A 115,343-nucleotide genomic window follows, 5' to 3' on the forward strand; every position below is an offset into this window, starting at 1 on the left:
CAACGGCGGCCCTTGTCTTACTTTCAGCTAGTAGTTGAGTTAATGATACAAACACCTAGTGTTTGTCTACTCCCTTACTAATCGTAAAATCCGTCATTTTACAGTTGGCCGTTGCCAGATGAAATGGCAAATACCCCATTTACGCTAAAAGTCACTTTAAGGTGGCCTTTGTTCAGTTCAGCCCGTTCCTCTTCCAGTTCATGCAGGCAGGCGCTGGCTGGCCCCACGGCATCCACCAACTTTGGGGACGTAAACAACAACCTCATGAACAAATTCATACCTTTCCTCGCCTTTGCGGTTTTGCCCTTCAGTTTGTCGGCTCAGTCTAAACCCGCCACGCGCAAACCAGCAACGCACACGGCTTCGCGATCAGTTGCAGCCCGGTCAACAACAGTCCGTAAAGCAACGACCACCGCAAAACCTGCGCCCACAGTAGCGAAAGCAACTCAGCCAGCAGCCACCGCCAGCGCGGCCCCTTCTCCGTTAGTGCAGGAACAGCCAGCGGCAGCACCACTCGCAACCGCCCAGGCAGCGACCACCAGCCGCCCAACGCCAACTCCAAAACCGGTACGTAGGCAGACCAGCGAGAGTCGGGTTCACATTGGCTTTCGGCTGGGTGGTAACTCGTCGACCTTCGGCGGAGTCGATGCCTCGTCGGTTGGCGAAGGCGTAAAACTTACCCGCGTCACCGGTTTCCACGGCGGGGTTGTCTTTAACTTCGGTGGTCCGTCGTTCTCGGTCCAGCCCGAGATTTTATACACCCAATACGGAGTACGGTTCACAGCGGGGGCTGACTATCTTCAACTTAAGTACAATGTAGTAGAGGTGCCCGTTCTCCTGAAAGCTACGTTTGGCCAACCCAATCTGCGGGTGTTCATCAACGCCGGTCCGGTCGCTACGTATGCAATCAACGGCACCGTTTCAGCGCTGGAAAGCGGCCAGTCAGGCTCGCAGGCTCTCGATATGACCAACGAAGGTCGGTTAGCCTACGGCGCGACGGGTGGCCTGGGCATTGCCCTGCAGGCTGGTCCGGGTAAGGTTCAGCTCGAAGGCCGGTACAGCTACCTGGTGTCGGGGCAGAACGATGGCGGCTCGCAAACGAAACCGCAGAACGCCATGCTGTCGATTGCGTATCTGCTGCCGCTCGGCCGGTAGATTGCCAACGAACGTTATTCGGTTTTCATAGAAGGCTGTTGGCTACTGTCTATGTAGTCAGCAGCCTTTACGTTATCTGGGGCGGCCTGCTGTTGTTCATCCTGAACAACTTCCTGATCTGGTGCTTCCATAGCCGCGCGTGGTTGAATGTATTGCCGACGTAACCAGCGACTGAGACCATCCAGGCCCGGAAATAGTACGCGTTCGTTTATGTTCGCCTGATCCAGCTTATCCCGGATTTCCCACTTTAACCGGTGATCAATAACAACCCGGCGGAACATATCGGGGCGGGTTTCCAGCCATCGACTCATACCCACCGCCGGATTGGATAATACCGAAAAAAGTGCGTATTGATTGATAATTCGTTCATCGATGGAAGGCGGCTCAAAGAAAAGCGCGAATGAATCATCAGCCAGGTCGTCAAACTCTCGCAACGAATGCAACTGGCTCAACATATCGACGGTGAATACGTCGGCCCCTTCTTCGTCAAGCAGCTTAGTTAATGAATGGGGTAATTCGCGGTGGACCTTTTTGTAATCAACGCACCAGATCGCACCATCGCGGTCATAGAGTTCTAGAGTTGCCGTTACGAAATGGAGTGCTACGTAGGGCGAGAATGTCCAGTCCAGCAACCGCGTCGGTAACCCATGATGCTGCGCTACGGACAGCCAGTACCAGAACGAGTCACGTTCGGCTACGTTGTTGAGGGCGTATTTTTTAAAATTACGAAGCAGGTGTCCTTCAATATTTCCGCACTCGTCGCCCATCCGCATCAGCGAGGTATCGAGGGTAAAGTTGACATCAGGTAGTCCACGAAACGCAAACGACGGCCGAAACCGGCCCAGTTCAGGCGTCCAGGCGTTTTCGTACAAATAATCCATCAACTGAACCCACGAAGTAGCGCGTGTTTCATCCATAGCCGCTCACAGTTAAAGCAATTGGCCAGTTGGCCAGTAATCGCTCTTATTAACTCTTGTTGTCAACTAGGGTTACCTAGATCCCTATTCTGCCACCAAAAAGTTAGGCTACTGCACAGAGCGGGTATAAGACTATACTGCAAACTTCCTTCCCCAAGCTGTACCCCTCCCAACCTCCCCTACAAGGGGAGGAGTTTTAATCGGCAAGTTTTGCTCCTCCCCTTGTAGGGGAGGTTGGGAGGGGTAATTAAGGGCAACACGTACCTCAAACCGGTATAGGTTGATCTAACTTTCCCCCTTATCTCACCAGTAAAGAGGCAAGGAGTGAGAGTACACAGGCAAAAAAAGTCCCAAACGGCGTACTGCCATTTGGGACCAGGATCGTTGCCTCTGAGGTATTAGTAGCGCTCGTTTCCTTCTTCCTCGTCTTCGGCCAGTTCGGATATTTCCTGATCCAGCTCATCGTCGGAGAGGTCGTCATCCAGCAAATCGCTGGGCAGATCGTCCATGTCTTCGGCGTTGGAGACTTCATCCGTAGCATGGCGGGCCGTAGCCGTATCGGTATATAAAAGCGTATCCGTGGCTTCATCGTCACCCCGGTTCATTACGTCGGGGTCGTTGTTTACGCCTAAACCAGCGTACGCAATTACGTCCTCTTCGTTGTTATTTTCGGGCATATTGGTGTGCTGGGGCGACATGCCCTCCAATGGGCCACCCGTATTTCCATCTATAGGCTGCTGATCAGCATTGTTTATATTTTCCATATAAAAAACGGCTTCTGGCGAATAACCGCCAAGGTTAGTGATACATAGTTAATGACCTGATGCCTGCTCATGAAGCGGAGCCCACCAGCAGGCAATGCGTCAACAGTTCACTAACCACGAATCCTCAAAAGAGTTTGCCGTTACCGCCAGACAACTACTTTCTGCACCTGCGCCGGGCGGTTGTCGGCCTGCAATCGCAGGATATACGTACCGTCGGGCACACTGCTTAGATCGAGCACCGTTTCAGCCTCATTCCGCACCGTCTGAACGGGTAGCATCGACTGACCCGACAACGAAATCAGCTCCAGGCGACCCTCGTATGGCGGACGTACTGTAAGGTAACGATCCGTTGGATTCGGGAACGCCCACGGGCCAGTCGGTTCTTCTATGACTCCCGTTACGACTACCTTTTGCGAGGTGTTTTTGAGATACCGCACCCCACCCGTCCGGCTACCCAGCATCAGGTCGGGCAGTTGATCGCCGTCGAGGTCGGCGGCAGTGGCAATCAATTCCAGACCAGGCGTTCCAATCGAAGCGAGCGAATCGAGCAAGGTCAGCGACTGATCGGGCCGATCGGGAAACTGATACACACGCACCTGCCCATTCTGCGTAGCTGCGATCAACTCGTTTTTCTGGTCGCCGTTCAGATCAGCCACCACCAGTGAGCGAGCCTTCGTATCAAATGAATTACCCACCGTAAACCCGCCAAAATTCTGATTTTGCAGTTGAAAAACAGGTGCCGTCGCCGTTCCGGCATTGCGGAAATAATGGATGGTTCCGTCGGATTTCCCAACCAGCAAATCCGGCTTTCCGTCGCGGTCCACATCGACGACTGTCGGTAGCTCACTAAGCTGCACCCGGTCGGGCGTTGGCCACTTTGTCGCACCAGCCAGATTATACTGAACAGCCGCTCCTTTCGGCGCTGCGTTAAACAACACCCGAATATCGAGCCGTTGTCCGTCGTTTCCGGTCAACACCAGGTCAGTGCTGCCATTCCCATCGACATCGGCAAACGAAGGCACTACGTTGCTCAAGGCGACCGTCTTGCTGATATTCAGGTAATCCGTGGTCACCAGCGCGAAGGCGGGATTCTGAAGGGTTCCTTTATTTTCGAAGTGCCAGATACCCGCCCGGTACTCCTTACCAACAGTCGTGCCGCTATAACCGATCAGCAGATCCATGTCCCCATCGCCGTCGAGGTCAGCCAGGGCGGGGGCGGCTCGTTCACCAAGGTCGATCATGTCGGCCTGCAAGAAATTCTTCTGGACCAACTGAAAATCTGGCTTCTGATTGGTACCGGTATTTTTGTAATACCAGGCCGAGGCTTTGAAATCGTAGGCCAGCCCGTCGTTCAGGTCAACGTTAGGCGAGGCCAATAGATCTTTCAGGCCGTCACCATCGACGTCTTCCCAGAACGTAGCGGGAAAAGCGGGAAAACGTATGGGCTCACGGGCTGGGTACAGGCTATCGAAACTCGTGAAATTGGCTTGTTCCGAATTGGGGCCCGTGTTACGTAGCAGGGCCGTATTTTCGCAGGAAACAAAGCCGAACAGCAGGTCTTTGGTTCCGTCACCGTTGGCATCGATCGCCATCAGCGTATTACCCGTATGCTGGGGCCGGGCTCCGCTGGGTTTCGGGTCAACGCGGCCCGCGCCCGTACCTATATCGCACTGAACACCGAAGGTAAAGTCGTTGCAGAATTCTTTCGTGAAGTGTCCCCAGCAAAGACCACCCATGCGCTTGAAGTCCGAAATGTCTTTTTTGCCGGTTGTTTCAACGCTCATGTTCTGCTGATAGGCCACCAGATTTCCGCTCGGGTCGAACGTAATGATGTCTATATCGCCATCACCGTCATAGTCCGTAATGGCGGGCATATCTGTTCCTCCTACGTACAAAGGCAGCTTTCCGTTGAATCCCTCCGTAATGAGCCGGTCGCTTACGAGCCGAAAGACGGGCTGGCCGTTCTGGCCTTCGTTGCGAAAGACCCGCACCGTACCCGTTCCGTAGGTAAACATATCTTTCCGTCCATCGCCGTCGTAATCGACCAGGAGCATCCAGCTGTACACAAACGGGAAAGCGCCTTCATATTCGGGAGCGTACTGCCAGGCAGTGCCATTGCCGGTCGGGTTGTCGATGGCGACGAACGTATGTACTTTGTTGATGGTCCGGTCGAACACAACCAGATCCTCGCGGGCGTCGTCGTTTAGCCGCATGGTCGAGTACTGGGTCGCGTTCAGGCCACCTACCCATGGGTTTAGCATGGCACGCCCGTCGATGCTGACGGTGGGCCGCTGATCATACCGAAACGAAATTTTTCCGCCCGACTGCGCCTGAGCAACTACAGCCAGCAGACAACCAACCAGCGTAAACGCCTTTTTCATCTATATTTGAGGGATTCTTGTCATCATCCGGGGCCATACCATCTGGCCCTTGACAAGTTGGATGATGCTCTTACCAAAGAACGAAGAAGCCCCGCTTTTGTGATGCTGTCTACCGAACAACTATACCATAAATTTCAGGAATGTCTGGGCGTATCGACGGATACCCGCCGGATTACGCCCGATTGCCTGTTTGTCGCCCTGAAAGGCGCGAGCTTCGACGGCAACCAATTTGCCGAACAGGCCCTGGCATCGGGAGCCCGCTACGCCCTTGTCGACGACCCGGCCGTTGCTCAGCGCGACCCACGCTGCCTGCTTGTTCCAGATAGTCTGACGGCCTTGCAGGATCTGGCCCGCCATCATCGCCAAACCTTTACGTTCCCGGTTATCGGCCTGACCGGCTCCAACGGCAAGACCACCACCAAAGAACTGATTGCCGCGGTCTTGTCAAAAAGCTACCGGACCTATGCCACCGTCGGCAACCTCAACAATCACATTGGCGTACCCCTTACGCTGCTGTCGCTCAATGAGCAGTGTGAAATGGCGGTGGTCGAAATGGGCGCGAACCACCAGAAAGAGATAGAGTTGCTTTGTTCCATCGCCCAGCCCTCGCACGGCCTGATTACCAACGTTGGCAAGGCACACCTGGAAGGGTTCGGCGGAATTGAAGGCGTCCGCAAAGGCAAGGGGGAACTGTATGATTACCTGGCCCAAAACGCGAAGACGGTCTTTATCAACTCCCGCGACACGGTGCTGACGGCCATGTACCGCGAACGGCTGAAAAGCATCCGGTCAGAAACTACGTTTGCCGAAGCGATTTTTTACCCCGGCGACCCCACCGAACTGCTTCAGGAATCGCCGGTGGTTAAGTATCGTGACGCGACCGGCGAAGAAGTCACGACGCACTTACCCGGCCGACACAACTTCGAGAACATCCTGGCCGCACTGGCCATCGGTCAGTATTTTGGTATATCACTCCAGGACGCGAACCATGCCGTGGCCGACTATAATCCAACCAATAATCGGTCGCAGATTATTGCAAAAGGCACGAACACCGTTCTGCTGGATGCGTATAACGCCAACCCCAGTTCGATGGCCGCAGCTATCCGGCAATTTGCGGCTATGCCCGCTAAACGCAAAATGGTGATCCTGGGCGATATGTATGAGCTGGGCGACGAAAGCGAAGCCGAACATGCAGCGCTGGGTAAGCTCATCGCCGAAGCCAAGTTTGACACCGTTATTCTGGCGGGAAAAGACATGAAGTTTGCCCTCAGCTACCTGCCCAAAGCGTATTACTTCCCCGATAAATTTTCGTTGCATAACTGGGTGATGGACAACCCTATGACTGACACCTACGTATTAATAAAAGGGTCGCGGGGCATGAGTTTAGAGACCGTTGTGCCTTTCATATAACAAGCGAGTAGGTAATTGCTGACGCGGGGATATGCATCAGCAACTTCTATTGCCAACCATCTGACGGACCGCTGACACGGCCGGAATTAAATTAATTAATATGCATTACATGATTCGGGTTGTTAACGTAGTCTTGCTGGTTTTCGTAGCCGGGTTCACCCAGGCCCAAACGCAGCCCCGGTATGAGCCGGAAATTCAGGCATTCGAGAAAGCTGACAAAACGACTCCTCCACCGCAGCACCCTATCGTATTTACAGGCAGCTCATCCATTCGCCTGTGGACTAGTTTAGCAACCGATTTCCCCAACAAACCCGTATTGAACCGGGGCTTCGGCGGTTCGGAATTGAGCGACGTAATTCGCTATGCCGACCGACTCATTGTCAACTACCAGCCGAAACAAGTGGTGGTATATGCCGGTGAAAACGACATTGCATCGGGCAAACAAACCGGCAAGCAGACCTACAAGCGGTTCGTTACGTTGTTCCGTTACGTTCGCAACAAGCTGCCCGACGTTCCGTTTACCTTTATTGCGATCAAGCCGAGTCCCTCGCGCCGGAAATATTTTGCCGAGGTTGATGAAGCCAACAAGTTGATTCAGCGTTTTCTGGCCCGCAAATCAAACACAAGTTTTGTCGATATCCGGCCTACGATGCTCCAGCCAAACGGGCAGCCCATCCCCGAATTGTTCAGATCCGATAGCCTGCACATGACCGAAAAAGGCTATCAACGGTGGACCCAGGTACTGGCCCCGTACCTTAAGTAAAGCGATTTGCGAGTAGCAATAAGATAGCCTACGGTTTGTGTTTTGCTGGCGCTACGTCCTGAAACAACACGCTGTTTCAGGACGTAGCGCCAGCTCTTTTCTCAGAAACTACATCAGACTGCAAATCGCTTATACACGTTAAATCAATCAACTACCTATTAATAAATAATCCTTCATATTTTTTTGTGTATCGGTACCGTTGAGCCTTACATTAGGTCAGTAGTCTTACAGCTTCCACACCTATATACATGATTCCTCAAGCGAAACTCCTTCGCGTTTTTAAGCTTATACGCCTGCTGCATCAACAGCCAGGCCGCACCATTCCTCAGCTAGCCGAAGCCGTCGATCTATCCGAACGCTCGGTGTATCGGTACATTGAGTTTCTGGAAACGGTTGGCTATGCCATCGACTGCCACCCGCAGACAAAACGGTATTACCTGTTTGGGCCGGGGCCGGACAAACCCGACGCGTTTACCGAAGAAGAAGCCGACCTGATCCGCCATGCTCTGGCCGGGGTTGCCGACACGAATCCGCTGCTGGCGGGAATTCGTCAGAAAGTATTTTTGAGCAGTACCCTGCTACCGCTGGCCGACGGACTGGCCGATATTCACCAGGGGCAGATTGTTGGTAAGCTGGCCGAGGGCATTCGTGAACAGGTGCAAGTCACTTTAATTCGCTATCATTCCGCTAACTCGAACACGATTAGCGACCGGCTGGTGGAGCCCCTATCCTTCTCCGACGACTATGCCATACTAGAAGCCTACGAATCGGCTACAGCTACGGTGAAAACCTTCCGGACAAAGCGAATCGAGGCCGTCGAACTCACTAATCAACCCATACAGTACCAGGCTACCGACAGCCTGATGGATATTTTCACCTGGACAGGACCGGGCTGGCTTTCGGTCGAACTAAACCTCACCGACCGCGCATATCGGTTGCTGATTGAAGAATTTCCTGCCACTCGCCCCGATACGTATCAACGACGAGAGGCCGCTGATACGTCGTTTGCCTACGGTTGGTGCGGACGCGTGCGCGACTGGCGGGGTATTGGTCGGTTTGTACTCGGCTTACCGGGCGAAATTCAGGTCATAGAGCCGGAAGACTTTCGAGCTTATTTACGCGCTCGGCTGGTAGAATTTACGCTTTGACACAACTTGTCAATCACCTTTTCGTACTTCGTGCTATTAACTGGTACGAAGGCTATTCCTCAACCCTGACCTTATGCAATTTCGACTAACCCTCGTTCCAACCGCCCGCCAGACGCTGGTTCCGTTCAATTACGCGTACCGGCTTAGCGCATTCATCTACACCGTGCTGGCCGATGCCGATAAGCAGTACGCCGATTTTCTGCACGCGAAAGGCTACGAGTTTTCGAGTACGCGCCGGTTCAAGCTCTTTACGTTCTCCGACCTGATTATGCCGGGGGCCAAAGCAGACCCAAAGGCAGGCGGTATATGGGTTAATTCGCCGTACATCGAATGGATTGTTAGCTTTTACGTCGATAAAGCTGCCCAGCATTTCATCATGGGCTTGTTTCAGGACCAGCGCTGCGTAATTGCGTCGCCGAAGCACCGGGCGGAGTTTGTTGTTGAACGCGTCGAAGCCGTACCGGTTGAGATCAAGACGAACACCGTTACGTTACGGACTCTCTCGCCGGTGGTGATTGCCGAAAAAGACGAGCGCGGTATGGACCAGTACCTACATCCGGCCGATGAGCAATTCGGCCCGCTACTAATCTCAAATTTAGTGGCGAAGTGGGCCAGCGTCCCTGTCGCGGCCGGTGCTGATGAATTTACCGACTACGCTCTAACGTATCAACTCTTACCAGGCCGCCATGATCCCAAGTCACGTCTAGTTACGATTAAGGAAAACTCCCGCGAAGAAACGAAATTGCGGGGCTACTACGGTTTTCAGTTTGAACTCACCGGCCCCCAGGAATTACTGGAACTGGCCGTACTGGCCGGTGTAGGAAGGTATAATGCGGAGGGCTTTGGGTGCGTAAGCACAAAATTCACTCATTAAACTATTAACAATCAGACATGTACGATTATTTTCTATCAACTTATATTTCAATTCAGTCTCTGATTGCTGAGTAAAACTATTAAATACACATGTTATTTCAAACTTATATCTGCCTTGTATAATCTTGAATTAAGCCGTTTAAATGGGCTTAACAACTCAGTTCAAGTTCAAGCCGCCTTGTAGTCTTTCTTTTTTTTATCATCTTATTGGAGTAAAAAGGGGTTTACTGTAGCTTTGTTCTAAACTAAGCAGTTAAATCCATGACTAAGCACCTAGATACCTTAATCAATCGACCAGTACAATGCACTCATTGCGGACTAGCTACCCAGGCTGAACGTGATGGACATTGTGACATCTGTTGCAACTTAACCTTTTTAGTTTGTGATGATACTGTTTAGAGACTATACCGGCAGCGCTATGCTCAATAATGCGCTACAAACCATCGAAGCATTGGCTAAGCAACGTATCAGCACTGTTGATGCTGATACGTTGCTTAGGTTATTCAGAAATCCGTATAGTGATGGTTTGCACACACTCACACGCTTGAATAAGCGGTTGAAGAGTTATACCATGCTCTTCTCTAAAAATGGTCCGCTCCTCAACGATAAAGAATTCGGTGAAGCCATCTACAACCAACTCATTTCTGGTATTCTAGAAAATGCGGAGAATGAGGGACCGTATACCTGCGAGTTGTCGGGCTTGAGGTTCAAAACTACGTTTGATGCTTTCTATGAACAGACGCTCCGCAAAGTAGGCTATCCAGTCAGCAAGATTAGCGGTAAGGATAAAACCGTCAATCGGTGTTGGTTTCCGCTGTTAGGTGGGTTAGGTTCTGACGCACAGGCATTACCACAAGCCAAATATGCGCTTAGCGTTCACCCTGTTTGTTTGGCTATTATGCAGTTCTTGCCTTTATCTGCCGTGCTTTATAAAGGGGGAGTACTGTTAATTGATTCCTCAAATGAAGAGTTGTCTAAACGAATGATTGCTGATCATGTAGAGCGTATAAGAACTGAGGCAACCACGAGGGCATCAAATTTGTCAGTGGATAATATCAAAGATTTTACGAAAGGTCATTATTTATTAAGAGCCTTAGAAATTCTGGCTGATAAAGAGCGAAATGATAAGATTACAGCTTTCAATCTTTGGAGTTTTACTAATTCAGGTACCGGAGCGAGTTGCGAAATTGATCGCATACCGAACCAACTGATCGTTAAGTTACTCAGATTGTACAGAAGTCCCTCGCTACGGCCAACGCTGGAAGGGATCTTAAAGAATCCAAAAATTCAATCAGACTTTCTGGATTGCCTTGAGGGAAATATTGACTTCTATGGACTTTACCCCAATAAAAATTCAGATGGCGTTTCTGTTCGATTCTATGAGGAATACCAACGCCTTATCGGCAATGACGGTAAGTTGGAATATGCCAAATACATCGCTCATCTGCTAGGGAAGGAAGAATGGAGTAAAGCGCAGCATAAGTTCTTAGAAAAATCAGATGCTCCAACTAGCGATTATGCTTTGTATAAAAGTATGATTTTTGAATCACTGGTGGCAGCAGCGGCCCGTAAAGAGTGGCATTGGGCGCACCATGTCATGGTTCTCAATAATCCTGAAAAAATTCCGATAGATAGTACTATTAGCCGGATGTATCGGATGGTACATTTCTATTATCTAACGTTATCTGCCGATGACGACGTAACAATGCCTCCTATTCCCGATATAGCCCACCTGCCTATCGGTCAGTCGATTAATCTATTTTTTCATTTAATGGGTGAAGACAAACGCAGCTACAGCAGTCGTTGGTTAGGTGCCCGTTATCAGGAAGGCAATCCATTACCCTTGTTGATCCGAGAAGGTAGCCGATTTTATGAGCTTGAAACAGTTTATTCATTGTTGTTCGATGCTGAAAATCGACTGAACGCTTACGGGTTGCGGGATATTCTACGGATATACTTAAACTATTACCGCAATGAGCCAATCCCTCGGTTAACTGTTCAACCTGAGCTACTTCTTAAGCCCAGTGTTGAGCAAAATGAGTACCTGAACAACTTCGGCCAATTCGTTGATGAATACATCCATTACTATCGTGATGGACGAAATAAAGGTCAATTGGACGAAGAGAAATTTCGTCAGCATGTACTGGTTCCTATGCGTCGGGAAAATTTCCAAATCGCTCAATGGATAGATTCTGTCAGCGAAAGCATGGCTACCCTTGAAAAGGAATTGGAACAACCATTTGCCCCATCAATTCTTCCTGAAAAACTTCTGTACGACTATATGGGCAAATACAACCCATCGTTTGCTCGATTTGCTATGGAATATCTTTTAAATCAATTCTATCACCAATTATCACTTTCCCTCACAACAGTTTAATATGGCAACTCTCAACAACATTACCGGTGCATTAGTCATCGATGGTACAGCCGCCTTTCTAAATGGTGCAGGTTTAGGCGCAGGCGAAGACCGTAATAAAGTAGTCCCGAAAGTATTCGAAGAAATGGTGAACGGCCGCCGTGAAAAAGTGCCTTACGTATCGGCTCAAGCATGGAGACGATGGCTTCGGAATACCTCAAATGAGGAGAACAATTGGACACCCAGTGAATTACAGGCAATAGGCGTTTCGAAAAAAGGAACAACTAATAAAATCTCTACACAGCTTGATCCAATTGCTTTCCCAGAAGACGATTTGTTCGGTTATATGCGTAGTGGGGGAAATGATAAGTCAGGAGCGGGTGATGAAGATGACGAAGACGAGGCCCCTACAAAAACTAAAGCGGAGAGTGTTCAACGGACATCACCGTTTAAATGCTCTGTCTTAAAGGGTATCCGTGGTAAGCGGACGTTGAACGTTGATGAGGGTTTCGTTCACCTCAAAGAAAACACACCATTGCCCTACTCAACGCAGTTTTATGCGGCTCACCTTGAGGGATTCTTCAATCTCGAATATTATCGGCTTGGGCAATTTGACAACTTAGGTAGTAAACAGGAGTTAGCTTCTGAGACGGTTAAACAATATGCAGACCAGTTGACTAACAAACCTTTAGGCGCTAAAGGAACATTCAAACGCTTCACGCTACAAAACGCGGAGCAGTCACGCAAAGAGCGTGCGGCTGGTTTACTACGTGGACTGGCATTTTTACGGGGTGGAGCAAAGCAGGCTGCATTCGGTGCTGATGTTAGCCCCAAGGTGCTGATTTTAGCCGGACTTGAATGTGCAAACCCCGTCTTCAACAATTTGTTCGAGGGTTCTGGCGAAATGCCTTCTTTGAAAATTAATGCTCTCAAACAGATCATTGACGATTACCATAACAAACTGGCAACACCTGTCTATATCGGTATACGGGAAGGGTATCTACAGAACGAAGCTCAGGTGAAGGCTCTTTCAAACGATTCCACGATTGTTGTTGGCTCGCCCATAAGCGTTGCTCAGGACTTCATAAAGGCTTACTTGACTACGACATCCAATGAATGAAGTGCTGGAAGTTCAATTTGACGGATGGACAGCAACACCACGCTTGCCCTTCGTTCTTTCTGGCAATGCACTTTGCATGACGGTCCCTTCTTATTCGTCGCTACTGGGGTTGATTGGTTGCTGTTTGGGACGTATTGTAACACATAATGAAGTACAGTTGGGATTTTATTATCAATACGTAACGGAAGCTAATGACCTAGAAACGCGTCAGCGATTGGAGTTTGATGGCCGAAATGTAAAGCCACACGCCAAAGGTACGGATGCCTACAAGCGAGAGTTTCATGTCATAGCAGCAACTGACTTGGCAGGCGACCTTCAACCTTGTTTGACTCTCTGGCTAAATCGCACCGATTGGATAGATTACTTCCGCTATCCAATTGGAACACCTGCACTAGGACGCTCGCAGGACTTACTGCGCATCCGCTTTGAGTCAGTGCGAGTCGTTCCGGTCGAAGCTATTAGGCAGGCAAAAATCAGCGGATGTGCCTTGCCTTTTTCACCAGGTATGCAGGTAGCTGGACAGTTAGTTCAACTAGCTGATGCTTACGAAGAAAACACGCGAGTAGGAGCAGGCCGAAAGCCAATTAATCCACGTGTTTTTATCAATCTAGCAGCCGGTACGGGGCAAGAAGTATCAATCGGTAATTTATTCAGGACCGGCGAGGGTAAAAGTTTCTATCTACACAACTGGCAATGATCTAAAATGGATTTCAGCGTTTACAAAGCCAAAAGTGACGACCCAACGTTTGCGCTATGCATGACACTTGAGGAGCATACGCGACGGGTAGTTCGGGCAGCCATTGAGTTAGTTAACCGGTTGCCGTTTACAGAAGACGAGCGTAATGAGTGGCTGAGAAAAGCTATTCGTAGTGCTGTATGGCACGACATCGGCAAAGCTCATAAGAGCTTTCAGTTGAATCTTAAAAAAGGTACAACGGTTGTAAGCATTCGTCACGAACTCATCTCACTTTGGTTTTGTGAGCAGTTTTTAGATCTTCCTATTGACGAGTTATTTGCCATCGCTACACACCACAAAGGGATCGTTTCCGATGGTTTCAAAAAACTTTCTCTTTACGAGATAGGAACTGACTTAGCCTGTCATCTGGCCGATGACCCAGCATTGGTGAAGAACGCCGAAGAGATTGTAAAAGCTTGGGGAACGCTTTTCAATGATGTTTCGCCAGTAACAAACAATCTTTCTCTTAACGATACGTATTCAGATGAAATTCAATTTCTTCTGATGAAGGATAGGCAACAATCACAGTGGGCAGATAGGTTGCAACTAGCTCGTATGCGTGGCTTGCTGATGGCGGCTGATCACATTGGTTCTGCAAAGACGGAAAGCGATTTGCCAATATGGAAACGACTTGAGCTGACCGATTTTTATCCCACAACCGTAAACGATAAAAATAAAGTCGTTCGGGTACCTTTTCGACCATTTCAGGAGCGCATGCAGCAGTACGTAGGCGACGTTGTTCTACATGCGCCGACAGGTTCGGGAAAAACGGAAGCAGCGTTAAGTTGGGTGTATGCCAATCAGACAGAAAATGTCAGACTGTTTTACCTGCTGCCGTACACTGCCAGTATTAACGCTATGGTACGTAGGCTTAAAGGTATTTATGGTAAGGATCGGGTAACGGCTCTTCACAGCAAAGCCCTCGATTTTTTCTACGAGGAAGCAATCAACGAAACGAATAATTTTCAGCAAAGCGAAGAGATTGCTCGAAACAAACGGTCTGCTTCCCGCGAATTATTTTACCCTGTTAAAGTAGCTACGTTGCATCAGGTACTCAAACACGCGCTACATGGTAAAGGATGGGATATGAGTCTATTCGACTACCAAAACGCCTTGTTTATCATTGACGAATTTCATACGTACGATGCACACCTAACAGGGATGATGCTGGCAACGCTTCAGTGGCTTAAGCGATTTTGTAACGCTAAAATTCTGCTGATGTCGGCAACCATTCCCAAATTTCTACTGGATCGGATTGTTAATGAATTGTTCGATGGTGATACATCGAGAATCATACGCCCAAATCCAGGTAAGCCAGCTGATGCCGATATACTAAAACGTATTCGTCACAAATTAATCTGCCAGCCTAAGAAAACGGTTATTGATTCAACTGAACAAATCACGCAGATACTAGAGGAAGACAAAAAAACTGTGCTGATTATTGTCAATAACGTCAGTACATGTCAGAAACTAAGTCAGACTTTTAACAAGTATAATCCCAAATTATTGCACGGTGGTTTTCATCGCAAAGACCGTAAAGAGATTGAAAAGAGTATCACAGCAGACGACAGAAAGGAGCGCCCTCGATTATTAATTGCTACACAGGCCGTAGAGGTTAGTCTAGATATTGATTATAATGTTGCCTTTATTGAGAATGCTCCAATTGACGCACTAATTCAACGATTTGGCCGCGTCAACCGAGCTGGAAAACGTAAAAAACCATCAGAAATACATCTTTTTGAAAATAGCGTTGGTAACACCAAACGGATCTACGACCAAACTATCGTAGATGAAACATGGCGTGTTCTTCTAAAGCTGGATGGGCAGGAGTTATCTGAGCAACATTTGGTCGATGCCTGCGATGAAGTATATGAAACGGGCTACACCGAAGAACAAGAGCGTAACTTCCAAATCGGTTTTACTCACGAACGAATTATCAATTTTGAGAATACATTTCACGCAGGTGATTGGGCAGATTGGGTTGAAGACGTTATTGATAAGAGTAATTTAAAGATTGATGTTCTGTGTGAGAATCTAAGGGCTGACTTCGAAGCCAAAAGAAAGGAAGGGAAGTATATTGAAGCCAGCCAGCTTTTGGTGCAGGCTTATCCATGGGAGTGCCCTAAAGAGTATCAAATCAAATTAGAAGACAAGCAGAATACGCTGGTGGCAACTAACCTTAAATACACTCAAGGGGTCGGTTACAAACGGATAGAGCGTTCATCTGGCTTTAATTTTTTATAACAGTTAACCATTCATGAAATACCCCCGCCAACTTTCTGCCGGTGCCAACAACGCTGTTATTGCTCTCTCGGATACGGAGGTAGCTAAGCTGTTTCTGGGCGATACACGTTCGGATATTGGTTCAGAAGCGGAGAAAATGAAGTTCGCCAATACTGTCAATGATCTGGTAGTCCGTTTCATCCGGCTCGATTATAACGACAATCTACAGGCCGAAATGCTGGTTATGGAGCGAATTCGTCCTATCGATTACCGGGCCTACGAAATTGAACGTCGGGAACTTTGGTACGATGTATTTGCGGACGAGCTACAGCAGTTGCACCAGGCGGGGTTTGTGCATCGGGACTTACGTCGGCCGTCGGACCTTGATGGTCTTGCCTTCGACAACATCCTGCTGACCGAGCAGGGGTTACGGTTGATCGACGTGGGCATTTCGGCGTTGCGGCATCAGGTTGGCGATAAAATCTTCACCAAATATCTGGAGGTTGAAAAAGCTGAATTAGAGCAGTTTCGTGATTATTTTCTGAATCGATAGTTGTATGCCCCACACCAACGCTACCTTAATCAATTACTACCATCTGTGTCATCGCAAGATGTGGCTTCATGCCAATCAGATACGGATGGAACACACCTCGGAAGCTGTTGCCGAAGGAAAGCAGCTTCACGAACATGCTTATCCACAACGCGCCGAACGCTACCGCGAGATTACCCTCGATGGCTCCAAGATTGATTTCTATGATCCGTATGACAAGGTGGTGCATGAAATCAAGAAGTCGGATAAGCTCGAACACTCGCACGTAGCGCAGGTGCAGTTTTATCTGTATCTGCTCCGCAAAAATGGCGTTGAGGGGGCCACCGGACTGATCGAGTACCCCAAACTACGGCAAACGCAGACCGTCCGGCTGGAGGACGAAGACGTGCCGATGGTCGAAAGTTGGATACGTGACATTGAGCAAATCGTAGAAAGCGAGCAGTGTCCAGGGCGGCTCAACAAAGCTAAATGCCGGTCGTGCAGCTACTTTGATTTTTGTTACGCCGAAGAGGAGTAACGGGATGAAGGCGGAAAGGGACGCGAGGGATTTCCTCTCCGATGTTCTAAACTCCGCTTATGTCTCTCTTTCATCCCCGCTCCTTCCTTTACTCCCGCTCCCCCTTTTTTCCACACCTTACTATGAAACAGCCGAAATACATCTTCAATCCCGGCCGGATGAGTCGGAAAGACAATACGCTCAAGTTTACGCCGGTTGATGAAGACGGCAACGAAGGCCAGCCCCGTTACTTACCCATCGAGCAGATTGCCGACCTGTATATCTTCGGTAGTCTGGATGCCAATTCGGCCCTGTTCAACTTTCTGGGGCAGAACGGCATCTCGGTTCACTTCTTCGACTATTACGAAAACTACACCGGTTCGTTTATGGCGCGAGAGTATCTGCTGGCCGGTAAAATGCAAGTCGAGCAAACCAAATCGTACCTCTCGGCCAAAAAGCGAATCGTGATTGCCCAGCGACTGGTCGAGGGAGCCGCAGCCAACATATTGCGCGTACTGAAATACCACAACAACCGCGACCGCGACGTAGCCACGGCCATCGCGGTCATTGAACAACTGCTGACGGCGGTTCCGGGAACGATGGATGTGCCAACGCTGATGGGCATTGAGGGCAACATCCGCCAGACGTATTACAGTACGTTCGACACCATTGTTGGCGAAACGTTCTGCATGGACGGACGTAGCAAACGCCCCCCGCAGAATGAGTTGAATTCGCTAATCTCGTTCGGCAACATGCTCTGTTACACCAAATGCCTGAGCACCATTTACCATACTCAGTTGAACCCAACGATTAGTTTCCTGCACGAACCCGGTGCGCGTCGGTATTCGCTGGCCCTGGACATTGCCGAAATCTTCAAGCCCATTCTGGTCGACCGGCTGATTTTTCGGATGATCAACAAACGGCAGTTACAGCCATCGGATTTTCGCTCGGAAATCGGGGGCTGCGTGATGAAAGAAGCCGCTCGTAAGCGCTTCATGCAGGGGCTTGATGAACTGATGAAAGAAACCATCAAACACCGTTCGCTGGGACGTAGCGTCAGCTATCGGCACCTGATCAAGCTGGAGTGCTATAAGTTGCAGAAGCACTTACTGGGCATTGAGGAATACAAACCGTTTAAAGCGTGGTGGTAAGTTTTTAAGGAGATAAAGGGTGAATAGCTAACGCAAAGTTTTTCACTCTTTCGCTCCGGTTCGGCGTCCTGATTCACTCTTTATCTATGTATATTATCCTGGTTTATGACATGGGGCAGAAACGCGTCGGGAAGATGCTCAAGCTCTGTCGGCGGTATCTGAACTGGATTCAGAATTCAGTGTTCGAAGGGGAGCTAACCGATGTGCAGTTGAAGGAATTAATGCACGAGGCCAGGCGCATCATGAAGGACGACGAAGACAGCCTGATTCTGTTTAAGAACCGTGACAAAAAGTGGTTGGATAAAGAGATTGTTGGTGTAGAGCGACAATCGACGGATGAATTTTTGTAGAGCGAATGTCGTCAATCGCCTGTATACGTTCTTTGACCAGTAGTCTTTATTTAATTTTCGGCAGTTCTTTTCGACTTAGTCCACTGACAGTCAAGGAGTCGTCAATCGGCCGGCATTTTCGTACCATCACCGATTGACGACTTTTTCGATTAAACAGGCTGTTCAAAAACACGCACAGGGCTTTGCAAAGCCCTTTTTTCGTCTGTATTTTCACGGCTTCTAATCGTACCTGAGTGGAATTGAAATTCATGTTGCGAATCATCTCACAAATAGTCTCTAACCTCTTCTAATCGTACCTGAGTGGAATTGAAATGTTACAGCAGCAACAACACGCAACGAAACAGCGCGCTTCTAATCGTACCTGAGTGGAATTGAAATATTTAAAGCCGCGTGCTGCCCAGATCAAGAACGAAACCTTCTAATCGTACCTGAGTGGAATTGAAATAGCAACTTCGTGACCACATCGGATAAATCGGGCGCCTCTTCTAATCGTACCTGAGTGGAATTGAAATTCCTGACGGTGAAGGGTAATCTGCAACTTCGCTTTGACCTTCTAATCGTACCTGAGTGGAATTGAAATTCGAAGAAGGCTTGAAAGGCACCCTTTGGGTCAACTTCTTCTAATCGTACCTGAGTGGAATTGAAATTTTAATCGTCGCGCTTCCGTTGCAGGAGCCTGGTTAACTTCTAATCGTACCTGAGTGGAATTGAAATGCTCTCTGAGCGCCTGCATGGTTCGGCGCTCAGCGGCCCTTCTAATCGTACCTGAGTGGAATTGAAATTTTGGCGTCGCCTGAGTGGATGGACGACCTGACGGCCTTCTAATCGTACCTGAGTGGAATTGAAATTTGCCCCCGGCGGCTCAGATTGGGACACCGACCCCGCTTCTAATCGTACCTGAGTGGAATTGAAATGTGGTCAAATCGGTTGAAGTCGTGGGCAGTATTAACTTCTAATCGTACCTGAGTGGAATTGAAATCCGTAATATACATGACTAGATTCCAAGGTTGCCGCCTTCTAATCGTACCTGAGTGGAATTGAAATGTATAGAGGGTGTATTTTGTGTAATGTAAAGGGGAATCTTCTAATCGTACCTGAGTGGAATTGAAATGTCTTCCAGTTCCCCGTCTTTATGCTTGCGGTAGTAGCTTCTAATCGTACCTGAGTGGAATTGAAATAAGAACAGATGCGCCGTTATTGTAGAATTTGATTCCTTCTAATCGTACCTGAGTGGAATTGAAATGCGCCAATGGTACATCGGGCAAATCCTTTACGCTCTTCTAATCGTACCTGAGTGGAATTGAAATAAGTAGCCGAAGGGCTATTCAAACGCGCAACCGGCCTTCTAATCGTACCTGAGTGGAATTGAAATCCACTCGACAGGTTTGGCGCTAACTGATTGAAAACCCTTCTAATCGTACCTGAGTGGAATTGAAATTTGTGCCGGGCGTGGGTAACGTGGTCGGCGCGGTCTTCTAATCGTACCTGAGTGGAATTGAAATTGCTTAAATCTATTTCCCTTTGCGCGTTCATTTTCGGCCTTCTAATCGTACCTGAGTGGAATTGAAATTTGTAAAACAGACGTTGAAAATGGCCTTCGTCAACTTCTAATCGTACCTGAGTGGAATTGAAATAATTACGGAAAACTCAGAACAGAAATCGTTTTAGCCTTCTAATCGTACCTGAGTGGAATTGAAATTTGGATGAAGCGGGTAATGTTGCCTATATTTCAATACTTCTAATCGTACCTGAGTGGAATTGAAATATGGTCAAGTAAGACTTTGAAGATTGCCTGTGGAACTTCTAATCGTACCTGAGTGGAATTGAAATATTCTCATAGGTTTTATGTGTGGGCAATTTGAACAGTCTTCTAATCGTACCTGAGTGGAATTGAAATATCTGTGTAGAGAGCCGGATTATGCAACCGGTGCACTTCTAATCGTACCTGAGTGGAATTGAAATTAGCGATGCTGACACCTACACCGCAGTCGTTCAGGACTTCTAATCGTACCTGAGTGGAATTGAAATAAGCTTGGTTGTTCTAACGTAGTCCGTTTCCGGATCGCTTCTAATCGTACCTGAGTGGAATTGAAATTTGATTTTTCGCGTTGGAAACGAAGTCTGGACCAGACTTCTAATCGTACCTGAGTGGAATTGAAATTAGGGTGGGCGCGTAAAGTGCTGCCAATAGCTTAAACTTCTAATCGTACCTGAGTGGAATTGAAATGTGCTGGGAAAGCTCTGGGACGTAGACGAACAGTTTACTTCTAATCGTACCTGAGTGGAATTGAAATCCGGGTTTGAGCACCCGAAAGGCGTCCCGCAACCAGCTTCTAATCGTACCTGAGTGGAATTGAAATTTCGTACCCCCACTGCAACAGGGTGAGCAAATGAGCTTCTAATCGTACCTGAGTGGAATTGAAATTTGCCTCAATCATCGAGTCGGGCGATACCAACCCGGCTTCTAATCGTACCTGAGTGGAATTGAAATGGGGTTTGCTCGTATCGGGCCGCACCGAAGCGAGACTTCTAATCGTACCTGAGTGGAATTGAAATTTTCGCAAATGACGACGACCCAAAAATTCGCCCCCGCTTCTAATCGTACCTGAGTGGAATTGAAATCTTAGTCAGCGCTCTAAGGTGGGCATTTACGCCGGCTTCTAATCGTACCTGAGTGGAATTGAAATTCGCTTTGAGTGCGAACAGGGGTTTTTTGGCAGAAACTTCTAATCGTACCTGAGTGGAATTGAAATTCGAACAGAAGCTAATGGTGGGGTCGTTAGCCGCCTTCTAATCGTACCTGAGTGGAATTGAAATTTAGGCAACCAAACCTCTCTTGCCCGAGTGTCATCTTCTAATCGTACCTGAGTGGAATTGAAATGCAGGTAACCTTCATGAAATAGCAGCGGGTTCGATCCCTTCTAATCGTACCTGAGTGGAATTGAAATGTGTGCGTCAGCTATCGGTCGATACGTACGCCGACTTCTAATCGTACCTGAGTGGAATTGAAATTGGTTAGCTACGTTGGGAACGTCGGGCGGGTAAGGCTTCTAATCGTACCTGAGTGGAATTGAAATCTTCAGGTAGTTGGTCGCTGCGTAGGGATCGATTCGCTTCTAATCGTACCTGAGTGGAATTGAAATACCGTCGGCTGGTTGGAGAACTCAACGCCTTCGTATTCTTCTAATCGTACCTGAGTGGAATTGAAATTTGGTAGTTGTCGCGTTCCTTTTTGATGTTTCGACTTCTAATCGTACCTGAGTGGAATTGAAATATCCGAAATGAGTGTAGTGAAATCCATCTTCCGCAACTTCTAATCGTACCTGAGTGGAATTGAAATTCCGGTTGGCGACCGTTGGGTACGACGAAGCGCCGCTTCTAATCGTACCTGAGTGGAATTGAAATCGGGCAAAGCTCACTCATCGAAGTACCGGTCGGTCCTTCTAATCGTACCTGAGTGGAATTGAAATAACGGAACCTTCAGACCATGCACCTTAATGATTGGCTTCTAATCGTACCTGAGTGGAATTGAAATTTGCGCTGAGCTATTGGCTCGGTGCCGCGCCCACCGCTTCTAATCGTACCTGAGTGGAATTGAAATTCGGAGACCAGTTCGAACTCAACCGCTTCCGCTTCGGCTTCTAATCGTACCTGAGTGGAATTGAAATTAGCTCCTGCGAGAAGTAGGGTAGGGCGGTAAATTCCCTTCTAATCGTACCTGAGTGGAATTGAAATTTTTCTACAGGATCGTTAAGTAAGGCGCGTCCGATCTTCTAATCGTACCTGAGTGGAATTGAAATCCGAGTTTACGCTATATAGTTGGAAGCACACCCGGCTTCTAATCGTACCTGAGTGGAATTGAAATATGTAGATCACAAGTGGAATAACGGGGATTGCCGGGGCTTCTAATCGTACCTGAGTGGAATTGAAATTCGAACGAAGCAATGATTAAGTTTTGCGTTGGCGCTCTTCTAATCGTACCTGAGTGGAATTGAAATTAAAACGCCGTTGATAGTCATACAAAGCAGGACGGCCTTCTAATCGTACCTGAGTGGAATTGAAATTCGGTCTAAGAGGTAGATTGATTTGTTTTATTCCACTTCTAATCGTACCTGAGTGGAATTGAAATGCTTTTCGGGTTGAATAACCCCGGCCTGCACCAGCGCTTCTAATCGTACCTGAGTGGAATTGAAATAACTTAAAAGCTCATGACTATTAAATTCAAAAAAGACTTCTAATCGTACCTGAGTGGAATTGAAATAAGCGATTAAAGAACTATTCGGCACGGTCGATAGCTTCTAATCGTACCTGAGTGGAATTGAAATATATTGACTTCCAGATTGGCAACATTCACCCCGACACTTCTAATCGTACCTGAGTGGAATTGAAATTGTTGGAAGCATGAAGTTCGGGCTTAACCAAAACAACCTTCTAATCGTACCTGAGTGGAATTGAAATTTCTTTCGCGTAAGGGTGCTCCATGTCGGCCACGGTCTTCTAATCGTACCTGAGTGGAATTGAAATTGCTAACCATGGCCGTATTAGTAGGCATGTGGCTTTCTTCTAATCGTACCTGAGTGGAATTGAAATACGGAGACTACACAGGCAGCGTGTCGGAAACCGTGCTTCTAATCGTACCTGAGTGGAATTGAAATGAGGTGTCGGTCATCTTCCTTGCCAAGTCGCTTCCCCTTCTAATCGTACCTGAGTGGAATTGAAATATCAGCTCACCATTAACTACCCCGGCGGAGGCACCCTTCTAATCGTACCTGAGTGGAATTGAAATATAGGCCCAGAATAATCAGCGCACCGCAGATGAAGGCTTCTAATCGTACCTGAGTGGAATTGAAATCAATTACGCCCTCAGTTACTTTTGGCCGATGTTTACTTCTAATCGTACCTGAGTGGAATTGAAATGAAGTTGCCGAAGATCACGACGTTGAAGGCGTTGTACTTCTAATCGTACCTGAGTGGAATTGAAATAACTCTTTAGCTGATTATCAGCACTTTGCCGTTTTTCTTCTAATCGTACCTGAGTGGAATTGAAATTCTATCTCCGCGTGACAGTCAATCAGGAGCGGTTGGCTTCTAATCGTACCTGAGTGGAATTGAAATTTGTGCGCGTTTAGTCGAAGCGTACCGAACCGGGCCCTTCTAATCGTACCTGAGTGGAATTGAAATATGGAGCCGTTATAGGCATCGGCACGGACGGCTTAACTTCTAATCGTACCTGAGTGGAATTGAAATTCATTGCCACTTAGGCCATAGACATAATAAATATCCCCTTCTAATCGTACCTGAGTGGAATTGAAATACGGTAACAATTACGTTTCAGAATGGTAAGAGCGCAACTTCTAATCGTACCTGAGTGGAATTGAAATAGCATAACGCGGTAGGCACTCGCGAATATAGGATTTGCTTCTAATCGTACCTGAGTGGAATTGAAATTTATACACTTGGCTCAACGACGAAGGCGTCAGGCTCTACTTCTAATCGTACCTGAGTGGAATTGAAATGATCACTCCGCATCTGCATCAGGGCCGTAGACTCGCTTCTAATCGTACCTGAGTGGAATTGAAATAACCTTTGTGATCACGCCCGATTTGGTACCGTCGTTCTTCTAATCGTACCTGAGTGGAATTGAAATGCTGGTGTTGACCGATCGGGTGGTATTAACCAGCTTCTTCTAATCGTACCTGAGTGGAATTGAAATCCGGGTCGAAGGTACGCCGAAGTGCACACGATTGAGCTTCTAATCGTACCTGAGTGGAATTGAAATGAATGAGCCAGTTAAACGTAGGTAGATTCAGTGTTTTCTTCTAATCGTACCTGAGTGGAATTGAAATTAATAGGTCGTCAGGTACGTGCCGGGCCGGAAATAGCTTCTAATCGTACCTGAGTGGAATTGAAATACCCCTACTACTTTATTATTTACGGAGCGGGTGACGCTTCTAATCGTACCTGAGTGGAATTGAAATCCGTTTGGGGCGGGTCGGCTGGGGCTGTACCGGCTCTTCTAATCGTACCTGAGTGGAATTGAAATTTGCGGCAAGGTCCACCATATTCAGGGTGTACTCCCTTCTAATCGTACCTGAGTGGAATTGAAATTTTACGGGTTCGGGACCTAGTGGCACCGGAAAGAACTTCTAATCGTACCTGAGTGGAATTGAAATTAATGCTGTTGCCAAGCGGTGTCTGGGCATTCTGGGCTTCTAATCGTACCTGAGTGGAATTGAAATTTGATAAGTTCTAAGTACTTAGCCATTGTAAAAAACTTCTAATCGTACCTGAGTGGAATTGAAATATTGGCGGCACCGGTAAACACCCCGCTGGGCTTCGGCCTTCTAATCGTACCTGAGTGGAATTGAAATATCCGTACCGGCTCGTTCACGACCTGATCAGGGAATACTTCTAATCGTACCTGAGTGGAATTGAAATTTGTGCAGGAGCTGGCTAATCAGTTCGACTTCGATGCTTCTAATCGTACCTGAGTGGAATTGAAATATTTGGGGCGATTCTAACCCGCCCGGCAAGATGGATCTTCTAATCGTACCTGAGTGGAATTGAAATCGAAAAAGGGAGCAAACGAGGCAATCAGCCCGTACCCTTCTAATCGTACCTGAGTGGAATTGAAATTGGTACTATTCGATTGCGGTTTGGGCTATGTCAGTCTTCTAATCGTACCTGAGTGGAATTGAAATTCACAAGCACACTAAAGGCGTCCATGTCAATCGCCCTTCTAATCGTACCTGAGTGGAATTGAAATATGGCAATAGACCCGTTTGGTCGGCCCTCAACTCAGGCTTCTAATCGTACCTGAGTGGAATTGAAATGTGTTAGGGTTTGCATTTACCTTCGTAAACCCGCCTTCTAATCGTACCTGAGTGGAATTGAAATATATCGTTTTCATATCTCGTGCGACAGGAATCACGCCTTCTAATCGTACCTGAGTGGAATTGAAATGGGGCTGGCGGGACTATAACGGCAATCAACTCGCCTTCTAATCGTACCTGAGTGGAATTGAAATAACTTAAACGGGCGGTTAAACGCCCTTCCTACCATGCCTTCTAATCGTACCTGAGTGGAATTGAAATCTAGTTAGGGCAAAACAGGTACTAGAAATCAGGCACTCTTCTAATCGTACCTGAGTGGAATTGAAATACCATATAAGCGAAGGTTACAGTTTTACCGCCCCCGGCTTCTAATCGTACCTGAGTGGAATTGAAATAAGCCCCATCGGTCGTGAAGCCTTTGGGGATAGTGACTTCTAATCGTACCTGAGTGGAATTGAAATCTCTACAAGATCACCAAAAAGGATGGCGGCTGCGCTTCTAATCGTACCTGAGTGGAATGAAATTTGGGAGTTACAAAAGTATTTCCATTCGGATGTCGGCGCGGGCGTAGGGGGTTTCTACACGGGGAACCTCCCGAAAGCCAACGTTCTGGTACAAGGTTAAAGCTGGCGTTAAGCGCCGGTTCGATTCGAGCCAAACCGTTTTTACGCCGATCTGACGAGCGTAGTTGAGAGCCACTTCGCAGAGCATCCGGCCAACGCCCTGCCCCTGAACCGTAGGCGATACCGCCATTTTCGCAAGCTCGAAGCCCGATGCCCCCATATTCACCATAGCGACGCAACCTACAATTTCCTCCTTCGTCGGTCCATCACCGGATTGGTCAGACAAGCGTTTGGCAAGAAAAATTTGTCCCTGATTAGGCAGCACATACCTCTCCGGGTGATCCAACTGCTCTAAGTCATGGGGTTCGACTGTGAAGAAGTGCGAGATCCATTCAACATTCAATCGTTTAAAATCGGGTTGATAATCGGCTGTATATGGAATAATTGAAATGGTGCTCATGCGTAATTAAATAATTGGGTCCACTAATTCGCGTACACTAAGACATCGTTGTTATAAACCGAAATTGAGACTGGGTAATTCATTACGTATCACTTACCTGTTTAGCAAACGTATTGACATAATCTACGCGGCTATACTAAATACGTAGTCGATTGTACTGTTCGGGTAATTTACAGTCCTTATTTTAAGAAATACAATTCTCTTGTATTGATTGGCAGGGGCATTCAGGGTGTATCTGATACAGATTCCGGTGTTGAAATTGAAGCGATTGCTTGATTAAATCACCTCTGGCGTAGTAAACGGTTAGCCTTTCTGAGATACACCTTGTAAATTTGCATTTTAGTAAGAACTCAAGCCGGTTTTGGAAGATCTGTTTGATCGCTCTGGAACCGAAAACGAAAACTATAGTATGGAAACCTCCACGTACGTCCCCTACAAGGTTAAGGACATCGCGCTGGCCGAATGGGGCCGCAAGGAAATCCGGCTTGCCGAAGCCGAAATGCCGGGTTTGATGGCTCTCCGCGCCGAGTATGGACCGTCGAAGCCGCTGGCCGGTGCCCGCATTGCCGGGTGTCTGCACATGACCATCCAAACGGCCGTTTTGATTGAAACGCTCGTCGAGCTAGGGGCTGATGTCACCTGGTCGTCGTGCAATATCTTCTCCACGCAGGATCACGCGGCTGCCGCCATCGCTGCGGCCGGGATTCCGGTGTATGCCTGGAAAGGGATGACGGAAGAAGAATTCAACTGGTGCATTGAACAGACGTTGTTCTTCGGCGAAGATCGCCAGCCCCTCAACATGATCCTGGACGATGGCGGTGACCTGACCAACATGGTCTTTGACGTGTATCCCGAACTGATTCAGGGCATTAAAGGTCTGTCGGAAGAAACAACAACGGGCGTCCACCGGCTGTACGAGCGGATGAAGAATGGTACGCTGCATCTGCCCGCCATCAACGTAAATGACTCGGTAACGAAGTCGAAATTTGACAACAAATACGGCTGCCGCGAGTCGCTGGTCGACGCAATCCGTCGCGCAACCGACCTGATGCTGGCTGGTAAAGTAGCGGTTGTTGCGGGTTATGGCGACGTAGGTAAAGGATCGGCCGAATCGTTACGGGGGGCCGGTTGCCGCGTGCTGGTAACCGAAATCGACCCAATCTGTGCCTTGCAGGCCGCTATGGATGGTTACGAGGTTGTTCCGATGGATGAGGCTGTTCCCCGCGCCCAGATTTTTGTGACGGCAACCGGAAACGTTCGCATCATCAAGGATCGGCACTTCAAGGCTATGAAAGACAAAGCCATTGTCTGCAACATCGGTCACTTCGACAACGAGATTGACATGGCGTGGTTGAACGAAAACTACGGCCATACCAAGAGCCAGATCAAACCGCAGGTCGATATGTACGAAGTCGATGGCAAGGAAATCATCGTGCTGGCCGAAGGCCGGTTGGTGAACCTGGGCTGCGCAATGGGTCACCCATCGTTCGTGATGTCGTGTTCGTTCTCGAACCAGACGCTGGCGCAATTAGAGCTGTGGGCCAACTCAGACAAGTACGAAAACAAAGTATACGTACTGCCCAAGAAACTCGATGAGAAAGTAGCAGCCCTGCACCTGGCCCACGTTGGAGCCCGACTCGAACCCCTTGAGCAGGAACAGGCTGACTACATCGGTGTAACGGTTGAAGGTCCCTTCAAATCAGAGATGTACCGGTACTAATTGTCTGAACCGGGATTTAGAGGATTAAACGGATTAACAGGATTTTGCTTTTAATAAAGCGAGTAGCGTTCAACAGAATCCTGTTAATCTGTATAATCCTCTAAATCCCGGTTTAGATTTACGCGCGGCCCCGGAAACGGGGCCGCGCTTTTTTGCATTATATTTGCTTAGGTTTGGTGTTGAACGTATTGATTTACAATTGCCTCACATCACTACCTTTGTGGACGCCCTTTCCCCAAAAAATGGTATGAATCGACTGCTCCTGGCGCTGCTGTTGTCTCCTCTCCTGTGCGTGGCGCAGCAGACGACAATTGATACGCTGCACTGGAGCGCTACCCGTCGACTTGAACTGGCTGATTTCCACGCGCCCATTCAACCGGGTCTGGGTGGGTCAGAATTTTATTACCAGATTGGCTACGAAGTACGGCCGACATCCATCTGGAACCCGCCCGCTATCGACGCCTTCTGTTTGATGTTCCGGAATCTGTCGTGGGTATCCGAAACGGCACGTAATCAACGGACGCTGGCGTATAATCAGGTGCTGTTCGACCTGGTAGAAGTGCATACCCGGCAGATGAAAGCCAAGCTGATTGCGTTGGGTGCTGACCGTCGATTTAAACAGCAGGCCACTCAGATTGAGTACCTGACTAATGCCGAACTGGGAGCCGAGGTTAACCGATTCCGGGCCGAAACCGGCGGGGGCGATGATGTGGCCGCTTTGCAGCGCTGGCAGAAGCAGGTTACCCAGCGGCTCTATGATGTGCCCGATCTGGTCACGACGTATCAGGCATCGAAAATTGGGTATGGTGTATTTTTCGGGGCCGGGGGTGCCTTGCCCGTTGGCCCGCTGGCTAATACACTCAACCCACCGGCCGGTGTGGTAATCGGTCTCGACATTGCGTTTAATCGTACGTTTCTGCTGTTGCATCCCACGTTGTACAACGGCACCATCCGGGCGGGGTTTTCGTACCACAACCAAAGCTGGGAACGGGGTATGGGAGCCAGTACGGCTTTATTTGAAGTAGGCGTAGGTCGTGCCGCCCATGACTCGCCCCGCAGTCGGCTGATTCCGTACGTGGGCTACCGACTCCTGACTATGGTTCCCCGCGACCGGAACGATGAACGCTACAAAGGCTACTCGCTCCTGAGTCATGCCCCAGCCGTAGGGCTTATTCTTGACCTTAAACTAGGCGATAACAGCCGGCGACCCGACCGGACGGAAACCAGCTTCTGGTTCATCCGCACAAAAGTGTCGTACAGCCCGATGATTGATTCTAAACCCTTCTCGGGCGGGCTGCTTAACGTACAGATTGGCCTAGGTGGTTTCGGGCGTGTTCGGAAAGTCAGTTACCGCCCCGAGCCTACGGTCATTCTGTTACCCGGCAGTCTGATTTAAAACCAGTGAACGTAAGGGTTCATTAAGACCACAGAATCCGGTTACTCGCCTGACTTCTGCTCCAGAAAAATCAGCATCCCTCCGGCATTTTCTCGGTGGATAATACGTAACAAATACGGCAAAAGTAGACTGTCCAGGATCAGCGTATCCATCATGGTGTGATACGTCTTTCTTTGTCTAAGCGAAGGGAATCAGAACCAACCAGCCGGTTCTGTTTGTAACTTTGTTTACGCTGTCCGCTTCAGCAAAGCGGCTCCTGCTTACGTCTCTATGCGTCTGTTTAGCCTTTTATGTTGCCTGCTCACCGCTTCCGCGTGGGCACAAAGCCCTTCACAACCGTTTTCACACGCTGATTCGCTGCGCGGAGGTTTACGCCCCGAACGTACCAGTTATGACGTTACGTTTTACGACCTGAGTGTGAGTGTTGATCCGGCCACCCGACGTATTGAAGGCAGCAACACCATCCGGTATAAAGTTGTGAAGCCGTTTCAGCGGATGCAGGTCGACCTTTTCGCTAATATGCAGGTGAAGTCGATTAGGCAGGGTAACAAATCCTTGGCTTACACCCGCGATGGCAACGCCATGTTCATCACCCTGAACGAAGCGCAGCCCATCGGCCAGACGCGCGAACTGACGATCACGTACGCCGGGAGTCCGCTCGTTGCGAAGAATGCGCCCTGGGATGGGGGATTTGTCTGGCGAAAAGACACCACAACGGCTCAAAACGCTGACTGGGTAACGGTTGCCTGCGAAGGTACGGGCGCTAGTTTATGGTGGCCCAACAAAGATCACCTGTCCGACGAACCCGATTCCATGCGCATCCGATGCCGGGTTCCCAAAGGCCTGACCTGCGTCTCGAACGGAAAGTTTGTGAGCCAGAAACCGGTGAACGGCGGGCGGCAAACGGAGTGGACCTGGTACGTGCATTACCCCATCAACAACTACAACGTAACGCTTAACATTACCGACTACGCCCACATTCAGGATACGTATACCGCCCGCGATGGTCAGACGCTGGCGCTGGATTACTTTGTCCTGCCCGGTAATCGAGAAAAAGCAAAAATCCATTTTGAGCAGGTAAAGCCCATGCTGGCCTGCTACGAAATCCACTTCGGCAAATACCCATTCTGGCAGGACGGCTACAAGCTGGTCGAAACGCCCTACTGGGGCATGGAGCACCAGAGCGCGGTAGCGTACGGCAATAGGTACCAGAACAATCCGTTTGGGTTCGACTTCATTATCATCCACGAAAGTGGCCACGAATATTTTGGCAACAGCCTGAGTTGCGCCGACCACGCCGAAATGTGGCTTCATGAGTCGTTTACTACGTATGCCGAAGCCTTGTTTATGGAGTGTACGCAGGGATTGCCCAGAACCGTCGAGTACCTCAGAAACCAGCGTAGGCTCATTCAAAACCGGTTTCCGATGGTTGGGCCGTTAGGCGTGAACGCCGATCAGAAAGACACAGATATATATTACAAAGGCTCCTGGATGCTGCACACCCTTCGCCACGCGGTCAATAACGATGCGAACTGGTTTGCTGCGATTAAAGCCCTGGCAACCGAAAAACGATTGTCCATCGTTACAACCGATGAAGTCGTTACGTTCTTATGCGCTAAAACCGGCGTTGACCTTAAGCCGTTGTTCAATCAATATCTATATACGGCCGCCTTGCCCGTTTTAGAGTATAAGGTAAACGCCACAGGCAGCAATGAAGTCGAGATTTCGTACCGCTGGGTAGCCGATGCAGATGGATTTAATCTGCCGATTCAGGTACGGGGCAGCTCAGGCAACTGGCAAACCCTGCAGCCTACCCGCCAATGGTCGACGACTAAACTTAAATCGGCTGTCGACGCTGTAACAATTAACCTTGATAACGGTCTGTTCGACCTACGGGCTATCACAGTTAACTAACGATTTGTTAAGGCAGGACCGGACTTATTTTCCGAACTTGCAGTACGTATGAAAAAATACATTTTATGGATAGCTCTGGCGAGTTTAACAGCCTGCCAGTCCGGCTATCACCTCACGAACCGAACAGCTAGTCGAATTGGGGTTGATTCGGTAACGGCGCAGGCCGACAGCAGCGTTGCCAATTTTCTGATGCCGTATCGCCAGGGGCTCGACAGGACCATGAATGAGGTGCTGACACGCTCCACGGCCCGTATCGAGAAAGCCCAACCAGAAGGGCCGCTCAATGATTTGCTGACGGATGCGCTATTGCAACAGGCCGCTAAACGCTATGGCAAACCCCTCGACTGCGCCCATCTAAACTACGGTGGCATTCGAAATAACTTACCGGCGGGTAACATTACAACGGGCTCAATTTTTGAAGTGATGCCGTTCGACAATCAGCTCGTTATTCTGACTGTTAACGGCGATATGCTGTTGCAACTGCTGAACCACTTCGCCAACGGCAACAAACTGGTGATTGGCGGCTTACGCGCCAAAATTCACAACGAGCAGGTGCAGTCGGTGCAGTTTACAAACGGCCGGACGCTCCAGCCCAATGAAACGTATACCGTCGCCATGAGCGACTACGTAGCTGACGGGGGCGATAACGCCGGTTTCCTGAAGAATCCCGTCAAGCGCGAAACTATCAACTACCTCATCCGCGATGCACTGATCGACTATTTCCGCGAACAGGGCAAGAGTGGTCAACCTATTACTCCCGCTTCCGATGGACGCATTAGCATCGAATAGACGCCAGTTTCTGAAACTGTTTGGCAGCGCGGCCGTTGTCGGCGCGGTTACGCCCGACCTGCTGGCGCGTAGCCCCAGCGCAAAACCAACATCGCTGACGATTCTGCACACCAACGACGTGCACAGCCGACTAGATCCGTTCCCGATGGATGGTAGCCGGAACGCGGGTAAAGGGGGCATTGCCCGCCGTGCTACGCTTATACGACAGATACGGAACGAGCAGGTAGCAGGTAGTCCGCGCCAGGTCCTGCTGTTCGACGCGGGCGACATGTTTCAGGGTACGCCATACTTTAACCTGTACAAAGGTGAACCCGAAATTCTGGCCATGAACCAGCTCGGCTACGATGCCGGTACAATCGGAAACCACGATTTTGACGGGGGTATCGACAACATGGTTACGCAGTTTGGCAAGGCCAGCTTCCCGATCCTGATCGCGAATTACGATTTTAAAAACACCGTACTCGACGGGCGGACAACCCCGTTCAAAGTCTTTGTCAAAGACGGCATTCGGATTGGTGTGTTTGGGCTGGGAATTCAGCCAAACGGCTTGATTCCGAAGGACGCCTACCGGGAAACAAAGTACCTCGATCCAGTGGAGATTGGAAACGACATCGCAGCCCGGTTGCGGAACGAGAAGAAATGTGATTACGTTATTTGTTTGTCGCACCTTGGTTTCAAGTACGAAGAACCCACTGTTTCTGATAACGTACTGGCGGCTAAGACCCGTAATATTGACCTCATTATCGGTGGTCATACACATACGTTCCTGAATGCTCCCGTTGCCGTGAATAACCTGGATGGCCAGCCCGTCTGGATCAATCAGGTTGGCTTTGCGGGTATTAACCTTGGCCGACTTGACCTGACGTTTGAGCGGGGTAAAGCCAGCCTATCAGGCCAGTCGGTAGAAGTAAAATAAACTCAATATCTTTGTAATAGCTTAGAGAGTGAAAGAGCGATTGGTTCTTCTTTATCTCGTTCACCCTTTCAATCTTTATTTTGTTCTCTCATGAAATTTGGCGTTGTAGTTTTTCCCGGCTCTAACTGCGATCAGGATGCAGTGGACACGTTGGAACTGATGGACCAGGAGGTCGTTAAACTTTGGCATAAAGACCATGACCTGCAGGGCTGTGATTTTATTCTCCTGCCTGGCGGTTTTTCGTACGGTGATTACTTGCGTACGGGAGCCGTAGCGCGGTTTTCGCCCATTATGAACGAGGTAATTGCCCACGCCAATCGGGGTGGTTATCTGATGGGAATCTGCAACGGTTTCCAGATTCTGGCCGAAGCCCGACTCGTACCGGGCGTGTTGCTACAGAATGCCAATCAGCAGTACATCTGCAAAAATATTTACCTGACGCCCCAGTCGCCCGACGCCCTGCTGACGGCGGGTTTGGACCGGCCGGCTTACAAAATTCCGATGGCGCACGGCGACGGTCGCTATTTCGCCGATGCCGATACGCTTAAAGCACTGAATGACAACGGTCAGGTCTTGTTCCGTTACTGCGACGAAACGGGTGCCATTACCGAATCGGCGAACCCGAACGGCAGCCTGGAAAATATTGCGGGCGTAACCAACAAAGGCAAGAACGTATTCGGAATGATGCCGCACCCCGAACGGGCCGCTGATCCGGCGCTCGGCAATACCGATGGCCGACTCATTCTAGAGCAGGTGCTGAAAACCGTTTTAGTATAGCTTGATTCATCTAATTAGAAAGCCCCAATCTGAACAGGTTGGGGCTTTCTGGTATATAGACGTACGTATGGATTAGCGTCAGCTATTTCTAACTAGTGGCAAACCTACACCTTAGCCGGAGTCGCTTCCAGCACCGGATAATCGGTGTAACCTTTTTCATCGGGCGTGTAAAACGTCGAGAAATCGGGTTGATTCAATTCAGCACCGGCTTTGAAGCGCTCGACCAGGTCAGGGTTGGCGATAAATGGGCGGCCAAAAGCAACCAAATCGGCCCGTCCACTTTGCAGGGCTTCTTCGGCCCGATCGACGTCGTAACCACCACTCAAAATAACGATACCTTTAAAAGTACTGCGGATGGCTTCGACAATAGCCGGATCAACGGCCGGAGCGCCCATCGACGCATGATCGACCAGGTGTACATACACGACGTAATCCGACAGCTTCTCCGCTACGTAATGATAAATAACGTCGTCTTCGGGTGAGTACGGCATGTCGTTGAAAACACCGTAAGGCGACAGGCGAATACCGGTACGCTCTTTTCCGATGGCGTTGCTCACTGCTTCGGCTACTTCGAGCGCGAAACGGGCGTTGTTCTCGGCCGAGCCACCGTATTCGTCGGTACGTTGGTTCGAACTTGGCCGCAGGAACTGCTCGATCAGATAACCATTGGCTCCGTGCAGCTCAACCCCGTCGAATCCGGCTTCAATGGCATTCTTAGCCGCCTGCACAAACTCCTGAATCACTTCTTTAACCTCTTCAGTCGACAAAGCACGTGGTTCGGCATGATCCTGCATACCATGCGTATCGGTATAAATCTGCCCGCTGGCCGTAATGGCCGAAGGGGCGATCACCTGGCTGTTTTCGTGCATATTCACGGGGTGGCTGATACGTCCCGTGTGCATTAGTTGCGCAAAAATTCGTCCGTTTTTAGCGTGTACGGCGTCAGTTACCTTCTTCCAGCCTACCACCTGCTCAGGAGTATAAAGGCCCGGTACCCGTGCGTATCCATTACCATTCGGCGAAGGCGCAATTCCTTCGGAAATGATCAACCCGGCCGAAGCACGTTGTTCGTAGTAGGTTGCCATGATGTCAGTTACGTTGTGGTCCGTGGTCGCCCGGTTGCGGGTCATTGGGGCCATCACGATGTGGTTCTGGAGCGTTAGGCTGCCCAGCTTTGCTTCCGAAAACAGTTTTTGTGCCATGAGCTGTGTACTATGTTGTCGAGGTTTGTATTGTGAGATCGAGCAGAGAACGCAGCTATTTATTTAAAAGTTTAAATGTATTGAAGAAAAAAACTCAGGCGAGTTTTTCCAGGAAGCCCGAAAGCTGCTGAAGCGATTCTTTGTTCAGCGACAAATGCAGGTTGCGACCTTCTTTCTGAGCATTTACTAATCCACTCTCTGTCAGCTGTTTAACATGGTGCGAAACGCAGGGTTGCGACAATCCGGTCATCTCCTGAATATCCGTGCAGGTCAACGTACCTTTGCGCGACAGCTCCATTAAAATTGATAATCTATATTTATCGGCAATAGCACCGGTAGCTTTTTCAACGAAGCGATGTTCCATACAAGTGGTGAGTTAGCCGCCGAAGCGACCGATCTGTTTACGGTTCCGTTCACAAACCTAACAAAAGTTGGCGATTGAAGGTGCCAGGTCTGTTTCTGTCTTGTTTTAATGGTATTTTTATGTAAAACCTGAAATCTGTCTAATTCTACCTATGCGACTTCGTTTTGTGTGGTTATTGCTCGGCATCAGTACGTTTCCGTTATTGTCCTCTGGTCAGTCGTTTACGTCATCTGTTTTGCCCATTGTTCTGATCAACACAAACGGACGGAGCATTCCCGACGAGCCAAAAATTGTGGCCGACTTACAGATCATTGACAATGGTGCGGGCAAAGTCAACAACCTCACCGACAAACCCGCCTTTACCAGCCGAATCGGCATCGAAATGCGGGGCGCTTCGTCCCAGGATCTGTTTCCGAAAAAACCATACGGTATTGAGCTGCGCGACAGCACGGGCGTAAATTCGGTGAACGTATCGCTGTTGGGTATGCCCGCTGAAGCGGATTGGGTATTGAACGCTACGTACAGCGACAAGACACTCATCCGGGAAACGCTAACCTATGACCTGAACCGGCAGATGAGTCCGTATTACACACCCCGATACCGCTACTGCGAAGTCGTGTTGAATGGTCGTTACGACGGCATCTATATCCTGTTTGAGAAAATTAAACGGGACAAAAACCGCGTCAATATCAGTAGTATCAAGAAAACGGACGTAGCGGGCGACGCGCTAACGGGTGGTTATATCTTTAAGATTGACAAGACGGAGGGGTCCCCTTCGCGGAGTTGGCTATCGCCCTATACCGGTCCAAGGGGTCAGCCTATCCTGATTCAGATTGACCGGCCAAAACCGGAAGACTTGGCGGAAGAGCAGGTTCAGTACGTTAAAAAATACATTACTGATTTTGAAAATGCCCTCCGGGGTGATCAGTTTCAGGATTCGGCGGTTGGGTACCGCAAGTACATCAACGTCGATTCCTTTGTCGATTACATGCTGCTGAACGAGGTCAGTAAAAACCAGGATGGCATGCGCTTGAGCGCGTTTTTCTACAAAGACCGGGAGTCGAAAGGTGGGAAGCTGACGATGGGTCCCATCTGGGATTTCAACATCACCTACGGCAACGCCGACTATTGCAACGGCAACTCACCTCAGGGCTGGGTTCACGATTACAATTTGATTTGCCCTTCCGACACCTATCAGATGCCGTTCTGGTGGAATCGACTCCTAAACGATAAAACCTTTGCCAATGCCGTTCGGACCAAATACCAGACGCTGCGCAAAACGGTGTTGAACACCGAACGCATTCAACGCTACGTCGACTCGGTAGCTACCGTCCTGACCGAGCCCCGCACCCGTAATTTTCAGCGGTGGCCGGTCATTGGTACGTATGTCTGGCCCAATGGCTACGTGGGGCAAACGTATCAGCAGGAGGTCGACTACCTGAAAGAGTGGGTTCGCCAGCGGTTAAACTGGATGGACACAGCCATACTATCGCTGGGAGCAATGCCCTTAGCCAACGAACCGCAGGCACAGTTTGAGTTGACCATTCGTCCAAACCCCTCCTCCGGTGATGTTACGTTACAATACCGCTTACCCCATCCAACCAGCCTGCGGCTAACCCTGACCGATGAAACTGGACGGACAGTCCGCCAGTTCGACTGGCCAAACCAGTCAGCCGGTGAGCATCAGCAAACGCTTCGCGACCTGCCCGATGAACCTGGTGCGTACGTCCTACAGATTGAATCAGATGGGCAACTGCTCAGCCGCAAAGTGCTTCGGCTGTAAGCTCAGCTTATTTAACATGAGTTGTGAATAAGTAGTAGGTCAAAATAACTAATTATTAGGCTTTCGCTGACGCGTGGCCCCGCCACGCGTCAGCATCACACTTTCCTCTAGTCAACGATCGTAGCATGTGTAACGCATTGCGCAGTACGCTATTTTCTTGCCGCCGACGCTTATTTTTGCTTTTTCTACCTGATCTCTTGCCCTGTGACGTTGAACTTTACCAAGTCGATTTTCAGCAATCTAAAATTTATACTGGGCATTTATGCCGCGCTGGCGCTGCTGGCGAGTATCAAACTTGTCTTTTTTGAAGGCTCGGGCGTTTACAGCATCTTCTATTATTCTCTTTACCATCTGATCGACGGAAAGAGTTTATACGCCAGCTACCCCGCCGAATACGTCGATCACTACCACTATGCTCCCACCTTTGCCGCCTTGTTTGCGCCGGTGTTTGCCCTCCCCTACTCGGTCGGCCTTTTCCTGTGGCAACCCATGTTTGCGGCCGTCTGGGTGTACGCGATTTACCGAATGCCGTTGACGCATTCGCAGAAAGTGGTAGCCTACTGGTTTTGCCTGCACGAATTGTTTACATCCCTCGTCAACAGCCAGACGAATCCGCTCATCGCAGCTATCTCTTTATTTACGTTTTTGTGCCTGGAGAAAAAGCAACCGCTATGGGCGGCTTTCTTTATCATATTGGGTGCTAACATCAAGATCTATAGCCTGGTAGCCGGTGGCTTGTTTCTTTTGTATCCGCAGAAGGGCCGCTTTCTGCTGTATGCGGTGCTGTGGGCCGTTGTCTTTGCGTTAACTCCGCTGCTGTTCACGCCTGTCGACAAGTTAATCTGGCAGTACGACCAGTGGGTCAATCAACTACTAATCAAATCCGACGTCGATAAGTGGGTCAATACGTCGATTCACCGCCTTGTTCACCAGACCATCTCGCCCGACATTTCGACTTCCGCAATTATTGGTGCGGGTGTACTGCTCTTCTGCACAGTTTACATACGTATCGACCGATATAGGGAACAGACATTCAGGCTTTTAATGGTGGCGTCTGTGTTGATTTTTCAGGTTATTTTCAACCCCGTTTCTGAATCGCCGACCTATATTACGGCGGTCACGGGCGTGATGTGCTGGTGGGTCTGTAGCCCGCAAAACTGGCTGGACCGCCTGCTGCTGGCGAGTTGTTTCGTGTTTACGGTCATGTCGCCGAGCGACATATTTCCGGCTGTGTTACGAGAGCAGTTTGTCAAACCATACGTACTGAAAGCGCTCCCCTGCGTACTAATCTGGTTTCGGGTTATCTATCTGATGCACGTTCCGTCGTCGTCTCAGTTCATGTTACGTTCCGTTCAATCGTAGCTAAAAGTTACCGGATAAAACCGACCTTTGCAGCGGCTTCCAGCGGTAAGGTAGGTCCATTATCAGTTTTCAGTCATTATGACGATTAGCGGTTTTTCATACGTACGTAACGGAATTCAATATCAGTATCCGTTCTTAGAATCGATTCAGTCAATCCTGCCTATCTGCGACGAATTTATTATTGCGGTAGGCGACTCGCACGACGGAACTCGGGAAGCGATTGAAGCGCTTAACAGCCCGAAGATCAAGATTATAGACACTGTATGGGACGACGAATTAAGGCAGGGCGGAAAAATTTTTGCCCAACAATCGAACCTTGCTTTAGCCGCTTGCCAGGGCGACTGGCTTTTCCATATTCAGGCCGACGAAATCATTCACGAAAAGGACCTGCCGACCATCAAAGCAGCCATTGAAGAAGCTGACGGTGACCCGCAAGTTGAAGGTATACTTTTCGATTTTTTAAATTTCTACGGAAGTTATAAGTACCTCAATGGAAGCCGCTACCAGCATACGAAAGAGATTCGCATATTCCGGAATGGGCTGGATGCGTTTTCGTACCGCGACTCACAGGGGTTTCGACGTTATAAAAACGCAGCTCAGCGGACAAGCGGCCATAAAGGCGAAAAACTGCACGTGCGCTACATCGGTGTACCGGTATACCATTACAGCTACGTCCGGCACCCTGAAGCTATGCTTCAGAAGACACAGATTTTTGCCCATTACTACATGGACGATCAACAGCATGCTAAAGTATTTGAGGGGAGTAAGGCGTTCGACTATTATCACATCGAGCGGATTATTCCGTTTACAGGTACGCACCCGGCCGTTATGTCGGAACTTGTCAAACGTGGCAACTACGATTTCGATCCTAACAAAATCAACAGGGATATGCCGCTAAAAAAACGCGTCGCCTATTGGTTGGATAACCTCTTAGGCCGACGCGTTGGCGAATACAAAAACTATAAACTTATAAGGAGTTAGAAGCGAGGAGACAGGAGCGAGAATTTATCAAGCTGGTCATTTTTTGCGCCAGTCTTCTCACTCCTATCTCCTCGCTCCTATTTACGCTAAAAACTATACATCACACAGCAGTACCGCTTCCTTGAGGCTGGTCAGCGGGTCACGCTTCGGAATGAACTCCTGCGATACGTAGCCTTTGAAGCCGGTATCGACAATAGCTTTCATAATGGCGGGGTAATTCAGTTCCTGCGTCTCGTCGATCTCGTTGCGACCGGGATTACCGCCCGTATGGTAGTGACCAATGTATTTGTTGTGCGCGCGGATGGTCCGGATGATGTCGCCCTCCATGATCTGCATGTGGTAGATGTCGTACAGCAGCTTGAAGTTCTCGGAACCGACACGTTTGCACAGATCTACCCCCCAGGCCGTGTGATCGCACATGTAATCCTTGTGATCCACTTTGCTGTTGAGCAGTTCCATAATCATCGTAATTCCGTACTTCTCAGCGCTCGGCATCAGTCGTTTGAGTCCCTTCGCGCAGTTTTCAAGTCCCTGCTCGTCGCTCATGCCCCGGCGATTTCCCGAAAAGCAGATAACGGAGGTAAGGCCCGCTTCTTTCAGTTTTGGGAAGATAGCCTCGTAGCTGGCCACTAGTTCATCGTGGAACTTCGGATCGTTGAATCCATCGTTGATACCCTTACCGGCTCCTTGGGGCAGCGCACTGGTCAGTCCGTATTTTTTCAGAACAGGCCATTCCTCGGGACCGGTTAGTTCAATCGACTTAATACCAATGTCTTTGGCGGCTTTGCAAAGGTCTTCGAGCGGTATTTTACTATAACACCACCGACAAACCGAGTGGTTGATGCGCCCCTTCAACATAGGAGCGCCCGATTCAGTGTGCATCATAGAGCGGGCAAAGGAGTCAGTGAGCACTGGCAGGGTAAGTGCAGTGCCCGTCAGGGTTTTTAGAACGTTTCGACGTATCATAATGAGTGAATGAGTGAGTAAGCGAAAGAGCGAATAAATAGATGAAGCTAAACTCGCTCATTTATTCTTTCGCTCTTTCACTTTTTTAATCATAGTTCGCGGATCCGGATGTTCCGATACCAGACTTTATCGCCGTGATCCTGCAATGCCAGATGGCCGGTTGTGTACTTGTTAAAGCCTTCCCACCCCTTAAATTTACTCTGAGCGACCATAGCATCCCATTCGGGACCGCTGGCGGTGTACTCCGCGATCTTCTTGCCGTTCAGGTAATGCTCTACTTTGCCGTTGTTGATTACCAGACGCGCCTTGTTCCACTCCCCGGCGGGTTTAGCCGCGTTCGGCGTAATAGGCTTTTGCAGGTCATAGAGTGCTCCAGCCGTCCGGTTACCGTCGCGGCCCTGCTTAGCGTCCGGGTGGCGTTCGTTGTCGAGTACCTGCATCTCCGGACCGGTCTGATACGTCGCTTTGTACTTCGGATCTTCGTGCACGTGATAGATGATGCCGCTGTTCCCCCCTTCGGCAATTCTCCACTCCAGTTCCAGCTCAAAATTGCCGTATTCTTTGTCGGTCACCAGATCACCGGCCCCACCGGATGCCAGGTGAATAGCTCCGTTATCGACCGTCCACTTATCCGAAACAGGCTGACCACTTTTCAGATACGTATGCCAACCGGTCAGCGATTTGCCATCGAACAGCGATTCCCACTTCCCTTTTTTGGGCTTAGCGGCCGACATGTCCGGTCCATCAGTACGAGTTACTTTTTCTGAATTAGCGTAAGTTAGGCTGAGGTTGCAAGTCAATGCAAGGGCCAAAAGTCCGGCCACAGAAAGACGTTGGTAGTTCATTGTCGAGAAACGTTAGGATTTTGTCGGGACAATACTAACGAAAAAACCGATAGGCAGCGCGTTCACAAAATATTTAAGCGCTTCTGTAAATTCAGGCAATTTTAGAGACCATTATTCTGTTGGATTATTGCAACATCTAGTTGGGTTGCTCAACGAAGACCAGTATGGAAGCGACGACCTTGATACCCGCCGAAAAACAACGCTATCAAAAACACCTGAATTTGCCGGAAATTGGGACAGAAGGCCAATTGCGGCTCAAAAACGCCCGTGTGCTGGTGGTGGGTGCCGGTGGATTGGGCTGTCCCGTTCTGTTGTACCTCACGGCCGCTGGTGTGGGCACCATTGGCGTTATTGACCCGGATGCGGTCGACCTCAGTAATCTTCAGCGGCAGGTGCTGTATACGACGGACGAAGTAGGCAAGCCTAAAGCGAAAGTCGCCGTTAGCCACCTGAATCGGCTAAATCCTGACCTGACGTTCGATACGTATACGATGGCGCTGGAGATTGGCAACGCCCGCACCATCATTGAGGCTTACGACATTGTGGTCGACTGTACCGATAATTTCAAGGTTCGGTACCTGGTGAACGATGTCTGTGTACTGCTCAATAAGCCGTTTGTGTACGGTGCCATCCATCGTTTCGAAGGGCAGGTAGCCGTCCTGAACGCTGACCTGGGCGATGGTCGTCGCGGGCCTACGTATCGCTGCCTCTTCCCCGAGCACCCCAACGAGATCGAGATCCCAAACTGCAACGACACTGGTGTGCTGGGCGTGCTTCCCGGTGTTATCGGTACGTATCAGGCCAACGAAGTCATTAAACTCATCACCGGCATTGGCCAGTCGCTGAGCGAACACTTATTTATGGTCGATCTGCTGGCAATGAGTCAACAAAAGATTAAGACTAAACGCCGGGCCGACGCTCATGAACTGGCCCAACAAGGGCTGGCATCGGCAGGTACCCAATCGGCGCGGGTGAATACCGCTCCTCAAAAAATGTCGGTTCAGGAACTGGCTGACCGGCTGGCACAGGGCGAAAACATATTTCTGCTGGATGTCCGTGAGCGACCCGAATACGAGCTTTGCCACCTGACGGATGCCGTGCTGATTCCGGTCGGCATGATCCCCAACAACCGCAAACGAATTCCTACTGATCGGCCCGTGGTTGTGTACTGTCACCACGGAATTCGGTCCGCTAACGTCGTGCAGTACCTGTACGCGCAGGACGGCCTGACGAATCTGTTCAACCTCGACGGGGGCATTAACGCCTGGGCGCGCGACATTGAGCCCGAAATGGCGGTGTATTAAGCCCGGAACCAAGCCTTGCCCCGCACTGTTCTGAGGGCAATCACGGTCAGTGAGCCGCCCGTAAACCGGTTCCGAACCGTGCGTTCCACCTATTTTATCATGTTCGTCAACGTACTTAAATCGAAACTCCACCGCGTCAAAGTCACGCAGGCAGAACTCAATTACGTCGGAAGTATCACCATCGATGAAGACCTTATGGATGCGGCTGGCCTGTTTGAAAACGAACAGGTTCACGTCGTCAACAATAATAACGGCGAGCGACTCATCACCTACGTGATCAAAGGCGAGCGGGGGTCAGGCATCATCTGTCTGAATGGAGCTGCGGCCCGACGCGCTCAGGTCGGCGATATTGTCATTATCATCTCCTACGCTATGATGACGCCTGAAGAAGCAAAGAGCTTTAAACCAACCGTTGTGTTTCCCGACGATGCTAACCAGCTCGTACGGGTATAGCCGATTCATCAATTGATAACCCCGGTATCATGGAAACTCCGTTACTTTGTGGCGGAGTTTTTTGCTTGGGTTCGTTCATCGCATCCCGGTGCCTTGTTCGAGCGCTACCAAAGACGGTCTGCGGGCCGCAACTGTGTATGAATCTAAAAAATATCATTAAATACCTCGTTTCATTAGCCATTGCCGGTGGACTGCTTTGGTTTACGTTTCAACAAAGTCACCTCGATGCCGCCGATTTGTGGGCCAAGATCAGCGCGGCCGATTATCGGTGGGTGCTCGTATCGGCGGTGTTGACCATTGTTGCACACTGGAGCCGGGCCGAGCGTTGGCGAATTTTACTGGAGCCCGTTGTGCCCCAGCGGCCAACGGCAGTGGACGCCACAACCAGCGTACTGACCGGCTATCTGGCAAATCTCGCCTTACCCCGCGCCGGCGAAGTAGCCCGCTGCGGTACGTTGTACCGATTAGCCAACGTACCGGTTAACGTAAGTTTTGGAACTGTGGTCGCCGAGCGACTCTTTGACGTCTTGATGTTGCTGATCCTGCTGGCGGCTACGTTTATTCTTGAGTTCGACCGGCTAAGCCAGTTCTTCATGGAGTTTTTAGGTGGTAAGCTGCCCAAAGGTTCAAGCGGGTCGGGCTTACTGATTCTGGTGGGCGCTGTCGTATTAGGAGTTGGCGTACTCGCCTGGTTCCTGTTCAACCGGTACCGCGACGCCCTAGGTCGGCATCCGCTTTATCAGAAAGTCAGCGCGTTTCTGGGTGGTTTGCTCGAAGGACTGCTGAGCGTTCGCAAACTGCGTCGGCCCGGTGCCTTCTTAGCCCATACTGTCCTGATCTGGACCTTATATTACCTGATGTCGTATACGTTATTCTTCGCCATGCCTGCTACTGCGAATCTGGGTCCATTGGCCGGATTAACCATATTAGTGGTAGGATCGTTAGGCATGGCTGCACCTACACCGGGCGGTATCGGATCGTTCCACCTGCTGGTGGGCCAGGTTGCCCTATTGTATGGCCTGACCAGCCAGGACGGTCAGGTGCTGGCTACGTTCATCCACGGCGTGTCTACGCTCATGATCATCATTTTGGGGATAATAAGCTTACTGGTTGTGCTGCTCCGACGGAATAAGGCCACCCAGGAAGCCGACGTCTTAAATGATCCCAAAGCCATTAAATTAGGGTAACGTAGCGTATGACCGAATCAAAGATTCTCTCCCGTGAGGAAGCCGTTCGTCAGGCGAACCAGTGGCGAGCCGAAGGCCAGCGTATTGTGTTCACCAACGGCTGCTTCGACATTGTTCACCTCGGCCATATCGATTACCTGGAAAAAGCGCGCAACCTCGGCGACCGGATGATTCTGGGGCTTAATACGGATGCGTCGGTTAGCTGCATAAAAGGACCGCTGCGGCCCGTCGTTAACGAATACGCCCGCGCCCGGCTTATGGCCGCTCTCCAATTTGTCGATGCCGTTACGCTCTTTGGTGAACCGACTCCGCTGGAACTGATCGAAGCCGTTCGGCCCGATATTCTCGTTAAGGGTAATGACTACACAGTCGCCACCATTGTTGGGGCTGATTTTGTGCTGGCACGCGGTGGTAAAGTCGAAACTGTGGCGCTCGTACCTGGCTACTCGACCACCAAGCTAATCGAACGTATCAAACAAAGCTACTAGCTCCGGTTGACGCTACGACCTCGTTTATAGCCAATCGGTAATTTGTAACCGGTCTCAGAAAACAATAGAAAATTTGCAAAACACGGCCGTTTAAAAAGTTTAGCCTATAATGCCAATAGGATTTAACAAATAAGCTTCTTATTTTTAAGTCCCTGTTATGCAACTCAGCTCATGTTGCAGCCGGGTACTCGTTGAATTAAGTTTAACTATTACGTCGATAATCCAGTTTAGAATAGTAGTAAACATAGTGTTATCCTGTAAACCGGCAACGTAACAATGATTAGGCAACTACACCGAAGTCACATATGGGCGTCTCTGTTCTTCCTGATCCTGTGGCCAGTATCCGGACGATCATCGGCTGACCGCACGGGCGACCAGATTCTGGGTCGATGGCTGTTTCCTTCTAAGGGCTCAAGCGTAGATGTGTATCGACTAGGTAGTCGTTATTTTGCCCGGGTTGCTGAAGTTGACCAGGCGGGTCAGAAGAACTACGGCCTGGCTAAAGATAAAGTCTTGATCAGCAACCTGGCCTTCAATGGCCGGGTGTGGACCGATGGCGAACTGATCCATCCCAAAACGGGCACGGCACTGGATGTTGAACTGCGTATGTCGGACCAGCAGACCATGACCGTAACGTTGTATAAGGGCATCAAACTTCTGCATAAGAAATTTGATATGACCCGAAAATCGACCTTATAACCATCCTCTTTTCTTCCAAAAACCGTCTAGCCTGATCTATTTACCTAGGTCAGGCTAGACGGTTTTGACGTGTCAAATGGTTTCCAGACTTGATAAATGGTACCTACAACGGGATACTTTTTCGGTTGAATAGTTGTTTCATTAGTAACCGGGCTCTGAGTTGCCCACTTTACGCAAACTATTAACCTAACCAACGATGATTTGGATTATCATGATTGTGATCTTCGGCGCAAGCGCTTTTGTGAGCTGGCGATTGCGAAGTAAGTTTAACGAATACTCTCAGGTTGGCTTAAGCAACGGCATGAGCGGTGCTGAAGTAGCCCAGACGATGTTACGTCAGAATGGCATCTACGACGTACGGGTTATGTCCGTTGAAGGGATGCTGACTGACCACTATAACCCGCAGGATAAAACGGTTAACCTGAGCGCCGACGTGTATTATGGCCGGAGCGTAGCCGCTGCCGCCGTAGCCGCCCACGAATGTGGTCACGCCGTTCAGCACCAGGTTGCTTATGGCCCTTTACAGTTCCGTTCGGCGATGGTACCCGTCTTAACCGTGTCGTCGCGTTACATGCAATGGGTGCTGCTGGCGGGTGTTCTGTTGTTGAACTCTACGCCCATCCCATTAGCCGTCGGCGTAGCGTTGTTCGCGCTGACAACCTTGTTCAGCTTTGTTACGTTACCGGTTGAGTTTGACGCCAGCCGTCGGGCGCTGGCCTGGATTCAGACGAACGGGGTCGTTAACCAGCAAGAATACGGCTATGCAAAAGACGCGCTCTGGTGGGCGGCTATGACCTACGTCGTTGCTGCGCTGGGCTCCTTAGCTACGTTGCTGTACTACGCCAGTCTGTTGATGGGTGGCCGTCGAAGCGACTAAGGAGATTAACGTATACACTAAAAAAGCCCCATCGACACCGATGGGGCTTTTTTAGTTTGGAATAAACCTGTCAACCGAGCCGCAGCGACGAAAGAACGCTCACTACGTATCCCGATTCGACCATCTCCTGGGTTGGTGCCGAGCGGTCAATCAGTGTGCCCGCAACGGCTACCGCCAGGGCAATGACCAGAGCTGGCCAGAAGCCGACAATCGTGAAGCTATCCAGAAAGCTGTCAATCAGTTTGAGCAGGATCGCCGTTACGACAATTCGAATCACGCCCGTCAGCAGGAAGAACGTAATCAGATTTAAGGGGAAACGGATAATCCAGCCGATGAAAAAGTTTAGTAAGCCCAGCAGTACCGCAATCAGCAGGGCAGTACCAAAGTTTTTCACATCAATTTGGGGCATCAGGTAGGCCAGCCCGAAGATAACAGCGGCATCCAGCAGCAAATGTAAAATAAGGTTCATACAGTCGTAATACGTAGTTAGTTCGTTTGAACAACTGTTTCAGCGAAGGATGGTTTATAAAGTCGGTGCGAACCGGTAGTATAACCTTATAGCTAAACAAACTATTTACGACTAGTACACACTAACGAATTGCTACTATGCACCGGATCTGCATTGTTTTTTTGGTATTACTCACAGCTTGCGGCCAGGGCGCATCGCAGCAACAGGCGGTACGTTCGTCTCCTGCGGATTCTGCCAAGGTTTATCGGTTTGGTGAAGCCAGCCGCGACGGCATCGGCAAAATTTATCAGGGACGGGAAATTGCGCAGGTCATGGGTCACCTCGGCGCTTCCTGGCTCGACCGGCCCGAACGGGAACGCGAAGAACGTACCGACTTACTGCTGGACGCGCTAGACCTGAAGCCTACGGATGTAGTCGCTGACATTGGCGCGGGAACCGGCTTTTTTACCTTTCTGATGGCACCTAAGGTGCCGCAGGGAAAGGTACTTGCAGTTGATATTCAGCCTGAAATGATCGACTACCTGAACGCGGGGAAGGCGAAACGAAACCTTACAAACGTACAACCCGTGCTGGGTACCGAATCCGACCCCAAATTAGCTACTAACAGCATCGATCTGGCCATTCTAATTGATGCGTACCATGAATTCTCATATCCGCAGGAGATGATGAAACACATTGCCTCGGCGCTGAAGCCAGGCGGCCGAATCGTTCTGGTCGAGTACCGAGCCGAAGACCCGAACGTACCCATCAAGGAACTGCATAAATTAAGCGTAGCGCAGGCCACCAAAGAAATGAAGGCCATCGGCCTCCGACTCCTCAAAAACGACAAGCGATTACCCCAACAGCATATTATGTTCTTTGGGAAATAACCGAGCGCAGCTAGTCCGTGCCTACTTATCTTTTTCGCTTGTAGAAATACAGAATCTGCGGTGTCCACCAGTTCAACGCTTCTGAAGTGGTGTAATACCCGGCTTTGTTGGCAGCCCAGGTAATTGCCTCTCCCTGGGGCTCCTCGGCTAAGGGTTCAAACATCGGAGGGCGTTTTAAGGCCTCCACTACCGACTCGTTCTGACTTCGTGTGTAGTAAAACGCGGCTGTGTACGTCCGAATCAAAAGTTCGCTCCCGTCGGGCGAAAAATCAGCTGCCGTTACGCTTCTGAACGGAATTGCCAGTACACGCTCCGGCCTGGTTGGCGTTGATACCGATTGTGGATAAGCCGCTTTGTAGACAACGCACTGCTCGTCTTTGGAGAGGATATACAGGTCGCGCGACCGGGGGTCTACCAGTATGGCCTCGGCATTTTTAGGACCGTCGGGCAGTTGAAAGCTCAGCCTGTCGGCCTTGGTAATACGCCCGACGTACGGTTGTTCACGTCCCTTCAGCGCCGGTTCCGGAAAGCGGTAGATGATTTTTTCGGAATAACGCAACCGATTGTCGCCGATGTCAGCTACGTAGATATAGGACTGCCCGGCAACCGGCCCTGGTCCCACAGCAATGTCTTCCCAGTCCCGGTTGGCGGCTCCTTCAATGGTGAACCGGGCCACGATGGTTCCGTCCTCGCTCAGCAGGAAAATCGTGTTGTCATTGCCGGAGTCGGCATGCGTCCATAAATAACCAGGGTTCTGCTGACTGGGGGCTAGTCCCGAAGTCTCTTCTAAGTCGCTGTCGTCTAGAATAGCTACGGGTTCCGGCTGCGCAAAGTGTACGGTATCTACCCGAACATCGGCCAGGGAGTAACTCACCCACGGCAGCTGGGGCTGATTGGCCACCACCGTAGGCTCCGTAGCTGGTGAATCCGATGTCTGATGACAGTTCATCAGCAGAGTCGCCAGGCCTGCCAGGATAAATCGGGGACAATTCATGATTGGAAACGCACGCAAATTCGGCTCCAGCTTTTAGCGTAACGGAATAAAGGCGGCTATATCGTTAGCGAATCAGTTAGGGATAGACCAATTCTTTGGGTGCCAGCTTACTCTTACGAAATCCGTACGAGAAGTAAATAACCAGCCCGATTGCTAGCCAGACCAGAAAAATGGCCCAATTCGTGATGCCCAGTTCAGTCATCAGATACAGGTTCGTCAGAATACCCAATACGGGTAGTAGAGAAAAATTACGCTGAAAACCCAGTACCGACAGCACCGCCCAGGTTGCCCAGAACACGAACAGCAGCGGCTTTTCTTCGGCAGCGTGTAGCATTCCGCCCGCGTAAACCGCATAACTAAACACCAGCATAAACCCGATACCGATCAGGTACTTGCCATTGACGTACGGCACCCGAAACTTCGACTGTTCGGATATTCCTTTCGCATCCAGGTAAAGGATACCCCCACAAACCAGAATAAAGGCAAAGAACGTACCTACGCTGGTGAGGTCGATAAAGAACTGCATATCCAGAAACAGCGACGGCACCGCCACCAATACCCCCGTGATAATGGTCGCGAACGATGGAGTACGATACTTTGGGTGAATTTGCGAGAACTTAGGCCAGAGCAACCCATCGCGGCTCATCGTCATCCAGATGCGGGGCTGACCCAGTTGATACGCTAACAAGGCGCTGGTAATGGCGACTACGGCGCTCACCGAAATGATACCAGCCATGAAATTCAGATTCAGTTTCTGGAATACGTAGGCCAGCGGATCGTCGACACCGAGCTCTTTGAAATTAACCATACCCGTTAATACGAGCGTGATCAAAACGTAGAGAACCGTGCAGATGACCAGACAATAGATCATGGCGCGGGGCAGATCGCGCTGCGGGTTCCGGCACTCCTCGGCAGTCGTTGAAATAGAGTCGAAACCGATAAACGCAAAAAACACCGATGCAACCCCGCTCAATACGCCCCCTACCCCGTTCGGTGCAAACGGCGACCAGTTAGCGGGTTTCACGTAAAAAGCGCCAACGGCAATGACCACCCCGATCACAGCGAGTTTGAGCACTACCAGCAGGTTGCTGGCGTTACGTGATTCTTTGATACCGATGTACACCAGGGCCGTGATCAACACTGTGATCATGCCGGCGGGCAAATCCAGAATCAGCCGTAAGCCACCCAAATCAGGGGCAACTTCATAAGCGTTGGCCAATGCCTTTACGTTTTCAGGTAGCGAGGAGGCTCCCGCCCCGGCGGCCTGTACCTGCTCATAGGCTCGGTGCGCTGACCCATAATCCGTTGATAGCCAACCCGGGAATTTAACCCCAAACCCAGCGAGCATCGAGGTAAAGTATTCGGACCAGGATATGGCAACCACCATATTCGAAACTGCATATTCCAAGATCAGGGCCCAGCCGATAACCCAGGCAAAAATCTCCCCGAATGATACGTAGGCATACGTATAGGCACTTCCACTGACCGGAACGGTACTGGCAAACTGGGCGTAGCTGAGGGCCGTAAACACACAGGCAATCGCCGTAAACACGAACAGTAACGACACCGCCGGTCCGCCGTTGAAACTAGCCCGGCCAATCGTACTGAAAATCCCAGCGCCAATAATGGCGGCAATGCCCAGTGAAGTCAGATCCCGGACGCCCAGCACTTTCATCAGATTCGATGCGTTGTGTTTGTCAGCGTCGGTGACCGCCTGCGTCACGGTTTTTTTACGAAATATCGACATGTATAAATGGCGAAAAGCAGTGTCTATTGATGTTAAACCGCTAAAAATAGGGATACTTTCCCATACTTTGTGTGTTACTTTCGCATTCGCAATACGCCAATTATCGATCGTTACGCGTTACTGATTTACTATCCTTCGTACAGCATGTCTATTCGGGTACAAAACCTGACTAAAGAATACGGGAATCAACGGGCTGTCAATCAGATTTCCCTGACAGTACAGCCGGGCGAAATTGTCGGCTTTCTGGGGCCCAACGGCGCGGGTAAATCGACGACGATGAAAATCGCGACGGGCTATCTGCCGCCCACCGACGGTACGGTTGAGGTCAATGGGTTCGATGTGCGCACGCAGCCCATGGAGGTTCGCCGGAGCGTTGGCTACTTACCCGAGCACAACCCGCTGTATCTGGACCTGTACGTCAAGGAATACCTGCGATTCGCGGGTTCGCTCCACAACCTGCGGGGGGCCAGTCTAACCCAACGTATCGCTGAGATGATTAACCTCGTTGGTTTAGAGCGTGAGCAGCACAAACGTATCGGTCAGCTATCCAAAGGCTACCGGCAACGGGTGGGGTTGGCCCAGGCGTTACTGCACGATCCACCGGTGTTGATACTGGACGAACCTACGACGGGCCTGGACCCCAATCAACTCGCCGAAATCCGGCAGGTGATTCGGGAGGCTGGTCGTAACAAGACCGTTCTGTTCTCTACCCACATCATGCAGGAAGTCGAGGCCATCTGCGACCGGGTGGTCATCATTAATCGTGGGCAGATTGTGGCCGACAGTCCGTTGAGCCAGCTACGTAGTGCGTCGGCGGAAGAACGCGTGGTGGTTGTGGCCGAGTTTGAAAGTAAGCTAATGGCTCCTGAGCTTTTATCGACAGTACCCGGTGTCGAACGGGTTGAATCATTGGGTAATGCTCAGTATCGCATCACGGCGAGCCCGAATACAGACTTACGAGCCGCTATTTTCCGACTGGCAGCCGACCAACGCCTTACACTGGTGGGGTTACGCCAGCAGGAAAGCTCCCTGGAAGGTATCTTTAAAGAGCTGACGAAGTAATAAAGCAAAAACTGGTGAATAGCTAAGGAGTTGCCCGTCGGCTTTCCCTTATCTATTCACCAGTTTTTATGTTCGGGTTCAGAGAATCTACCTCGCCGTCGCCATAAGCGGATACTGGTCGAAGATCGAGCGGACGATTCCTTTGAAGTAGTTATTCTTAAAGTTCTGATTGCGCATCATCTTGGAAGCATACCCTTTCCAGATAACCTGATACGACTCGGCATCGATCAGTGAGATCATCAGCGTACCTTCGTCCAGATTGTAGTCAATGCGCTTATAGGTTGCATCGTCGTCTTCGCGAACAACCCAATCCTTAATAACTGGCTGCTGATAGCCCCGGAACCGTAGATCAGACCGGAAGATGTTGTATGAAATGAGCAGATTCGGATTTCGGTTACTGACGCGATAGCCCCGCGCTTCCATCTGATGCCGGATGGCATCCTGAATATCGGAGCAAAGCAGCGTCGAGTCGACAAACTCGCACTCTAAAAAATTAAACGATTCGTAATTCTTGAAGTGCCCTTCGTAACTATAATCATGCTCGACAAATAACCGACTGGGCGAGCAGCCAGCCATGGCAATGACTGCTAACGTAAACAGAATTCCAATGCACTTTTTCATACTCCAGTTCGTAAAAGTTTTCAATGAATACCTTATCGTTTAAATGAATAGTAGTGCTAAGCTTCCCGTCGAACTCAAATATAAACGCAAATGTTTGGCAAACAATAGTGTAGCGCCAAATTTTATCACTTATTGAGGCCCCGGTAGAACTCCAGTCCACGGCGCATTTCGGTGGCTGTCACGGGCACATCGAACGCGCAGTTTCCGGCCCCTTCCAGCAACGCCATCCGCACCTGATTTCCCCGGTTTTTTTTATCCTGTAGGGTTAAAGCCAGAATGGGTTCCAGGTCCGAATCGGTTAGTCGAACATTTCCATATACGGAAAACAGATACTCCTCGATTTGCGCCAGCAAGATTTCGTCAATCATCTTTTTATGGTAAGCGATAAACGCTTCGGCAACCATCCCGACGGCAATGGCTTCGCCATGCAGGAGCCGCTTGCGGGGCTGGGTTAAAAAGTAAGTTTCGACTGCGTGACCCAGCGTATGACCGAAATTAAGAATCTTCCGCAGTCCTTTTTCGGTTGGGTCCTGCTCAACTACCCGTTGTTTCACGGCGACCGAATGGGCAACCAGTTCGCGCCAGTCCTGCTCGTCCAGGTCGCGCCGACGAATTTCTTCCCACATGGCGGCATCGGCAATCAGGCAATGTTTAATCACCTCAGCAAAGCCCGAGCGGAGTTCGCGTTCGGGAAGCGTTTGCAGGAAAACGGGGTCGATCAGTACGGCGTCCGGATGCTGGAACACGCCGATATGATTCTTGAACCCCCGAAAATCGATCCCCAATTTACCGCCCACGCTGGCGTCGACCTGCGACAGTAACGTTGTCGGTAGCTGCGCGAAGGCGATACCCCGTTTGTACGTAGCGGCACAGAACCCGCCCATATCTCCAATTACGCCCCCACCTAGGTTCAGCACCAACGCATGCCGGTCGAAATTAGCCCGCGTGAGCGCATCCCAGATCAGTTCACAGGTAGCCAGGTGTTTCTGTTCTTCACCAGCTTTGATACGCACCAGCGTATGCTTTGGCAGCAAGGATTTAAGCTCAGGGTAGCAATATCGAAGCGTGTGGTTATCGGCAATGACGGCAATAGCCGAAAAATCATGGGTAGCCAGAAAAGTAGGCAGGCTCTCGGCCAGCGGGGCAATGTGAAGGGTAGACATGCAACAAAGTTACGGAACGCGGCCGGTTCACCGACAGTGGATGAAGCAGGTTTGCCCAACTCCGTGCAACAATGTTTATCTGATCAATCGCGATGCCTAAGTTCACGATTGAACCGCTTATCTGTAAATCAATACATGCTGACAGGTAATATATAGAAGCGGGGAAGTTAGCGTGCGAAAGCCTGCGAAAATGAATTAGCAAACCTCATCACGTCAACCTCCCCGCTTCGGATAACGGGTTTAAGAAACTATTTTCAGCCCTTCGGCGAAAGCCTGCATCTGCGGCATAGTACCGAGGCTGACGCGGCACCAGTACTGCCCGTCGAACTTCCACTGGCGGATGCTTACGCCCTGGCTCATCATCTTATTCACGAAATCTTCACCTTTCATCCGGATTGGGAACAGCACGAAGTTTGTACCCGACGGCAGATACGTATAGCCGTTGGTCTTCAGCGTTTCGTATAGATATTCGCGGGATTCGAGGCCCTTCGACAGCGAGTACTTGATAAACTCTTCATCTTTATAACAGGCTAAGCCCGCCCGCAGCGTAGTCATGGTCAGACCACCGGGGCCACCGCCCCACTTGCTAATGGCCGCCAACGTATCGGGTTGCCCAACCAGATACCCTAGCCGTAAACCTGCCATGCCGTAGATTTTAGAGAAGGTGCGGGCTACCAGGACGTTCTGTCCTTTTTTGACGTTCTCCAGCACACTGAACTTAGCCGGGTCACTCGTGTAGTGAATATACGCTTCGTCGACAAATACGGGTTTCTTCGCCGATACGCGATCCACGAACGCCCGTAAAGCCACCGGATCAATCGTTACGCCAGTCGGGTTGTTGGGGTTGTTTACGTACACCAGGCTCGTATTGTCGCCCATGCGTTTTTCCATCTCGGCGAGGTTATGGTCGTAGCTGCCAGCCGTAAGCGGTACTTTCTCCCACTTAGCCCCGTGCTGAACAGCCGCCCGCATGAGTTGTTCGTAGGTTGGGTCGGCCGAAATGATTGTGCCCCCCGGTTTCGCGTAGCTGTAGTGCATGGCAGCGGCTACGAGCAGCGAACCGGAGCCGGGAGCCAACAGAATCTGCTCTTCGGCAACGCCTTCCTGCTCGGCAATCAGTTTGCGCAACTGCGCCCCGTACTGCATCGGATACAGATACCCGTCCTGCGCAGCTTCCGTAATGGCTTTCAAGGCTTTTGGCGACGGGCCATACGGATTTTCGTTTGCTGATAACCGAGCTTTCAGCATGCCTTTCGGTGGCTCAACCGGAGCCGCTGACGCATCCAGCCAGGGTTCACAGTAGCCAGCCTGCGCAGTGGCCAGACCTAATCCAGATAACACGCTGGCCCGTAGCCAGTCACGACGATTGATAGACATTTCGTTGATTATTAATTGATTATTAGCCTGAATAAACGTAATGAATTGACTAGTCACTAGTTGATGGCCTGCACCCGCGACAGTCGGCTGAATGCCTGCCCTTTGTACTCGCCCGTCCAGGTGAGCAATACACTGCTTCCTACATGCGGGGACGTAATACCCAGCTCAGCCCAGCTTTTGGAGATACTGGCTTTGCCAGCGCCATCCGTTTTCAACTCGGCCAGGGCGGTTCCGTCGCGTTTGGTCAGTTTGATCGCCAGGGACGTAACGGGTATGGAATCAATGCCCACTTTGTTATTCAGAATACCACTCTTGTCGAGTTCATAAATCCGTACGGCCAGCGTCACCGGACCGCTGCTTTTTTGGGAAACGACCGGTTCGGCATTTTGACCACCGCCATCGCCGGTTGCATTATCAATTACGACCAGAACCGGAGCCGCCACCCGGTCGACGAAGGGGTCGGCTACTTTGGTGCAGCCAGCCAGACTCGCCAGCACCGCTACACTGCTGATTAATAGCTTATATGGTTTCATCACTTGCGTTTCGGTTAATGGAACAGGTTACTTTTCAGCCCACCACAGTTTAGTTTTCATACTATCGTCGCCCCCGTTCAGCGTTACGCCTTTCCGGACATTAGCATCGTTGAGCGAGTACTCCGAGGTTGGATACTTAATGCGGGTGGGTAGCACACCATCATTCTCGAAAATAGACCGGGGATCTTTGGCAGGTAATACGGGCAGGCCGGTCCGGCGGTACTCAGTCCAGGCTTCGATACCCTGCCCGAATAAGGCCAGCCACTTCTGCTCCATAATTTTCTCCTTGGAAGCTTTGCCTACCGTCTTCAGGTAATCATCCGTGACCTTAAGGCCGTACTGATCGAACGAAGCCGCAATGCCTTTCTCGAAATACCCCTGCGCGTCGCCGGTAATGTCGCCATCGAAGGCCGCTTCGGCCAACGTCAGATTCAGTTCAGCGTAAGTCATCAGCACGCTGGGCGTAGTGGGCTGCATGAAATACGTCCCCAGCATCGAACTCGTACCGAGATACGTAGTCGCAATGGCATCAGGCAACCCATTAGCGTGACCCACGTATTTGCCGTCTTTGTTGGGTTGCGCATAGACCGTTACGCGGGCGTCGCCCAAGCCATTCAGCTTGTCGATCAACGTTTTGCTTACGTTCCAGTCCGTACGGCTGCCGAACACCATCACCTCATTCCATTCGTTATTGCTGGGTCGGGTGGCGGTGTGTTTAAGCGTCGCATTATCGGCGTTGCTGGTGAAGATGGGATACGTAGCGGCATCGGCCAGAATTTCGGTCAGGATGGCTTTCGACTCCGCCGGTTTTTTCGCAGCCTGCCGATTCGCCAGCCGAATACGTAATGAATTGGCAAACTTTTTCCACTTCAGAATATCCCCGCCGTACAGAATATCGCCCGTAACCGCCGGTCCCGTAACGCTTAGTTTCTCGTTCGCCGTTTTCAGATCCGCCAGCATACCCGCGTACACCTTATCCATCGTATCGTAAGCCGGTGTGTAGATGGGAGCGTCGGCCGTCCCTTTGATGGCTTCTCCATACGGTACAGCTCCGTATACATCCGTCAGCAGCGAATACACCCAGGTGCGCATCACTAGACCGATCCCTTCGTAGTTCGGGTTGGGGTACTTGCCACCCGCAGCGGAGAGCGTAATGATCCGCTGGAAATTAACCAGCCCATCGTTGTAAAAGCCTTTCCAGTTGTTGTTGTACAAGGCCACCGATACGCCGTAGTTATCGCCTTCGTTCGAGTAGATGTTCCGGGTCAGGTACTGCATCCACAGCATGGCACCGTCCAGATTCAGTCGCTCGAAGCGGATATTACTGCCCCAGTAACGATCAATGGATGCTTCCAGCGCGTACGGCAGCAAGTACTGCGGGCCCACAGCTGTGGGGTTATTAGGGTCCACATTCATCGTGTCGAATTCCTTTGTGCAGGACCCAACCGTCAGGAGTGCGGCTATGGAAAGAAGAATGATTCGTTTCATACGTAATGCGATAAAATGACGCGTTAGAATCCCAGATTCAGGTTAACTCCCAAGCTGCGGCTGCTGGGCAGCTCGCCATATGCGAACCCTTGCGAGTTGGCTCCGAACCGGTCGGCTTCGGGGTCGATGTGGGGCGTATTCTTAAACAGCATGAGCACGTTACGTCCTACCAGCGAAATCTTCGCCGAGCGGATCTTAACCCGATTCAGCAACGTAGCGGGCAGTTGATAACCTAGCGTTACCTCGCGGAGCTTTACGTAGCTCGCGTCAAAAATGGCGGCTTCGTGGTATCGGCGGGGGTTGTTATAGCCATAAAGCGCGCTGGCGGGTACAATCGTGGTGTTGGGAACGTAACGGGGCTGCTCGGCACTGCCGACGTTAACGACGCCTTTCCCGATGATGCCTTCCTCGCGGCCAACGGCAGTTTCAGCATATTGACCAGTCCAGCGGGCCGTACCTGTTCCCTCATCGAACAGGCTCCCACCCGACCGTATATCGACCAGCGCCGACAGCATAATGCCTTTGAAGCTGAACGTATTCTGCCAGCCCCCCGTCCAGTTCGGCTGAATGTTGCCCAGCACGCGGGGAGTTGACGACACGACCGGATAGCCGTTGGCCCCGTATATGACTTGTCCGTCGGGCGCGTGTTCGAACCCAATGCCAAACAGCGTACCGTAAGGTTGACCAACGCGGGCTTCCGAGTTCAGGCCCTGGCGACTGTAGAGGACATAGGTGGTCAGGCCCTCGGCCAGTTCAAGCACTTTGTTCCGGTTGCGGGCGAAGTTCAGCGCCGTTTCCCACGTAAAGCCGTTGGGCAGACGAACCGGCGAGCCGGTCAGCACGATTTCAACCCCGGTGTTCGCGATTTTTCCGGCGTTCAGGATGCGGGAATCGTAGCCACTGGCTTTCGAGATTTCAACGCCCAGAATCTGGTTGCGCGACACCTGATTGTAATACGTTACGTCAAGGCCAATTCGACCTTTCAGGAAACGCAGGTCTAGCCCCAGCTCGGTACCGGTCGTGATTTCGGGCTTGAGCGTAGAGTTAGAGATTTTCTTGTTCTCGAAGAACTCAGGCACGGAGCCGTTCCAGGAGCCGTTCGCCCGGAAGGTTTGCAGCAGCTGATAGGGGTCGGCATCGTTTCCGACCTGCGCCCAGCTGGCGCGTACCTTGGCAAACGATAATACCCGGCTTTGCAGGTTCAGTAGCTCGCTCAGCACCCCGCTCACCGATACCGACGGATAAAAATACGATCGGGCTTCGGCGGGTAGTGTACTCGACCAGTCGTTGCGGGCCGTTGCGTTCAAGAACAGCGAATTCCGCCAGCCAAACTCAGCCGAGCCGAACACGCTGTTCACCTGCGACTTCTCGATGGCGCTCTCGGCCGTGTTCTGACTCGGGTTGGCGTTGCCTGCATTATACACGCCATCGACAACCAATTGACCTACTTTCAGGTAATTCCGTTTGTAATAATTGGTCCGCTGAATGCCCCCCGCCTGAGCGTTGATCGTGAAATCGCTCGTAATCGCTTTGTTGAACGTAAAAATGAAGTCACTATTCGTTTCCTGCCGACGTAACACTTCTTCTGAATAAGAGCCGGGCGTACTGTTCCCGTTACGTACCCGCTCAAAATTCAGGACATTAATCCGCGTATCGGTCCAGACGTCCGTTCCCGAACGTACCATCAGACTCAGCGACGGCAGAATCTTATAGTTCAAGGCAATGTTGCCAACCAGCCGATCTTTATCGTTCCCATACGGCAGTTTCAACTGGGTGAAATACGGGTTGGTGAAGAAGGTGTGCTGCCAGTTCGGCGGATCGGTGTCGGCGGGTTTACCCGGCAAGGCCCGATTGATACTGATGTTCTGGTAGGCTTCGTAGTCGCGCAGTTGGGCCCACGATACGTGCCGGTGCGACCAGATGAATTGCTGCCCTTCGGTATAGCCCCGGTTGTCGGAGCCGGACTTGATGTATTCGGCCGACAGGCTTACGTTCAGCTTCGGCGTAAAGTTGTACCCCGAGTTAAATTTGAAATTATTGCGGTGGAAATCGTTGTAGTACATGATTCCCTGCTGATCGAGCCGCCCGATGCTCAGCCGGAAATTCCCTTTATCGTTGGCACCCGAGATCGCAATGTTGTTGGTAAACGTTTTGCCCGTTGCCCAATATTCGTCGTAGTTGTTGGGCTGCGGAGTCAGTGGAGCGACCCCGGTACCGGTCCACCACTGCCGTGCCAGTCGCCCATCCAGGGGAGCGCCCCAGCTTTCGTCGGTACCTTCGGTGCCACTCAGAGGAGCATTCGGTCCGTAGGCCGCGCGGTACTGACTTATTTCGAGTGGGTCGGTTATGGCCCCACTCCAACCGTCCGTATACCAGGTCCGGTAGCCGTTGCCTCCGCCGTAGGTATTCTGAAAATTGGGTTTTATCCAGGGCCGCTCGAACGTAGTGTTCGAATTGATTTCAACCCCAATGCCTTTGGTACCAGACCCGTTTTTGGTGGTCACCAGAATAACCCCGTTGGCCGCCCGAGACCCATACAGCGCAGCCGCATTTGGTCCTTTTAAGACGGTTAATTCCTGAATGTTATCGGGGTTAATTTCCGACAAGCCCGAGCCGAACTGTTTATCGAACGTCTGCTGAATGGGCACACCGTCAATGACCACCAGCGGCTGGTTGTTCCCCGATACCGACGACGCCCCCCGGATTTGCACCGTGGAACCACTGCCTGGCCCACCATTGCTGCTGATGCGCAGTCCGGCCACTTTTCCCGACAAACCGTTCACTACGTTCGTAGCGCGGGCTTCGGTGAGCTGCTGCCCTTTAATTTCCTGTACACCGTAGCCCAGTGATTTTACTTCTTTTTTGACCCCAAACGCGGTTACGACTACTTCCGAAAGCGCCCGTACATCGGCCCGGAGCGTAAAATCGAGTACGGAGCGACTCCCTACGTTAACTTCTTCGGTAGTGAACCCGATCGAGCTAAACGTCACGACCGCTTCATCGCCGGGCACACTGAGCGTATACTTTCCTTTTGCATCCGTGGTTGTTCCCAGAGTCGTACCCTTCAGTACTACGTTCACCCCCGGCAAAGGACCCTCTTCGGCCGAAACGACCGTACCGGTCAGCATCCGGTTCTGTGCCTGAGCCGCTAGCCCTACACAACACCAGATGAACGCATAAATCAGTAGTCTTTTTCGCATGATACGTTAGATTAGGTTATGACAAATACGTTGCTCCCGGTTGCCGGAACAGTGCCGAATACTGGCCGCCCGATCCGAACCGCCCGAACGAACCGGGCGCAACGCAACTGCCCTCGCAGGCATTTTGGCCTACGGGTGAACTACAGAAATAAATGCAGACAAAGAAGACGTACTCCGATTGCTCCGGCCGATAGATTCCAGCCAGGCAATCAATTCAGGGCGGGTTACTAACGGGCGTTGCCGATACGGCACTGACCAGCTATAAACCCGTTCTTCAGGCCGTTGATGATGGACAACGGTGCTGAAGAGCAACTACCTACTCCACAAGTGCGGCCAGTGAGCAGGTAGGTTATGAAGTTTGTTCTGTTGTACTATTTTGTTGAATCAAATATAGGCTATTTCAATAAACGCCAAATACTATTTTGATAAATTTCCATAAAACCCCTAAAAAATTTTACTTAAGTATAAATAATCAAAATATAATACTATTCTATGAGTAAATTAAATCTTGATTAAGTACAAACAAAAATTGTTTCTATAGTTCAGGTCGATTAGTTGCTTCTTTACTCGTTTCGGGGCAATTTTGAATTTATTTTCGTCTACTTTTTAACCAAACTACTTCTCTGCTTATGCAGTTAGTTTTACGAAGTATGTTTCTGGTGTTGCTTGGTCTGGCAACGCACCTGACAACATACGCTCAGAATCGCACAATCACGGGTAAAGTCATCTCTGTTGAAGACAATGCCCCTATTCCGGGAGCCAGCGTCGTGGTTCGGGGTACCACCCGCGGCACCACCACCGATGCAAACGGGAACTTCCGCATCCAGGCTGACAAAGGTCAGGTCTTACGGGTTAGCTTCATCGGCACCACCACGCAGGACGTAACGGTCGGCAACGCCGACGTAATGAACGTGTCCCTAAAGCAGGAAGCCAACGCCCTGAACGAGGTAGTCGTAACCGCTCTCGGTATCAAGCGCGAAAAACGCCAGCTGGGCTATGCCGTAACGGAAGTAGGTGGGCAGGAACTGGCCCAGACCCAACGCGACAACTTCCTCAATGCCTTACAAGGCCGCGTACCGGGCGTGCAGGTAGCCACCACCAGCGGTCTGCCAGGTTCGTCGTCGCAGGTCGTTATCCGGGGGATCAACTCCATCAGCGGCAACAACCAGCCCCTGTTTGTCATCGACGGGATGCCCATTAGCAACCGCACGGCGGAGAGCAATAACTTTGTAGCGTCCAAGAATTCCAGCACCTCGTTCGAAAACCGGACGGTTGACTTCAGCAACCGGGCCGCCGACCTCAACCCGAACGACATTGAAAGCATTACGGTCCTGAAAGGACCCGAAGCCGCTGCGCTCTACGGCGTTGAAGCTGCCAACGGTGCCATTGTCATCACGACAAAAAAAGGACGTAACGGACAGGGCCGCGTGAGCTATACCAACAGCTTTACCTGGCAGCAGATTACCCAAAACCGCCTGCCGCAGGTGCAGCAGGTGTATTCGCAGGGAACCAACGGCACCGCGCAGAACAATACCTTCAACTATTTCGGACCGGCTTACCCTGAAGGCACTCAGTTCTACGACAACGTGAACAACTTCCTGCAAACGGGTTTCGGTCAGCGGCACAACCTGTCGTTCGACGGCGGAACGGACCGTTACACCTACCGGCTGTCGGCGGGGTACACCAGCACGAAGGGCGTTATTCCAACCACGCAGTACGACCGCCTGAATCTGACGCTGGCCGGAACGGCAAAAATCAGCGACAAACTGACCGCCGAATCGACCATCCAGTACATCAACACCGCCAATACGAAGGTGTCAAAGGGACAGAACAGCTTTCTGCTGGGGATGTTGCAGTGGCCAGCGAGCAACGACATGAGCAACTACCTGAACGTAGACGGGACACGCCGACGCATCACGGGCAGCGCCGAAATCGAGAACCCATATTTCGACGTGAACCGCAACCAGCTCAGCGACCGGGGCGACCGGGCCATTACGAACATCGGCCTCAGCTACGCAGCTACCGACTGGCTGACGTTCAACGGCCGGGTGGGTTTGGATGTGTACTCGACCCAATACCTGATTAAATACCACCCCGAATCGAACCGGGCGGGCGGCACCATCGGCGGGTCGCTTGACCAATCGACGGACAACAACCGGACGCTGACGGTGCAGTATTTCGCTACTGCGAAAAAGCAGTTCAACAAACTGAGCACCTCGTTCCGGGTGGGGCAGGCCATCTATGACTATCGCTACAACGCCCTCTCGACGCGCGGTGAGAAATTCCTCGACCCGAATTTCACGAGCATCAACAATACTGACCCGCTCACCCAGAAATCGCTGTCGGCCCTCCAGCAACGGCGGCTCATCGGCGTATTCGGCGACCTGACGCTGGGCTATAACGACCTGTTCTTCCTGACTGTAACCGGCCGCAATGACTGGTCGAGTACGTTCCCGAAAGAAAGCCGCTCGTTCTTCTACCCCTCGGCGTCGGCCAGTTTTGTCTTCACTGAACTGGTACCGCAGGGTGGCTTCCGCAACGCCCTGAGTTACGGTAAATTCCGGATTTCGGCGGCTCAGGTGGGTAAAGAAGCGCCGGTGTACGCGACCTCGCAGGCCTACGAAAGCCAGACAACCACGGGTGGTGGTTTCAGCTACGGCTTCACGGCCCCCAACCCGTTCCTGGTGCCGGAGAAAGTGAACTCATTTGAAACCGGTATTGAACTGAAGTTCTTCAACGGACGGCTGGGACTCGACGCGGCTTATTACCGTACCAAGAGCACGAACCAGATCATCAAAGACCTACGCATCAGCTACGGCACCGGGTTTATCCTGAAAACGATCAACACGGGTGACCTCTGGAACGATGGTGTTGAGATTTCGTTGAACGCCGAGCCGGTTCGGAGCGGTAATTTCAACTGGAACACCACCCTTAATTTTACCAAAACAAACAGTCGATTACTGAGCCTGCCCGTGGGTCTGACCGAATTCTACAACTCCGATACGTGGGTATACCGGAACATCCGGAACGGCGTTCGCGTGGGTGGACCGCTGACCTCACTCACCGGCGATACGTATGTGCGTAATAACCAGGGCCAGATTCTGATTAACCCATTGACAGGTCTGCCGTATATCGAAACCGCCTGGAAACAAGTCGCCAACCGAAACCCTGATTTCGTGCTGGGCTTCCTCAATACGTTCACCATTAAGAACAACCTGACGCTGAGCTTCCTGCTCGACATCCGCAAAGGTGGCGACGTATATAATGCAACGGAGGAGTTCATGTTCCGCCAGGGGCTGAGCAAAAACACCCTCGACCGGACAACGCCCCGCGTCATCAATGGCGTTTTGAAAGATGGGCTGGAAAATACGGCTACGCCAACCAAGAACAACATTCAGCTCATTCCGTACTACAACAGCGAGTATTACACCGCTTTTGCCGATGAGGATTTCATTGAGCGGAATATCAACTGGATGCGCGTGAAAGACGTAACGCTACGGTATAACCTGCCAGCTTCCCTACTGAACCGGTCGCGGGTGTTCAAAACGGCCAGTGTGTTCTTTACCGGCACCGACCTGCTGCTGCTGACGAACTACACGGGTGGCGACCCCGGCGTAAACGCGAGCAACTCCGTGACGGGTGGCTCAGGTGGTTTTGGCATCGACTTTGGGAACCTGCCCCTGCCCCGCACCTACAACGTCGGGTTGACGATTGGACTTTAATACAGTAAACAACGTTGGCCAGGGTACCCGGTACCGTGGCAAAAAAGCGAACTCATAAAAATGAATTATAAAAAACTTTCCGGCCTGGTGTTGACCGGGCTCGCACTGACCCTGAGCAGCTGCGACAAGTATTTAGACATCAACAAAAACCCCAATAACCCTGATCAGGTCGAAGCTGCCCTGCTGCTGGCTCCTATCGAGGTGAACTACGCGCTGGGCGTTCAGTTCGACGCCCGCGTCATTGGCCGCTACGTGCAGAACTGGCAGTCGTACCTGGCCAACGACACCTGGGATTTGCACGGTTACGCCAGTGCTTCCGACGTTGGGGGCGAAATCTGGCGGGATGTGTACTGGAAAGGGGGCCGCAACCTCGTCAACCTCATCGACGACGCCCGTGCCAACGAAAAATGGGATTACCTCGGCGTTGGGCTGATTATGAAAGCCTGGGGCTGGCAGATGCTGACGGACATTCACGGTGAGATTATTCTCAGCGAAGCGTTTGACCAGGACCCGCAGAAAAACCAGTTTGATTACGACACCCAGGAAGCCGCCTACGCCGAAGTGGTGCGGCTGTTGAATGAGGCCATTCCCTACCTGAACCGTACCGACGGTAAAGTATCGCAGGCGCAGCTATCGCGGGGCGACATCATGTACAAGGGCGACCGGCTCAAGTGGAAGAAGTTTGCCTACGGCCTACTGGCGATGAACGCGCACCACCTGTCGAAAAAGGCGTCGTATGATCCCAACAAGGTAATTGCTTATGTCGACAGCTCGTTCGCCAGCAATGCCGATGACGCGCTGATGCCTTTTAACGGAAACAGCACCGCCGACGCCAGCTTCTTTGGCCCAACGCGGCAAAACCTCCAGGTGTTTGGCCAGTCGGATTTCATCCTACGCTTAATGGACGGCCGAGTATTTAATGGCGTAAAAGATCCGCGTACACCCCTTATGCTGACGCCAAGTGGTGACGGTACGTACCGGGGCCTGACTCCGGGTACCGGCCAATCGACGGCCGCCAGTATTCCCGAAGCGGCCCGGGTGTTGAGCCCCTGGGGTACACCACTGAACAGCGTTCCGGCAGCGGGCACAACGGGTAAGTACGTCTTCACCGACAAAGGACCTTTCCCGATGATGACCTACGCCCAGTTGCAGTTCATCAAAGCCGAAGCCGCCTTCATCAAGGGCGATAAGGCCACGGCGTCCGCAGCTTACCGCAAAGGCATCGAGGCCCACATGACCTTCACCGGCGTACCGGCTGCTGACCGCGCTACGTATCTGGCTAATCCGGTGGTTGTTCCGGCCGATGCCGCTGCGCTGACGCTGAACCAGATCATGCTACAAAAGTACATTGCGCAGTGGGGCTGGGGTTTCCTGGAGCAGTGGTCCGACCTGCGCCGGTACAATTACAGCAGCGACGTGTTTACGAGCTTCCAGCTGCCGCAGACGTTCTCCAGCAACAACAACGGCAAACCGGCCCAGCGGCTACGCCCCCGTTATAACTCGGAATACGTCTGGAACATCGACGCGCTGAACAAAATCGGTGGCCTGGCCCTCGACTACAACACCAAACCGGTTTGGTTTACCCAGCCCTAATCACGAATTTATTCTTACCATGACATACCGACATTTTTCTGTTTTTCTGCTGGCAATGGCAAGTCTGATTGGCTGGTCGTGCGAGCGTACCACCCTAACCGTTCCGTCGACGCCAACGCCCGCCGGAGCGCGGATCAAACTCGTTCATGCTGCCCCTGATGCACCGGGCGTAAACCTGTTTATCAATAACGAGAAGATCAGCGCGGCCGTCCCGACCGGTGCCATCAGCACCAGCGCTGGAACCGGCACCCCGGCTCCCATTACGTTTGGTACTACATTTCCAGGCGTATCGGCCAACTATGCCATCGTCACGGCGGGTCAGGTATCCGTCTCGCTGACGACGCCTGCTACCACCACAGCCAGCAGCCCCGCGACGCTCTACAGCCAATCGCTGACGCTGGACGATAATAAGTATTATTCGCTGCTGCTGATGGGTACGGGACCGCAGCCCGAAGTGCAACTGCTGAACGACGATTTCAGCACCGCTACGGACCCCAACAAATTTTACGTTCGGTTCGTCAACCTGATTCCCGGTGCTACCGCTTATGACCTGCTCTTATCGGATGGTACGAAACTGGTTTCGAATGTTACGTATAAAACCGTATCGCCATTTGTAGGTGTTGACATCAAAAACAACGCGTCATTCCTGTTTCGGGTCGCCGGTGCCACAGCCAACGTAACAACTGCCTCAACGTTCACGGGGAGCACATCGGGGCGGGCAATGACGGTCTTCGCGCAGGGGGTAGTCGGAAAAACCGGCACTCAGGCTCCCAAGCTGACGGTCTACGTAAACCGGTAGTACGTACTGCCTTTTCTGACAGGAGTCCCCCGGCTATTTATTCGCCGGGGGACTTTTTGCACGTAGCGATCCGTATCCCTCCTCCCTTTTGAGGATAGGGAGGGAGAGTTAATTAAACGCAATACGTACCTCAAACCGGTATTCTACTGAATATAATTTGCGATCGCGTCTCTACACATCTGACGTATTCCGGTGGTCATCGAGCTTCATAAAGTTGCAAATGACGAACAGCCCGGTCAGCCCACTCAGCAGGATAATTCATTGTACGAGGCTTTTAAGAGATGTTTATTCAGAACTAAGCACCCTTTATTTAGAATTCACAATCTAATTTGCTTTAGGGGCTGTTTTCTGCAAGTCAAATCTCAACTCCAGAAAATCGGCCTTGCTTTCGTTGGGTGTGCTACCTACTTTGAAAAACGTGGCTAGCATTAACGTCGTTGTCTTCGTATCCGGATTGTAGCGTAGGTTCGATAGGTAATTCAAATGGGCACCGTCATGACCATAGCCCAGCCCCTCCGTGTAGGTCGGCCCAAGCCCATAAACGCCGTGCAATGCGTCAGCTACCTCCATCTCTTTCATCTGCGCCACCGTTTGGGCAGTGAGTCCAGCCCGACCCGTTAACAGCAATTCCATCCATCGCTACGGTTATGTTGCAATTACATACATTATTTATGGGTTGACCAGGCTTAATATCCCTCTGAATTACAACTGGTTATAAATCCATGATGATTAGTTACATAATCTCCACAAATACTTTTTAACTTTATCAAAACTTGCCCCAGCTTACTTTCGTACGTATACAACTACCTACTACACGGTCGGAATTTGGCCCGGTTAGGCAACCAGGCGTTCGCGATTCCGATCTTAGTAGCTACTCCTGGTTATGCATTGATGAAAACGGTGTTGTTAACGGGTGCCAATGGTTTTCTGGGTGGGCATCTGTGTCGTCAGTTGCTTGGCCGGGGTTATGCCGTGCGTGCGTTTGTTCGGCCAAAGAGCGACCAACGGGCCTTGGAAGGGTTACCTTTAGATATTTGGCTGGGCGATCTTCACGATACAGACCATGTACGGGCGGCAACCTACGGCTGCGATCTGGTTGTTCACGCGGGGGCCTTAGCGCAGATGAACCCTGCCCGGTCCAAAGACGTAGTAGCGGTTAATATTGGCGGTACGGCCGCTGTCTTATCTGCGGCTATCGAAGCTGGAGTGGAACGGCTCGTCTTTGTCGGAACGGCCAACGTATTTGGTTTTGGGACAAAAGAATGTCCTGGTAATGAGCAGCGTCCGTATATGGGCAACCGTTACGGTTTGGACTATATGGACAGCAAACGAGCGGCTACCGATCTGGTATTGCAAGCGGTTCGAGACTATCAACTGCCTGCTGTTCTGGTACATCCTACGTTCATGCTGGGCCCACTTGATTACAAAATCACCTCCAATGCGCTGCTGCTGGCCTTATGTCGGCGGCAAATTAAGGGCATTCCCGCTGGCGGCAAGAATTACGTACATGTGGCCGACGTAGCAACGGCTACCGTCAATGCGCTGACGATGGGACGTATTGGCGAGTCGTATATTCTGGGCAACGCGAATCTCAGCTACCGCGAAGCGTTTGCTCTGATGGCGGAGGTTACCAACACTCGCCCCCCCACTCTTTCCATTCCTCCGGCTCTAACATCGGCAGTCGGCCAACTACTGGACTGGAAAACCAAGTTAATTGGCCAACCCGCCCAACTCAATTCAGCGATGGTAGCCGTAGCGAACGACGGCCATTATTTCAACGTCAGTAAAGCGGTTACCGAACTCAACTTACCCCAAACGCCCATTCGGGTCGCTATTCAGGAAGCGTTTGAATGGTTTCGGCAACACGGTTACGTTTAGTACGTTTCGCCCGGACTTTCTAGTCTATAATCAGCCTGTCGCATACTGGTAAGTTTTTGGCGCATAAGGATAAGAAAGCAGGATAGCGAGCCAGGTACTTTTGTTTGACCGGCAAGCGGAGTACCCTGTGCTTCGTATTGACCTCATAGTCAGATGCTCACCTTAAAATGTATCAGTATGCCTTATTTTGTCAGCGCCGACCAGCAAACGAAGTTGCATTATCACGACACCGGTTCGGGTAAACCCCTGGTGTTTGTTGCCGCGTGGGCCATGAACCTCGCCATGTGGGAATATCAGACCCAGTTCTTTAAAGAACAAGGTTTTCGGTGTATCAGCTTCGACCGCCGGGGTCATGGCCGGTCGGACTGGTCGGCCGGAGACTACGGTTACGACGTATTGGCCAGTGACCTGGCCGAACTGCTGGATATGCTTGATTTACGGCAAGTGTGCCTGGTAGGTATGTCGATGGGTGGCGGAGAAATTATTCGCTATCTTTCCCGGTACGGCCATGATCGTATCGACCGCGTTGTACTTATCGCGCCAACGGCTCCCTACCTGGTTAAATCGACAGATAATCCACTGGGCATTGATGGAGAAATGTTCGCCTACACCCGAAATCAGATTCAGGAGGATTTTCCTCAGTGGCTAATAGACAACGCCAATGGATTTTACAGGCCCGACGTTTTTGGGGTTTCGCAAGGAATTATCCACTGGACACTTAACATGATGTTGACAACTTCGCTGGAAGCGGCACTCGAAACCAGTCGGTTAAATATGGGAGCAGATTTACGCGTTGAACTGGCTGCGCTCAACGCACCAACACTGATCATTCATGGCGATGCTGATGAATCCGTACCCGTTGTTTTCGGTCGATGGGCCGCGCAGCTAGTGCCGAACTGTCAGTACAAGGAGTATACGGGTGCTCCGCATGGCTTATTTTACACGCACCGTCATCAGTTAAATAGCGACATACTCCAGTTCGTTTCCTAGCGCATTGGCCTAAAAGTAAAGTTCGGAACTAGGGTGGACGTAATGAAACCTGGCCTGTTCCGCCCCTAATATAAACTAAACAATAGTATGGCTACTAATTCGCACTTGAGTACACAAGCCGTGGCGAACCGCTTAGTTGAACTGATCAGAGAACGACAGTTTATTCAGGCCCAACGCGAACTGTTTGCTGAGGAGGCTGTCAACCAGGAACCGCCCACGTCGGTTTCTAAATCAGCGACTGGTTTACAAGCCATTATTCAGAAAGAGGAACGCTTTCAGGCTAACGTATTGACCTGGCATAGAGTGGAAGTTTCCGAACCCTTAGTAGCGGGTAATTTCTTCTCGGTTCGGATGCTTACGGATGTGACCCTGAAAGATCAAAGGCGTTTCTGTCTCGATGAACTTTGCGTGTATGAGGTAACAGACGGGCTTATCATCCGCGAGCAGTTTTTTTATTAACACAATCAATTGAGGTTAATTGTAGCAGTTCTAGAACCCATTAACTTCTGAACGACAATAAACCGGATCACTCCCATTGAGCCATGTCCACCAACCTGCCCTCTTTCCCGACTATCGCGATCAAAACTGTTGTAACGCATACCGTTACGTACTTTCTGTTTGGACTGATGGCCTTGGCCCTGTTTGATTATAAAGAGTTGTATGCAACAACCACAGTTCGCCTGCTGATGCGGCCAGTGAGTGATCCATTGGTCGCGGCCGGGCCCTTGGTACAGCCGTTACGGGGTATTCTGTTTGCGCTGGTCTTTTATTCATTGCGGCAAGCCTTCTTTGGACAACGTAGCGGCTGGTTAACTATGTGGTCGATGCTGGTTATCATCGGCATTTTTTCCACCTTCGGTCCGGCTCCGGGCTCAGTTGAAGGGCTGATTTACACCGTACTGCCCATACAATTTCAATTAATCGGCTTACCCGAAGTGCTTTTGCAATCCCTTTCGTTGTCGTTCACCCTGTGTTACTGGGTAAGGCAGCCCGAACGGAAATGGCTGAACTGGGTATTGGGTGGCCTGTTTATCTTAATCGTTTTTCTGCTGACGCTTGGCCTGGTCGTTGGTACTAACAACTAGGGCGCTGCCTCCCAAAACCAGACCATCGGGATACGTAACAAGGTTGATACAACGCTGGAGGCTCGTCGTGGCCGATATCCTGTTTATGCTGACTCCTATGATTCTCTGGATGGTTATCCTAACATACTGAAACGAGAAAGTTAGAAGCAGCTTATTCCACAATTAGCTTAATGCGTTTGCTTTTGGTACGGGTTTGCAGCCATCGCTGAATCCGGTTACGTTCGGCGAGCGTGTGTTGGCGCGAGAATTTCGCGTACACCAGCATTACGGTGTCGGGCTTAGGTCGATTTTCGGTCATCACCAGCGAGCGGGCGGCAGTAAACATCTGCACGTCAGGCATCAGCGTTTTCAGCTCGTTCCGCAGGTCGGCTACAGGTAGTCGCGAGGTCTGGGTCAGTTCGATGTACCGGCGCAACGAGTCGATGGTTTGGTCCTTGCGGGCAATCGACGACTGACTATACTGGATTACCTGGTCGGCAATAGTCGTTTTGAGCGCGTCTACGTCAATGTCTTCGGTTTTAAAATTACCTTGTTTCACCACCAGCTGAGTATCGTCTAAACCGTAGGGAAGCATTTTGGAACGAAGTACGTTAATCGAATCCAGAGGCAGAGGTTCGCCGACCATCGTCAGTTCAAGTTTAGACTGACGGCGGTTATACTGCGCGGTAAAGTTGACGACTTGCCGGTAGGCGAACGTGCACTCGTTGGCGACAAATCGTTTGGCGGCCTGTTCAAAGATTGTTTTGCGAACAAGCTGGAAGGCAAGGTACGTACTAGGCAGCAGCACAATCAGCACAGCCACCCAGATGGTCGTACGCACCCGCCGTTCTACCTCCCGCGTCGGATATGCTTTCTGGCTGTAACCCAGAAAACGCACAATCAGATAGGTAGATAAACTGATGCAGATGCTGTTGATGAGAAACAAATAAAAAGCCCCAGCGAAATAATAGCCGTTGAGGGTGGCGATGCCGTAGCCGGCCGTACAGAGAGGTGGCATGAGCGCCGTAGCAATGGCGACACCCGGCACGACGTTCGTTATCTTTTCACGGCGCGAACCGGCCACGATACCCGCTAATCCGCCGAAGAAGGCGATGAAAGCGTCCCAGACCGACGGCGACGTGCGGGCCAGTAATTCGGACTGCGCGATGTGCAGTGGGCTAATCAGAAAGTAAACGGTGGAAGTCAACAGGCTGATGAAGACGGCGATGCTAAGGTTTTTTAGTGCCCGTCCAATCATGTCTAGGTCATTGACGCCGATGCCCAGTCCAATGCCCATGATTGGCCCCATCAAGGGTGAGATAAGCATAGCGCCGATAATCACGGCCGTTGAGTTGACATTAAGACCAATGGACGCAATGAAAATGGCAAAGATGAGCGTCCAAAGATTAATGCCCCGGAATTCAATGCCCCGGCTGATGGACTGCGTGATGGCCTCTTCGTCGTCTTTATCCTCCTCCAGGCTAAAGCGGTCTCGAAGAAACCGCCCGAAGCGAGTCAGCGCATCAGTCTTTTGAGAACGGGGTACATTAGGGTCATCAACCAACATATGCGGTAAATGCGTTAAATGAAGCGATATTTGCCGGTAGCTGAAGGGAGTTCAGCGAACGGTCTTGGTCTTCTCCAACTGGAAGATAGACCTTTTCGATGTAATTCTTTTTGTTCATGGACTTATTTACGCTGATTACCCTATTGATTGTGGTGGCGGCCGGGTTTGCCTACCTCAACACCCGCTTCCTGAAACTGCCCGATGCCATCGGCGTTATGACCCTGTCGGTGCTATTTTCTCTGCTCCTGATTAGTCTGAATGCCGTTTATCCTGTCTGGCTTCAAGTGGTTCGGCAGACGGTGGTGCAGATTGATTTTGGTCGGGTGCTGTTCGATGTTATGCTTAGCTTTCTTTTGTTTGCTGGCGCGTTTCACACCGATGCGGCTCAGCTTCGGGTTGAGCGCCGGTCAGTGATGCTGTTTGCCTTCGTAGGGGTGCTGCTGAGTACAGCCCTTGTCGGCACGGGCCTGTACTACCTGACCGGCTGGCTGGGGTTTTCGCTGTCGTATCCGCTTTGTCTGCTGTTTGGTGCACTTATTTCGCCTACTGATCCCATTGCCGTACTGGGTATTCTGGCCAAATTCAAACTGCCTGAAAACGTCAAGCTTAACATCGTAGGCGAATCCTTGTTCAACGACGGAGTAGGCGTAGTAGTGTTTGCTACCATCTACCGGATTGTCGTTGAAGGAACCGATAGTATCAGTGTAGGTGCAATTGGTCTGACTTTCCTCGAAGAAGCCGGGGGTGGCGTGTTATTTGGGCTGGCACTTGGCTATGGTATGTTCCGGTTATTACGTTCCATCAATCACTACCAAACCGAAGTTATTGTCACCATAGCGGGCGTAATGGGCGGCTACCTGCTAGCCCAGCAGTTCCACATTTCCGGACCACTGGCGATGGTTGTAGCCGGTCTTTTCGTAGGTGCCCATGCCCGCGAACACGCCATGAGCCACCAGACCGAGGAGTATATTGATAAATTCTGGGAATTGATAGACAGCATTTTGAATGCCTTGCTTTTTGTGCTGATCGGAATGGAGCTGCTTATTATTGACTTTCGATCCGCCTACTGGCCCGTTTGCGGTCTGGTCATCGGCTTAGTACTGGGGGCTCGGTTTCTTTCCATCTGGTTGCCGTATCGGCTGGCCCGCCCCTGGCTTGACCTCGACGACAAAGCTCCCGTAATGCTGACCTGGGGTGGGCTGCGCGGAGGCCTCTCTATCGCAATGGCCCTCTCCATTCCGGGCACCCTGCCTCAAAAAGACTTAATTGTTACCATCACCTACGCCGTAGTGCTATTTTCGGTCATTGGGCAGGGGCTGACGATGGAGAGGCTCATCCGGCGGTTGTATCCCGACGGTTAACGCCAAATCGCATTTATCGGCTGATTTGATCCGTCTTGTCTGCTTGCGCGATGGCCTCCCGCACAAAGCCTTCTTTCAGGTGTTCGTAGAACGAAACAGGGTCTAGCAGCGAGGCCGCCCCTTGAGCCATTAGTCCACCCAATAGCAACTGGAAAATGGCCGAATGGCGGTCTGTCATCTCCAGCACGAGAATAGCGGCCGTAAAGGGTGAGCGCACGACCCCCGTCAGGAAACTCACCATACTAACCAAGATAATGAGATTATGGTCGATGGGGGCAATCTGTAGGAACCGAGCCAGCCCGGCGCCGAGGATGGCTCCGGCGCTCAGCGACGTAGCGAACACGCCACCCGCTCCACCACTGCTATAACTAAGGGCCATACCCGCAAACCGTACGCCAAACAAATACCAGGGCGTTTGCTCTGTATTCTGGAACAACAGCCGGTTAATGATGGGCTTGCCCGTACCCACCGCATCGCTGCCTACCCAAAACGCCAATCCCGCCAGCAGCAGACCGCAGCCTATCACCCAACCGAGTTGTTCAACGGGCCGATCGAAACGTCGGCGGTAGGCATTGAGCCACAGCAGCGTTTTGGCAAACACAGCCCCAGCCAGCCCACACACCAAAGCCACGCCAATTACTACGCCCAGTATTAGGCCGGTTGATACGCTCACTTTGGGAAAGCCAAGGTACAGATATGGTCCTAGAATGGCCTGCGCCGTCATGCCCGCAATGATAACGGCGGTAAACACGGCGGTGCGGAAGCGGGTGATGTGCGTTTGCGTGAGTTCTTCCACAACGAAGACAATTCCGCCGAGGGGCGTATTGAAGGCGGCAGCCAGTCCAGCCGCTCCACCCGTAACGAGGGCAATCTGCCGCGACAACTGCGGCCACCCCGCCGGTTGCAGGCGGTTAATGGCCCGGAAAATAGCAGCTGATATCTGAATGGTCGGCCCTTCCCGACCGATAACTCCTCCGCCCAACAGCAGGATAGCACTGCTTACTACCTTCACCACCGCGACCCGCACACTGAGCAAATAGGCCGTATGATGATGCCGGCCCGGATTAGACAGTTCGATACCGGCCATGACCTGCGGAATACCGCTGCCCCGTGCGGCCGGAGCAAACCAGCGCACCACCGCCCAAGCCAGCACAAAAGCCAGGGGTGTCAGTCCAAAGGCTAGCCAAGGATAGGCCCTCAGCCAGTTAAAACTGGTTTGCTCAGCCCAGACAAACAGTTTCTCATACCCTACAGCTGCCAGGCCTGTCAGCAGCGACGCTATCCAGAAAGGAAAGCTTTGCAGAATCAGTCGTCGGATGCGCTCGGAATACAGTCGGCTAATCAGGTGTTGGTCTAGCCAGGCCAGCACCTGCGCATATCGGGATGGTCTTCGGGTCATCTACAGCGAATACAGTCAATAGGTAAACACAGAACCAGCCAGTTGAATTAACCTCACTGATTTTCCAAGTGGTCTGTGCTGTTTATAATCTTAGCACAGACTTAGGTAAGCGGTCTAGCACCGCAAAGGTAAATGATAGGGAGTCAGCAAACGGGGTAGAGAGCCGGATTGATTGATGCAGTCTCGATTTCTGAATAACAGCTCTTCTAAACCAATTCTAAGCAGAACTTAAGCAAATTCTTAACTCTCCAAGCTAATTTGCTCATGTCACCAACAACAGTTGCTGAACGTAGAAACAGTACTTACACTAATCAACGTATATGAAAACGTACATAACTCTTTTCGTGGCGGGCGCTGTAACAACCGCCCTTTCCCAAACACCGACTCCTGCGCCTGATGCGGCTACGCTGATGAACATGGGCCGTTTCGGTGAAGCCAAAGCCTTGCTGACTCGCAATGCGCAACAGAACCCATCGATGCAGACAAATTTCGACGCGGGATATGGCTATCTGCGCGCCGGTCAGCCCGATTCGGCCCGTTTCTGGTTTGAAAAAGGGCTTTCGATGGATGAAAAGCGGGTACCGCTCAACGAAACCGGTTTGGCCATCAGCTATCTGGTACAGAATAATACGACCGATGCCAGTCCGAAACTTGAGGAAGTCATCAAGAAAAGTAAAGGCAAAAACGCCGACATTCTCTACCGCATTGGTGAAGCGTACACCGGTTATCTCACCCCCGACAGCGGCTCCATCAAACCCCAGTATCCGAAAGCCGTTAATGCGACTAAAGCGATTGAATACCTGAACCAGGCCGCCGACCGCGACAAGAAGAATGCGGCTATACAACTAGCCCTTGGCGATGCGTATTACCTCAACAAAGAGGCTGGAACGGCCGTTACGCGTTACGAGAGCGCGATGGAACTGGGTATGATGCCCGCGCGGGTCTACCAGCGTATTGGAGACATCTTCTGGCAGGGTCGCAACTTGAACTTAGCCGTCGAGAACTACAAGAAAGCGATCGAAGCAAATCCCAATTATGCATCTGCTTATCGGCAGCTATCTGAGTTATATTTCTTGGTAAATCGCTACAAGGACGCGGCTACGTACGCCGACCAGTACGTAAGTGTGTCGAAAGATACCCGTCCGGAGACCCTGCTTCGGCAGGCACAGTTTCACTTCCTGGCCAAAGACTACCAGCGCGCCGTAACCCTGATTGACAGTAACCGCGCGGTGCTGGCTCAGAACCCAATCGTATATCGGATACAGGGCTGGGCCTACTCGTCGCTCAAGCAGCCTCAGCAAGCGATTGAAAACATCAATACGTTTCTGCAGAAAGCCCCCGACAAGGCGATGTACGATGACTATAAATATTTGGGGCAGGCGTATCTGGGCATTGAAAACTCCGGCAGTGACTCGCTTAAAGCCATCAATGATTCACTGGGAATCACCTATCTTGAGAAAGCCGCTCCCTTTGATACGACCGACAACCTGTACGGCGATATCGCTAAGTACTATTACCGCGCCAAAAAACACCAACAGGCAGTAGCTACGCTCGACTCAGCCGCTAAACATGGCTTCAAGGCCGACGTGCAGGACTTGTTCCGATACGGCATGAGTAACTACACGCTTGGATTCGGACGCGATAGCCTCGGCAAGCTGGTGCGCGATACGACTCGTTTTGCCCTGGCTGACTCGGCACTTGCCCTGGCTCAAAAAGGGTCACCGGACTATGCTCCAACGGTACTGTACCGGGCTAAAGCGAACTATTACGCGTATGCCCCGGAAGAAGCCGTACGGAACGGGAAAGCAAAGCCGTATTTCGAGCAGTTCATTAGCATGGTCGAAGGCAAAGAAGACGAACGAAACCGGTATAAGAAGGATTTAGGGCTCGCCTTTAAATACTTGATTTCGTATCACGAACTGGTCAGTAAAGACGAGAGCGCACGTAACGAATGGCTTAAAAAGGGACTTGCTTTATTACCGGGCAATAAAGATCTGGCCAAGATAGCCACCGCCGATACGGACGATCCGGCCGCTGCCCAGTAACTTTTCTCTGGAATAGATTCCATACATTGCCACCGGAAATCAAATTTCCGGTGGCAATGTATGTCAGTAATGGAGGTTGGCGAAGTTGATTACTGCTTACTAGTTGCCAATCACAGTTCAGTTAAACGCAATTTTTTGCGCATCAGTAGGACTGCCCTCCCCGAATAGAAATCTATTCACCAAACAAGACCCGAGGCAAAGCATTAGCCGTCCCATCTCTGCTGCTCACGAAAACCAACGTTACCTTGTCGACGTTATATACCATAAATATTGAGATTATGAAGACGCTCATGTTCAAGACTACGCTGACCGACGCTGACAGCGTAGCAGCTGTAACTCCGTTTCTCAACGCCATTGAGCCACTTGATGGCTTTTCAGTAGAAACCGAACATGCCGACCATCTACTGACCGTTCAGACGGTCGATAACCGTGTGAGCGAGGAGGTGATTCGAGCCGTTGAGCGGGCAGGTTACCAGGCGGAAGTATTGAAGGATCATTGATATAGGAGAGCTTCTGAAACTTTCGCATCAGAAGACCGTCGACCAATTACACTAACGTAGTTTTTAGGCGCTTTTTTAGCCTACCCGGAACTCAGGATTAGTGAGCGCGCTCCTTAACCGAGTCGATCAGACTTACGTAACAAGAGGCAGGGTTTTAGGCATTTTGGTATGTAAGTTCTACTGAGGAACGTTCACGTAGCCAGCCTCGACTCACGAACGACTTGCTGAGCCCATCGACGAAACCAGCTCCTGAACAGGTATACTCCAGGCACAGCGATAATGACCCAGTGGACAAGCCGTTCGGCCGTGCAACGTACAGGGTTTGCATTCGAGCACTTCCGGCGTTTGAATCACCTGCGATACGTCGGCCAGCGGCCCAAAACCAAACTCCGGCACCGTTGAGCAGAAAACGGCCGTTGTGGGGGCGTTCACCGCAGAGCATAAGTGCAATGGAGCGGAATCATTTACGTAGTTCATTACCGACTGCTGCTGCAAAGCCGCCGACTGCACCAGCGTTAGTTTACCCGCCAGATTTATCACGTTTCCCTTACGGCCCGACAACGCAATCATCGCGTCACAGGCCGACCGATCGGCGGGTGCACCGAGCAGATACACAGTCAGCGTGTCGGGCAGCAGCTTTATCAATTCAACCCATCGCTCAGCGGGATACTGCTTGGTGAACCAGACCGACATGGGCGCAATGCACACGTAAGGCCGTTCCTGATACGTCCGCACAGCGTCGTAGTCGGCCGGGGACGGATACAGTTTAGGGCGGGTCCGTTCAGCGCTCACGGCAAGCCCACGAAACGGTGGCGGAAGCGCCCGAATCAGGTCAGCATTACGGTCAACTTCGTGAACACCGGGCTCAATTCGGTGCACAACCCGTTCCGTGAAAAAGCGGGAGAACGGATTTTTGGTAAAGCCAATGGTAAATTTAGCGTTCGATAAGGCGGTTAATAAACCCGTCGATCCGTACCGTTGTAAATTGATCAATACGTCGTACTGCCGGGACCGGATGGTCTGTAAAATCTGCCATAGGCTGCTATACTTCGCTCCCTTTTTATCCCATACCAACACCTCGTTCAGAAAAGGATGATTCGCGAACAGACTCTCGTTACCTTTACGAACCAGCACATCCAGCTTGACATTGGGTAAGGCCGCGTGCAACTGTTCGAGCAGCGCCGTAGCCAGAATAACATCGCCGATAAAAGCGGTTTGAATGATCAGGAACCGGGGTGGATTAGTTGCGGTTATCATTAGTACGCTGGATGCGTCAATTGCTAATAATGGAAGATTACGAAGTATATACCCTACCCAACGGAATTCGCATTGCTCATAAACAAATACCGCACACGCAGATTGCCCACTGCGGTATTATGCTCGATATTGGAAGCCGCGATGAACAGCCCCACCAACAGGGGTTAGCCCATTTCTGGGAGCATATGGCATTCAAAGGTACGGAGAAACGAAAGTCGTACCACATCATTACCCGGCTAGAAACGGTAGGGGGCGAACTGAACGCCTATACAACGAAAGAAAAAGTGTGCTTTCATGCTTCAGTATTAGGGGCTCATTTCGAAAAAGCGACTGAATTATTAACCGACATCACGTTTCATTCGGTATTTCCCGAAAAGCAGATTGAACGCGAACGGGGCGTCATTCTGGAGGAGATGGCGATGTACTACGACTCGCCGGAAGATGCGATACAGGATGATTTCGACGAACTGGTTTTCCCGAATCACGCCTTGGGCGGCAACATTCTTGGCACTACTGAAACCGTCAGTTCGTTCCGGCGCGAAGACCTGCAGCAGTTTATCGCCGAAAACTATAACACCAGCCGGATTGTTTTTGCCTCGGTTAGCAACCTGCCGTTCAAACAAGTCGTTAAAATCGCCGAAAAGTACCTGCGCGACGTACCAACGCAGCACTCAAGCCGCCAGCGTAAAACCCCAACGGATTACGTTCCCCGGCAAACCCGCGTTGAGCGCCCCATTACGCAGGCCCAATGTGCGCTGGGCCGCCCCGCCTATGGCCTGACCGATCCGCGTCGACTGCCCTTTTTTATGCTCGTTAACCTCCTCGGCGGCCCCGGCATGAACTCGCGGCTCAACCTGAACTTACGCGAAAAATATGGCCTGGTGTATTCCATCGACGCCAGCTATACGCCTTACCTGGACACGGGATTCCTAGGTATTTATTTTGGCACCGACCCCAAGAAAGTCGACAAAGCGCATAGCCTGATTGTGAAAGAGCTGAAGCGGTTGCGCGAACAACCCTTAACCACGCTACAACTTCACCAGACGAAGGAACAGTTGGTTGGGCAGTTGGCTATGGCCGAAGAAAGTAACAACAGTTTTATGCTGATGATGGCCAAGAGTCTGCTCGACATCGACCGGGTGGAGGCCCTCAACGACATTTTCAACGACATCAAAGCAGTAACCGCCGAGCAGTTGCAAGGCCTAGCGCAGGAAGCCTTCGTAGAAGACCAGTTCAGTTCGCTTACGTTTGTACCCGAGAAGTAGTTGGGTTGTTACGTGACTGTCTGCTCGTTCGGGGCCATATTTGCAACAAACCGACAAGCACATAAACATGACCATACAGGACGCCCAGGCCACCGTTGACAACTGGATCAAAACCGTTGGCGTTCGCTACTTCAACGAACTCACCAACATGGCTATGCTAACCGAAGAGGTTGGTGAGGTAGCCCGCATTATTGCCCGGCGTTACGGAGAGCAATCCGAAAAAGAGTCGGACAAAAACAAAGACCTCGGCGATGAGATGGCGGATGTGCTTTGGGTGCTTATCTGCCTGGCCAATCAGACCGGGGTGAATTTAACCGAAGCCTTCGAGAAGAACCTAGAAAAGAAAAACATTCGGGACGCCACCCGGCACCTTAACAACGAAAAGCTATTGTAAGGTAAATATGTAGGGTAGAACCTATTTATGGTTAATAAAAAGAGATGAAGATATAGCGTTTTTGTCATCCCGACCAAAGGAGGGATCTTCTGATGAACCTGGAAATAGATAGCTACAGAAGATCCCTCCTTTGGTCGGGATGACAAAAGCACACTCAAACTAAAACCTAAACAGATTAGGTTCTTTAATTAGTTATCCATTATTTATGTAAACGCCATAAAAAAGCCGGTCCTGAGCTAGAACCGGCTTTTTGATTACCAACCTATAATGCAAAACCTACTATATCGTGTGTTACCTGTGTCGTCTGCCAGCACCGGTTTGGAGCACTTATAGTAGACAAAGTTTCTTTTTGCAATTAACTAATGTTCATGAACCTCATTAATTAATAATTTAAAAATATATTCTCTACCGAATGAGTATGCGAAAACCTTTCGCACGTATACGCTATCTACTTACTGAGCCCGCTGGGTATCCGGGTGAAACGACTGCCACGAGTGCCAGAACTCCTGATACGCTTTTTTGATAGGAGCCAGCTTTCGTCCTTTCAGTGGGCCCGCCGTACACCACCCGCGCCAGGTCCAGACCGAGCGCGTTTCCTGATCGGTGAGTTGCCCGTTGCTATAGTTAAACGTAAGCGTCTGCTCCCCTACCCGACGGTTCCAGACACCAAACGATACGTTGTCTGAAGCCAGGGCCAGTAGAATCGGCTCTCCGCCGACAACATCGCTCAATATTCGGTTTTTCTGTAGTTGATTCCAGTCGTACGCTTTGGCGAAACCGGCCTGCTCGACGCCAATAACCCACGATTTAGGCTGCCAGGACGCCGAATCCCGCCGGGTCAATTTTCCTTTCGACAAGCCGCGCTCGTAGTTCTTCATCCCCGCAAACTCGGTAGCGAAGGTTGAGTCCGCCTGCAATACCCGCGTGTTGGGGTGTTCGTTGACCCACTCACGCAGCGTCATCTGCCGGGCCGGAAGCTCAGCGATAAATTGCCCACGTAACGGCCCAACGACTGCTTCGCCCGTGGCCTGCCGCCACCAGCTGCCGGTGCGTTTATCCTCAAACATGGCATTGAAATGGTCCATACCCACCAGCCGAAATTCGTCGGCCTGTCCGCGTACGAGTGGACTAAACACCCGCCCGGTACGGCAAACGGTGCAGTACGTAACCATTACCGGTTGACCACCCACCGTATCGCGCACCTGGTGATGATAACCAATTAATTGGATTGGGTAAGCCGTCGCTTCACCCACCGATTCAAAGCCCAGCACTAGCTTATCGAGCGGGATTTTGTTCTCGCTCATTGGCACGACCCGCTTATGAATTGGCTGGAGAAACATCTGGTCAGCCATCATCTCGCGATTAACCATATACAGCACGACACCATACGCCAGAAACAAGCCGATTGCCCCGTAGCGATGCCAGGCCCGACCGGGTTTCGTTATGGTCCGATACGCCGGGTAGGCTAACAGCAGCAGCCCTGTCAACCGTAACCATCCGATGTTCTTATGCAGCCAGTAGGCAAATTCGATGCGTATTCGTGATTCCGACGAGCCAGCGCCATCGAGCCCAAGCTGACTGTTGGGAAACGGCATAATAAAATAGACCCTGGCCGCTTCGAGCAGGATGAGTAAAAGAAGTAATCCAATCGTAATCCAGATCAGGCGGTTTCGATTCATAGTAGTCAATTTATTGAGGGTCGGAGGCCGCGTAGCCGTTAGCGACGACACCAGCCGCCCGGCCCCGGTAAAAATCGGGCACATTAACGGGAGCCGTGGTAGCCAGCCCGTCGACGTAGCGATTGAACATACAGAATGCAGCCGCGATCAGTACTGTATCGTGAATATCGCGGTCGGTAGCGCCTTCGGCGCGAGCTGCAGCTACATCGTCTTCGGTAACGTATTTACCGCCTTGCTGCACCCGTCCGGCAATCGCCAGTAAGGCTTTTAGTTTTTCCGAGATGTTCGCACCAGCGTAATCGCGCTTGACCGATTCGACGAGCGACCAGTCGGCATCGTTCAGGTGATGGCTGGCAACGGCCCCATGGATGGTCTGGCAGAAATAGCAGTCATTTTTTGACGACACATACGTAGCAATCAGCTCGCGCTCACCTTCACTGAGCGTCGAGTCGGGATGATGGGCGTTGGCCCGAAGCAATACGTTGGCTAAGTCATTGAGTGGACGAGCCGTTTCGGGGCTGAACGCCATGGGTCCCCGAATACCGGGAATGTTGGCAGGTAATTGAATATGCGGCATAGAGTAAGATCAGTTGTATGCTCTATCGTTCGATTGGCTTTTGTAATGTCTCCACCGGCACGTGCCGGTGGAGAGCATGAACTACCAACCTATGATGTAAGCTTTACCGGTTCAGGCGAAGCTGGTCAGCTCCCTATGGAATGACCTGATCAGCACGCCTATTAAGTTTATGATCGTTGAGGAGCAGCCGTTGGTAACACATACCCCAAAGTCCCCATCCGTTCGCCCATTGCTTCGTAAGCACGAGGATCGTCGGGCGTAAGCGTCGCCAACCCATCCACGTAGCGGTTGTACATGCAGAATGAAGCGGCAATCAGCACGGTGTCGTGGATGTCACCGTCGGTAGCGCCTTCACTGCGGGCGGTGGCGACAGCCTGATCCGATACGGTACGGGCGTCGGATGCCACCAGACTGGCAATCGTCAGTAAGGCGCGCAGTTTAGGCGAGATTGAAGCCGAGGTAGGGTCGGCTAATACCTGATCGACCAGGTCGCGTTGTTCCCCAAACAGATAGCGTGAAGCTGCTGCGTGGCTGTTCATGCAGAAATCCGTGCGGTTCTGGTTCGACACAAAAGCCGCGATCAGTTCGCGCTCGGCTCCGGTGAGCGTACTATCTGGCGAACCGGCGCGCAACAGCGCCTGAGCCAGTTCGTAAAGTGGCTTACCCGTGTCGGGCCGATACGTAACCAGGCTCCGTATGCCGGGTGCGTCGTTATTTAGTTGAATGTGAGCCATATTCGAATGTTGGTAACGAGTTAAATAAAGTTACTGACGTTCGGTTTCTGGGCGGATACGTAACAGAACTGCCAGAAACGCAACGAGAAAAGCGATAGAGAATACCAGCAACGCATTGCCGAATCCGCCTAATCCAGCCACCATCGTACCTACGAAGAATACCGCTGTAGCCGTAAAAAACCGACCGATGTTGAAGCTGAGGCCAGCCGCCGTCGCCCGGATACGTACCGGAAATAGCGCCGGAATAATGCTCGACAGCGCTCCCTGACTGATGCCAAAAAACAAAGCGACAAAAGCCGTTTCAGCGTAGATAATCGTCGAAAATGTCTGGTTTGTGAGAAACAACAGCGCACAGCCACCCGCGCAGCCCGCAAAGGTCAATAACAGCGTTTGGCGGGTTCCGAACCGATTCAGCAGCACGCCCGACAGCATCCCGCCGACAATACCGCCCATACCGAGCAGCATCATCGTGAGGCCCCGTTCCCGGCCCCCGGACTGGCCAGCGGGCAGCAGCGATTGCACCCAGGTCGGAATCCAGGAAAATGTCCCCCACAACCCGATCAGGACGGCCCCGAATACCACGATGCCCGTCAGTAGATTCGTTCGGTCGGCTGAGGACCAGTTGGTTTGCGTTTGCTGGCGGTTACGCACCCAATGCGTGGACTCGGGCAAGTTTTTTAGCATCAGAGCGGCTACCAGCACCGGGATTAGTCCCAGCCAGAACGCCTGCCGCCAGGGTACTAGCCCAGCGTTCAGGCCACCTGTGGCAACGATACCAACCGGAAACATAACCGCCAGTATCCCGAGCACGACCGCCCGACTCTTGGCAGGCCATATTTCCGACAGATAAACGGTCGTTAGGAGCAACACACCCCCAACGCCCATACCCGTCAGGAATCGGCACAGTAGTAATAAAGGCCAGTTCGGGACAAGAACGGTCAGCAGCATAGCTCCGCCGTAAAGTGCGGTTACAAACGCTACGGTCCGCGTCCGGCCGAGTCGATCACTGACGACGCCAAATACCAGCCCACCCGTCATCCAGCCGTACAGAAAAGCTGCGCTGATATAAGCTCCCACATCACCCAATGCTGCCGAAGAGACTGATCCTCCCATTAATTCGGGTACGGCCACCGGCAGGAACGTCGCCATAAGCGTCGACGCCGTCCCCCCCAGCAGATAGGACAAGGCGCACAGGCTAAAGGCGAACCAGTTGGCCGTCAACGTCTCAGGTTTGGTTTGAATTGCTTCCATATGATTAAGAAATGAACGAGTACATAGGGGAGTATTTACAGCATCTCTTCTCTACGTACTACGTGCAAAACAGTTAACGTAAACCCTGATCAAATACCAAAGAGACGTAATAGAGCCCACCGACTGCGGGTGAACCGTAGGATTGTACCGTGTACTGATTCGTCAGATTAGAAGCTCCTACTTTCAGCACCGTTTTCAGCGAAGGCATACGGTAGCTGACCTGCGCGTCGAGGAGGTGGTAAGCAGGAACACGACCGGGAATCATGGCGTTGAACGAACCATACCAATCGAAGCTTTCCTGCCAATGCCAGGCCAGGTTAAAACCGATGTTCGGCATGATGTTCCGGTGCCCCAGCGTTACGTTGGTCTTAAGCCGTGGGGTATTGAAAGCCGCTACGTTGTTCGGATCGGCATTGCGGATGTTGAACGCTGACCACGTACCGTTAGCCCCCAGTTGATAGCCTCCACCAGTGCGGTACGTCAGGCCGAGCGTTGCTCCCTGTGCCGATACTTTATCGGGCGCGTTCGTATACAATTGAAATGCCTGTACCCGACCACTCAAAATGTCCTGAGCAGCGGCCGGATTAGGCTTCCCATCAGCGCCCAGCACCGGGCTGTTCGGACGTAACACAACCGAGTTCAGGATGAAATTGGTATACACGCCGTAGTAAAAATTGGCGTCAACCGACAGCCTGCTGCTGAGCAGCCCACGATACCCCACTTCCACGCTGTTGACGCGCTCAGGTGCGATATAGGGCACATTCGATTTTTGCAGCTTGTCTTTATTCGCCAGTACGGCCTGCTGCGGTCCAAGCTTACCAACATCAGCCCCAAATCCGGCCCCAAACTGGTTCACACTGGCCGATGTATACGAGTTTTCGTAGACATTCATACCGGCGCTGTTGCTGGGTGCTCCGCCCAGAATGGTGATCGGCCCAACGTTCAGTTTGATAAACTGGTCGGATGGAGTAGGATTCCGGAAGCCGGTCTGGTAGCTGGCCCGGAAATGGTGCCGATCAGTCGCCGAATACACGGCCGACGCCCGGGGTGTAAAGTAACCCGCGAAGTTCTGATTCTTATCGTACCGGCCCGACACGGTCAGCTTCAATTTATCGGCGAACAGCGCTTTGCTCACCTGTGCAAATGCACCGTACTCATGATACAGAATCCGGCCGCCTTTATCGTCGAAGAGGGTTCCGTTTGTAAACAGGCTGTATTGCCGGTAGTTACCGCCCACCAGCACCTCGGCTGCATTGTTGAGCGCCGAGGTAAGGTTATACTGGCCGTCGGCATGCCACATGCTGGTCTGGCTCAGGATGCCGGCTCCATCTAGCCCCTGAACGTTAACCAGGCGATTTTTCTGCGCGTCGAATTCAGGGGAGCCGGGCAGCAGTCTTCCCTGATCGGCGAAGCTGCGTGCCAGGCTGTGGTCATTCCCGATCACATTCGGAATGGTCCCACTGTAGGCGGCTGCGTACCGGTCGAACCAGGTTTGGTCGGCTTTATCGGGCGATACTACGTTCCCGTTCAGATCACGCACCCAGGTCCGGTTAATCTGCTGACCGAGCGAACGCGTATTAAAGGAGTCGTGTGAATCTTCGGCATTGCTGTACCAGCGCACAAAGAAGTGGCTTCCGCGCAGTTCGAGTCGATGTTGCATCAGCGAAAATCCATTGACCGAGAAACGGTTAGACCCCGTGTAGTTCGCCGTGCCTTTGGCGTAGTTCAGGGCATAAATGGCTTCCAGCTTCGGCGTAATGCGGTAGTGCATGGCTCCATTCAGTTTCAGGCTATACACATTATAATCCGTCAAATCACGCTCCTGATAGCCGGTCCGCGATACCTGCCCGACATTGGGTAGCGTTCTGACAACTTCGTCTCCGTAGATGTTAAGCCCATTGGCAGCCGGATTTCGTATTCCCCGTTGATCAGCCGGAGTCGTCTGGTTTACGTCGGTATAATCCGTGGCAAACCAGTCCAGCCCCCACATGTAAGACGCATTTACCTTAAACGCGAAGCGGTTACCAAACGCTTTGGCATACCGAATGGCGTGGTCATTATACATTGCCGGGCCTGTATCCGGGTCGTTGAGGTGGTTCACGCCAACTTTCGCCTGCACACTTAAGCCCTGGTATTTGAACGGATCTTTGCTGGTCATCAGCAGGGCGCCGTTAAAAGCGGCCGGACCATATAAAGCCGAAGCGGCACCCGGCACAAGCTCCACGCTCTCAGCGTCTAAATCACTCAGACCAAACATATTGCCAACCGAAAAGCCAAACCCGGCTGGCTGGTTATCTACCCCGTCAATGAGTTGCAGGAACCGGCTGTTTCCGGTGCTGGCGAAGCCACGCGTGTTGATCTGGCGATACGTCAGTCCGCTCGTCACCATATCCACTCCTTTGAGGTTGTTGATGCCTTCATAGAACGTAGCTGACGGCGTTTCGCGAATCGTACGAGCATCCATTTTTTCGACCGTTACGGGGGCTCGGACCAGCCGTTCTTCCACGCGCGATGCGCCCACAACTACTTCCTGTAGTTCGCTGGTCGCTAGTTTGAGTTCAACACGAATCGGTTTAGTGAGTTCTATCACGGCAATTCGTTGGGTCTCGTAGCCAACCATCGACACCCGTAGGGTGAGCGGAGACTTTTTAGTGGTATTCAGTGAAAATGCCCCCGCTGCATTCGTTACGGCACCAGTTACCTGCCCGTCGACGGTAACGTTCGCTCCGGCTACGGGTTCATTGCTAATAGGGTCAATTACCGAACCCGTTAGATTTATTGATTGAGCTCCTGCTGCCGTACCAAACAGACAAATCAGAAGCCATAGCCACGCCGGACGCGTCGCGTATGTATAGGTTTTCACAAGGATTATGTTCTAAAGTAGACGAAATACCCAGCCAACACAGCCAAATTAGAGTTTGGCCAGCGGTTGAATAGGCTTGAAAATGGGATAAACTCAGTGGCTGGTAACCACCGGTTGCGGAGCGGGATAACCGCCCGGCGGACGGTTGTACCCCCGGTTCACGATACGGTCGCCAAGTACATCGTAATAGGCTGGATCGGTAGGCGCTACCGTTGCCAGCCCATCTACGTACTTGTTGTACAGACAAAACAAAGCCGCAATCAGCACCGTGTCGTGAATTTCGCGGTCGGTGGCCCCGGCGTTACGAGCTCGGGACACAGCCTCAGGCGTAACAGCACGACCGGACTGCTGCGTCAGGGCAGCAATCTGAAGCAGCGCCTTCATCTTTTCGCTGACAGGTGCCGTTTCGATGTCCGTTTTCACAGCCTGGGCCGTATCGCTTTCGCCCAGCAGCAGATCGGCGGCTTTGGTATGGGCCGCGTTACAGAAGTTCGTACAATTTCGCGACGACACGATGGTCGCAATGAGTTCGCGTTCCCCCTGGCTTAGCGTAGAGTCGCCACGCAGCAGCAGTTGAGTCAGTTCGCGAATCGGCATAGCCGTATCTAATCGATATTCGAGTAAGCCAGTAATACCCGGGAGGTGTTCCGGCAGAGGAATATGAGGCATGATAAAGTCGAGTTAGTGAATTACCAGTGATGGACGTAACACCGCGCTCATGACCCAGGCGTTATGGAGGTGACAACGCTTTGCCGCCTATACACAAACGCACTGAGACACCTGGCAGCCAAAGGCAGTCGGGCAGTGTTCGGTAATCAGGAGAACTAAACTCAGACTTCGGGAGGGGGCGAATAAATCGGCAGCGCACGCTGCAGCAGTAAGGCAGGTGCGTCGGGAATCCGAACGTCAGCCCGCCACAAGGGTGGCAAGAACTGGAAAATGGCCCGCGCATTGGGCGAGTACTCTTTCAGCAGGAATTTCAGGAACTGGTTTGCCTTTTTACCGGTATCGGTAGTACCGGCCACGTGGTTGTTCAGGAACGAGAGCAGATCATCCTGCCAGAATGAAGGACGTTCCGTTTCCAGTCCGGCAATATAGAGCTTATTAGCCCGAATCTCTAGACTGACTACGTTGTAATAGTGCCCTTTATAGACAAAGCCTTCGTTCGTGGTCCGGGTCAGAGCCAAAGCGTCAGCTTGACCAGTCAGGGGGATTTCAAACTCAACCAGGCTATCCACCGACCTATAAACCAGCAGCCGTTCAGATAAGTCGTTTTCGGCTTGCCACCACGTACCAACCAGCACCAGCACATAAGCCAGGGTGTGGTACAGCAGCAGGGCTGATAAACCGATGGAGACAACTTTCTTCACGCCGTGTTAGGTAAAATTATTCCAAATATAGTGCTATATAAAAGTTCTAAACAAGTCTTTGGCGTAGTTAAATCAAAATTTAAGCCAGTCGAAACCAGGCGTTATACCAACGCAGTGCAACACCACATCCCAGCACAATACTCTGGCAATCAGCTCTTTACAAATCTTTTTCTTACGTAGTCGTTGGCATACAAGCAGTGCAGTAAACGCTCAAATAAAAAGCGATCATTTATTGGTCTTTATACAAACAGAACGCCCTGGCTAATGATTAGCCAGGGCGTTCTGCAATTCAATAGCCACAGAGGACTTTATTTCTGGAATGACCCAAATATGTAGTCCCAGAAAGGCGATGAAACCCCGTAGTTACTTTCCGGATTTTTGTAGTGGTGAACACTGTGGTTGATCCACAACTGCTTCAGGAAATTCTTGGGTGGTGCATAGGCGTGCACAATAAAGTGCGTGGCCAAATAACCCGAGTAACCGACCAGAAACCCAGGAAAGAACGCGTAAGCCGCTTCGCCCATCAGCAGGAAGAATAAACCGAAGAAAGCACCGGCTACAATAATAGCCAGGGCTGGGGGCATCGCCAGCCGGGTTTTGTCTTTCGGATACTCATGGTGAACGCCGTGGAATGTATACTGGATCTTGGCACGCTGGGGCGTCGACGGCTCCAGATGATACAGGTACCGGTGTAAAACGTATTCAAACAAGGTGAACGAAAACAAACCCACGACGAATAAAGCCGCGATCATACCAGCACCCATGTCGGTATACGTAAACGCGTACCATCCCAGAAAAACTGACAAAATCAACCACATCGAGATCGGCACCATGATGTGCGTACGCGACAAGGCCTCCAGAATCGGATTATCGAACAGTTGCTTGGTTCCGCTATTTTTAGGCCGGGTTTTACCGTGACCGGCCATCGTTCTTAATTTTTCAGTAGTTTCTTCCATAAAGCTGTATTCGATTGTTGGCGCGAAATTACGATGAAAAGTGATTTGACTGTTCCAGATAGTAAACCTATTTTACTACCTTTTCATTACGTTTTACTAACTTCAAGCTGATCAGAAAGTTTTTCGTGCATTTCTGACATATCTCCCTTGGGCAATTTCTGGCGAATAATGAGCCGGAGCGAGTTATTATACGTTAAGTAGTTGAACATCCAGTTTATAAAAATGGCCAGTCGGTTTTTGACACCAACGATGGACATCAGGTGTACAAACAACCACGTTAGCCAAGCAAAAAATCCCTGAAACTTCAGGAAAGGTAAATCAACTACTGCCAGACCCCGCCCAATCGTTGCCATCGTTCCTAAATCACGGTACGTAAACGCTTCTAATGGTTCGTTACGGACCAGATGCAGAAAGTTGCGGGCCAGATGTTTCCCCTGCTGAATGGCGGGCTGAGCCACTTGTGGGTGCCCATTCGGCCATTTTTCTTCGGTCATCATCGCTACGTCGCCAATTGCAAATAGGTCGGTAAACCCCTGCACCTGGCTGTAGCGGTTCACCATAACCCGTCCCCCTCGCCCGATCACCTCATCCGGTAAGCCCGCCAGTGGATTTGCTTTTACGCCAGCCGCCCAGATCAGGTTATTCGTGCGAAGCGTTGAGCCATCGTTCATGGTTACGGTACGTCCGTCGAAATCCTTGACCCGCGTATTCAGCCGAACGTTTACACCCAGCTTTTGCAGATACTCCAGCGAATGGGTTTGCGAGGGCAGCGACATAGGCCCCAACAGTTCGGCTCCCGATTCGATGAGGTAAATGTCCATCATCTTGAAATCGAGTTCGGGATAATCGCGGGGCAGCACCGTCTTACGCATTTCGGCCAGGGTACCACAGAGTTCAACGCCCGTTGGTCCACCACCCACTACCACTACGTCCATAAGCCCTTCGCGTTCATCTTCCGTCTCGACGCTTAAGGCATCCTCGAAGTTTTGCAGCATCCGGTTCCGAAGCGCAATAGCTTCCGCTACCGACTTCATTGGCAGTGCTTTGGCAATGATGTTCTGCTGGTTGAAGAAATTGGTATCGGCCCCCGTTGCCATTACCAGATAATCATACTCGATAGGTCCCAGTTCGGTATCAACCTGCTTGTCGGCCGTCCGAATCCCTGTTACGCTCGTTACCCGGATGTGAACGTTCTTGCAGTCACCAAACACGGCCCGCAGCGGAAACAGAATCGAATTGGCCTCCAGCCCCGCCGTGGCCACCTGATAGTAAAGCGGCTGAAACTCGTGGTAATTATGCTTGTTAATGAGCACTACCTGGAATTCTTTCCGGCGCGACAGTTTTCGAGCCAGCTTCAGTCCGCCAAAGCCTGCGCCAACGATTACTACCCGGGTTCGGTCTGTGCGGGGGATGTTTGGGTTCATAGATCTGAGTTGCGCTAAACGATAGACGGAGAATTAGGTAAACAGACTAAAGCACTCGCAGTTCGTAAATCAGAAACTCCTTCTGTTTGTTTACGACACCAGCGCCCGGGACTCCTGCAACACTCGCTCGTAATAGGCTTCGTACAGGGGCAAGATACGCGATAACTCAAACTCTCGGGCCCGTGCCAGCGCATTTTCTTTAAAAGTTGGCAAATGCGCGTCGTCCAGGATGTACAGAGCATTTTTGACCATGTCGTTGACATCGCCAACGGGGCTCAGGAAACCGGTAACCCCTTGTATGTTCAGCTCGGGCAAACCACCCGCATTCGACGTAATGAGCGGAACCTCACACGCCATCGCTTCGAGGGCGGCCAGGCCAAAGCTCTCATTCTCAGACGGCATTACGAACAAATCAGCCACCGACAGCACTTCTTCAACGGCATCGAGCTTGCCCAGGAACCGAACCTGATCGTAGATGCCCAGATCACGCACGAGCCGCTCAATCCGGGCCCGCTCGGGACCATCGCCCACCAGCAGCAGCTTCGCGGGCGTCTGCTGCTGCACGTAATAAAACGTCATCACGGCATCGTCGATCCGTTTTACGCGCCGAAAGTTCGACGTGTGCACAATCAGCTTCTCACCGTTGGGACAGATGGCTTTTTTGAAGTGCTCTTTCTGTTGCCGTTTGAACCGGTCCAGATCAACAAAATTTGGAATCACTTCAATGTCGCGGTGTACATTAAAATGAGCGTAGGTGTCCTGCCGCAGGTTCTCCGATACCGACGTAACGCCGTCCGATTCGTTAATGCTGAACGTAACAACGGGCTCGTAGGATGCATCCTTACCCACCAGCGTAATATCCGTACCGTGCAGTGTGGTCACTACCGGCACCGTACGGCCCTGCGAACGCAGAATCATTTTGGCCATGTACGCGGCCGATGCGTGCGGAATGGCGTAGTGCACGTGAAGCAAATCCACGTTTTCATTCATCACTACGTTCACCATCTCACTGGCCAGCGCCGACTCGTAGGGAGCGTACTGGAAGAGTGGATAAGACGGTATATTTACTTCATGATAAAAGACGTTTTCGTTGAAAAAATCGAGCCGGGGGGGCTGCTGATAGGTAATGAAGTGAATCTGGTGGCCGTTCTTAGCTAAGGCTTTACCAAGCTCTGTTGCGACAACGCCACTGCCCCCGAAGGTCGGGTAGCACACTATACCGATTTTCATACACAGGGGAACGGTTTGTTCCTCAACAACAAACACGGGCAAAAAGAATCCCTTTGTCGTATGAAGAACTTATTAATCTCTATACAGGACACGCAAGTGAGCCTTTCCACCTACGTAACAGGTCTTTTCGAGTTGTTTTTTTAGTGGATTGTCTAAAATTGAACGCTTACTAAATAGCCGAACAAACCCTTCTTGTTTCTTCGTAAGTTGCAGCAACGAACCCTCTGTTGACCCTTATGAAGTCCATTACTACGTTCCTTACCTGCTTTTTCACACTATCTGTTACGTTGTCGTCATTGGCCCAAACCGCTTATGACATTACGGAAAACGAACCCGCACAGTTCAACGGCATCGAATACGGGTACGCCATTCGTAACGAAGCAAAAAAAGAAGTTGGCAAGAACACCTTCAACCGGTATGAACTGACTGTATACGTAGCGAATAAAAGCGGCTGCACTAAACTTTTCTTTCCCAGGCAAACCCCGTTTGGCTTACAGCCTCAAGATCAGTTAGCCCAGTTCGATTGCCTGAATGCAACAGGGGCCCGCCTGACATCGAAGAACAGTCAGGTGCGGGCGAAACCCTTTTACGTACCGTATTCAACGACCAGTAAAAACGCGGAAGGAAAAGCCGTAACGAACACTGTGCAGGTGCAGGCCGGGCACATGCTGGCAAACGGCGAAACTGTTTCGGAAAACATCATCGTGATCGTGCCCGACGGTGAGCAGCCCAAACTGCGGGTTCGGGTTCAGCTCCATGAACTCGCGGAACGGTAACGGAAGCCGGGTTTTCATGTAGAGAAAAACACATTCGCTGTTGCCATTACCGCGTCAAAAAAGCCTAATTTTGTAAAAAACCAGTATGGTCGCCCGTCAGCCCATTCCTTTTTTAGCCTTTACGTTCGGTTTTCTGCGCCTGATCCGTGTGCAGAATCTGCTGATCGTTGTGCTGACGCAATTTCTGGCCCGCATTTTTCTGGTAGGTCCCCATGAGCAGTGGACTCGCATTCTGGTCGACCCTACCATCTGGCTGCTCTCCTTCTCGACGGTCTGCATTGCCGCAGCGGGGTACATCATCAACGACTACTTCGACGTCAAGATTGATCTGGTGAACAAACCCGACCGCGTGGTGATTGGGCGGTACCTGAAACGCCGGGTGGCCATAGGTGCCCATCAGGTGTTGAACGTACTGGGCTGCCTGATTGGCCTGTACCTCAGCAAGTGGGTGTTTCTTACCGACGTTGTGTCGGTGTCGCTCCTGTGGTTTTACTCGGCCAAGTTCAAACGGCAGCCCGCCATTGGCAACATTGTTATCTCGCTGTTAACCGCTCTGTCGCTGATTGTGCTGGCCGTGTACTACCGGCAGAACGCCGAGATGCTGCTGATTTATGCCTTATTCTCCTTCGGTATTTCGCTCGTTCGGGAGATCATCAAAGACATGCAGGACGTGCGGGGCGACGCTCGTTTTGGCTGCCGGACGCTGCCCATCGTGTGGGGCCTTCGGCGAACCAAATACCTGCTCTACGTCCTGATTGGCTCGTTTATCGGGACCATGTTCCTGATTGCGGATTCGCTGGGCAACCGGAACCTGGGCTATATTTTTCTGTTCCTGCTGCTGCCAATTACCTGGCTTACGTACCGACTCGTCTTTGCCGATACCCGGCGCGATTTTGGCTACCTCAGCAATCTCTGCAAACTCATCATGCTCTTAGGCGTCATCAGCATGGCCTGGGCCTAGAACACGCTCATTACGTCCGTTAACTCAAGGATTTACCACACGAGTAATGTTGGTTTCTACATTTGATGATGTTGAACCAGTTACTTGTGAACAGATGAAAACTTTAGTCGTAGCGATCATTATCAGTGTGGTTACGTTGGTCCGTGTGCAGGCTCAGGACTGCATGGGCATTACGCTCAAGCCGGGCATGAACTTCGAACTATCTACCTTTTCTGCGAAAGACAAGCCAACCGGCAAAATCGCTTATCAGGTCAAAGAAGTCCGGAAAGAAGGCAGCGCGACAGTTATGGACGTTACGGCCCAGTTTCAGGACGAGAAAGGCAATCAGCAATCGCCCTACACCATCCGCTACACCTGCACAGGCAACGAATTGGTAGCCGACATGTCGGGCATGATGCAGGGCATGCAGGCTAATATGAAGAATATGGAGATGAAGCTGAAAACCAACCGGCTCGTCTATCCCGGCAAACTGAGCGTTGGCCAGAAACTGGCCGATGGTGTGATGGAAGCCGAAATGGTCAGCAACGGTACGTCCATGATGAACATGGCCATGACCATGAGCAACCGGCAGGTAGAAAGTCAAACGCCTATCACGACGCCCGCGGGAACGTTCGATACGTATAAAATCTCGTCGGATATGAACTTTGAAAACCGGGTGATGGGCATGCCGATCCGAAATGCGATGCGCGTCGTCAGTTACCGCACCAACGACCAGATTTTCGACATTCGGTCTGAGACCTACAACAAGAACGGTAAGCTAATGGGGTATATGCTGCTGAGCAAGATAAATTAAGCCGCTCAATACAACGTTGATAGTCAGAAGCTAACAACACAGGCGACCAAAAACAAAACGCATTTCGCAACTTTGTTGCAAAAAAGTGAGTTAAGAGAAGGTACGGTTGGTAAAGGCGTCGTATTTTTGCGCTGCTTATGAAAATGGATCTACTTTCTCGCAAAGCTGACTACATCGGCATCACTGGATCGGTATTGTGCATCATTCACTGCCTGATCACCCCAATACTCTTAATGAGCAGCAGTTTGTTACAGCATGACGAACTGCGCGTTGGATACCTTAGCCTCGATTACGTTTTCATTGCGGTCAACATCGTAGCCGTTTATTCGGCCACCCGGCATTACGCTTCGCCGATGGTGAAAAAGAGCCTGTGGGGGTTTTTAGGTCTTTTTATTGTAGCTATTCTCCTCGAAGATGCCGCTCCCGCGTTTGAGTACATGGCTTACGCGGCCTCCGCAGGGCTGGTGATGACACACCTGATCAACATTCGTCAGCACCGGCTAAGTCACGTTCATTAATTACGGTTTGAACCGGCGGTCGCTGATAAACTGTGCATCCGTTAAGGTGTACAGAAACGCGATAATGTCCTGCTGCTCCTGCTTCGTCAGCGCAGTACCGGGTTTAGAACCGGTTTTTAGCAGAGAATCCAGCGCCGGATTGTCGTTTACCCCTGTTGCATAGTGATTCAACACTGCGTCGAGCGTGGCAAACCGGCCATCGTGCATATACGGCGGGGTATTGGCAATATTACGTAGACTAGGCACCCGAAACTTGTTCTTGTCCGACTCGTTTAACGTAATGCTGTAGCGGCCCAAATCTGGCTGGGTTGCGTTCGGGTTTGGCAAGAGTCCGTTATTCCGGTAAGTCTGGTCGGTAAATAGATCACCCGCATGGCAGGCGGCACAGTGCTGTTTGAACAAGGCAAGTCCGCTGGCTTCCTGGGCCGTCAGGTTACCCCCCGATTCATTACGTACGTACTTGTCGTACTTTGAATTCGCCGACACCAATGTTAACAGGTATTGCGACAAAGCCTTTAGGAAACGCTCCTGCGTTACGTCCTCCGAGCCAAACGCCGATTTAAACAAGGGCGTGTACTTGGCACTTTTCCGAATTTTGTCGAGTACCCGCGTCAGGGTATCTCCCATCTCCACCGGATTCTGGATCGGCGAAATCGCCAGCAGATCCAGGTCATGAACGCCACCATCCCAGAAGAATGCTTTGTTCCAGGCCAGGTTCTGAATGCCTAATCCGTTCCGTGGGCCCAGCTGATCGCGAATGCCGTGACTTAGCGTGTGATCGGTATGGGCAAAGGCTGCTTCGGGTATGTGGCAGAACCCACAGGTGATAGTCCCATCGTGCGACAGCATCCCGTCGAAGAACAACGTCTTGCCCAGTAAGACGCCTTCGTACGTCAGCGGATTTTTCTCGAAGTTATAAACCGGCTGCGGAAAATTAGCTGGCTTCTGCCAGGGATAGGGCGTTGTTTTGTACTCAACCGGCGTTGGTTCGTCAGGTTTAGTGGGATCGGCGGTTCCATTCTTCTGACAGGATACCACCAGACAAAACATCCCGATACTTATTGCGAGTCCGATACCCTGCCAACGTCTCATACTCATTTAGGCTGCTGGGATACGTACTGAAACATCTGCGCGTAATTGTTGGCAATGGTAGCCGAAAAAGGCGAAACCATCGCCAGCGGATTCTGGGCAATGCTCACCCGTGTTGCGCCATCGAACACCCGTAGAATGTCGGCCTTTATGGTCACTGGGGTAGTTTGTCCGGTCTGAACAGCCACTACGCGATCGGTGAACGGCACGGTGGCTGTGCGGAGATTATTGAGCGTTTTGGTATCGTAGCCGCCAAACAGACCGATGTGGTACTGAAAGATCCGAGCCCCGCTGGGATCAGCCGGAGCCTGGGGGGATGTGCCTTCGAGTTTAAAGAAGATATAGCCCGAATTCCAATCCCAGTACATCCCGGCGTTATGACCACCTGCGGGTTCCAGTACGCCCTTCCGCCGACTGATGTCCATCGTGCTCCGCAGACTGTCGACGCCGATCAGGTAGGTAATGCTCGTGTAGTCGCCCGCCGGAACGTTACGCAACGTAACAACCTGCGAGGCCGGGTCGGCTTCCTGAATCAGAAAGTAGCTGCTATCCTGCGGCACTACGTAGTCTGACCCATCGGTTCGCTTCAGACGAATGTTACTCACAAAATAATTGAGCCGCGATATGGAAAACTGTTCGCCAGCCGCGTTCTGATACGTTCCCGTGTTGAGAGCCAGGTCCTGATTGCCGACTACGTTATCGAAGGTCAGAGATAGTGAACCCACGGCCGGAGTGGCTGCGTCGTTCGGCTGGCAAGCCAGAAATCCGACCGTAATAGAACCAACCAGCAAAAGAGCGAAGAGAAAGGTCTGGCGCATACGTGCTACGTTACTAGCCTAATTTATTCTTACCATACAACGTAATCAAGGCTACAATACCTCCGCTGATTAGTATGATGAACAGCCAGACAACCGCATTGGTTGCACTAAACGGCCGCTCGGCAGCTTCATAGCCTAGCCCTATCATCGAGCCTATACATATCCCAATCAGACTAAAATAAATGAACTGGATAATCGGAGGTAGTCGGCGGAGCATACACAGCTAACGTTGTAAGTCAGTAACGAAGAGAACCCCAGAATCATTGAGCCAATCGAGATTAAATCCTGATTATGATATACTGCTGCCGCCTAGTCCTGCCACGGCGGCAGCTTTTTTGTGTGCAATTCACAATAGATACGCGACTGGGCTTTCAGATCGCTGCCCCGGTTTGTGTATCGAAGAAATGGCATTTATCCAGATTCCAGAACAGGTCAACGGCCTGGCCAAACTCGGCCGTATACCCGGCCGGTAAGCGAGCAATGAGCTGACCCGAATCGATGGCGCCATACACCAGCGTCTCGTTGCCCATGTTTTCGATGGCGTCAACTGTTACCGACTGTTTATGAGCCGTTTGCTCCGAAAATGACTCATGGCTGAGGTGTTCGGCCCGGATGCCTAACGTAACGGATTGACCCGCATAGGCCCGAAGTTGGCCAGCCTGAAGAGTAGCGGTTAAATCGAGCTGCACCTGGCCACCTGTACTAACAAACCGCAGAGGAGCGCCTTCGGTAAGGCGGCCGGGAATGAAGTTCATGGGGGGCGTACCAATAAACCCAGCCACAAACTGAGTGGCCGGACGATTGTACAAGTTAATAGGTGTATCCTGCTGAATGACATCACCATCACGCAGCACCACAATTCGGTCGCCCAGGGTCATGGCTTCCACCTGGTCGTGGGTGACGTAGATGATGGTTGCTTTCAGTTCACGGTGGAGCTTTTGGAGTTCGATCCGGGTTTGCACCCTCAGTTTGGCGTCCAGATTACTCAATGGTTCATCAAACAAAAACACTTTGGGGTTGCGCACAATGGCCCGCCCGATGGCTACGCGCTGCCGCTGTCCCCCCGACATATCTTTGGGCTTGCGGTTGAGCAGAGCGTCTATTTCGAGCATCTTAGCTGCCCGATTCACGCGCTCCCGGATGTCGTCTTTGGGTAGTCCCGCCAACTTTAATCCGAAGGCCATGTTGTCGAAAACGGTCATGTGTGGGTAAAGGGCGTAGTTCTGAAACACCATGGCAATATCCCGATCTTTAGGCGGTACATCGTTCACGCGCTGCCCATCGATGAATAAATCTCCGTCCGTAATCTCTTCCAGACCCGCAATCATACGTAACAGCGTTGATTTGCCGCAGCCTGATGGGCCGACCAGTACCAGAAACTCCTGATCACGTACGGTGATGTTGACATCGCGAATCACACGCGGCCCGGTGTCGTAGGCTTTAGCAATATGCACTAGTTTAACTTCGGCCATACTTAGCGGTATTTAGTTGCCTGCGTTACGGCAGCAGGATAGTTTTCGAGCCGTTGAAACGCCATCAGCGATTCGATGGTGGATTCGGCGCCTGAGTTTTTGTTGATCTGCGTATCCGACGAAATACCGTCGAAGCCCAGGCCTGTTGCGGCATCGTACATGATTGCTTTGGCCGGATTGTTGCCCAGAAACCAACCGGCTAATTGCCCGGCCAGCGTAACGTACTGCGCATCCTGCGTTTGATCAGACAGTTCCAGAGCAGCCCAGACCATCGGCCGAACGCCGTACGCAATCTGCGAAAAACGAGATTTTTTAGCAATGGACAAGTCGGCCCCCTGCTGGTTGACGGCAAACGATTCCAGAAAGCCTTCCTTAAGTAAGTACGGGTAGAAATTATCGATTTCCCGCTTCGCTACCGCAATCCATTCCGGTCGATTCAAGGCCTTTCCCGCCCGCAGCAACGCGTACGACTGATCGCTGCCGTAAGCGTGCCAGCTGTTGTCGAAGCTTAAAATGACGCCATAAGGTACTTGGTTGGCCGCTCCGTACTGCATTTGAACAATGCCATCAGCCAGCTTATTGATTAAATTCAATACCTGGCTGTTCGGGGTTTGCTGCTGGTAGTTCAGCAGGCCCAAAATCATTACAGCGGCTTGGTCGGAGCCCGAGCCATACGGCAGCCAGGTTGGGATTTTCAAACCGCCCACGAAGTTGTATGCCTGGGCCTTGCTGCCGAAATCACGAATCATATTAGCCACGAGTCGCTGATTCGCCGTTTGCAGCCGTGACGCCAGCGTCGGATCGGATGTTTTGTAGTACGGGTACGCTTCCGTCAACGCCCATAACGCTCGCCACGACCACCAGTTGGGTTGGTTAATGCTGGTTACGCCCCCTCGATTGATCGAACCGTTGCCAAAGATGAAGTTGTAGAAGTACCCGTTGTCGGATTGCATTTGCAGGACGAACTCGGTCAGCTTACGCAGCTTATCCTGCTTGTCAGGGTTGGCGTTCAAATCAGGCTCGTGCACGAGGAAAATAACCGTCCGGGCAATATCATCGATACAGGCGGCTCCTTCGTCGTCGTCGGCGACCCATTTGTAATCGGGGAACTCGCTGTAGATGTTGATTAAGCCGACGTCGGCACCGTTCAATTTTACGACCTGGTACAACTGATCGAGGTGCGTGGTGTTAACCAACCGGGCGCTGTCGGGCGTTGGCGAAGCTGTTTGATTTTTGCGGCATGAAACCGCCAGCAGCGGCAGGTGAAACAGGAGGAGCCAGAGTGCACGGTGATACGTTTTCATACCGAAGGGTTGGTTAGCAGTTCGTTCAGGAGTTCCTGTTTGGAAACGGTGATGATGCCACAGGCCGAGTCTGACATGGCATAAGGAATGATTAGCAAATCGCCGTGATCGAGCCAGCCGCAGGTATAGACTACGTTCGGTACGTAGCCTTCCCGCTCCGATTCGAGGGGAGAGATCAGGGGTTCTGGCAGGCGGGCCAGCACTTTAGACGGGTTGTGCAGATCGAGCAGGACGGCCGCGATAACGTATCGTCGTACCGGACCAACGCCGTGGGTAAGCAGTAGCCAGCCCTGATCGGTTTTAATGGGCGAACCACAATTGCCCAACTGAATCACCTCCCACGGAAACTTTGGGGTAAGCAGCGTCTGGTAGCTGTCCCAGAAGTACAGATCGTCAGAAAACATGATGCTGATGAACTCGCCCCCCTGCCGACTAATCATGACGTAACGGCCCCCCACTTTTTCGGGAAAGAGCGCCATGCCTTTATCCTGAATGGCATCGCCGTACATCGTCCGAACGTGAAAATGCACGAAGTCTTCTGTTTCCATCAGTTGGGTCTTGATGTTGTCGCCGTCGTAGGCCGTATAGGAACTGTAATAGCGTTCGGTGCCGTCATCATCGCGGAATTTCACGAACCGAACATCTTCCATGCCTTTGCTTTCGCCTTTGGCGTTCGGGAAAATCAGCCGCTCGTGCAGGGGTGAAGCCGCGTCGGTAATAACGTCATAGTTGGTATCCAGAATGGTTAGTATCGCTTTCTGCGTTGCTTGAGCGGCTGAACCAGCCTGCTGCGCTACCCAGTTGTCGAGGAGCTTTGTCGCCTGTGCCAGATCGAAGTTCTCTGGAAACGTATCCAGTACTGAGCTATCTGTGTCGGGGAAGTAAGCGAGTCGGCGCCGGACGAACTCACGGGTATAGGTTTTGTTCCACTCTTTCTCAGAACTCGTCGCGTAGCGGTCGGCCTCGTCGAGGTGAATCAGACCGGCTTGCGTAACGGTACCAGTACGGAATTCGATGGACGAGATATGTCCTTCGCCGGTTGCGCGCAGGCTCATCACAAACCGCAATGTGCCAGATTCCAGTCCTGACTGATCGGGATGCGGCACAATGGATGGATTGAACAGAGCCGCCGATTGGGTTGAATACTCCATAGTCAGGCAAGCCCCCAACAACAACTGCCGATTGGCCGAGAAATTGTCGGGCGCATACCCCATCTGGTTGATAGCCCGCTGGTAATTGCGTTCGAAAGCCCTGTCGAGGTTGCGGTGCCGTTCGCCAAATCGCTGGCGGGCGTCGACGAGTATGGCGTCGACCTCTTCTTCCGAAAACTGCGCAATTCGTTCGCTGATGTGCGGTATCCGGTGGGCACCGGGCAGGTGTAAGTATCGGGCAATGAGCCGCTCTGGATTAGCCGAAAATCGAATGGCGGTACGCGTTACGTTGATCATGCGTTGAGTTTACTTAGTCTTTTAAGCCCGATGAGGCCATGCTGCGAATAAAATGCTTTTGGAAAAACAGGTACACAATGAGAATGGGAAGAGCCAGCATCACAGCCGCGGCAATCTTAACCCCTAGCTGCGCGTCGGCTCGACCGCCCACCGAGAAGAGCGTCACCATCTGGGGCATGGTCATGGTCGATTCGTTACGTATCACGATTAACGGCCAGAGGGCTTCGTTCCAAACACCCATGAATGTCAGAATGGTGATGGTCAAAACGGTTGGGATGATATTGGGCAGGAGAATCTGAAAAATGATGCGTAGCTCACCGCAGCCGTCGATACGGGCGGCATCGATCAGGGCCTGGGGCAGTCCGGCGAAGGCCTGCCGGAACAGCAGCACCGCCAGCGAATTCATGACAAAGGGGACGATCAGGGCAAAATACGTGTCAACCCAGCCCAGCTTTACCATAGTAATGTAATTTGGTATGAGCGTGATCTGGAAAGGCAAGGTCATCGTGAAGATGATGAGGTAGAAAATCAGGTTTCGACCTCGAAACCGAAGCCGGGCCAGCGCATAACCGACCATTGCCCCTAAGATCAGTACTAGCCCTGTCGTCACCAGCGCCACAAACAAACTGTTAACGAACGCCCTTCCCAGCGGTATACGCTCAAACACAGTTACGTAGTTCTGGATGGTTAACCCCACGGGCAACAGCGTCAGCGAGCCAATACCCTGCTCCGACGACAGCGACGCACTAATCATCCACACAAATGGATAGATAAATGACAGGGCGGCCAGAATTAGTAAAGCGTATCGAAAAAACTTCATCTGTTTAATGAGTGAAAGAGTTAAAGAGTGAAAGGTTGAACCTAATTGCGTGTGTTCACTCTTTCGCTCTTTAACTCTTTAAATTTCCTGCTCGACGTATCGTTTTTGAATAGCTACTACGCCCAAAATGAGCAGGGCGAAAAAGAAGCCCAGCGTGGCCGAATACCCCATGTGGTAATACTGAAACGCCTGTTTATAGATGTACATAACGGCCGAAAGGGTGCTGTTGAGCGGCCCTCCCTCTGTCATGATATACGGTTCGATGAAAAGAGAAAATCCACCGATGGTAGAAAGCACCACCACCATAAAAATGGTTGGGTTTATCATGGGCAGAGTGATGTACCGAAACTTCTGCCAGTTCGTAGCCCCTTCTATGTCGGCCGCTTCGTAGTACTGAACGGGAACGGTTTGCAGCCCAACCAGAAACAGGATAACGTAAAGGCCAACGTTCTTCCAGGTTGCCATCAGCGCAATGGCATACATCGCGATGTTGGGCTCCTCAAGCCAGGCTATCTTGGGCAGCGACAAGGCGGTCAAGCCCCGGTTGAGAATACCGGCATTGAAGCCCAGTAACTGCTGCCATAGAATAGTGACCACCACCCCGGACACGATGACCGGTAGGAAAAAAGCACCCCGAAAGAAAGCCTGACCGCGAATCTTCTGGTTGAGGAACTCCGCCAGAGCCAATGCGATAATGATTTGCAGCGGAATATGCACAAGCAAAAACCGAAGGGTATTCCAGATCGCCTGCCAGAACAGCCGGTCATTTACCAACCGGATGTAGTTGTCGAGTCCCACAAACTTCATGGGCGAAATGATATTCCAGCTGTGAAACGTCAGCACGACGGAAAACACCACCGGAAAGGCGACAAACACGCAGAAATACAGTATATACGGCGAAACTAGCCAATAGGGGATAGCTTTTTTCATAGGTTAAAGAGTAAAAGCACAAGTATGAACAAGATCACGCTACTCGTTCACTGGTCTGCTTTCTCGCTCATTAGTAGCACATCAACGGCCCGGGCTGCATCGCGAATGGCATCTTCGGGTGTTTTTCGATCGTACACAACGCAGGCTTCGTACTCCTGCGAAATAATATCAAACACTTCGACAATCACCTCGCTGTTATCCACCCCCTTTATATAACGCGACTGTCGGGCAAAGGGTAATAACTTTGGGTTTTTCTGTAAGAAGCCACTGAAGTAAGGGTCCGTGTCTACGTTGCGTCGGTGCGGAAACTGCCCCGTTAGCTCCATTAGCCGCAGGTCGCCAGGTTTGTCTACCAGGGTTCTTACGAACTCCCAGGCAGCCTTCGGGTCTGGGCAGGTATTGAAAATGACGATGTTTTTAGGGTCGCCGTAGGTATAGACCGGTCCGGTATGATTATCGGGTACGGGCATGGGCCAGGTGTCGTACCGCAACGTGGGTTCTTTGTATCGTTCTAGAAAACCAACCTGCCAGGGACCCGTAAACGATGTGGCAATACGTTGGTTTAAAAAAGGGTCGCGGGCGGAGGTAAGCCGCTCTTTTGGATAATAGCCATCCCGGTACAACTGCTGCAAGAATCGAAACACTTCTATAGCGTACCGATTGTTGAACGCGGCCCGGTTGTTCTTTACCAGCGGGGCTCCATTGGAAGCGGCCAAATACAGTGGGTAGAAATTAAAAAAACGCTGATACCAGATCACTTTTACTTCAGTATAACCCAGCCATTGGTCTAAGTAACCATCCCCGTTGAGGTCTTTGGTCAGCCGCTTCCCCGCCTGTAAATAACCAGAATACGTATACGGCGGTCCTGTTAAGCCCGGTCCTTTCACCTGACCGATATTACAGAGGGTCATGATGGGGTTTACCTTCCAGGGAACCTGGTAGATATGCCCATCCGACGACGTAATCTCTTGAATTGTACTGCTGTCGCAACGAGCGCGCAGGAAGGAAAGAAAGCCAGGAATCGTGTCAAGTGGAACTAGTACCCCTGCTTTGGCGTACATTTCGACGCTGCCTTGCCACATGTTGGCGTAGATGTCGGGTGTTGTCTTTCCCACTACCGACGCCAGAATAATTTCTTCGCTCGACTGACCTTCGGGAATGGGTTGATAATGGAGCGGTTTGTCAGGATGGGTCCGCTGCCACTGGTCCGTAAACTCGCGGGCAAACGTAATCTCTGCCGCGTTGTTCGAACACCAGAACAGCAACGGCCGCTTGGTCTGCTTTTGCCGACAGCCGCCCATCACCACCCATAACACGCCAAGAACCAATCCAAGCTTACGCATACGTGAACAAAACTAATGCCCCGCAACGTCGCTGAATGACAACGGCGTTGCGGGGTAAAGCAATACTTATCTACTGACTTTTCTCAGCGTTGTAAATTGACGTAACCTGAGTACTACTCAACGCTACGTTATAGATACGAACGTCGTCCATGGCGCCGGTGAAATAGCCGCCCCAGGGGCCGTTGAAGTTGTTGCCGTCAGCATCGTCTTTTTCATTGTTCTGATACAGACTGGTCGGCAAATCCTGCCCAATGGTCATGTTAATAGTACTTTTGACCGGCGCCAGATCGCCCGTTACGTCAGTCCAGCTCTTTACCAGCGTACCGTCGATATAGAAATTCATCTCACCCGATTTGTAGGTCGTTGCAATGTGATACCATTTATTTCGGGCGAGGGTTACCGACTCGTTATCTTTGTCTTTAGGCCCACCGGTGGTTTTTACCGTGAAGAACACTTTGTTGGCTTCCTGCAACTGGACTTTGTAGCCGTTCCAGCGGTTCAGCGCCAGCAGGTAATTACTGGCGCGGGTCGTATCGCGCTTGATCCACATGCTGATCGTGATTTCCTTGGATGGGTTCAGCGCCGAGTTGTACGGAATCTCAATGTTGCCCCCTTTGTCGAACTGGTAAGCCATGTTCGCTACGCCAAAGCGGTCGGCGGTCGGTGTTGGTGTTCCCGCACCCCATTGCGCACCCCCTGCTTTCAGGGTACCGTTGAAGCCTTTACCCGATGCGTCGTTAGCGTTGCCATTCATCAGCAAGTGCAGTACAAGGTTCGAAGGAGCAATTTCAGCGACCTGCTTGCTTCGGAAGGTGGTCATCGCCTGGCCGAGGTTTACGTTGGCGTTGTTCACGGCTGTTTGGGTCGCATTATTGTCGTTGCTGACCGTCGTAGCGGCATCAATCGAAGTTTTAAACGTCGCTTTCGAGCCCACTTCGTACCGGCCAATGGCGGTTCCTTCAACGGCGGCATTATAGAGTGCATTGGCGCTATCGAGCCGAGCTTTGAGAGCATTTTTGTCGACAGGCGTTACGGGCGTACCCTCGTCTTTTTTACAGGCCTGGAAAAGGGCTAACATCAGACATAAGGCTAACAGCCCACGCAGAAATGGATTTGCAGAAACAGGTAAGTTTTTCATGAGTGTATTGGATTTTGATAAATTAATTGGTGAACGTAAACTGGGTTAAAGGACTAGCTTTTTATTGGTATCCCGTTCGCTCTGCGGAATGGGGAAGTACCGATTCGTTTCGTACTTGAACGAGGGTTTATCACGCAGGGCATTCTGGGCGTAGTCCTTGCCATACCGCATCAGATCGAAATAGCGGTGGAACTCGAAGCCTAGCTCTACCCGACGTTCGTGTCGGATAATCTCGCGCAAGCTCGACTGACTTGTGTTCGTTATGTCCGGCAGCAGCCCCGCCGGAACAGTTGGCGTACTGGCTGACTGGTTTAGTTTGGTATCGTAGAGGTAGCTTTCCCGCGCGCGCTTCCGAACCAGGTTCAATGGAACCAATGCCTGCGCCGACTGCCCTAATTCGTTCAAAGCCTCTGCCTGAATAAGCAGCAATTCGGCGTATCGGATCGTTACGTAATTAAGGTTGCCATCGCCCTTCGTGCTTTTCGGAACTTCTGTGACGGGCTGGATGTGCTTTTTGTTTAGGTAGCCCGTTGGCGACCAGGCTGGATCATACGGCGTACCGTCAATCCACGGTTGCCCCGCCCGCGCGACGGTGTAGTCTAGTCGGGGGTCAACAACGCCCGCACTTGTCTTCTCGAAGGCATCGACGAAATTTTGCGTCGGTACGTTGAAAAAATAACCATTTTCGGTGTTGCGGGGTGCGAACCACTGATTTAGCCGATTGCCCGTAAACGGAACCTGCCCTGTCAGGTGCTGTACGGCAAATACCGTCTCGGTGCTGTTTTTGAAGTCCTGACTAAAGTTTTGCGAGTAAACTGGCAGTAACGAGTACTGTCCGCTGCTGATAACCTGTCCGGCGGCATCGGCAGCCTGTTGCCATTTTCCCTGAAACAAATAGGCCTTGGCCAGCAGCACCTGGGCCGCTCCTTTGGTGGCCCGGCCCACATCGGCTCCGGTATACGTAGCAGGCAGGCTCTTGATGGCTTCCTGCAAATCGGCTTCAATGGCCGTTGTGTAGATGTCGGCCACCGGCGACTGAGTAATTTGAAGCTGGTCCGCGTTTTTGGGTTCCAGCAGTACCGGCACAGGCCCATAAATGTTAACCAGATAGAAGTAATTGAGCGCTCTCAGAAACCGCGCTTCACCCAGAATTCGCGCTTTTAAATCCTCGGCCATGCTGATCGTTGGTACTTGCTGAATAACCTGATTGCAGCGGTTGATGCCCTCGTACAGCAGCGCCCACTCTGACTCGACAGGTCCGTTGCTGGGAAACACCGTGAAGTCGTCAATTAAGCCGATATCAGCCTGATCGCCGGGGTCTCCACCTTTGGCGGCATCATCGGACGCTACGTCGCCAAAGACCCACAAGCGGTTGTTGTCCGACGAGAACATCAGGGTCTGGTAGGCCGCGTTCAGACCTTGCAGAGCCTGCGCCTGCGTTTTGTAAAAGGTGTCTTCAGAATAAGCCGCCCGGACCTCTTCGTTCAGGAAGTTTGAGCAGCTACTGGCTGAAATCAGTAAGGTAGAAAGGATACCGATTGCTATCTTTTTCATAACGGATTAGGCTAAAAACCAATGTTTACGCCGAATGTGTATTGCCGGGCACTGGGGTACGTACCCCAGTCGATGCCGACGGCGACATCCCCCCGAAATTGCTCGTTGTTCAGGTTATCGCTGCTTTGCTGTTCGGGGTCCAGGCCGGGGTATTTAGTGAAGGTTAGCAGGTTCTGACCGCTGACATACACCCGAATGCCAGTCGAGCCTAGTTTTTTGGTTAGGGCGCTGGGCAGTGTATAGCCAATCTGTAGGTTTTTCAGGCGAGTGTAAGCCCCGTCTTCCAGAAAACGGGTCGAAGGCTGTTTGTTGTTGGCTGACCCGCTCCACGACACGCGAGGCTGGGTGTTGCTAGTGCCTTCGCCCCGCCACCGGCCGTCCACCACCCGTTTGGTGACGTTAAAGGCTCGGTAAAATCCTTCGATGTCGGTCGCCACCTGGTAGTAAATCTTATTGCCCGATACGCCCTGGAAAAAGGCCGACAGGTCGAAGCTTTTCCATTGCAGGTTAGCCGTTAACCCATAAGTAAGCGTTGGGATCGGACTGCCAACGTGCGAGCGATCCAGCTGGTTAATTAGCCCGTCGCCGTTGATGTCTTTGAAGCGCACATCCCCCGGTCGGATGTTGTTTCCTTGAAAGGCACTCGTGAAAATTTGATCAGCGCTCTGGAAAATACCATCTTGCTGCAACAGATAGAAAGAGCCAATTGGGTAACCCGGTTCGGTTAATGTAGCAAAGATACCGTTGTCAATGCGCCCGCCCGGGATAGGACGCCCGTCGCTGAGCGACAGGACCTTGTTGCGGATGAACGAGGCATTCGCCGTAATGTCATACGAGAAATCACCTTTCTTGTCCCGGTAGGTCAGGTCCAGTTCAAGCCCTTTATTTTCGACTTTACCTGCATTGACATACGGTGCCGCTGCGCTTCCGCCCGATTTAGGCACCGGGATAGGCACCAGAATATCAGAGGTCTGTTTGATAAAATAGTCGGCGGTGAGCTGAAGCTTGTTTTGCAAAACGCCAACCTCCAGGCCAATGTCGGTTTGGGTTGACGACTCCCATTTCACATTGGTGTTGCCTCGGCTGACCACGGCGTAACCGGCTACGGTCTGCGGACTAGCTCCGAATACGTAATTGTAACCACTGCCGACGAGAGAAGCGTACGGGTAGTTACCAATGTCCTGATTCCCAAGTTGCCCAATGCTGGCTCGCAGTTTCAGCAACGAAAAAGTTTTGGCCAGCGGTTGAAAAAAAGCTTCCTGGTCGATATTCCAGCCCACCGATCCCGAAAAGAAATTGGCGTACCGGTTGTTGGGCGAAAACCGCGATGAGCCATCCCTCCGAACGTTGAAGGAGGCTAAATAACGATCCTTGTAGGCGTAGTTGACTCGGCCGAACAACGAGAATAACGACCAGCGCGAATCGCCTTCGAACGACTGTCGACCCGTAATATCGGCGCCCTGCCCCAGATAACGTAGGTTGTCGACCTGATCGATGAAGTTTCGATCTGAGCCACCCACATCGCGGCTAACGCTGTGAATGGCTTCGGTGCCGACAAGGGCGGTAAACAGATGGTCGACACCAACCGAAAAGTCATAATTGAGGGTGTTGTTCCACGTAACGGTACTGGCCGGACTAAAGCGATTAACCAGCGTCGACGGGCTATTAATCCGGTTGTTAGTCCCCCAGTTTTCGTTGAAGGTTTTGCGGTTAATGATGTTGAGGTCGAGCCCGGCCGCTGTGCGGAAGCGTAGGTTTTTGAGTACCTGCCATTCGCCAAACACATCCCCAAAAATTCGGTACTGCTGTTCCCTATTATCCTGCTTGAGCGTCAGACCCACCGGATTGTAGCCGTCGCCAAAGAAAGCCGGAAACTGCGGCAGATCCGCAAAATCACCGGTTTGTGGGTCGTAAATAGGCGTAGCAGGCGTGTGAAACAACGCATACCGGACAATGCTGCCGCCGTTGCCGCCGTAGCCATCTCCCGAACTTCCGACAATGCTACGTTGCGAGTACGTAATGTTCAGGTTGGTACCCAGCTTCACTTTATTGCCAATCTGGGTGTCGATGCTCGTACGGAGGGCGTAGCGCTTGTAACCTGAGTTAAGGATAATACCCTGCTGGTCGAAGTAGTTACCCGAAAGTAGGTAGTGTGACCGATCGGTTCCCCCGCTAACGGACAGCTGGTAATTCTGAATAGGAGCCGTCCGAAAAATCGCTTCCTGCCAGTCTGTATCAGGTACCTGAAGCGTACTGGGAATCAGCTGGCGCTGCAGGCTGGGATTCGTGATAAACGCGTTGTCGTTGGTAGCCGCTTCGTTATAAATGCTGATGTACTCCTGCGAATTGGCCATTGGAATCAGCCGTCCGTGCTGCTGAAAACCCGAGTAGGCGTTGATCGTAACCCGAGGGGACCCACTCTTACCCCGTTTGGTTGTCACCACAATGACGCCATTAGCCGCCCGTGCGCCATAAATAGCCGACGACGACGCATCTTTGAGTACCGACATGCTTTCAATGTCGGCGGGGTTCAGTACGCTGAAAGCATCCTTCGTGGGTACGCCATCGATGATGAACAGGGGGCTGTTGTCGTTGATGGTACCCACTCCGCGAATACGTACGGCTACGCCTTCGCCCGGTGCTCCCGTCGATTGCGTGACCCGTACACCCGACGATTTTCCCTGGAGCGCCTGATCAATACCCGCTACGGGCAGTCGGCCAACATCTTTCGCAGTTATAGTCGACACGGCCCCGGTCAGATCAGACTTTTTCTGCGTACCGTAGCCAACAACGACGACCTCCGACAAGGACTTGTTATCTTCCTGTAAGGTGACGGTGAGTGTAGTTCGATTACCTACCGTTATTTCCTGACCTAGGTAGCCTACCGACGAGAACTGGATGACGGCCTGGTCGTCGGCTACGGTAAGGCGGAAGGATCCTTGCGCGTCTGTGCTGGTACCTGTATTGGTGCCTTTAATGACCAGATTAACACCGGGGATAGGTTGGTTTTTTTCGTCAACGACTGTCCCCGTGACCACTTTGTCAATGACGGCGGGCGAGCTGAATGTTAACGAAGCCCGAAGGTCTGTTTCTGGAGGCATCGCGGCCTCACCTGGCTTCGGTTTGAGAATAATCAAACGAGTGCTGGTTACTGCATAGTCGATCTGTAGCGGAATCAGCAGGTCGTTCAGAACTTTTTCGAGTCGCTCATGCTTCGCATTCAGACTGGTTTTTCGATCGGCTTTAATCAGCTCGTAACTATAAGCGAACTGGACGTCGGCAACCTTACCCAATCGTTCAAGAATTGTTTCTACCGACTGATTCGTAAGCGATAAACTTACGGTACGTTTCAGCGGATTTTGGCTATGCGCTGGCCGAGCCAGCAGAGCACTCGCCAGACCAGTAAGTAAGAGAAGTGGAAAGAGAGTCAGTCGCATAAGCCAGCGCAAACAAGGGCCATGGAGTAGCGTTTTTATCATTGTATAGTTGAGTAGGTGGTGATTGATAATCTTCGTTATTGACAGCCTGAGGAATGGATAATCAGCTGTCCGTTTTGCAATTCATACATCGATCCGGTACTGGCGGTAATGACATCTAAGCGGGCAAACAGCGATGGATCATCCAGTTGCGCCGTCAGCGTACAGCCAGATAAGGCTTCTCGGTCATATTGAATCGGTATGCCATAGGCTTTCGCAAGGGCGTCCAGCACGACCGGTAAGGGTGTGCGACGAAAGGTGAAATCCTGCGTAGTAGCCGGTAAAACTGTGGCTTCAACCGGGCTAACCTCACGCTTCACCAACCGAGCGTTATTTTGCGAGAAGGTGGCCTGCTGATTGGGAAGCAAGACAACCGCCACCGATTGGTTCGCATCGGTCGATGGTTGCTGACCGGAAGGACGTTTGCGGGTATACGCAGGATTGGTTGTTACGGCTACTTTACCGGTCTTAACGATCACGTTTACGTTACCCGTTTCTGGCGCATTGACCAGAAAGCTGGTTCCTACTACTTCGGTTGTTACTTCTTTAGTGAAGACTCGGAACGGTCTGTCTGGATTTCTGACCACTTCAAAGAACGCTTTTCCAGTCAGATAAACGTCGCGCTTGGGTCCATTGAATTGCTTCGGAAATCGAATGCGGGCATGTGGCTGTAGAACAACCAGGCTTCCGTCCGCTAACCGAACCAGTTGAGCTGATCGCTGCTGGTTAACAAATTCAGTCATTGCGACTGATGCAGGAGCCACCGTCGCTGGCTTTTTATCTGAAACCACCCGCTGGTTTTGAGGCCAGAAACGCCACCCTAACCAGCTAACTACCATTAGCAACGCCACCGACGCGGCTACCTGGAAGGACGGCGACCAACTCGATAGCGTGCGTAGTATCCCTTGAGGGCGAGAAGGGACAGTTGACAGGATTTTTTCGACGGCTTCGTTTATCTGTTGGTCAGTCACCTCGGGCAGCTCACCCTTAGCCGTCAGCAGGAATGTGCGAGCCATTTCGGCACTTTCCCGATAGTCTGGGTGCTGCGTCAGATAGGTTTCCCAGCGGATCGTTTCGTTCGGTGTATTGAGAAATACCCACCGTCGGAACGACTCATTCTCAATAAATTCCTGCGTAGTCAAAGCTCGTCGTCTATCCTGGTCAAAGGGCGGAATACCCATTGCAAGACGAAGAGTAACGGTCACTAAAAAAGTAACCGTCAATTGTGAAAATTTTTCTAAAAAATAAAAATTAAACCAGGAATCTGATCATAATCAGCACGTATGATACATCCGGCCAGTGATCCCGCAGGCTGTGAAGGGCATGCTGTAGATAATTGGCAACCACCTGCCTATTTACGCCCATCGCCGTGGCGATTTCCTCATAGCTGAGGTTTTCGTAGTACTTAAGGTAGATGGCTTCGCGCTGTCGTTTAGGAAGTCGTTCGAGGGCCTGAATTAAGGTCGCGTGCGTTACCTGTTCCTGTTCCAGCTGCACGTACAGGGATTCGGGGTTCGTAAGCCAATCCGTTACTGAATCTAGCCGGTCAACGGTTTCGCAGTGGCTATCCTGTTTGGCCTGACGCAGGACGTTGTTCCGAAGCGCCACAAACAAATACGCCTTTACTGACTGGAGCCGCTGAATTTTCTGGCGCTTTTCCCATATGGTCAGAAACAGATCCTGTATACAGTCCTGGATCAGTGCATGGTTAGCCGTAAGTTTACTGCCGTAATGAAACAGCGAACGGTAGTAACGCTCGGCGAGCCAGCCAAGCGCCTGTTTGTTGCTTCTCAACAACTCCTGCCACAAGACATCATCTGATAACGTAGTAGTACTCCCTGAATCAAACATGATTGTAGACTTCCCTGTAACCGAGTTATAATATTACAATTATTTACGGATAAAGTTTTACAAGCTACTAGCTGGGTGTCTCTGCTCACGTCTTTAGGCGTAACTAGTTGGTCTCAGCTAAAAAATAACCTAACCGTAGATGGAGCGATGACAGTCCAACAGACGATTAGGTTATGAGAGGTTAGTGGCACCTACTTGCTACGTCGATATAGTCATTCAAACTTATCAGAACAGGAACGTAATGTGCGTCGTAATCTGATCGTTAGCCTGAAGTTCACCTCCCGACAGGTATTGTGATACCGGATGTCGGTAGCTGACGCCCATCGACAATTTGGTCAGATACACCTCCGTTCCGAGGTTGAGGTAGGTTGCATAGCCACCCGTTTGTTTGTTCGTTACGCCATCCCGAATGTCATGGCCGGCCTGCTCCACGAACAAACCAGCATTTGGCATGATAGCCCGACCACCCAGCCCCGACAGATAAAAAACGGACGCGGACGCATTCACACGATTACCAAATCGATAACCGTTGGGGTTAGTTGTCGTTAAGCGGTAGGATACATCCGCGTTAAGGCCCCAGTTCTTGTACCTAGCCGTATAGATGAGGTTGGCTATCCAGTCGGTACTGCCTGTACCCAGCTGGAAGTTCGGATTCGCTACGTCCAGCAAGCTATTTTCGTCGTAACGAAATCGGCCCGTGGGTAGCTTAACCCCACCACCAACCAGCAGATTATGATTTACTGCGTGCACCACCGAGTCATCTATAAACGTGTTGATTAGGTTGTAATGAGCCAGAGCAGATACGTCGCTCAGGCCGCGCAGGGGCGTAACGGCTCCCGTCTTCAGCATGGTCTGCTGACTGAACTGATACGGCACGAACGCCAGCACCTGCACGCGTTTGAACGGATAGAACCGCCCCCAAAGCTCGGCCGTACGAAACTGCTCCCGACTGCTGAGATTCAAACTATTCAAGTGTGAATTATAGGAATTATACCGATACCGCACGCCCATGAATCCCCGGTGACCCTGGGGTAATATACCGAAAAACGAACCGCCGTTGCTGCACCCGCAAAGATCGCAGCCGAAGGTAGACAGGGTGATTAAACTGAATAAACTAAAGAAGATTACTTTTTTCATACAAACGATGATTAGTTCTGTGGTTCAGCGAAACGGGGGTCTCGCAAAAATTGGTCGTCGGTCAACGTTTTCAGGAAAGCGATAATTTGGCGCTTTTCTTCGCTGGACATGGGAATACCCAGCTTATCGTTCTGCCTGAGCAACGGATCGAGATTTTCGGTTGGTTGTACGTTTTCGGCGTAATGGTTCAACACGGACTCGAGCGAATAAAACCGGCCATCATGCATATAAGGCTTCGTTTTGTCGATGTTTCGCAAGCTCGGCACCTTAAACCGATACCGATCTTCGGCTCGCTCCGTTACGTGCGCCCTGCCGATGTCTTTACTTCCCTGAATAAACAGACCGTTGTTGCGGAAGCTGTTGTCGGTGAATAACTCCCCGGCATGGCAGCTACTACACTTAGCCCGAAACGCGTTCAGCCCGGCCTGTTCGTCTGCAGTAAGCATAGCGCCTGGTTCCTGACGAACCCATTTGTCGTAGCGCGAATTTCCCGACACCATCGTCAGCATGAATTGCGTCAGCGCCTGCAAAAAACGAGGCCCATTGATTTCATTCGTTCCAAAAGCCGCCTTGAACAAAGCGGGGTATTTTGAACTGGAGCGGAGCTTCTGGATTACGTTCGCTGACTTTTCGTCCATTTCATCGGGGTTTTCGATCGGCGCAATAGGAGCCAGATCCAGGTGTTGCACGCCCCCATCCCAGAAGAAGCTGCTCGCCCAGGCCAGATTCTGAATCGGCATCGAGTTGCGCGTACCGACCCGGTTATCGATTCCATGGCTCACATCGTGCTGGTGGTGCGTGAACGCATAGGCCTGATTATGGCACTCGGCGCAGGAAATGGAACCGTCCCGCGAGAGTGCCCCATCGTAGAACAAAGCCCGGCCCAGTTGCACACCGGCCGCCGTTGGCTGGTTTTGCGCCAGTGCGTAGACCGGCTGCGGAAAATTGGTAGGCACCTGAAACAGTTTAGTCGGCTCAGCGGCTGGTTCGGTAGTCTGACAGCCACTGAGCCAGACACTTATTACTACGAGCGCGCCAGTCAAGCGGTGCATTGCCCGGCTACGTAGAGCCGAGCAACTTCGGTTATTGCTTTTCATTGTGCACGTGATCAACCTCAAACATGGCCGTATAATTATTGGCAATGGAGGTTGCCACGGCAGGCGTATGGATACTGCTGGTAGTCGCCAGACTGATTTTGGTGGAGCCATCAAGAATTTTCAGGGCGTCGACAAACAGATGAACTTCAGGAGCGATGTCACCGCGCACGGTTGCTTTAGTCGCCATTGGCAAGGTGATCCGACGTAGATTGTTGACCGTTTTAGCACCCCCATTCCAGCCTCCACCGTAGCCGCCGACGTGGATCTGAAACTTACGATCCGGATCAAGTGTGGTTGGTATGGCCGATGATGTACCTTCCAGCTTCATGAAAATATAGCCCGAGTTCCACGACCAGTACATCCCATCGTCACCGTAGCTGGTAGGATCTAATACGCCCGTCCGTTCACCGGCTCCCCCAACGCTTTTCAGGCTATCGACGCCGATCAGAAATGACAGTTCGTTGTAATTACCAGCGGGTACGTCTTTCAGCGTGATCAACTGGGTTTTAGCGTCGGCCTGACGCACCAGAAAATACTGATCGGGAAACGTTACGGTAGTACCGTCCTCTTTTTTGAGCGCAATGTTACTCACGAAGTAGTTAAACGCCGTAACCGCAAATGGCTCTCCCGCTGCGGTTTTATACGCCGGATTGCCCAGCGCTAGCTTCTGGTCGCCCACGCGATTATCGAACTCAATAGACAAGGTATTTTTAGCGGCCGGGTCAATAGCACCTACTTCGTCTTTTTTACAGGCAACTATAGTTATGCTGGCTACCAAAGCCATTAATAGCATTCGAAGAAACGATTTGAGAAGCATAAGAAATGAATGTGTAAACTACTGGGTGTCAATAGATATAATAATACATAGCAAGCACCGTCCAGCAATAGAGTTGGTTGTGATTTAGCCAACTCATTCTGCTGTTCAGCGCGTGCCAAAGTGCGTTTTGACCAGAAAAGCCAATGGCATTCCCAGTGTCTTTGATGGACACAAGACACCACGTTTGATAAGGAATACGAGTAATTCAGCCGGCGAACGCCGATGAATAGGATACGTCTACGTGACGCTTAGGCCACGGTCAGACAGCGAATCCTGGCGGATGAAAAA

The 115,343-nt window shown here is 51.3% G+C and carries 96 protein-coding genes and 1 CRISPR repeat array (1 of these 97 running past the window's edge); of the genes, 46 read left to right on the plus strand and 50 right to left on the minus strand.

What is annotated here, in order from left to right; translation table 11 throughout:
• Nucleotides 1-98: 98 nt before the first annotated feature.
• Nucleotides 99-266: a hypothetical protein gene (locus tag ACYVIY_RS09585; RefSeq protein WP_460976105.1), complete on the minus strand. Its 168-nt coding sequence runs from the start codon at nt 264-266 to the stop codon at nt 99-101.
• Between ACYVIY_RS09585 and ACYVIY_RS09590 the strand changes: the two genes are divergently transcribed.
• Nucleotides 265-1,155, plus strand: coding sequence for a porin family protein (locus ACYVIY_RS09590; RefSeq protein WP_460976106.1), 891 nt, complete (start codon nt 265-267; stop codon nt 1,153-1,155). The genes ACYVIY_RS09585 and ACYVIY_RS09590 overlap by 2 nt on opposite strands.
• Before the next feature lie 14 nt (nt 1,156-1,169).
• On the opposite strand, the gene ACYVIY_RS09595 is transcribed toward ACYVIY_RS09590, so the two are convergent.
• From ACYVIY_RS09595 to ACYVIY_RS09605, 3 genes are all read right to left on the minus strand, one after another.
• Entirely contained in the window at nt 1,170-2,072 is a 903-nt protein-coding gene (locus ACYVIY_RS09595) for an FRG domain-containing protein (RefSeq protein WP_460976107.1), read from the minus strand.
• 398 nt (nt 2,073-2,470) lie between these two features.
• Nucleotides 2,471-2,836: a hypothetical protein gene (locus tag ACYVIY_RS09600; RefSeq protein WP_460976108.1), complete on the minus strand. Its 366-nt coding sequence runs from the start codon at nt 2,834-2,836 to the stop codon at nt 2,471-2,473.
• A 140-nt stretch (nt 2,837-2,976) separates the two neighbouring features.
• Nucleotides 2,977-5,217, minus strand: coding sequence for a T9SS type A sorting domain-containing protein (locus ACYVIY_RS09605; protein WP_460976109.1), 2,241 nt, complete (start codon nt 5,215-5,217; stop codon nt 2,977-2,979).
• 102 nt (nt 5,218-5,319) lie between these two features.
• On the opposite strand from ACYVIY_RS09605, the gene ACYVIY_RS09610 reads away from it, so the two are divergent.
• The 12 genes from ACYVIY_RS09610 to cas2 all read left to right on the plus strand — a co-directional run bounded on the left by ACYVIY_RS09610 (nt 5,320) and on the right by cas2 (nt 18,393).
• Nucleotides 5,320-6,627 carry a UDP-N-acetylmuramoyl-tripeptide--D-alanyl-D-alanine ligase gene (locus ACYVIY_RS09610; RefSeq protein ID WP_460976317.1) on the plus strand — a complete coding sequence of 436 codons (1,308 nt, stop codon included), beginning with the start codon at nt 5,320-5,322 and terminating at the stop codon, nt 6,625-6,627.
• A 100-nt stretch (nt 6,628-6,727) separates the two neighbouring features.
• Nucleotides 6,728-7,390 carry an SGNH/GDSL hydrolase family protein gene (locus ACYVIY_RS09615; protein WP_460976110.1) on the plus strand — a complete coding sequence of 221 codons (663 nt, stop codon included), beginning with the start codon at nt 6,728-6,730 and terminating at the stop codon, nt 7,388-7,390.
• 248 nt (nt 7,391-7,638) lie between these two features.
• On the plus strand, nt 7,639-8,538 hold the full coding sequence (locus ACYVIY_RS09620) for a helix-turn-helix transcriptional regulator (RefSeq protein WP_460976112.1): 900 nt from the start codon (nt 7,639-7,641) through the stop codon (nt 8,536-8,538).
• A 73-nt stretch (nt 8,539-8,611) separates the two neighbouring features.
• Nucleotides 8,612-9,412 carry a CRISPR-associated endoribonuclease Cas6 gene (gene cas6, locus ACYVIY_RS09625; RefSeq protein ID WP_460976113.1) on the plus strand — a complete coding sequence of 267 codons (801 nt, stop codon included), beginning with the start codon at nt 8,612-8,614 and terminating at the stop codon, nt 9,410-9,412.
• A 381-nt stretch (nt 9,413-9,793) separates the two neighbouring features.
• On the plus strand, nt 9,794-11,788 hold the full coding sequence (locus ACYVIY_RS09630; RefSeq protein ID WP_460976114.1) for a hypothetical protein: 1,995 nt from the start codon (nt 9,794-9,796) through the stop codon (nt 11,786-11,788).
• A 1-nt stretch (nt 11,789) separates the two neighbouring features.
• A complete protein-coding gene (locus ACYVIY_RS09635; RefSeq protein ID WP_460976115.1) occupies nt 11,790-12,887 on the plus strand; it encodes a DevR family CRISPR-associated autoregulator in 1,098 nt (365 codons plus the stop codon).
• Nucleotides 12,880-13,584 (plus strand): hypothetical protein, encoded by a 705-nt coding sequence (locus ACYVIY_RS09640; protein ID WP_460976116.1) that lies wholly within the window; start codon nt 12,880-12,882, stop codon nt 13,582-13,584. The genes ACYVIY_RS09635 and ACYVIY_RS09640 overlap by 8 nt, the downstream gene beginning before the upstream one ends.
• Nucleotides 13,585-13,590: 6 nt before the next feature.
• Nucleotides 13,591-15,867 (plus strand): CRISPR-associated helicase Cas3', encoded by a 2,277-nt coding sequence (gene cas3 / locus ACYVIY_RS09645; protein WP_460976117.1) that lies wholly within the window; start codon nt 13,591-13,593, stop codon nt 15,865-15,867.
• A 13-nt stretch (nt 15,868-15,880) separates the two neighbouring features.
• On the plus strand, nt 15,881-16,399 hold the full coding sequence (locus ACYVIY_RS09650; RefSeq protein ID WP_460976118.1) for a hypothetical protein: 519 nt from the start codon (nt 15,881-15,883) through the stop codon (nt 16,397-16,399).
• A 4-nt stretch (nt 16,400-16,403) separates the two neighbouring features.
• Complete coding sequence (cas4, locus tag ACYVIY_RS09655; protein WP_460976119.1) at nt 16,404-16,913, plus strand: CRISPR-associated protein Cas4; 510 nt, start codon at nt 16,404-16,406, stop codon at nt 16,911-16,913.
• A gap of 122 nt (nt 16,914-17,035) precedes the next feature.
• Complete coding sequence (gene cas1b / locus ACYVIY_RS09660; protein WP_460976120.1) at nt 17,036-18,043, plus strand: type I-B CRISPR-associated endonuclease Cas1b; 1,008 nt, start codon at nt 17,036-17,038, stop codon at nt 18,041-18,043.
• An 86-nt stretch (nt 18,044-18,129) separates the two neighbouring features.
• On the plus strand, nt 18,130-18,393 hold the full coding sequence (gene cas2, locus ACYVIY_RS09665) for a CRISPR-associated endonuclease Cas2 (RefSeq protein WP_460976121.1): 264 nt from the start codon (nt 18,130-18,132) through the stop codon (nt 18,391-18,393).
• Nucleotides 18,394-18,609: 216 nt separating this feature from the next.
• Nucleotides 18,610-25,751: direct repeats of the CRISPR family, unit length 30 nt; unit sequence CTTCTAATCGTACCTGAGTGGAATTGAAAT.
• Nucleotides 25,752-25,757: 6 nt separating this feature from the next.
• Here cas2 and ACYVIY_RS09670 read toward each other — a convergent pair.
• Nucleotides 25,758-26,249: a GNAT family N-acetyltransferase gene (locus ACYVIY_RS09670; protein ID WP_460976122.1), complete on the minus strand. Its 492-nt coding sequence runs from the start codon at nt 26,247-26,249 to the stop codon at nt 25,758-25,760.
• Nucleotides 26,250-26,658: 409 nt separating this feature from the next.
• Between ACYVIY_RS09670 and ahcY the strand changes: the two genes are divergently transcribed.
• The 6 genes from ahcY (at nt 26,659) to purQ (ending at nt 33,761) form a co-directional block, all read left to right on the plus strand.
• Entirely contained in the window at nt 26,659-27,969 is a 1,311-nt protein-coding gene (gene ahcY, locus ACYVIY_RS09675) for an adenosylhomocysteinase (protein WP_460976123.1), read from the plus strand.
• A gap of 247 nt (nt 27,970-28,216) precedes the next feature.
• Complete coding sequence (locus ACYVIY_RS09680) at nt 28,217-29,365, plus strand: hypothetical protein (RefSeq protein ID WP_460976124.1); 1,149 nt, start codon at nt 28,217-28,219, stop codon at nt 29,363-29,365.
• A 270-nt stretch (nt 29,366-29,635) separates the two neighbouring features.
• Nucleotides 29,636-31,279 carry a M1 family metallopeptidase gene (locus tag ACYVIY_RS09685; protein ID WP_460976125.1) on the plus strand — a complete coding sequence of 548 codons (1,644 nt, stop codon included), beginning with the start codon at nt 29,636-29,638 and terminating at the stop codon, nt 31,277-31,279.
• A 48-nt stretch (nt 31,280-31,327) separates the two neighbouring features.
• Nucleotides 31,328-32,068: a 5'-nucleotidase C-terminal domain-containing protein gene (locus ACYVIY_RS09690; RefSeq protein ID WP_460976126.1), complete on the plus strand. Its 741-nt coding sequence runs from the start codon at nt 31,328-31,330 to the stop codon at nt 32,066-32,068.
• Nucleotides 32,046-32,984 carry a bifunctional metallophosphatase/5'-nucleotidase gene (locus ACYVIY_RS09695; protein WP_460976127.1) on the plus strand — a complete coding sequence of 313 codons (939 nt, stop codon included), beginning with the start codon at nt 32,046-32,048 and terminating at the stop codon, nt 32,982-32,984. Before ACYVIY_RS09690 ends, ACYVIY_RS09695 begins: the two co-directional genes overlap by 23 nt.
• A gap of 90 nt (nt 32,985-33,074) precedes the next feature.
• Nucleotides 33,075-33,761, plus strand: coding sequence for a phosphoribosylformylglycinamidine synthase subunit PurQ (gene purQ, locus ACYVIY_RS09700; protein ID WP_460976128.1), 687 nt, complete (start codon nt 33,075-33,077; stop codon nt 33,759-33,761).
• A 104-nt stretch (nt 33,762-33,865) separates the two neighbouring features.
• Here purQ and ACYVIY_RS09705 read toward each other — a convergent pair whose 3' ends face one another.
• Both ACYVIY_RS09705 and ACYVIY_RS09710 read right to left on the minus strand, forming a co-directional pair.
• Nucleotides 33,866-34,963, minus strand: a complete 1,098-nt coding sequence (locus ACYVIY_RS09705; RefSeq protein ID WP_460976129.1) for an alkene reductase — start codon at nt 34,961-34,963, stop codon at nt 33,866-33,868.
• A gap of 94 nt (nt 34,964-35,057) precedes the next feature.
• Nucleotides 35,058-35,327, minus strand: coding sequence for an ArsR/SmtB family transcription factor (locus tag ACYVIY_RS09710; protein WP_460976130.1), 270 nt, complete (start codon nt 35,325-35,327; stop codon nt 35,058-35,060).
• 151 nt (nt 35,328-35,478) lie between these two features.
• Here ACYVIY_RS09710 and ACYVIY_RS09715 point away from each other — a divergent pair, with 151 nt between their 5' ends.
• The 3 genes from ACYVIY_RS09715 to ACYVIY_RS09725 all read left to right on the plus strand — a co-directional run bounded on the left by ACYVIY_RS09715 (nt 35,479) and on the right by ACYVIY_RS09725 (nt 39,453).
• On the plus strand, nt 35,479-37,110 hold the full coding sequence (locus ACYVIY_RS09715; RefSeq protein ID WP_460976131.1) for a CotH kinase family protein: 1,632 nt from the start codon (nt 35,479-35,481) through the stop codon (nt 37,108-37,110).
• 204 nt (nt 37,111-37,314) lie between these two features.
• On the plus strand, nt 37,315-38,472 hold the full coding sequence (locus ACYVIY_RS09720; RefSeq protein ID WP_460976132.1) for a glycosyltransferase family 87 protein: 1,158 nt from the start codon (nt 37,315-37,317) through the stop codon (nt 38,470-38,472).
• 78 nt (nt 38,473-38,550) lie between these two features.
• Entirely contained in the window at nt 38,551-39,453 is a 903-nt protein-coding gene (locus ACYVIY_RS09725; RefSeq protein WP_460976133.1) for a glycosyltransferase family 2 protein, read from the plus strand.
• Nucleotides 39,454-39,546: 93 nt separating this feature from the next.
• On the opposite strand, the gene ACYVIY_RS09730 is transcribed toward ACYVIY_RS09725, so the two are convergent.
• Both ACYVIY_RS09730 and ACYVIY_RS09735 read right to left on the minus strand, forming a co-directional pair.
• Nucleotides 39,547-40,419 carry a hydroxypyruvate isomerase family protein gene (locus ACYVIY_RS09730; RefSeq protein WP_460976134.1) on the minus strand — a complete coding sequence of 291 codons (873 nt, stop codon included), beginning with the start codon at nt 40,417-40,419 and terminating at the stop codon, nt 39,547-39,549.
• A gap of 89 nt (nt 40,420-40,508) precedes the next feature.
• Complete coding sequence (locus ACYVIY_RS09735) at nt 40,509-41,153, minus strand: 3-keto-disaccharide hydrolase (protein ID WP_460976318.1); 645 nt, start codon at nt 41,151-41,153, stop codon at nt 40,509-40,511.
• A 275-nt stretch (nt 41,154-41,428) separates the two neighbouring features.
• On the opposite strand from ACYVIY_RS09735, the gene moeB reads away from it, so the two are divergent.
• From moeB to ACYVIY_RS09765, 6 genes are all read left to right on the plus strand, one after another.
• Nucleotides 41,429-42,568, plus strand: coding sequence for a molybdopterin-synthase adenylyltransferase MoeB (gene moeB, locus ACYVIY_RS09740; RefSeq protein ID WP_460976135.1), 1,140 nt, complete (start codon nt 41,429-41,431; stop codon nt 42,566-42,568).
• Between the two features lie 99 nt (nt 42,569-42,667).
• Nucleotides 42,668-43,021: an aspartate 1-decarboxylase gene (gene panD / locus ACYVIY_RS09745; protein ID WP_460976319.1), complete on the plus strand. Its 354-nt coding sequence runs from the start codon at nt 42,668-42,670 to the stop codon at nt 43,019-43,021.
• Nucleotides 43,022-43,158: 137 nt separating this feature from the next.
• Entirely contained in the window at nt 43,159-44,208 is a 1,050-nt protein-coding gene (locus tag ACYVIY_RS09750; RefSeq protein WP_460976136.1) for a lysylphosphatidylglycerol synthase transmembrane domain-containing protein, read from the plus strand.
• 8 nt (nt 44,209-44,216) lie between these two features.
• Nucleotides 44,217-44,696 carry a D-glycero-beta-D-manno-heptose 1-phosphate adenylyltransferase gene (gene rfaE2 / locus ACYVIY_RS09755; RefSeq protein ID WP_460976137.1) on the plus strand — a complete coding sequence of 160 codons (480 nt, stop codon included), beginning with the start codon at nt 44,217-44,219 and terminating at the stop codon, nt 44,694-44,696.
• A 276-nt stretch (nt 44,697-44,972) separates the two neighbouring features.
• Complete coding sequence (locus ACYVIY_RS09760; RefSeq protein ID WP_460976138.1) at nt 44,973-45,395, plus strand: DUF2147 domain-containing protein; 423 nt, start codon at nt 44,973-44,975, stop codon at nt 45,393-45,395.
• A 211-nt stretch (nt 45,396-45,606) separates the two neighbouring features.
• Nucleotides 45,607-46,272, plus strand: coding sequence for a zinc metallopeptidase (locus ACYVIY_RS09765; RefSeq protein ID WP_460976320.1), 666 nt, complete (start codon nt 45,607-45,609; stop codon nt 46,270-46,272).
• 70 nt (nt 46,273-46,342) lie between these two features.
• Here the strand turns inward: ACYVIY_RS09765 and ACYVIY_RS09770 are convergent, their stop codons facing one another.
• Nucleotides 46,343-46,741 carry a phage holin family protein gene (locus tag ACYVIY_RS09770; protein WP_460976139.1) on the minus strand — a complete coding sequence of 133 codons (399 nt, stop codon included), beginning with the start codon at nt 46,739-46,741 and terminating at the stop codon, nt 46,343-46,345.
• Between the two features lie 137 nt (nt 46,742-46,878).
• Here ACYVIY_RS09770 and ACYVIY_RS09775 point away from each other — a divergent pair, with 137 nt between their 5' ends.
• Entirely contained in the window at nt 46,879-47,610 is a 732-nt protein-coding gene (locus ACYVIY_RS09775) for a class I SAM-dependent methyltransferase (protein WP_460976140.1), read from the plus strand.
• A gap of 25 nt (nt 47,611-47,635) precedes the next feature.
• On the opposite strand, the gene ACYVIY_RS09780 is transcribed toward ACYVIY_RS09775, so the two are convergent.
• On the minus strand, nt 47,636-48,604 hold the full coding sequence (locus tag ACYVIY_RS09780; RefSeq protein ID WP_460976141.1) for a hypothetical protein: 969 nt from the start codon (nt 48,602-48,604) through the stop codon (nt 47,636-47,638).
• Nucleotides 48,605-48,680: 76 nt separating this feature from the next.
• Nucleotides 48,681-50,351, minus strand: a complete 1,671-nt coding sequence (locus ACYVIY_RS09785) for an amino acid permease (RefSeq protein ID WP_460976142.1) — start codon at nt 50,349-50,351, stop codon at nt 48,681-48,683.
• A gap of 144 nt (nt 50,352-50,495) precedes the next feature.
• On the opposite strand from ACYVIY_RS09785, the gene gldA reads away from it, so the two are divergent.
• Nucleotides 50,496-51,413: a gliding motility-associated ABC transporter ATP-binding subunit GldA gene (gene gldA / locus ACYVIY_RS09790; protein ID WP_460976143.1), complete on the plus strand. Its 918-nt coding sequence runs from the start codon at nt 50,496-50,498 to the stop codon at nt 51,411-51,413.
• Nucleotides 51,414-51,500: 87 nt separating this feature from the next.
• On the opposite strand, the gene ACYVIY_RS09795 is transcribed toward gldA, so the two are convergent.
• The 6 genes from ACYVIY_RS09795 to ACYVIY_RS09820 form a co-directional block, all read right to left on the minus strand.
• Nucleotides 51,501-52,034, minus strand: a complete 534-nt coding sequence (locus ACYVIY_RS09795; protein ID WP_460976144.1) for a DUF4136 domain-containing protein — start codon at nt 52,032-52,034, stop codon at nt 51,501-51,503.
• Nucleotides 52,035-52,159: 125 nt separating this feature from the next.
• On the minus strand, nt 52,160-53,197 hold the full coding sequence (gene aroB / locus ACYVIY_RS09800; RefSeq protein ID WP_460976145.1) for a 3-dehydroquinate synthase: 1,038 nt from the start codon (nt 53,195-53,197) through the stop codon (nt 52,160-52,162).
• Nucleotides 53,198-53,437: 240 nt separating this feature from the next.
• Nucleotides 53,438-54,574, minus strand: a complete 1,137-nt coding sequence (locus tag ACYVIY_RS09805; RefSeq protein ID WP_460976146.1) for a pyridoxal phosphate-dependent aminotransferase — start codon at nt 54,572-54,574, stop codon at nt 53,438-53,440.
• Between the two features lie 56 nt (nt 54,575-54,630).
• On the minus strand, nt 54,631-55,107 hold the full coding sequence (locus ACYVIY_RS09810; protein ID WP_460976147.1) for a putative periplasmic lipoprotein: 477 nt from the start codon (nt 55,105-55,107) through the stop codon (nt 54,631-54,633).
• 27 nt (nt 55,108-55,134) lie between these two features.
• Nucleotides 55,135-56,595 (minus strand): SusD/RagB family nutrient-binding outer membrane lipoprotein, encoded by a 1,461-nt coding sequence (locus ACYVIY_RS09815; protein ID WP_460976148.1) that lies wholly within the window; start codon nt 56,593-56,595, stop codon nt 55,135-55,137.
• 23 nt (nt 56,596-56,618) lie between these two features.
• A complete protein-coding gene (locus ACYVIY_RS09820; protein ID WP_460976149.1) occupies nt 56,619-59,795 on the minus strand; it encodes a SusC/RagA family TonB-linked outer membrane protein in 3,177 nt (1,058 codons plus the stop codon).
• A gap of 629 nt (nt 59,796-60,424) precedes the next feature.
• On the opposite strand from ACYVIY_RS09820, the gene ACYVIY_RS09825 reads away from it, so the two are divergent.
• The 3 genes from ACYVIY_RS09825 to ACYVIY_RS09835 are packed head-to-tail and all read left to right on the plus strand — an operon-like array spanning nt 60,425 to nt 65,909.
• Complete coding sequence (locus ACYVIY_RS09825; protein ID WP_460976150.1) at nt 60,425-63,517, plus strand: SusC/RagA family TonB-linked outer membrane protein; 3,093 nt, start codon at nt 60,425-60,427, stop codon at nt 63,515-63,517.
• Between the two features lie 60 nt (nt 63,518-63,577).
• Complete coding sequence (locus tag ACYVIY_RS09830; protein ID WP_460976151.1) at nt 63,578-65,110, plus strand: SusD/RagB family nutrient-binding outer membrane lipoprotein; 1,533 nt, start codon at nt 63,578-63,580, stop codon at nt 65,108-65,110.
• 19 nt (nt 65,111-65,129) lie between these two features.
• Nucleotides 65,130-65,909 carry a DUF4397 domain-containing protein gene (locus ACYVIY_RS09835; protein WP_460976152.1) on the plus strand — a complete coding sequence of 260 codons (780 nt, stop codon included), beginning with the start codon at nt 65,130-65,132 and terminating at the stop codon, nt 65,907-65,909.
• Nucleotides 65,910-66,233: 324 nt separating this feature from the next.
• On the opposite strand, the gene ACYVIY_RS09840 is transcribed toward ACYVIY_RS09835, so the two are convergent.
• Complete coding sequence (locus tag ACYVIY_RS09840) at nt 66,234-66,542, minus strand: hypothetical protein (RefSeq protein WP_460976153.1); 309 nt, start codon at nt 66,540-66,542, stop codon at nt 66,234-66,236.
• A 258-nt stretch (nt 66,543-66,800) separates the two neighbouring features.
• On the opposite strand from ACYVIY_RS09840, the gene ACYVIY_RS09845 reads away from it, so the two are divergent.
• The 4 genes from ACYVIY_RS09845 to ACYVIY_RS09860 all read left to right on the plus strand — a co-directional run bounded on the left by ACYVIY_RS09845 (nt 66,801) and on the right by ACYVIY_RS09860 (nt 69,862).
• Nucleotides 66,801-67,787 carry an NAD-dependent epimerase/dehydratase family protein gene (locus tag ACYVIY_RS09845; RefSeq protein ID WP_460976154.1) on the plus strand — a complete coding sequence of 329 codons (987 nt, stop codon included), beginning with the start codon at nt 66,801-66,803 and terminating at the stop codon, nt 67,785-67,787.
• 153 nt (nt 67,788-67,940) lie between these two features.
• The gene (locus ACYVIY_RS09850) at nt 67,941-68,777 is read left to right on the plus strand and encodes an alpha/beta fold hydrolase (RefSeq protein WP_460976155.1); all 837 of its coding nucleotides are present in this window, start codon (nt 67,941-67,943) and stop codon (nt 68,775-68,777) included.
• Nucleotides 68,778-68,864: 87 nt separating this feature from the next.
• Entirely contained in the window at nt 68,865-69,236 is a 372-nt protein-coding gene (locus tag ACYVIY_RS09855) for a SnoaL-like domain-containing protein (protein WP_460976156.1), read from the plus strand.
• An 83-nt stretch (nt 69,237-69,319) separates the two neighbouring features.
• Nucleotides 69,320-69,862: a hypothetical protein gene (locus ACYVIY_RS09860; protein ID WP_460976157.1), complete on the plus strand. Its 543-nt coding sequence runs from the start codon at nt 69,320-69,322 to the stop codon at nt 69,860-69,862.
• 151 nt (nt 69,863-70,013) lie between these two features.
• On the opposite strand, the gene ACYVIY_RS09865 is transcribed toward ACYVIY_RS09860, so the two are convergent.
• A complete protein-coding gene (locus ACYVIY_RS09865; RefSeq protein WP_460976158.1) occupies nt 70,014-71,408 on the minus strand; it encodes a TIGR00341 family protein in 1,395 nt (464 codons plus the stop codon).
• 116 nt (nt 71,409-71,524) lie between these two features.
• Between ACYVIY_RS09865 and ACYVIY_RS09870 the strand changes: the two genes are divergently transcribed.
• Entirely contained in the window at nt 71,525-72,769 is a 1,245-nt protein-coding gene (locus tag ACYVIY_RS09870; RefSeq protein ID WP_460976159.1) for a cation:proton antiporter, read from the plus strand.
• Between the two features lie 13 nt (nt 72,770-72,782).
• On the opposite strand, the gene ACYVIY_RS09875 is transcribed toward ACYVIY_RS09870, so the two are convergent.
• Nucleotides 72,783-74,168: a chloride channel protein gene (locus ACYVIY_RS09875; protein ID WP_460976160.1), complete on the minus strand. Its 1,386-nt coding sequence runs from the start codon at nt 74,166-74,168 to the stop codon at nt 72,783-72,785.
• Between the two features lie 320 nt (nt 74,169-74,488).
• Here ACYVIY_RS09875 and ACYVIY_RS09880 point away from each other — a divergent pair, with 320 nt between their 5' ends.
• Entirely contained in the window at nt 74,489-76,213 is a 1,725-nt protein-coding gene (locus ACYVIY_RS09880; RefSeq protein WP_460976161.1) for a tetratricopeptide repeat protein, read from the plus strand.
• A gap of 278 nt (nt 76,214-76,491) precedes the next feature.
• The gene (locus ACYVIY_RS09885) at nt 76,492-76,713 is read left to right on the plus strand and encodes a heavy-metal-associated domain-containing protein (protein WP_460976162.1); all 222 of its coding nucleotides are present in this window, start codon (nt 76,492-76,494) and stop codon (nt 76,711-76,713) included.
• 210 nt (nt 76,714-76,923) lie between these two features.
• Here ACYVIY_RS09885 and ACYVIY_RS09890 read toward each other — a convergent pair whose 3' ends face one another.
• Entirely contained in the window at nt 76,924-77,970 is a 1,047-nt protein-coding gene (locus ACYVIY_RS09890; RefSeq protein WP_460976163.1) for a glycosyltransferase family 9 protein, read from the minus strand.
• Nucleotides 77,971-77,999: 29 nt separating this feature from the next.
• Here ACYVIY_RS09890 and ACYVIY_RS09895 point away from each other — a divergent pair, with 29 nt between their 5' ends.
• Both ACYVIY_RS09895 and ACYVIY_RS09900 read left to right on the plus strand, forming a co-directional pair.
• Complete coding sequence (locus ACYVIY_RS09895; RefSeq protein WP_460976321.1) at nt 78,000-79,235, plus strand: M16 family metallopeptidase; 1,236 nt, start codon at nt 78,000-78,002, stop codon at nt 79,233-79,235.
• A gap of 67 nt (nt 79,236-79,302) precedes the next feature.
• Entirely contained in the window at nt 79,303-79,629 is a 327-nt protein-coding gene (locus ACYVIY_RS09900) for a nucleotide pyrophosphohydrolase (protein ID WP_460976164.1), read from the plus strand.
• A gap of 452 nt (nt 79,630-80,081) precedes the next feature.
• Here ACYVIY_RS09900 and ACYVIY_RS09905 read toward each other — a convergent pair whose 3' ends face one another.
• The 10 genes from ACYVIY_RS09905 to bshA all read right to left on the minus strand — a co-directional run bounded on the left by ACYVIY_RS09905 (nt 80,082) and on the right by bshA (nt 91,713).
• Nucleotides 80,082-81,308, minus strand: coding sequence for a DUF3179 domain-containing (seleno)protein (locus ACYVIY_RS09905; protein WP_460976165.1), 1,227 nt, complete (start codon nt 81,306-81,308; stop codon nt 80,082-80,084).
• Nucleotides 81,309-81,318: 10 nt separating this feature from the next.
• The gene (locus ACYVIY_RS09910; protein WP_460976166.1) at nt 81,319-81,885 is read right to left on the minus strand and encodes a carboxymuconolactone decarboxylase family protein; all 567 of its coding nucleotides are present in this window, start codon (nt 81,883-81,885) and stop codon (nt 81,319-81,321) included.
• A 167-nt stretch (nt 81,886-82,052) separates the two neighbouring features.
• Nucleotides 82,053-82,619 (minus strand): carboxymuconolactone decarboxylase family protein, encoded by a 567-nt coding sequence (locus ACYVIY_RS09915; protein WP_460976167.1) that lies wholly within the window; start codon nt 82,617-82,619, stop codon nt 82,053-82,055.
• Nucleotides 82,620-82,649: 30 nt separating this feature from the next.
• A complete protein-coding gene (locus ACYVIY_RS09920) occupies nt 82,650-83,870 on the minus strand; it encodes an MFS transporter (RefSeq protein ID WP_460976168.1) in 1,221 nt (406 codons plus the stop codon).
• A 73-nt stretch (nt 83,871-83,943) separates the two neighbouring features.
• Nucleotides 83,944-86,733: a TonB-dependent receptor gene (locus ACYVIY_RS09925; RefSeq protein WP_460976169.1), complete on the minus strand. Its 2,790-nt coding sequence runs from the start codon at nt 86,731-86,733 to the stop codon at nt 83,944-83,946.
• Between the two features lie 93 nt (nt 86,734-86,826).
• A complete protein-coding gene (locus tag ACYVIY_RS09930) occupies nt 86,827-87,402 on the minus strand; it encodes a carboxymuconolactone decarboxylase family protein (RefSeq protein WP_460976170.1) in 576 nt (191 codons plus the stop codon).
• 161 nt (nt 87,403-87,563) lie between these two features.
• A complete protein-coding gene (locus ACYVIY_RS09935) occupies nt 87,564-88,103 on the minus strand; it encodes a hypothetical protein (protein WP_460976171.1) in 540 nt (179 codons plus the stop codon).
• 308 nt (nt 88,104-88,411) lie between these two features.
• Nucleotides 88,412-89,059 (minus strand): sterol desaturase family protein, encoded by a 648-nt coding sequence (locus tag ACYVIY_RS09940; protein WP_460976172.1) that lies wholly within the window; start codon nt 89,057-89,059, stop codon nt 88,412-88,414.
• Nucleotides 89,060-89,145: 86 nt separating this feature from the next.
• Complete coding sequence (locus ACYVIY_RS09945; protein WP_460976173.1) at nt 89,146-90,483, minus strand: NAD(P)/FAD-dependent oxidoreductase; 1,338 nt, start codon at nt 90,481-90,483, stop codon at nt 89,146-89,148.
• Between the two features lie 90 nt (nt 90,484-90,573).
• Nucleotides 90,574-91,713, minus strand: a complete 1,140-nt coding sequence (gene bshA / locus ACYVIY_RS09950) for an N-acetyl-alpha-D-glucosaminyl L-malate synthase BshA (protein ID WP_460976174.1) — start codon at nt 91,711-91,713, stop codon at nt 90,574-90,576.
• Between the two features lie 236 nt (nt 91,714-91,949).
• Here bshA and ACYVIY_RS09955 point away from each other — a divergent pair, with 236 nt between their 5' ends.
• From ACYVIY_RS09955 to ACYVIY_RS09970, 4 genes are all read left to right on the plus strand, one after another.
• A complete protein-coding gene (locus tag ACYVIY_RS09955; protein ID WP_460976175.1) occupies nt 91,950-92,489 on the plus strand; it encodes an ABC transporter permease in 540 nt (179 codons plus the stop codon).
• 85 nt (nt 92,490-92,574) lie between these two features.
• Nucleotides 92,575-93,450 (plus strand): geranylgeranylglycerol-phosphate geranylgeranyltransferase, encoded by an 876-nt coding sequence (locus tag ACYVIY_RS09960; protein ID WP_460976176.1) that lies wholly within the window; start codon nt 92,575-92,577, stop codon nt 93,448-93,450.
• A gap of 94 nt (nt 93,451-93,544) precedes the next feature.
• Complete coding sequence (locus ACYVIY_RS09965) at nt 93,545-94,243, plus strand: TapB family protein (RefSeq protein ID WP_460976177.1); 699 nt, start codon at nt 93,545-93,547, stop codon at nt 94,241-94,243.
• A gap of 137 nt (nt 94,244-94,380) precedes the next feature.
• Nucleotides 94,381-94,761, plus strand: coding sequence for a MerC domain-containing protein (locus ACYVIY_RS09970; protein ID WP_460976178.1), 381 nt, complete (start codon nt 94,381-94,383; stop codon nt 94,759-94,761).
• Here ACYVIY_RS09970 and ACYVIY_RS09975 read toward each other — a convergent pair whose 3' ends face one another.
• The 18 genes from ACYVIY_RS09975 to ACYVIY_RS10060 all read right to left on the minus strand — a co-directional run.
• On the minus strand, nt 94,762-95,853 hold the full coding sequence (locus tag ACYVIY_RS09975; RefSeq protein WP_460976179.1) for a cytochrome-c peroxidase: 1,092 nt from the start codon (nt 95,851-95,853) through the stop codon (nt 94,762-94,764). It lies immediately after the preceding gene.
• A 2-nt stretch (nt 95,854-95,855) separates the two neighbouring features.
• Nucleotides 95,856-96,668, minus strand: coding sequence for an MbnP family protein (locus ACYVIY_RS09980; RefSeq protein WP_460976180.1), 813 nt, complete (start codon nt 96,666-96,668; stop codon nt 95,856-95,858).
• Between the two features lie 13 nt (nt 96,669-96,681).
• Nucleotides 96,682-96,885 carry a hypothetical protein gene (locus ACYVIY_RS09985; RefSeq protein WP_460976181.1) on the minus strand — a complete coding sequence of 68 codons (204 nt, stop codon included), beginning with the start codon at nt 96,883-96,885 and terminating at the stop codon, nt 96,682-96,684.
• A gap of 154 nt (nt 96,886-97,039) precedes the next feature.
• Nucleotides 97,040-98,140, minus strand: coding sequence for an ABC transporter ATP-binding protein (locus ACYVIY_RS09990; protein ID WP_460976182.1), 1,101 nt, complete (start codon nt 98,138-98,140; stop codon nt 97,040-97,042).
• 2 nt (nt 98,141-98,142) lie between these two features.
• Complete coding sequence (locus tag ACYVIY_RS09995) at nt 98,143-99,444, minus strand: hypothetical protein (protein ID WP_460976183.1); 1,302 nt, start codon at nt 99,442-99,444, stop codon at nt 98,143-98,145.
• Nucleotides 99,441-100,892, minus strand: a complete 1,452-nt coding sequence (locus ACYVIY_RS10000; protein WP_460976184.1) for a glycoside hydrolase family 130 protein — start codon at nt 100,890-100,892, stop codon at nt 99,441-99,443. Before ACYVIY_RS10000 ends, ACYVIY_RS09995 begins: the two co-directional genes overlap by 4 nt.
• A 13-nt stretch (nt 100,893-100,905) precedes the next feature.
• Nucleotides 100,906-101,712, minus strand: coding sequence for a carbohydrate ABC transporter permease (locus ACYVIY_RS10005; RefSeq protein ID WP_460976185.1), 807 nt, complete (start codon nt 101,710-101,712; stop codon nt 100,906-100,908).
• 78 nt (nt 101,713-101,790) lie between these two features.
• Complete coding sequence (locus tag ACYVIY_RS10010; protein ID WP_460976186.1) at nt 101,791-102,642, minus strand: carbohydrate ABC transporter permease; 852 nt, start codon at nt 102,640-102,642, stop codon at nt 101,791-101,793.
• Nucleotides 102,643-102,689: 47 nt separating this feature from the next.
• Nucleotides 102,690-103,985 (minus strand): extracellular solute-binding protein, encoded by a 1,296-nt coding sequence (locus tag ACYVIY_RS10015; protein ID WP_460976187.1) that lies wholly within the window; start codon nt 103,983-103,985, stop codon nt 102,690-102,692.
• 70 nt (nt 103,986-104,055) lie between these two features.
• Nucleotides 104,056-105,123: a LamG domain-containing protein gene (locus ACYVIY_RS10020; RefSeq protein ID WP_460976188.1), complete on the minus strand. Its 1,068-nt coding sequence runs from the start codon at nt 105,121-105,123 to the stop codon at nt 104,056-104,058.
• Between the two features lie 45 nt (nt 105,124-105,168).
• Complete coding sequence (locus tag ACYVIY_RS10025) at nt 105,169-106,677, minus strand: RagB/SusD family nutrient uptake outer membrane protein (RefSeq protein ID WP_460976189.1); 1,509 nt, start codon at nt 106,675-106,677, stop codon at nt 105,169-105,171.
• Nucleotides 106,678-106,688: 11 nt separating this feature from the next.
• Nucleotides 106,689-110,114 (minus strand): SusC/RagA family TonB-linked outer membrane protein, encoded by a 3,426-nt coding sequence (locus ACYVIY_RS10030; protein WP_460976190.1) that lies wholly within the window; start codon nt 110,112-110,114, stop codon nt 106,689-106,691.
• A gap of 77 nt (nt 110,115-110,191) precedes the next feature.
• Complete coding sequence (locus ACYVIY_RS10035) at nt 110,192-111,295, minus strand: FecR family protein (RefSeq protein ID WP_460976191.1); 1,104 nt, start codon at nt 111,293-111,295, stop codon at nt 110,192-110,194.
• A 109-nt stretch (nt 111,296-111,404) separates the two neighbouring features.
• On the minus strand, nt 111,405-112,004 hold the full coding sequence (locus ACYVIY_RS10040) for an RNA polymerase sigma factor (RefSeq protein WP_460976192.1): 600 nt from the start codon (nt 112,002-112,004) through the stop codon (nt 111,405-111,407).
• 225 nt (nt 112,005-112,229) lie between these two features.
• Nucleotides 112,230-113,141 carry a hypothetical protein gene (locus tag ACYVIY_RS10045; protein WP_460976193.1) on the minus strand — a complete coding sequence of 304 codons (912 nt, stop codon included), beginning with the start codon at nt 113,139-113,141 and terminating at the stop codon, nt 112,230-112,232.
• Nucleotides 113,142-113,152: 11 nt separating this feature from the next.
• On the minus strand, nt 113,153-114,193 hold the full coding sequence (locus ACYVIY_RS10050; RefSeq protein WP_460976194.1) for a cytochrome-c peroxidase: 1,041 nt from the start codon (nt 114,191-114,193) through the stop codon (nt 113,153-113,155).
• 31 nt (nt 114,194-114,224) lie between these two features.
• Complete coding sequence (locus ACYVIY_RS10055; protein WP_460976195.1) at nt 114,225-115,055, minus strand: MbnP family protein; 831 nt, start codon at nt 115,053-115,055, stop codon at nt 114,225-114,227.
• Between the two features lie 259 nt (nt 115,056-115,314).
• On the minus strand, nt 115,315-115,343 hold the 3' end of the coding sequence (locus ACYVIY_RS10060; RefSeq protein ID WP_460976196.1) for a hypothetical protein. The gene runs 355 nt beyond the window's last position; the window shows 29 of its 384 coding nt (coding positions 356-384); the start codon falls outside the window, past its right edge; it ends in the stop codon at nt 115,315-115,317.

The organism is Spirosoma knui (assembly GCF_054780635.1).

Bases quoted from the DNA above. Each gene is read 5' to 3' on its own strand.
- ACYVIY_RS09590 (WP_460976106.1), top strand. From the start codon at position 265: ATGAACAAATTCATACCTTTCCTCGCCTTTGCGGTTTTGCCCTTCAGT.
- ACYVIY_RS09585 (WP_460976105.1), bottom strand. From the start codon at position 266: ATGAGGTTGTTGTTTACGTCCCCAAAGTTGGTGGATGCCGTGGGGCCA.
- ACYVIY_RS09595 (WP_460976107.1), bottom strand. From the start codon at position 2,072: ATGGATGAAACACGCGCTACTTCGTGGGTTCAGTTGATGGATTATTTG.
- ACYVIY_RS09600 (WP_460976108.1), bottom strand. From the start codon at position 2,836: ATGGAAAATATAAACAATGCTGATCAGCAGCCTATAGATGGAAATACG.
- ACYVIY_RS09605 (WP_460976109.1), bottom strand. From the start codon at position 5,217: ATGAAAAAGGCGTTTACGCTGGTTGGTTGTCTGCTGGCTGTAGTTGCT.
- ACYVIY_RS09610 (WP_460976317.1), top strand. From the start codon at position 5,320: ATGCTGTCTACCGAACAACTATACCATAAATTTCAGGAATGTCTGGGC.
- ACYVIY_RS09615 (WP_460976110.1), top strand. From the start codon at position 6,728: ATGCATTACATGATTCGGGTTGTTAACGTAGTCTTGCTGGTTTTCGTA.
- ACYVIY_RS09620 (WP_460976112.1), top strand. From the start codon at position 7,639: ATGATTCCTCAAGCGAAACTCCTTCGCGTTTTTAAGCTTATACGCCTG.
- cas6 (WP_460976113.1), top strand. From the start codon at position 8,612: ATGCAATTTCGACTAACCCTCGTTCCAACCGCCCGCCAGACGCTGGTT.
- ACYVIY_RS09635 (WP_460976115.1), top strand. From the start codon at position 11,790: ATGGCAACTCTCAACAACATTACCGGTGCATTAGTCATCGATGGTACA.
- ACYVIY_RS09640 (WP_460976116.1), top strand. From the start codon at position 12,880: ATGAATGAAGTGCTGGAAGTTCAATTTGACGGATGGACAGCAACACCA.
- cas3 (WP_460976117.1), top strand. From the start codon at position 13,591: ATGGATTTCAGCGTTTACAAAGCCAAAAGTGACGACCCAACGTTTGCG.
- ACYVIY_RS09650 (WP_460976118.1), top strand. From the start codon at position 15,881: ATGAAATACCCCCGCCAACTTTCTGCCGGTGCCAACAACGCTGTTATT.
- cas4 (WP_460976119.1), top strand. From the start codon at position 16,404: ATGCCCCACACCAACGCTACCTTAATCAATTACTACCATCTGTGTCAT.
- cas1b (WP_460976120.1), top strand. From the start codon at position 17,036: ATGAAACAGCCGAAATACATCTTCAATCCCGGCCGGATGAGTCGGAAA.
- cas2 (WP_460976121.1), top strand. From the start codon at position 18,130: ATGTATATTATCCTGGTTTATGACATGGGGCAGAAACGCGTCGGGAAG.
- ACYVIY_RS09670 (WP_460976122.1), bottom strand. From the start codon at position 26,249: ATGAGCACCATTTCAATTATTCCATATACAGCCGATTATCAACCCGAT.
- ahcY (WP_460976123.1), top strand. From the start codon at position 26,659: ATGGAAACCTCCACGTACGTCCCCTACAAGGTTAAGGACATCGCGCTG.
- ACYVIY_RS09680 (WP_460976124.1), top strand. From the start codon at position 28,217: ATGAATCGACTGCTCCTGGCGCTGCTGTTGTCTCCTCTCCTGTGCGTG.
- ACYVIY_RS09685 (WP_460976125.1), top strand. From the start codon at position 29,636: ATGCGTCTGTTTAGCCTTTTATGTTGCCTGCTCACCGCTTCCGCGTGG.
- ACYVIY_RS09690 (WP_460976126.1), top strand. From the start codon at position 31,328: ATGAAAAAATACATTTTATGGATAGCTCTGGCGAGTTTAACAGCCTGC.
- ACYVIY_RS09695 (WP_460976127.1), top strand. From the start codon at position 32,046: ATGGACGCATTAGCATCGAATAGACGCCAGTTTCTGAAACTGTTTGGC.
- purQ (WP_460976128.1), top strand. From the start codon at position 33,075: ATGAAATTTGGCGTTGTAGTTTTTCCCGGCTCTAACTGCGATCAGGAT.
- ACYVIY_RS09705 (WP_460976129.1), bottom strand. From the start codon at position 34,963: ATGGCACAAAAACTGTTTTCGGAAGCAAAGCTGGGCAGCCTAACGCTC.
- ACYVIY_RS09710 (WP_460976130.1), bottom strand. From the start codon at position 35,327: ATGGAACATCGCTTCGTTGAAAAAGCTACCGGTGCTATTGCCGATAAA.
- ACYVIY_RS09715 (WP_460976131.1), top strand. From the start codon at position 35,479: ATGCGACTTCGTTTTGTGTGGTTATTGCTCGGCATCAGTACGTTTCCG.
- ACYVIY_RS09725 (WP_460976133.1), top strand. From the start codon at position 38,551: ATGACGATTAGCGGTTTTTCATACGTACGTAACGGAATTCAATATCAG.
- ACYVIY_RS09730 (WP_460976134.1), bottom strand. From the start codon at position 40,419: ATGATACGTCGAAACGTTCTAAAAACCCTGACGGGCACTGCACTTACC.
- ACYVIY_RS09735 (WP_460976318.1), bottom strand. From the start codon at position 41,153: ATGTCGGCCGCTAAGCCCAAAAAAGGGAAGTGGGAATCGCTGTTCGAT.
- moeB (WP_460976135.1), top strand. From the start codon at position 41,429: ATGGAAGCGACGACCTTGATACCCGCCGAAAAACAACGCTATCAAAAA.
- panD (WP_460976319.1), top strand. From the start codon at position 42,668: ATGTTCGTCAACGTACTTAAATCGAAACTCCACCGCGTCAAAGTCACG.
- ACYVIY_RS09750 (WP_460976136.1), top strand. From the start codon at position 43,159: ATGAATCTAAAAAATATCATTAAATACCTCGTTTCATTAGCCATTGCC.
- rfaE2 (WP_460976137.1), top strand. From the start codon at position 44,217: ATGACCGAATCAAAGATTCTCTCCCGTGAGGAAGCCGTTCGTCAGGCG.
- ACYVIY_RS09760 (WP_460976138.1), top strand. From the start codon at position 44,973: ATGATTAGGCAACTACACCGAAGTCACATATGGGCGTCTCTGTTCTTC.
- ACYVIY_RS09765 (WP_460976320.1), top strand. From the start codon at position 45,607: ATGATTGTGATCTTCGGCGCAAGCGCTTTTGTGAGCTGGCGATTGCGA.
- ACYVIY_RS09770 (WP_460976139.1), bottom strand. From the start codon at position 46,741: ATGAACCTTATTTTACATTTGCTGCTGGATGCCGCTGTTATCTTCGGG.
- ACYVIY_RS09775 (WP_460976140.1), top strand. From the start codon at position 46,879: ATGCACCGGATCTGCATTGTTTTTTTGGTATTACTCACAGCTTGCGGC.
- ACYVIY_RS09780 (WP_460976141.1), bottom strand. From the start codon at position 48,604: ATGAATTGTCCCCGATTTATCCTGGCAGGCCTGGCGACTCTGCTGATG.
- ACYVIY_RS09785 (WP_460976142.1), bottom strand. From the start codon at position 50,351: ATGTCGATATTTCGTAAAAAAACCGTGACGCAGGCGGTCACCGACGCT.
- gldA (WP_460976143.1), top strand. From the start codon at position 50,496: ATGTCTATTCGGGTACAAAACCTGACTAAAGAATACGGGAATCAACGG.
- ACYVIY_RS09795 (WP_460976144.1), bottom strand. From the start codon at position 52,034: ATGAAAAAGTGCATTGGAATTCTGTTTACGTTAGCAGTCATTGCCATG.
- aroB (WP_460976145.1), bottom strand. From the start codon at position 53,197: ATGTCTACCCTTCACATTGCCCCGCTGGCCGAGAGCCTGCCTACTTTT.
- ACYVIY_RS09805 (WP_460976146.1), bottom strand. From the start codon at position 54,574: ATGTCTATCAATCGTCGTGACTGGCTACGGGCCAGCGTGTTATCTGGA.
- ACYVIY_RS09810 (WP_460976147.1), bottom strand. From the start codon at position 55,107: ATGAAACCATATAAGCTATTAATCAGCAGTGTAGCGGTGCTGGCGAGT.
- ACYVIY_RS09815 (WP_460976148.1), bottom strand. From the start codon at position 56,595: ATGAAACGAATCATTCTTCTTTCCATAGCCGCACTCCTGACGGTTGGG.
- ACYVIY_RS09820 (WP_460976149.1), bottom strand. From the start codon at position 59,795: ATGCGAAAAAGACTACTGATTTATGCGTTCATCTGGTGTTGTGTAGGG.
- ACYVIY_RS09825 (WP_460976150.1), top strand. From the start codon at position 60,425: ATGCAGTTAGTTTTACGAAGTATGTTTCTGGTGTTGCTTGGTCTGGCA.
- ACYVIY_RS09830 (WP_460976151.1), top strand. From the start codon at position 63,578: ATGAATTATAAAAAACTTTCCGGCCTGGTGTTGACCGGGCTCGCACTG.
- ACYVIY_RS09835 (WP_460976152.1), top strand. From the start codon at position 65,130: ATGACATACCGACATTTTTCTGTTTTTCTGCTGGCAATGGCAAGTCTG.
- ACYVIY_RS09840 (WP_460976153.1), bottom strand. From the start codon at position 66,542: ATGGAATTGCTGTTAACGGGTCGGGCTGGACTCACTGCCCAAACGGTG.
- ACYVIY_RS09845 (WP_460976154.1), top strand. From the start codon at position 66,801: ATGAAAACGGTGTTGTTAACGGGTGCCAATGGTTTTCTGGGTGGGCAT.
- ACYVIY_RS09850 (WP_460976155.1), top strand. From the start codon at position 67,941: ATGCTCACCTTAAAATGTATCAGTATGCCTTATTTTGTCAGCGCCGAC.
- ACYVIY_RS09855 (WP_460976156.1), top strand. From the start codon at position 68,865: ATGGCTACTAATTCGCACTTGAGTACACAAGCCGTGGCGAACCGCTTA.
- ACYVIY_RS09860 (WP_460976157.1), top strand. From the start codon at position 69,320: ATGTCCACCAACCTGCCCTCTTTCCCGACTATCGCGATCAAAACTGTT.
- ACYVIY_RS09865 (WP_460976158.1), bottom strand. From the start codon at position 71,408: ATGTTGGTTGATGACCCTAATGTACCCCGTTCTCAAAAGACTGATGCG.
- ACYVIY_RS09870 (WP_460976159.1), top strand. From the start codon at position 71,525: ATGGACTTATTTACGCTGATTACCCTATTGATTGTGGTGGCGGCCGGG.
- ACYVIY_RS09875 (WP_460976160.1), bottom strand. From the start codon at position 74,168: ATGACCCGAAGACCATCCCGATATGCGCAGGTGCTGGCCTGGCTAGAC.
- ACYVIY_RS09880 (WP_460976161.1), top strand. From the start codon at position 74,489: ATGAAAACGTACATAACTCTTTTCGTGGCGGGCGCTGTAACAACCGCC.
- ACYVIY_RS09885 (WP_460976162.1), top strand. From the start codon at position 76,492: ATGAAGACGCTCATGTTCAAGACTACGCTGACCGACGCTGACAGCGTA.
- ACYVIY_RS09890 (WP_460976163.1), bottom strand. From the start codon at position 77,970: ATGATAACCGCAACTAATCCACCCCGGTTCCTGATCATTCAAACCGCT.
- ACYVIY_RS09895 (WP_460976321.1), top strand. From the start codon at position 78,000: ATGGAAGATTACGAAGTATATACCCTACCCAACGGAATTCGCATTGCT.
- ACYVIY_RS09900 (WP_460976164.1), top strand. From the start codon at position 79,303: ATGACCATACAGGACGCCCAGGCCACCGTTGACAACTGGATCAAAACC.
- ACYVIY_RS09905 (WP_460976165.1), bottom strand. From the start codon at position 81,308: ATGAATCGAAACCGCCTGATCTGGATTACGATTGGATTACTTCTTTTA.
- ACYVIY_RS09910 (WP_460976166.1), bottom strand. From the start codon at position 81,885: ATGCCGCATATTCAATTACCTGCCAACATTCCCGGTATTCGGGGACCC.
- ACYVIY_RS09915 (WP_460976167.1), bottom strand. From the start codon at position 82,619: ATGGCTCACATTCAACTAAATAACGACGCACCCGGCATACGGAGCCTG.
- ACYVIY_RS09920 (WP_460976168.1), bottom strand. From the start codon at position 83,870: ATGGAAGCAATTCAAACCAAACCTGAGACGTTGACGGCCAACTGGTTC.
- ACYVIY_RS09930 (WP_460976170.1), bottom strand. From the start codon at position 87,402: ATGCCTCATATTCCTCTGCCGGAACACCTCCCGGGTATTACTGGCTTA.
- ACYVIY_RS09940 (WP_460976172.1), bottom strand. From the start codon at position 89,059: ATGGAAGAAACTACTGAAAAATTAAGAACGATGGCCGGTCACGGTAAA.
- ACYVIY_RS09945 (WP_460976173.1), bottom strand. From the start codon at position 90,483: ATGAACCCAAACATCCCCCGCACAGACCGAACCCGGGTAGTAATCGTT.
- bshA (WP_460976174.1), bottom strand. From the start codon at position 91,713: ATGAAAATCGGTATAGTGTGCTACCCGACCTTCGGGGGCAGTGGCGTT.
- ACYVIY_RS09955 (WP_460976175.1), top strand. From the start codon at position 91,950: ATGAAGTCCATTACTACGTTCCTTACCTGCTTTTTCACACTATCTGTT.
- ACYVIY_RS09960 (WP_460976176.1), top strand. From the start codon at position 92,575: ATGGTCGCCCGTCAGCCCATTCCTTTTTTAGCCTTTACGTTCGGTTTT.
- ACYVIY_RS09965 (WP_460976177.1), top strand. From the start codon at position 93,545: ATGAAAACTTTAGTCGTAGCGATCATTATCAGTGTGGTTACGTTGGTC.
- ACYVIY_RS09970 (WP_460976178.1), top strand. From the start codon at position 94,381: ATGAAAATGGATCTACTTTCTCGCAAAGCTGACTACATCGGCATCACT.
- ACYVIY_RS09975 (WP_460976179.1), bottom strand. From the start codon at position 95,853: ATGAGACGTTGGCAGGGTATCGGACTCGCAATAAGTATCGGGATGTTT.
- ACYVIY_RS09980 (WP_460976180.1), bottom strand. From the start codon at position 96,668: ATGCGCCAGACCTTTCTCTTCGCTCTTTTGCTGGTTGGTTCTATTACG.
- ACYVIY_RS09985 (WP_460976181.1), bottom strand. From the start codon at position 96,885: ATGCTCCGCCGACTACCTCCGATTATCCAGTTCATTTATTTTAGTCTG.
- ACYVIY_RS09990 (WP_460976182.1), bottom strand. From the start codon at position 98,140: ATGGCCGAAGTTAAACTAGTGCATATTGCTAAAGCCTACGACACCGGG.
- ACYVIY_RS09995 (WP_460976183.1), bottom strand. From the start codon at position 99,444: ATGAAAACGTATCACCGTGCACTCTGGCTCCTCCTGTTTCACCTGCCG.
- ACYVIY_RS10000 (WP_460976184.1), bottom strand. From the start codon at position 100,892: ATGATCAACGTAACGCGTACCGCCATTCGATTTTCGGCTAATCCAGAG.
- ACYVIY_RS10005 (WP_460976185.1), bottom strand. From the start codon at position 101,712: ATGAAGTTTTTTCGATACGCTTTACTAATTCTGGCCGCCCTGTCATTT.
- ACYVIY_RS10010 (WP_460976186.1), bottom strand. From the start codon at position 102,642: ATGAAAAAAGCTATCCCCTATTGGCTAGTTTCGCCGTATATACTGTAT.
- ACYVIY_RS10015 (WP_460976187.1), bottom strand. From the start codon at position 103,985: ATGCGTAAGCTTGGATTGGTTCTTGGCGTGTTATGGGTGGTGATGGGC.
- ACYVIY_RS10020 (WP_460976188.1), bottom strand. From the start codon at position 105,123: ATGAAAAACTTACCTGTTTCTGCAAATCCATTTCTGCGTGGGCTGTTA.
- ACYVIY_RS10025 (WP_460976189.1), bottom strand. From the start codon at position 106,677: ATGAAAAAGATAGCAATCGGTATCCTTTCTACCTTACTGATTTCAGCC.
- ACYVIY_RS10030 (WP_460976190.1), bottom strand. From the start codon at position 110,114: ATGCGACTGACTCTCTTTCCACTTCTCTTACTTACTGGTCTGGCGAGT.
- ACYVIY_RS10040 (WP_460976192.1), bottom strand. From the start codon at position 112,004: ATGTTTGATTCAGGGAGTACTACTACGTTATCAGATGATGTCTTGTGG.
- ACYVIY_RS10045 (WP_460976193.1), bottom strand. From the start codon at position 113,141: ATGAAAAAAGTAATCTTCTTTAGTTTATTCAGTTTAATCACCCTGTCT.
- ACYVIY_RS10050 (WP_460976194.1), bottom strand. From the start codon at position 114,193: ATGCACCGCTTGACTGGCGCGCTCGTAGTAATAAGTGTCTGGCTCAGT.
- ACYVIY_RS10055 (WP_460976195.1), bottom strand. From the start codon at position 115,055: ATGCTTCTCAAATCGTTTCTTCGAATGCTATTAATGGCTTTGGTAGCC.